110 protein-coding genes, 3 tRNA genes, 1 other RNA gene, 5 pseudogenes and 1 riboswitch (2 of these 120 running past the window's edge) are annotated in these 112732 nt (G+C 60.8%); of the genes and pseudogenes, 61 read left to right on the forward strand and 58 right to left on the reverse strand.

All coding sequences use genetic code 11. The features are described 5' to 3' along the window. The 5 genes and pseudogenes from AC1RT6_RS11005 to AC1RT6_RS11025 form a co-directional block, all read left to right on the forward strand. Positions 1-161 carry the end of a hypothetical protein gene (locus AC1RT6_RS11005; protein ID WP_087881183.1) on the forward strand. 172 nt of this gene lie to the left of the window's left edge, so 161 of the gene's 333 nt are visible here — the last part of the coding sequence; its start codon lies off the left edge, out of view; the stop codon is at positions 159-161. Between the two features lie 52 nt (positions 162-213). Then, positions 214-288 (forward strand) — tRNA-Glu (locus tag AC1RT6_RS11010). Between the two features lie 14 nt (positions 289-302). After that, positions 303-580: pseudogene (locus AC1RT6_RS11015) on the forward strand (potassium-transporting ATPase subunit KdpA); the annotation flags it as partial. 509 nt (positions 581-1089) lie between these two features. Then, positions 1090-1491: a transporter gene (locus AC1RT6_RS11020; protein ID WP_338013170.1), complete on the forward strand. Its 402-nt coding sequence runs from the start codon at positions 1090-1092 to the stop codon at positions 1489-1491. A gap of 405 nt (positions 1492-1896) precedes the next feature. Beyond that, positions 1897-2838, forward strand: coding sequence for an OmpA family protein (locus AC1RT6_RS11025; RefSeq protein ID WP_079447483.1), 942 nt, complete (start codon positions 1897-1899; stop codon positions 2836-2838). A 94-nt stretch (positions 2839-2932) separates the two neighbouring features. On the opposite strand, the gene AC1RT6_RS11030 is transcribed toward AC1RT6_RS11025, so the two are convergent. Continuing rightward, entirely contained in the window at positions 2933-3751 is an 819-nt protein-coding gene (locus AC1RT6_RS11030; protein ID WP_079447484.1) for a lytic murein transglycosylase, read from the reverse strand. Between the two features lie 271 nt (positions 3752-4022). After that, complete coding sequence (locus AC1RT6_RS11035; RefSeq protein WP_079447485.1) at positions 4023-4244, reverse strand: hypothetical protein; 222 nt, start codon at positions 4242-4244, stop codon at positions 4023-4025. Positions 4245-4492: 248 nt separating this feature from the next. Between AC1RT6_RS11035 and AC1RT6_RS11040 the strand changes: the two genes are divergently transcribed. The 3 genes from AC1RT6_RS11040 to AC1RT6_RS11050 all read left to right on the forward strand — a co-directional run bounded on the left by AC1RT6_RS11040 (position 4493) and on the right by AC1RT6_RS11050 (position 7811). Next, positions 4493-6001: an AIPR family protein gene (locus tag AC1RT6_RS11040; protein WP_472790489.1), complete on the forward strand. Its 1509-nt coding sequence runs from the start codon at positions 4493-4495 to the stop codon at positions 5999-6001. Between the two features lie 539 nt (positions 6002-6540). Further along, on the forward strand, positions 6541-7062 hold the full coding sequence (locus AC1RT6_RS11045) for a hypothetical protein (RefSeq protein WP_472790491.1): 522 nt from the start codon (positions 6541-6543) through the stop codon (positions 7060-7062). Positions 7063-7220: 158 nt separating this feature from the next. Continuing rightward, complete coding sequence (locus AC1RT6_RS11050; RefSeq protein ID WP_472790493.1) at positions 7221-7811, forward strand: hypothetical protein; 591 nt, start codon at positions 7221-7223, stop codon at positions 7809-7811. Positions 7812-7864: 53 nt separating this feature from the next. Here AC1RT6_RS11050 and rpoD read toward each other — a convergent pair whose 3' ends face one another. Both rpoD and dnaG read right to left on the reverse strand, forming a co-directional pair. Then, positions 7865-10021 carry an RNA polymerase sigma factor RpoD gene (gene rpoD, locus AC1RT6_RS11055; RefSeq protein WP_079447488.1) on the reverse strand — a complete coding sequence of 719 codons (2157 nt, stop codon included), beginning with the start codon at positions 10019-10021 and terminating at the stop codon, positions 7865-7867. A gap of 670 nt (positions 10022-10691) precedes the next feature. After that, positions 10692-12596 carry a DNA primase gene (gene dnaG / locus AC1RT6_RS11060; protein WP_079447489.1) on the reverse strand — a complete coding sequence of 635 codons (1905 nt, stop codon included), beginning with the start codon at positions 12594-12596 and terminating at the stop codon, positions 10692-10694. Between the two features lie 144 nt (positions 12597-12740). On the opposite strand from dnaG, the gene AC1RT6_RS11065 reads away from it, so the two are divergent. Further along, positions 12741-13289 (forward strand): chlorite dismutase family protein, encoded by a 549-nt coding sequence (locus AC1RT6_RS11065; RefSeq protein ID WP_079447490.1) that lies wholly within the window; start codon positions 12741-12743, stop codon positions 13287-13289. A 220-nt stretch (positions 13290-13509) separates the two neighbouring features. Here the strand turns inward: AC1RT6_RS11065 and AC1RT6_RS11070 are convergent, their stop codons facing one another. Together AC1RT6_RS11070 and AC1RT6_RS11075 are read right to left on the reverse strand one after the other, a co-directional pair. Continuing rightward, on the reverse strand, positions 13510-13674 hold the full coding sequence (locus tag AC1RT6_RS11070) for a DUF3309 family protein (protein ID WP_009798696.1): 165 nt from the start codon (positions 13672-13674) through the stop codon (positions 13510-13512). A 318-nt stretch (positions 13675-13992) separates the two neighbouring features. Continuing rightward, positions 13993-14445, reverse strand: a complete 453-nt coding sequence (locus AC1RT6_RS11075) for a GatB/YqeY domain-containing protein (protein ID WP_079447491.1) — start codon at positions 14443-14445, stop codon at positions 13993-13995. A 183-nt stretch (positions 14446-14628) separates the two neighbouring features. On the opposite strand from AC1RT6_RS11075, the gene carA reads away from it, so the two are divergent. Then, on the forward strand, positions 14629-15819 hold the full coding sequence (gene carA, locus AC1RT6_RS11080; RefSeq protein ID WP_079447492.1) for a glutamine-hydrolyzing carbamoyl-phosphate synthase small subunit: 1191 nt from the start codon (positions 14629-14631) through the stop codon (positions 15817-15819). 44 nt (positions 15820-15863) lie between these two features. Here carA and AC1RT6_RS11085 read toward each other — a convergent pair whose 3' ends face one another. Further along, a complete protein-coding gene (locus tag AC1RT6_RS11085; RefSeq protein ID WP_079447493.1) occupies positions 15864-16400 on the reverse strand; it encodes a Dps family protein in 537 nt (178 codons plus the stop codon). Positions 16401-16624: 224 nt separating this feature from the next. On the opposite strand from AC1RT6_RS11085, the gene AC1RT6_RS11090 reads away from it, so the two are divergent. Further along, positions 16625-16699: transfer RNA gene (locus AC1RT6_RS11090), tRNA-OTHER, on the forward strand. 293 nt (positions 16700-16992) lie between these two features. Here AC1RT6_RS11090 and AC1RT6_RS11095 read toward each other — a convergent pair. Next, positions 16993-17062, reverse strand: a tRNA-OTHER gene (locus AC1RT6_RS11095). Positions 17063-17215: 153 nt separating this feature from the next. Further along, the gene (locus AC1RT6_RS11100) at positions 17216-17647 is read right to left on the reverse strand and encodes a DUF302 domain-containing protein (RefSeq protein WP_079447494.1); all 432 of its coding nucleotides are present in this window, start codon (positions 17645-17647) and stop codon (positions 17216-17218) included. Positions 17648-17931: 284 nt separating this feature from the next. Here AC1RT6_RS11100 and carB point away from each other — a divergent pair, with 284 nt between their 5' ends. The 3 genes from carB (at position 17932) to AC1RT6_RS11115 (ending at position 23135) form a co-directional block, all read left to right on the forward strand. Beyond that, complete coding sequence (carB, locus tag AC1RT6_RS11105; RefSeq protein WP_493029493.1) at positions 17932-21396, forward strand: carbamoyl-phosphate synthase large subunit; 3465 nt, start codon at positions 17932-17934, stop codon at positions 21394-21396. Between the two features lie 348 nt (positions 21397-21744). Beyond that, positions 21745-22221 carry a transcription elongation factor GreA gene (gene greA / locus AC1RT6_RS11110; RefSeq protein ID WP_079447496.1) on the forward strand — a complete coding sequence of 159 codons (477 nt, stop codon included), beginning with the start codon at positions 21745-21747 and terminating at the stop codon, positions 22219-22221. 515 nt (positions 22222-22736) lie between these two features. After that, positions 22737-23135 carry a DoxX family protein gene (locus AC1RT6_RS11115; protein WP_079447497.1) on the forward strand — a complete coding sequence of 133 codons (399 nt, stop codon included), beginning with the start codon at positions 22737-22739 and terminating at the stop codon, positions 23133-23135. Between the two features lie 31 nt (positions 23136-23166). Here the strand turns inward: AC1RT6_RS11115 and AC1RT6_RS11120 are convergent, their stop codons facing one another. Then, a complete protein-coding gene (locus AC1RT6_RS11120; RefSeq protein WP_173816000.1) occupies positions 23167-23646 on the reverse strand; it encodes an Lrp/AsnC family transcriptional regulator in 480 nt (159 codons plus the stop codon). A gap of 263 nt (positions 23647-23909) precedes the next feature. Between AC1RT6_RS11120 and trxB the strand changes: the two genes are divergently transcribed. Beyond that, complete coding sequence (gene trxB / locus AC1RT6_RS11125) at positions 23910-24875, forward strand: thioredoxin-disulfide reductase (protein ID WP_079447499.1); 966 nt, start codon at positions 23910-23912, stop codon at positions 24873-24875. Between the two features lie 17 nt (positions 24876-24892). After that, on the forward strand, positions 24893-25786 hold the full coding sequence (locus tag AC1RT6_RS11130; RefSeq protein WP_079447500.1) for a LysR family transcriptional regulator: 894 nt from the start codon (positions 24893-24895) through the stop codon (positions 25784-25786). A 160-nt stretch (positions 25787-25946) separates the two neighbouring features. On the opposite strand, the gene AC1RT6_RS11135 is transcribed toward AC1RT6_RS11130, so the two are convergent. The 3 genes and pseudogenes from AC1RT6_RS11135 to AC1RT6_RS11145 all read right to left on the reverse strand — a co-directional run bounded on the left by AC1RT6_RS11135 (position 25947) and on the right by AC1RT6_RS11145 (position 27389). Beyond that, on the reverse strand, positions 25947-26627 hold the full coding sequence (locus tag AC1RT6_RS11135) for an AAA family ATPase (protein WP_079447676.1): 681 nt from the start codon (positions 26625-26627) through the stop codon (positions 25947-25949). Between the two features lie 191 nt (positions 26628-26818). Next, a pseudogene (locus tag AC1RT6_RS11140) lies at positions 26819-27141 on the reverse strand (hypothetical protein). 95 nt (positions 27142-27236) lie between these two features. Next, the gene (locus AC1RT6_RS11145; protein WP_173816001.1) at positions 27237-27389 is read right to left on the reverse strand and encodes a hypothetical protein; all 153 of its coding nucleotides are present in this window, start codon (positions 27387-27389) and stop codon (positions 27237-27239) included. A 128-nt stretch (positions 27390-27517) separates the two neighbouring features. Between AC1RT6_RS11145 and rnpB the strand changes: the two genes are divergently transcribed. Then, positions 27518-27969: RNase P RNA component class A (gene rnpB / locus AC1RT6_RS11150), an RNA gene on the forward strand. A gap of 184 nt (positions 27970-28153) precedes the next feature. On the opposite strand, the gene AC1RT6_RS11155 is transcribed toward rnpB, so the two are convergent. Next, entirely contained in the window at positions 28154-29362 is a 1209-nt protein-coding gene (locus AC1RT6_RS11155; protein WP_079447502.1) for an extensin-like domain-containing protein, read from the reverse strand. Between the two features lie 23 nt (positions 29363-29385). Next, a complete protein-coding gene (locus tag AC1RT6_RS11160) occupies positions 29386-29616 on the reverse strand; it encodes a hypothetical protein (RefSeq protein ID WP_139372915.1) in 231 nt (76 codons plus the stop codon). 39 nt (positions 29617-29655) lie between these two features. Between AC1RT6_RS11160 and AC1RT6_RS11165 the strand changes: the two genes are divergently transcribed. Next, complete coding sequence (locus AC1RT6_RS11165; RefSeq protein WP_079447503.1) at positions 29656-31212, forward strand: DUF4403 family protein; 1557 nt, start codon at positions 29656-29658, stop codon at positions 31210-31212. 128 nt (positions 31213-31340) lie between these two features. Here AC1RT6_RS11165 and AC1RT6_RS11170 read toward each other — a convergent pair whose 3' ends face one another. After that, entirely contained in the window at positions 31341-31850 is a 510-nt protein-coding gene (locus AC1RT6_RS11170) for a PRC-barrel domain-containing protein (protein ID WP_079447504.1), read from the reverse strand. A gap of 404 nt (positions 31851-32254) precedes the next feature. Next, positions 32255-32386, reverse strand: a complete 132-nt coding sequence (locus AC1RT6_RS11175; RefSeq protein ID WP_274533966.1) for a hypothetical protein — start codon at positions 32384-32386, stop codon at positions 32255-32257. 260 nt (positions 32387-32646) lie between these two features. Here AC1RT6_RS11175 and AC1RT6_RS11180 point away from each other — a divergent pair, with 260 nt between their 5' ends. From AC1RT6_RS11180 to AC1RT6_RS11215, 8 genes are all read left to right on the forward strand, one after another. After that, a complete protein-coding gene (locus AC1RT6_RS11180; RefSeq protein ID WP_173816014.1) occupies positions 32647-33078 on the forward strand; it encodes a transglycosylase SLT domain-containing protein in 432 nt (143 codons plus the stop codon). Between the two features lie 214 nt (positions 33079-33292). Next, positions 33293-33428: riboswitch (TPP riboswitch) on the forward strand. Beyond that, positions 33417-34433, forward strand: a complete 1017-nt coding sequence (locus AC1RT6_RS11185; RefSeq protein WP_079447506.1) for an FAD-dependent oxidoreductase — start codon at positions 33417-33419, stop codon at positions 34431-34433. Its footprint overlaps the riboswitch before it by 12 nt. Continuing rightward, positions 34424-34621 carry a sulfur carrier protein ThiS gene (thiS, locus tag AC1RT6_RS11190; protein WP_079447507.1) on the forward strand — a complete coding sequence of 66 codons (198 nt, stop codon included), beginning with the start codon at positions 34424-34426 and terminating at the stop codon, positions 34619-34621. Before AC1RT6_RS11185 ends, thiS begins: the two co-directional genes overlap by 10 nt. 160 nt (positions 34622-34781) lie before the next feature. Further along, positions 34782-35570: a thiazole synthase gene (locus AC1RT6_RS11195; RefSeq protein ID WP_079447508.1), complete on the forward strand. Its 789-nt coding sequence runs from the start codon at positions 34782-34784 to the stop codon at positions 35568-35570. Then, positions 35557-36201, forward strand: coding sequence for a thiamine phosphate synthase (locus AC1RT6_RS11200; RefSeq protein WP_472790503.1), 645 nt, complete (start codon positions 35557-35559; stop codon positions 36199-36201). The genes AC1RT6_RS11195 and AC1RT6_RS11200 overlap by 14 nt, the downstream gene beginning before the upstream one ends. A gap of 70 nt (positions 36202-36271) precedes the next feature. Further along, positions 36272-38167, forward strand: a complete 1896-nt coding sequence (thiC, locus tag AC1RT6_RS11205; RefSeq protein WP_079447510.1) for a phosphomethylpyrimidine synthase ThiC — start codon at positions 36272-36274, stop codon at positions 38165-38167. A gap of 16 nt (positions 38168-38183) precedes the next feature. Beyond that, positions 38184-38705, forward strand: a complete 522-nt coding sequence (locus AC1RT6_RS11210; RefSeq protein ID WP_079447511.1) for a mismatch-specific DNA-glycosylase — start codon at positions 38184-38186, stop codon at positions 38703-38705. A 59-nt stretch (positions 38706-38764) separates the two neighbouring features. Continuing rightward, positions 38765-39712, forward strand: coding sequence for a YiiG family protein (locus AC1RT6_RS11215; RefSeq protein ID WP_079447678.1), 948 nt, complete (start codon positions 38765-38767; stop codon positions 39710-39712). A 26-nt stretch (positions 39713-39738) separates the two neighbouring features. Here AC1RT6_RS11215 and AC1RT6_RS11220 read toward each other — a convergent pair whose 3' ends face one another. After that, the gene (locus AC1RT6_RS11220) at positions 39739-40173 is read right to left on the reverse strand and encodes a hypothetical protein (protein ID WP_079447512.1); all 435 of its coding nucleotides are present in this window, start codon (positions 40171-40173) and stop codon (positions 39739-39741) included. Positions 40174-40572: 399 nt separating this feature from the next. On the opposite strand from AC1RT6_RS11220, the gene AC1RT6_RS11225 reads away from it, so the two are divergent. Both AC1RT6_RS11225 and AC1RT6_RS11230 read left to right on the forward strand, forming a co-directional pair. After that, on the forward strand, positions 40573-40827 hold the full coding sequence (locus tag AC1RT6_RS11225; RefSeq protein WP_079447513.1) for a helix-turn-helix domain-containing protein: 255 nt from the start codon (positions 40573-40575) through the stop codon (positions 40825-40827). 160 nt (positions 40828-40987) lie between these two features. Further along, a complete protein-coding gene (locus AC1RT6_RS11230; protein WP_079447514.1) occupies positions 40988-43081 on the forward strand; it encodes a S9 family peptidase in 2094 nt (697 codons plus the stop codon). 167 nt (positions 43082-43248) lie between these two features. Here the strand turns inward: AC1RT6_RS11230 and bfr are convergent, their stop codons facing one another. Next, a complete protein-coding gene (gene bfr, locus AC1RT6_RS11235) occupies positions 43249-43731 on the reverse strand; it encodes a bacterioferritin (RefSeq protein ID WP_079447515.1) in 483 nt (160 codons plus the stop codon). 146 nt (positions 43732-43877) lie between these two features. Beyond that, positions 43878-44135: a (2Fe-2S)-binding protein gene (locus tag AC1RT6_RS11240; RefSeq protein ID WP_079447516.1), complete on the reverse strand. Its 258-nt coding sequence runs from the start codon at positions 44133-44135 to the stop codon at positions 43878-43880. 288 nt (positions 44136-44423) lie between these two features. Here AC1RT6_RS11240 and AC1RT6_RS11245 point away from each other — a divergent pair, with 288 nt between their 5' ends. Continuing rightward, a complete protein-coding gene (locus AC1RT6_RS11245) occupies positions 44424-44738 on the forward strand; it encodes a hypothetical protein (RefSeq protein ID WP_079447517.1) in 315 nt (104 codons plus the stop codon). Positions 44739-44938: 200 nt separating this feature from the next. Continuing rightward, positions 44939-45241, forward strand: a complete 303-nt coding sequence (locus tag AC1RT6_RS11250) for a hypothetical protein (RefSeq protein WP_079447518.1) — start codon at positions 44939-44941, stop codon at positions 45239-45241. Positions 45242-45313: 72 nt separating this feature from the next. On the opposite strand, the gene AC1RT6_RS11255 is transcribed toward AC1RT6_RS11250, so the two are convergent. From AC1RT6_RS11255 to ettA, 5 genes are all read right to left on the reverse strand, one after another. Continuing rightward, positions 45314-46573, reverse strand: coding sequence for a lytic murein transglycosylase (locus tag AC1RT6_RS11255; protein WP_079447519.1), 1260 nt, complete (start codon positions 46571-46573; stop codon positions 45314-45316). A 1-nt stretch (position 46574) separates the two neighbouring features. After that, the gene (locus AC1RT6_RS11260) at positions 46575-47162 is read right to left on the reverse strand and encodes a TIGR00645 family protein (RefSeq protein ID WP_079447520.1); all 588 of its coding nucleotides are present in this window, start codon (positions 47160-47162) and stop codon (positions 46575-46577) included. A gap of 118 nt (positions 47163-47280) precedes the next feature. Beyond that, positions 47281-48051: a trans-aconitate 2-methyltransferase gene (gene tam, locus AC1RT6_RS11265; RefSeq protein WP_079447521.1), complete on the reverse strand. Its 771-nt coding sequence runs from the start codon at positions 48049-48051 to the stop codon at positions 47281-47283. A gap of 43 nt (positions 48052-48094) precedes the next feature. Next, positions 48095-50164, reverse strand: a complete 2070-nt coding sequence (locus AC1RT6_RS11270; RefSeq protein WP_493029494.1) for an AI-2E family transporter — start codon at positions 50162-50164, stop codon at positions 48095-48097. A gap of 410 nt (positions 50165-50574) precedes the next feature. Next, positions 50575-52227, reverse strand: coding sequence for an energy-dependent translational throttle protein EttA (gene ettA / locus AC1RT6_RS11275; protein ID WP_079447523.1), 1653 nt, complete (start codon positions 52225-52227; stop codon positions 50575-50577). A gap of 405 nt (positions 52228-52632) precedes the next feature. On the opposite strand from ettA, the gene AC1RT6_RS11280 reads away from it, so the two are divergent. Together AC1RT6_RS11280 and AC1RT6_RS11285 are read left to right on the forward strand one after the other, a co-directional pair. After that, a complete protein-coding gene (locus AC1RT6_RS11280; protein ID WP_079447524.1) occupies positions 52633-52833 on the forward strand; it encodes a hypothetical protein in 201 nt (66 codons plus the stop codon). Further along, positions 52826-53107, forward strand: a complete 282-nt coding sequence (locus AC1RT6_RS11285; protein WP_139372916.1) for a hypothetical protein — start codon at positions 52826-52828, stop codon at positions 53105-53107. The genes AC1RT6_RS11280 and AC1RT6_RS11285 overlap by 8 nt, the downstream gene beginning before the upstream one ends. Before the next feature lie 190 nt (positions 53108-53297). On the opposite strand, the gene AC1RT6_RS11290 is transcribed toward AC1RT6_RS11285, so the two are convergent. Continuing rightward, a complete protein-coding gene (locus tag AC1RT6_RS11290) occupies positions 53298-54428 on the reverse strand; it encodes a L,D-transpeptidase (RefSeq protein WP_079447526.1) in 1131 nt (376 codons plus the stop codon). Positions 54429-54754: 326 nt separating this feature from the next. Between AC1RT6_RS11290 and AC1RT6_RS11295 the strand changes: the two genes are divergently transcribed. Next, positions 54755-55513: a hypothetical protein gene (locus AC1RT6_RS11295; RefSeq protein WP_079447527.1), complete on the forward strand. Its 759-nt coding sequence runs from the start codon at positions 54755-54757 to the stop codon at positions 55511-55513. Positions 55514-55519: 6 nt separating this feature from the next. On the opposite strand, the gene sseA is transcribed toward AC1RT6_RS11295, so the two are convergent. From sseA to AC1RT6_RS11310, 3 genes are all read right to left on the reverse strand, one after another. Further along, entirely contained in the window at positions 55520-56386 is an 867-nt protein-coding gene (gene sseA / locus AC1RT6_RS11300; RefSeq protein ID WP_244553515.1) for a 3-mercaptopyruvate sulfurtransferase, read from the reverse strand. 44 nt (positions 56387-56430) lie between these two features. Continuing rightward, the gene (locus AC1RT6_RS11305) at positions 56431-57024 is read right to left on the reverse strand and encodes a GNAT family N-acetyltransferase (RefSeq protein WP_079447528.1); all 594 of its coding nucleotides are present in this window, start codon (positions 57022-57024) and stop codon (positions 56431-56433) included. A gap of 137 nt (positions 57025-57161) precedes the next feature. Next, on the reverse strand, positions 57162-57518 hold the full coding sequence (locus AC1RT6_RS11310; RefSeq protein ID WP_079447529.1) for a hypothetical protein: 357 nt from the start codon (positions 57516-57518) through the stop codon (positions 57162-57164). 289 nt (positions 57519-57807) lie between these two features. Between AC1RT6_RS11310 and AC1RT6_RS11315 the strand changes: the two genes are divergently transcribed. From AC1RT6_RS11315 to AC1RT6_RS11355, 9 genes are all read left to right on the forward strand, one after another. Next, positions 57808-58620 (forward strand): PAS-domain containing protein, encoded by an 813-nt coding sequence (locus tag AC1RT6_RS11315; protein WP_079447530.1) that lies wholly within the window; start codon positions 57808-57810, stop codon positions 58618-58620. A gap of 188 nt (positions 58621-58808) precedes the next feature. Then, positions 58809-59009 carry a hypothetical protein gene (locus AC1RT6_RS11320; RefSeq protein WP_079447531.1) on the forward strand — a complete coding sequence of 67 codons (201 nt, stop codon included), beginning with the start codon at positions 58809-58811 and terminating at the stop codon, positions 59007-59009. Between the two features lie 66 nt (positions 59010-59075). Beyond that, complete coding sequence (uvrB, locus tag AC1RT6_RS11325) at positions 59076-62138, forward strand: excinuclease ABC subunit UvrB (RefSeq protein ID WP_079447532.1); 3063 nt, start codon at positions 59076-59078, stop codon at positions 62136-62138. Between the two features lie 185 nt (positions 62139-62323). Beyond that, the gene (locus tag AC1RT6_RS11330; RefSeq protein ID WP_079447681.1) at positions 62324-62845 is read left to right on the forward strand and encodes a hypothetical protein; all 522 of its coding nucleotides are present in this window, start codon (positions 62324-62326) and stop codon (positions 62843-62845) included. Further along, on the forward strand, positions 62838-64070 hold the full coding sequence (locus AC1RT6_RS11335; RefSeq protein ID WP_079447680.1) for an HlyD family secretion protein: 1233 nt from the start codon (positions 62838-62840) through the stop codon (positions 64068-64070). The genes AC1RT6_RS11330 and AC1RT6_RS11335 overlap by 8 nt, the downstream gene beginning before the upstream one ends. A gap of 223 nt (positions 64071-64293) precedes the next feature. After that, positions 64294-64629, forward strand: a complete 336-nt coding sequence (locus tag AC1RT6_RS11340; protein WP_079447533.1) for a hypothetical protein — start codon at positions 64294-64296, stop codon at positions 64627-64629. Between the two features lie 22 nt (positions 64630-64651). Then, positions 64652-65131, forward strand: a complete 480-nt coding sequence (locus tag AC1RT6_RS11345; RefSeq protein ID WP_158081541.1) for a hypothetical protein — start codon at positions 64652-64654, stop codon at positions 65129-65131. Between the two features lie 92 nt (positions 65132-65223). Then, entirely contained in the window at positions 65224-66114 is an 891-nt protein-coding gene (locus AC1RT6_RS11350; RefSeq protein WP_244553516.1) for a hypothetical protein, read from the forward strand. Between the two features lie 152 nt (positions 66115-66266). Next, positions 66267-66701: a hypothetical protein gene (locus tag AC1RT6_RS11355; RefSeq protein WP_079447682.1), complete on the forward strand. Its 435-nt coding sequence runs from the start codon at positions 66267-66269 to the stop codon at positions 66699-66701. 86 nt (positions 66702-66787) lie between these two features. Here AC1RT6_RS11355 and AC1RT6_RS11360 read toward each other — a convergent pair whose 3' ends face one another. The 4 genes from AC1RT6_RS11360 to lgt form a co-directional block, all read right to left on the reverse strand. After that, on the reverse strand, positions 66788-67741 hold the full coding sequence (locus tag AC1RT6_RS11360; RefSeq protein ID WP_079447683.1) for a ribose-phosphate pyrophosphokinase: 954 nt from the start codon (positions 67739-67741) through the stop codon (positions 66788-66790). Between the two features lie 318 nt (positions 67742-68059). Then, complete coding sequence (gene pgeF / locus AC1RT6_RS11365) at positions 68060-68830, reverse strand: peptidoglycan editing factor PgeF (protein WP_079447536.1); 771 nt, start codon at positions 68828-68830, stop codon at positions 68060-68062. Further along, a complete protein-coding gene (locus tag AC1RT6_RS11370; protein ID WP_244553517.1) occupies positions 68827-69954 on the reverse strand; it encodes a class I SAM-dependent methyltransferase in 1128 nt (375 codons plus the stop codon). The genes pgeF and AC1RT6_RS11370 overlap by 4 nt, the downstream gene beginning before the upstream one ends. Further along, complete coding sequence (gene lgt, locus AC1RT6_RS11375) at positions 69947-70813, reverse strand: prolipoprotein diacylglyceryl transferase (protein ID WP_079447684.1); 867 nt, start codon at positions 70811-70813, stop codon at positions 69947-69949. The genes AC1RT6_RS11370 and lgt overlap by 8 nt, the downstream gene beginning before the upstream one ends. A 194-nt stretch (positions 70814-71007) precedes the next feature. On the opposite strand from lgt, the gene AC1RT6_RS11380 reads away from it, so the two are divergent. Further along, complete coding sequence (locus AC1RT6_RS11380) at positions 71008-71265, forward strand: accessory factor UbiK family protein (RefSeq protein ID WP_079447538.1); 258 nt, start codon at positions 71008-71010, stop codon at positions 71263-71265. Between the two features lie 19 nt (positions 71266-71284). Here the strand turns inward: AC1RT6_RS11380 and AC1RT6_RS11385 are convergent, their stop codons facing one another. From AC1RT6_RS11385 to AC1RT6_RS11395, 3 genes are all read right to left on the reverse strand, one after another. Continuing rightward, positions 71285-71437, reverse strand: a complete 153-nt coding sequence (locus AC1RT6_RS11385) for a hypothetical protein (RefSeq protein ID WP_173816003.1) — start codon at positions 71435-71437, stop codon at positions 71285-71287. A 120-nt stretch (positions 71438-71557) separates the two neighbouring features. Further along, the gene (locus AC1RT6_RS11390; protein ID WP_079447539.1) at positions 71558-72040 is read right to left on the reverse strand and encodes a MaoC family dehydratase; all 483 of its coding nucleotides are present in this window, start codon (positions 72038-72040) and stop codon (positions 71558-71560) included. 4 nt (positions 72041-72044) lie between these two features. After that, positions 72045-72506 carry a MaoC family dehydratase gene (locus AC1RT6_RS11395; RefSeq protein ID WP_079447540.1) on the reverse strand — a complete coding sequence of 154 codons (462 nt, stop codon included), beginning with the start codon at positions 72504-72506 and terminating at the stop codon, positions 72045-72047. Between the two features lie 156 nt (positions 72507-72662). Here AC1RT6_RS11395 and AC1RT6_RS11400 point away from each other — a divergent pair, with 156 nt between their 5' ends. Beyond that, entirely contained in the window at positions 72663-72959 is a 297-nt protein-coding gene (locus AC1RT6_RS11400) for a DUF4282 domain-containing protein (protein ID WP_079447541.1), read from the forward strand. A 159-nt stretch (positions 72960-73118) separates the two neighbouring features. Here the strand turns inward: AC1RT6_RS11400 and ychF are convergent, their stop codons facing one another. The 3 genes from ychF to AC1RT6_RS11415 all read right to left on the reverse strand — a co-directional run bounded on the left by ychF (position 73119) and on the right by AC1RT6_RS11415 (position 75813). Beyond that, complete coding sequence (gene ychF, locus AC1RT6_RS11405) at positions 73119-74216, reverse strand: redox-regulated ATPase YchF (RefSeq protein WP_079447542.1); 1098 nt, start codon at positions 74214-74216, stop codon at positions 73119-73121. A 134-nt stretch (positions 74217-74350) separates the two neighbouring features. Then, positions 74351-74965, reverse strand: coding sequence for an aminoacyl-tRNA hydrolase (gene pth / locus AC1RT6_RS11410; protein WP_079447543.1), 615 nt, complete (start codon positions 74963-74965; stop codon positions 74351-74353). Positions 74966-75081: 116 nt separating this feature from the next. After that, positions 75082-75813: a 50S ribosomal protein L25/general stress protein Ctc gene (locus AC1RT6_RS11415; protein WP_079447685.1), complete on the reverse strand. Its 732-nt coding sequence runs from the start codon at positions 75811-75813 to the stop codon at positions 75082-75084. Between the two features lie 755 nt (positions 75814-76568). Here AC1RT6_RS11415 and AC1RT6_RS11420 point away from each other — a divergent pair. The 3 genes and pseudogenes from AC1RT6_RS11420 (at position 76569) to amaB (ending at position 79747) form a co-directional block, all read left to right on the forward strand. Then, a complete protein-coding gene (locus AC1RT6_RS11420; RefSeq protein WP_079447686.1) occupies positions 76569-77069 on the forward strand; it encodes a type III secretion system chaperone family protein in 501 nt (166 codons plus the stop codon). A 171-nt stretch (positions 77070-77240) separates the two neighbouring features. Continuing rightward, positions 77241-78077, forward strand: a complete 837-nt coding sequence (proC, locus tag AC1RT6_RS11425) for a pyrroline-5-carboxylate reductase (protein ID WP_079447544.1) — start codon at positions 77241-77243, stop codon at positions 78075-78077. Between the two features lie 159 nt (positions 78078-78236). Continuing rightward, positions 78237-79747 (forward strand): annotated as a pseudogene (gene amaB, locus AC1RT6_RS11430) (L-piperidine-6-carboxylate dehydrogenase). Between the two features lie 81 nt (positions 79748-79828). Here amaB and rocD read toward each other — a convergent pair. The 4 genes from rocD to AC1RT6_RS11450 all read right to left on the reverse strand — a co-directional run bounded on the left by rocD (position 79829) and on the right by AC1RT6_RS11450 (position 83830). Next, entirely contained in the window at positions 79829-81046 is a 1218-nt protein-coding gene (gene rocD, locus AC1RT6_RS11435; protein ID WP_079447687.1) for an ornithine--oxo-acid transaminase, read from the reverse strand. 149 nt (positions 81047-81195) lie between these two features. Beyond that, a complete protein-coding gene (locus AC1RT6_RS11440; RefSeq protein ID WP_079447688.1) occupies positions 81196-82530 on the reverse strand; it encodes an ATP-binding protein in 1335 nt (444 codons plus the stop codon). A 62-nt stretch (positions 82531-82592) separates the two neighbouring features. After that, positions 82593-83321 carry a response regulator gene (locus AC1RT6_RS11445; protein ID WP_079447546.1) on the reverse strand — a complete coding sequence of 243 codons (729 nt, stop codon included), beginning with the start codon at positions 83319-83321 and terminating at the stop codon, positions 82593-82595. Further along, entirely contained in the window at positions 83318-83830 is a 513-nt protein-coding gene (locus AC1RT6_RS11450; protein ID WP_079447689.1) for a MarR family winged helix-turn-helix transcriptional regulator, read from the reverse strand. The genes AC1RT6_RS11445 and AC1RT6_RS11450 overlap by 4 nt, the downstream gene beginning before the upstream one ends. 289 nt (positions 83831-84119) lie before the next feature. Between AC1RT6_RS11450 and AC1RT6_RS11455 the strand changes: the two genes are divergently transcribed. After that, positions 84120-85232, forward strand: coding sequence for a branched-chain amino acid aminotransferase (locus AC1RT6_RS11455; RefSeq protein WP_079447547.1), 1113 nt, complete (start codon positions 84120-84122; stop codon positions 85230-85232). A 20-nt stretch (positions 85233-85252) separates the two neighbouring features. On the opposite strand, the gene AC1RT6_RS11460 is transcribed toward AC1RT6_RS11455, so the two are convergent. The 6 genes from AC1RT6_RS11460 to uvrC all read right to left on the reverse strand — a co-directional run bounded on the left by AC1RT6_RS11460 (position 85253) and on the right by uvrC (position 91447). Beyond that, a complete protein-coding gene (locus tag AC1RT6_RS11460) occupies positions 85253-86683 on the reverse strand; it encodes an MATE family efflux transporter (RefSeq protein ID WP_079447548.1) in 1431 nt (476 codons plus the stop codon). Positions 86684-86850: 167 nt separating this feature from the next. Next, a complete protein-coding gene (prmB, locus tag AC1RT6_RS11465; protein ID WP_079447549.1) occupies positions 86851-87891 on the reverse strand; it encodes a 50S ribosomal protein L3 N(5)-glutamine methyltransferase in 1041 nt (346 codons plus the stop codon). Beyond that, positions 87891-88370, reverse strand: a complete 480-nt coding sequence (locus AC1RT6_RS11470) for a molybdenum cofactor biosynthesis protein MoaE (RefSeq protein WP_079447550.1) — start codon at positions 88368-88370, stop codon at positions 87891-87893. The genes prmB and AC1RT6_RS11470 overlap by 1 nt, the downstream gene beginning before the upstream one ends. Positions 88371-88392: 22 nt before the next feature. Next, on the reverse strand, positions 88393-88644 hold the full coding sequence (gene moaD, locus AC1RT6_RS11475) for a molybdopterin converting factor subunit 1 (protein WP_079447551.1): 252 nt from the start codon (positions 88642-88644) through the stop codon (positions 88393-88395). Then, entirely contained in the window at positions 88641-89258 is a 618-nt protein-coding gene (gene pgsA / locus AC1RT6_RS11480; RefSeq protein ID WP_079447552.1) for a CDP-diacylglycerol--glycerol-3-phosphate 3-phosphatidyltransferase, read from the reverse strand. Before pgsA ends, moaD begins: the two co-directional genes overlap by 4 nt. Before the next feature lie 134 nt (positions 89259-89392). Then, the gene (gene uvrC / locus AC1RT6_RS11485) at positions 89393-91447 is read right to left on the reverse strand and encodes an excinuclease ABC subunit UvrC (protein ID WP_472790522.1); all 2055 of its coding nucleotides are present in this window, start codon (positions 91445-91447) and stop codon (positions 89393-89395) included. Between the two features lie 277 nt (positions 91448-91724). Between uvrC and AC1RT6_RS11490 the strand changes: the two genes are divergently transcribed. Then, complete coding sequence (locus tag AC1RT6_RS11490; RefSeq protein ID WP_079447554.1) at positions 91725-92345, forward strand: outer membrane protein; 621 nt, start codon at positions 91725-91727, stop codon at positions 92343-92345. A gap of 147 nt (positions 92346-92492) precedes the next feature. Here the strand turns inward: AC1RT6_RS11490 and AC1RT6_RS11495 are convergent, their stop codons facing one another. The 3 genes from AC1RT6_RS11495 to AC1RT6_RS11505 all read right to left on the reverse strand — a co-directional run bounded on the left by AC1RT6_RS11495 (position 92493) and on the right by AC1RT6_RS11505 (position 94789). Beyond that, positions 92493-93347, reverse strand: a complete 855-nt coding sequence (locus tag AC1RT6_RS11495; RefSeq protein WP_079447555.1) for a 23S rRNA (adenine(2030)-N(6))-methyltransferase RlmJ — start codon at positions 93345-93347, stop codon at positions 92493-92495. 93 nt (positions 93348-93440) lie between these two features. Then, positions 93441-94133, reverse strand: a complete 693-nt coding sequence (locus tag AC1RT6_RS11500; protein ID WP_079447556.1) for a ribonuclease T2 family protein — start codon at positions 94131-94133, stop codon at positions 93441-93443. A gap of 200 nt (positions 94134-94333) precedes the next feature. Continuing rightward, positions 94334-94789 (reverse strand): hypothetical protein, encoded by a 456-nt coding sequence (locus AC1RT6_RS11505; protein ID WP_079447557.1) that lies wholly within the window; start codon positions 94787-94789, stop codon positions 94334-94336. Between the two features lie 166 nt (positions 94790-94955). Between AC1RT6_RS11505 and AC1RT6_RS11510 the strand changes: the two genes are divergently transcribed. Together AC1RT6_RS11510 and AC1RT6_RS11515 are read left to right on the forward strand one after the other, a co-directional pair. Further along, the gene (locus AC1RT6_RS11510; protein WP_079447690.1) at positions 94956-95246 is read left to right on the forward strand and encodes a hypothetical protein; all 291 of its coding nucleotides are present in this window, start codon (positions 94956-94958) and stop codon (positions 95244-95246) included. A gap of 165 nt (positions 95247-95411) precedes the next feature. Then, positions 95412-95942, forward strand: coding sequence for a DUF3617 domain-containing protein (locus AC1RT6_RS11515; protein WP_079447691.1), 531 nt, complete (start codon positions 95412-95414; stop codon positions 95940-95942). 124 nt (positions 95943-96066) lie between these two features. On the opposite strand, the gene hisS is transcribed toward AC1RT6_RS11515, so the two are convergent. From hisS to AC1RT6_RS11540, 5 genes and pseudogenes are all read right to left on the reverse strand, one after another. Further along, a complete protein-coding gene (hisS, locus tag AC1RT6_RS11520) occupies positions 96067-97653 on the reverse strand; it encodes a histidine--tRNA ligase (protein WP_079447558.1) in 1587 nt (528 codons plus the stop codon). A 113-nt stretch (positions 97654-97766) separates the two neighbouring features. Beyond that, positions 97767-99047 carry a hypothetical protein gene (locus AC1RT6_RS11525; RefSeq protein WP_493029495.1) on the reverse strand — a complete coding sequence of 427 codons (1281 nt, stop codon included), beginning with the start codon at positions 99045-99047 and terminating at the stop codon, positions 97767-97769. A gap of 15 nt (positions 99048-99062) precedes the next feature. Next, a pseudogene (locus AC1RT6_RS11530) lies at positions 99063-99197 on the reverse strand (hypothetical protein); the annotation flags it as partial. 112 nt (positions 99198-99309) lie between these two features. After that, a pseudogene (locus tag AC1RT6_RS11535) lies at positions 99310-99429 on the reverse strand (hypothetical protein); the annotation flags it as partial. 11 nt (positions 99430-99440) lie between these two features. After that, positions 99441-99878 carry a TadE/TadG family type IV pilus assembly protein gene (locus tag AC1RT6_RS11540; RefSeq protein ID WP_493029496.1) on the reverse strand — a complete coding sequence of 146 codons (438 nt, stop codon included), beginning with the start codon at positions 99876-99878 and terminating at the stop codon, positions 99441-99443. 392 nt (positions 99879-100270) lie between these two features. Between AC1RT6_RS11540 and aptA the strand changes: the two genes are divergently transcribed. From aptA to AC1RT6_RS11555, 3 genes are all read left to right on the forward strand, one after another. Further along, a complete protein-coding gene (aptA, locus tag AC1RT6_RS11545) occupies positions 100271-101608 on the forward strand; it encodes an omega-aminotransferase AptA (protein WP_079447561.1) in 1338 nt (445 codons plus the stop codon). 121 nt (positions 101609-101729) lie between these two features. Further along, positions 101730-103172, forward strand: a complete 1443-nt coding sequence (locus AC1RT6_RS11550; RefSeq protein WP_472790530.1) for an EAL domain-containing protein — start codon at positions 101730-101732, stop codon at positions 103170-103172. Positions 103173-103186: 14 nt separating this feature from the next. Further along, positions 103187-104041 carry a TIGR01459 family HAD-type hydrolase gene (locus AC1RT6_RS11555; protein WP_079447563.1) on the forward strand — a complete coding sequence of 285 codons (855 nt, stop codon included), beginning with the start codon at positions 103187-103189 and terminating at the stop codon, positions 104039-104041. 69 nt (positions 104042-104110) lie between these two features. On the opposite strand, the gene AC1RT6_RS11560 is transcribed toward AC1RT6_RS11555, so the two are convergent. Next, a complete protein-coding gene (locus tag AC1RT6_RS11560) occupies positions 104111-104506 on the reverse strand; it encodes a response regulator (protein WP_079447564.1) in 396 nt (131 codons plus the stop codon). A gap of 253 nt (positions 104507-104759) precedes the next feature. Between AC1RT6_RS11560 and AC1RT6_RS11565 the strand changes: the two genes are divergently transcribed. The 7 genes from AC1RT6_RS11565 to AC1RT6_RS11595 all read left to right on the forward strand — a co-directional run. Next, positions 104760-105743: a bifunctional riboflavin kinase/FAD synthetase gene (locus AC1RT6_RS11565; RefSeq protein ID WP_079447565.1), complete on the forward strand. Its 984-nt coding sequence runs from the start codon at positions 104760-104762 to the stop codon at positions 105741-105743. A 17-nt stretch (positions 105744-105760) separates the two neighbouring features. Further along, positions 105761-106297, forward strand: coding sequence for a sugar O-acetyltransferase (locus AC1RT6_RS11570; protein ID WP_079447566.1), 537 nt, complete (start codon positions 105761-105763; stop codon positions 106295-106297). Between the two features lie 174 nt (positions 106298-106471). Continuing rightward, a complete protein-coding gene (gene ileS, locus AC1RT6_RS11575; protein WP_079447567.1) occupies positions 106472-109483 on the forward strand; it encodes an isoleucine--tRNA ligase in 3012 nt (1003 codons plus the stop codon). Beyond that, positions 109480-109977 (forward strand): signal peptidase II, encoded by a 498-nt coding sequence (lspA, locus tag AC1RT6_RS11580; protein WP_079447568.1) that lies wholly within the window; start codon positions 109480-109482, stop codon positions 109975-109977. The genes ileS and lspA overlap by 4 nt, the downstream gene beginning before the upstream one ends. 77 nt (positions 109978-110054) lie before the next feature. After that, positions 110055-110789, forward strand: coding sequence for a hypothetical protein (locus tag AC1RT6_RS11585; RefSeq protein WP_079447692.1), 735 nt, complete (start codon positions 110055-110057; stop codon positions 110787-110789). Between the two features lie 461 nt (positions 110790-111250). Continuing rightward, positions 111251-112645, forward strand: a complete 1395-nt coding sequence (locus tag AC1RT6_RS11590; RefSeq protein ID WP_079447569.1) for a M16 family metallopeptidase — start codon at positions 111251-111253, stop codon at positions 112643-112645. A 29-nt stretch (positions 112646-112674) separates the two neighbouring features. After that, positions 112675-112732 carry the start of a M16 family metallopeptidase gene (locus AC1RT6_RS11595; RefSeq protein WP_493029502.1) on the forward strand. It continues 1304 nt past the right edge of the window, so 58 of the gene's 1362 nt are visible here — the first part of the coding sequence; it begins with the start codon at positions 112675-112677; the stop codon falls past the right edge of the window.

Raw genomic sequence — 112732 nt, forward strand, 5'->3', positions numbered from 1 at the left:
TCACCGCCACCCTGCCGAAGGACGCAAAGATCATCGCAACTGCGGTTACAGGTGACCGACTCGTGGTGACCCTCGATCTCGGCGGTTCCGTCCAGATACGGACGTTCGATCCGCGTACGCTGCGGTCGACCGGAACACTGAGTTTCGCACGCGAGCCCTGATATCCTGAGGTACCTTGCAGCGTATCGATTTCGGGGTTATTGCCTCCAATACGCTCCCTTCGTCTAGCGGTTAGGACGCGGCCCTCTCAAGGCTGAAACAGGGGTTCAATTCCCCTAGGGAGCGCCAATGAAATCAGTATCTTGATGAAGCTCGGCGAGATCCTGCCCGGTAGCATCGGCTCGGGCCTCGCTACCATGGTCCTCATGGCGTTGCTCGCGTGTTCGTCGCCGGTCTGATGGTTGGCCGCACATCCGAGTATCGCGGCAAGAAGATCGAAGCGCGGGAGATCAAACTGGCGCTGCTCGCGCTCCTTGTCTTTCCGGCATCGTTGTTTGGCTTCGCGGCTATGGCGGCGGTATTGCCGCCCGCGCTTGAGGGGCTTCTCAACAAGGGGCTGCACGGACTGTCTGATATCCTCCCTTCCCGTTTACGGCCTCGGCGGCCCCGTCGCGCCCTTCGTCGGCATCAAGCTGATCGACATGGCCATCGCCGCCCTCGGTCTTGCCTGAGAGGAAGGTATGCGATGAGCACGCTCGTGCTATCGGCTGCGCTCTTCGCGGCTCCTGCCATGGCACAGGATGTTGTGCCCACCGGGTCCACGCCTGATGCGCCGATCTGCACCGACCGGCCCACCAAGTCCAACTTCACCTGCACCGTGCCAAAGGGGATGGTGCAAATCGAGGCTGACACCTTCAACTGGCTGAGAACCACCGCTGCCGGTATTCGCGCCGACCAGCTGCTGTTCACCAACCCGACGTTCAAATACGGCCTGTCAGACAGCAGCGACATCCAGCTGAACGGGGGTGCCCTTCACCCAAGTGCGGACGCGTGATGCCGGCGGCAATGTCGCCTCCGTCTCGGGTTTGGGCGACATGACCGTTCGCTTCAAGCAGCGCCTGCCCCCTCGAGAGCGCCTTCCAGCTTGCCATCCTGCCGTTCATGAAACTACCCACCGCGCGCACCGGCATCGGCAACGGCAAGGTCGAAGGCGGTGTTGCCGCCCCGATCAACTATAGCGTACCGGACGGCTGGACCGTCACGCTAGGTCCACAGCTCGATGTGCTGGCCGATTTCGACGGCCGGGGCCGGCACCTTGGCGTGACAGGACTGGTGAACATCGCCAAGCAGTTCGGGCAATTCACTCTGTACAATGAGATCTGGACCAACCAGAATTTCGATCCTACCGGCACGGTACGGCAATATAGCTACGATATTGCCCTGGCCTGGCTGCCGCACCCGACGCTGCAGATCGATGTCGGGCTTAACATCGGTCTCAATCGCAACACGCCCGACGTTGTCAGCTACATCGGAATCTCCACCCGCTTCTAAGGAGATTGCCAAGCAACCTTGTGGATAACGGGATGACGGCACCTTGGTGACGCGACGACAGACTCATCCGAATCTGCTCGGATCGATGTCCGAGGCTGTTGTGCGGTTGTCCCCTTGAACACGCCTCGAAGTCGCGTTCAACCATTTAACCCTTAGAGGACATTATGGCCAAGAAAGCGAAGAAAGCGGCGAAGAAAACCGCAAAGAAAACCGCAAAGAAAAAGAAGAAGTAGTCTCAGAGGCTCGGGCGGACTTTGCTCGCCCGAGCCTTCGATGACGGCGCATGACCCGCTACGATTGCGGACGAACATGTTTTCTCCAGTCGGAACGGCGAGGATCGAAGCGAATCCCTCGCCTTCCACTTCGTATGACGTTTTCATGTGACGCTATCAAAAGGTTTGATTCATGCCGCGCCTGGCCCTCGCTGTTGCCGCTGCCATCGTCATTCACTTGATGCCGAGCCTGACCGCACCGGCCGCAGCCGCGGCGGGCGATGTTGCCAAATCGCACGATTATCCCGGTATCGGCCGCTTCAAAGGCAGCATCATCACCGGCTATGACGTGAAGGATTTCGACGCCGCAACCCTGCAGGCCGCTCCGTTCAAGGACGGCAAGGCCACCGACCCGCGCAGAGTGGAAGGCCGCATCTCCCGTATCGCTTACCGCACGGGGCCTGGTCCCTCGATTCTTGAAGTATCCCGCAATTTCGAGAGCCAACTGGCGAATGCCGGGTTCGAGACGCTGCTCGCTTGCGATGTCGAGGCCTGCGGTGGAATTCCATTCAGCGAGACAATCGGCGCGCTGCCGATACCGCAAATGTGGGTCGACGGCTTCGACTACCGCTACTATGCCGGCAGGAAGGTCGAGAATGGGCGCGAGACCTATGTCAGCGTGCTGGTCAGCAAGAACAACGACGACATCTTCGCGCAGCTCACCGTCGCCGAACGCGACGCGATGCAGAACAAGATGGTCGATGCGGCTGCGATGGCCAAGGGGCTCGGCGAGAGCGGGCACATCGCGCTCTACGGCATTTACTTCGACACCGACAAGGCCACACTCAAGCCGGAGAGCCGGCCGACCCTCGACCAGATCGCGAAGCTGCTGAGCGGTCAGCCCGGGCTCAACGTCTATATCGTCGGCCATACCGACAGCCAGGGCACACCGGCCCACAACCTCGACCTGTCGCGCCGCCGCGCCGAGGCCGTCGCCGAGGACCTCGTGCGCAATTACAAGATCGCCAAGCCCCGGCTCAACACCGCCGGCGTCGGCTTCCTCGCCCCGGTCGGCTCCAACGGCACCGACAGCGGCCGCGCGCTAAACCGCCGGGTCGAACTGGTGCAGCCATAGAGCCAGTCCGGCTTTGATGAAATCAAAGCCGGACTTTGTTTGACGCGTTTTCTTGACGCGAACCGGTGTCCACTTCGCTCGAAAAAAGCTGTCCTTACTGCCCGGCCAGCTTGTCGGCGAAAAGGCCGATGGTCTTGCGATAAACCTCGGAGCGATTCCATTCGCGCATCGCCTCGAAATTGGCTGAGCCCTCGTGATAGTCGCCACCGGCCTTCCAGCCGTTGACCCTCAACAGGTTCGCCGTCGAAGCCAGCACGTCCGGCACCGAATGCCGGAGATCGACATGGCCGTTGCCGTCGAAATCGACGCCGTACTTGATATAGGACGAAGGCAGAAACTGGGTCTGCCCGATCTCGCCCGCATAGGCGCCGACCATATCGCCGAGACGCAGGTCGCCGCGCTGCAGGATCTTGAGAGCCGCCAGCAGCTCGTGCTGAAACAGTTCGGTGCGCCGGCAATCATGCGCCATGGTCGCGAGCACCCGGAACACCGGCAGCTTGCCCATGTCGCCACGGCCGAAATCGGTTTCCAGTCCCCAGATCGCGACGACGATCTCCGGCGGCACGCCGAATTGCTTCTCGATCCGCGACAGCAGCGAGCCATTACGCGCCAGCATCGCCTTGCCGCCCTTGATGCGGCCGCCGGTGACGCGGGTCGCGGCATATTGCTCAAAACTCTTGCGGAAGGTGCCGCGCTGGCGGCGATCGAAATTCAGGACCGCCTGATCCTGCTGCACGCCGCCAAGCGCCTGCGAGATCACGTTCTGCGAGATACCATCCGCCGCGGCTTCCCGCGACATCGACGCCACGAACGTATTGAAGTCGCCGCCGCATTGCGCGGCGGAAACGGCGGTCGATGCGAGGGGGGCGGCGAGAAAGGCGGCGGCGAAGGCGATGGCGAAACGGGTTTTCATTGCAATCCCTTTTGCTGAATCGTCGCGCGTTATAGCATGACTATGGCAACGCGATGATTAACGACCGCGCGCGCGGCGCTTGCGCCGTTCGCGCAAAAATTCGCGCCGGCCTTCGGGCGTGCAAAAATACCCCTATTGTTTAGCGGCGCGGGGACGCCGTCGTGGTGATTCCGTTCTGCGCTCTCGTGAGAGGGCGCGCGGAACGCCGGGTGCTCGATGCACCCATGGCCCCGTGTGCAAAAGTAAAAGCACACGAGTATCATCGCCACGGTCACACCGGAATCATCCGGCGTTCCGCGCGCGATGGTGTTAACGGCTTGCTGCGCGAAAACCCCTGACCGCCGGCCCTGAGGTGACGATCACTCCAGGGGTCTTGCACCTCGCCGCCGCTCCCGTTGAGGGAGACGGCCGCAAGGCTGCCCCATGGCGCAAGGCGATGCGCCGGGATATCGCGCGCTGGGCCGTTCGCGCACGACGTGGCCGTCAGCCTCATCTCACTCGCGAGGTTACCCCCGCGCGATCCGAGACATCGAACGCCGCGCGCGCCCACCGCATCCCGCCCCGCAGACCGTGACGATCGCGAGCCGCCCCTCTCAGTGGGACGGGACGAATAGGAATATATACCTAACTCTTTCGGGCGGCAAGCCTTGATGACACTAAGTTGTGGATAGAATCTTGCTCACCTAATACGAGAATGCGACGATACCTACGGCTGATCGAAGTCCAGGAAAATAGGTAGCTATGAATCCAGTTATCCAAGCTCAGGTGAGAGAATTTGCGATTGCTCACTCCTTAACCCACCGAACTGAGCCAAATCAGTTTGAGGTCTATTCGATCTTCGCAATTCTGAATGGCCTGCAAGGCGAATCGATTGATCCCAACGAAGTTCATCTAGATGGAGAAGAGTTTGGACTCGATGGCATAGCGATCTTGATTCAGGGCGAGCTAGTTAGAGATAGCCACGAGGCATCAGAAAAGCTTGCAGCTATAAATAATCCTTCGATCGAGTTCATCTTCTTCCAATCGAAGACGAGCACGACCTACGACTATGGGAATATATCCAAATTCTATGATGCTATCTCTGAGTTCTTCGATGGAGGACTTGGGAATGAGAGCGATGCGCTTTCTAATCTAACCGGGGCCATGAAGGAGGTCTATTCGAAAGGAGTAGGGAGAAAAAATCCAAAGCTATCTTGCTACTACATAACAACTGGAAACTACGATGAGCCTTCAAGGATCGAAAAGCTTCGAGCAAACTTCCGAGTCGAACTAGAACAGAAGAATATCTTCCACACGAAGGCAATGGCCATCCAATTCGTCGGCGCCAAGCAGCTTCAGCAAGCATATCGTGCCGCTACCAGCTCAATCGAAGTCGAAATCGAATTTCCACGTAACGTCGTTATGCCAACAAACGAGCATGTCGAAGATGCATACTTGGGGTTTGTAGACGCCAAGAATCTCCTGAAACTTTATACAATTAACAACGTCGAAGATGATGCGCTTGCAATCAATCGAACTGTCTTCTTCGATAACATCAGGGACTACGATGCAACCTCCAAAATTAACCTTCGAATAAAGGAAATAGTTCGGAAAGACGGAGGCAAGGAGTTCGTTTTTCGAAACAACGGCATCACCGTTGTTTCGAAAAATATTGATCGGACCGGCGACAAATTTCGCCTTGAGGATTTCCAGATAGTCAGCGGCTGTCAGACCTGCAATGTAATCTTTGATTTGGTCTACGGCGACAATAATCAAAAAGGTGGAGCAGCCAATCCAACGCTTGCCGAATCCATACAAGTACCATTCCGACTTATCGGATCTAAGGACGATCAGTTCGTCTCTTCAATTATTGTTGGAACGAACAGTCAAAATTCAGTTCGCGAAGAACAATTCTGGGCGCTACGTCCATTTATGAAAAACCTCGAAGAATATTGCAGAAGTCTCGACGGCGATCAAAAGATATTCATCGAAAGACGTGACAATCAATACAGATCATCTCCAAAAATCGAACGCACTCGTATCATGCAACCTTCCGTTCTAATGAAGGCCGTTGCAGCATGTTTACTATTCCAACCTCAACGCGCCGCTCGGGACTACCGTGGTATTGTTTCAGAGTACGAAAATCGATGTTTTTGGACGATCATGACGTGCGCATCTACCACGCCGTCGCCTACCTCAACTATCGACTCGAATTTCTTTGGAGAAATCGCATCGAAAGCACATCTAAAACTTTCAGATACTATATCTTAGCCGCGATCGGTCTTCGACTAACAAAGGGAAAAGACGCGTTTGCGATAAAAAAGAAAGAACGAAAGTCGGTAGAGGAAGCACTCATTGATCTTTCAAAGGATGAGGCCGCTTTAAAGAAGGAAGTTTCAAACATCGTCAAAATCATTGAAGATCAACTAAAGAAACAAGGCATTTCCTCCCAAGAAAAAATTCGCGATACGATCCGATCTGAAAGCTTCTATTCAACCTTCAAAGACCAAATCATTAAAGAGCAAATCATTGCATAATGGTATTACGCCATTGAGAATGACGACTGGGCCAATCCGTTGATGACGCGACAGCAAATCGCGCTTACAATCTGCCCCTGCTCCAACCCTCCCCCGCAAGCGGGAGAGTGAGCGCGCTTCGAAAAGTTGAGATCCACCTCTCAAAGCGCCTCTTTCAATATCCGCTAATCTCCCCGCATGACCACATCCGCCCCCACCTCTGCCTCGACAGCTTATGACCTCTACTACCTGCAGAACGGCAAGCGTTTCTTCTGGCGCAATCCGAACCATGGCGTGACGCTGATCGACGATCGGCGCGACTCCGCGATTGTCTGGCAACCCGAAAAGGGCGAAGCGGGACGGCAGCTCTGGACCGACATCGTCTCGGTGAACATGACGTCCATGACCAGCGGCAAAGACATCGTCAACAATTGCCGCATCAATTTCCGCGATGGCCGCTTTCTCGTCGTCACCGACGGCGGCCCCTCCGGCGAGGTCGATCACGACCGCACGCCGGTCTATCGCGATTTCGTGCGCGCCTTACATCTGCGACTGGCGCAAGCGCCCGCGGGCACCATCGCCTTCAATGCCGGCGCATCCGCAGGACGCCACCGGCTCATGGTGGCGACGGGCGTCTTCGCCGCGCTGTTCTTCGTCGGCACGCCGCTGGTGCTGGTGTTCATCGTGCGGGATTGGCGCGTGTTGCTCACGCTCGCAGCCGGCGCTGCCTTCATCTGGCCGTTCTGGAAAGTGATCGAGGCCAATCGCCCGCGCAGCTACGACCCGCGCCAGCCGCCGGGCGAATTGATGGACTAATAGCGTTTTCGAGCGACGTGGAATCCTGTTCGCTCGAAAACGCTATTGAAGCAGGCCCTGGGTTTCGATTCAGGAACCCGACGCCGCTGCGTGAAAACCAGCCTCGACGTCGCGCGAGAATCCGCTATGCTCCGCACATGATCGAGCCTGCACCTGTCATGGCCTCGATGGCCTATGACCTATATTACCTGGTGAACGGCGAACGCTTGTTCTGGCGCAGCGCGGGCCATGGCGTGTCGCTGATCGACGCGGGGTACAACTCCGCCATCGCCTGGCGCAATCAGACCGGCGAGGCAGGCCGTCAGCTCTGGACTAATATCGTCTCCGTCAATATGCCAGACACCGACAGCAAGGATGCCGTCGACAAATGCCGCATCGATTTTCGCGGCGGCCGGTTTCTCGTCGTCACCGACGCGGGCATTAACGGCAAGGCTGACCGCGTCCGCGCGCCGGTCTATCGCGATTTCATCCGCACGCTGCACGAGCGCCTTGCAGACGCGCCGGAAGGCGACATCCGTTTCACCGTCGGCGTCTCGCAGACGTATCGCAACGCGATGCTGGCGCTCGGCGTCATCGCGCTGCTGCTGTTCGTGGTGACGCCCGCGGTGCTGGTGGTGGACTTTCACGAATGGCGCGCGATCGGTCCGCTGACGGCCGGCGCCACGTTCATCTGGCCGTTCTGGAAGAAGATCGGCACCAACCGGCCGCATGCCTACGACCCGCACCATCCACCGGGCGAGCCGGACTAAAGCGTCGCGCGAGCGCAACGCTTCGTGTTGCACGCGCCCGGGACAAGCGAAAGTTAGTTGTCGAGGAAGCTCCGCAGCTTGCGCGAGCGCGACGGGTGCTTGAGTTTGCGCAGCGCCTTCGCCTCGATCTGGCGGATGCGTTCGCGCGTCACCGAGAACTGCTGGCCCACTTCTTCCAGCGTGTGGTCGGTGTTCATGCCGATGCCGAAGCGCATGCGCAGCACTCGCTCTTCGCGCGGGGTCAACGACGCCAGAACGCGCGTCGTGGTTTCGCGAAGATTGCTCTGGATCGCAGCATCAATGGGGAGCACCGCGTTCTTGTCCTCGATGAAATCGCCGAGGTGTGAGTCTTCTTCATCACCGACCGGTGTTTCCAGTGACAGCGGCTCTTTCGCGATCTTGAGAACTTTCCGCACCTTCTCCAGCGGCATGCCTAGCTTTTCGGCAAGCTCCTCCGGTGTCGGCTCGCGGCCGATCTCGTTCAGCATCTGGCGCGAGGTCCGCACGATCTTGTTGATGGTCTCGATCATGTGCACGGGAATGCGGATGGTGCGGGCCTGGTCCGCGATCGAGCGCGTGATCGCCTGCCGAATCCACCAGGTCGCGTAGGTCGAGAACTTATAACCGCGGCGATACTCGAATTTGTCGACCGCCTTCATCAGGCCGATATTGCCTTCCTGAATGAGATCAAGGAACTGCAGGCCGCGGTTGGTGTATTTCTTGGCGATGGAGATGACGAGGCGCAGGTTCGCCTCCACCATTTCCTTCTTGGCCTGGCGCGCCTCGCGTTCGCCCTTCTGCACGCCCTGCACGATCTTGCGAAACTCGCCGATCTCAAGCCCGGTCAGCGCCGCGAGTTGCTGGATTTCGCCGCGCAATTCCTTGATGCGGTCCTTTTCGTGATGAACGAAATTTTTCCAACCTTTCGCGGAGAGTTTCGATACGCGGTTGAGCCAGCGGGGATCGAGCTCGGAACCCTGGTAGTTCCTTAGGAAATCCTCGCGCGCCACGCCATGGCTGTCTCCCAGCCGCAACAGGCGACCTTCGAACGAGACCAGTCTTTTGTTGATGTCGTAAAGCTGCTCGACCAGAGAATCGATACGCGCCTGGTTCAGGCGCAGCGACTTCACCTCGACGATGATCTCATCCTTCAGCTTCTTGTAGCGGCGCTCCTGGTTCGGCGAGAGCGACTCGTTCTGAAGCTGGTTGGAGATGTCGGCTTCCTGCAGACGGCGCAGTTTCTTGTAGTTGTCGGCGATCTTGTCGAATGTTTCGACCACCTTCGGCTTCAACTCGGCTTCAATGGCTGCAAGCGACATCTGGTTGTCGAAGTCGTCCTCCTCCATATCGCCTTCCGCCGCGGCCGCACCCGGATCCTTCTCGTCCAGGTCAGAGCCCCCGGCCGGCGCAGCGCGGGCGGCACGGAATGGGGTCGGTGACGGCGGTGCCGATGGGGGGGCGGTCACCGTGGATCCAACGCCCTCCTCGCCCGAGGCGGCATCGGAGGCGTCAGCCGACAACGGCTGGCCGTCGGGACCGGTCGGCGGCCCGAGCAATGCCGGGTTCATGCCGCTCTTGGCCTCGGGGCCGGCATAGGTCGCCTCGAGGTCAATGATGTCGCGCAGGAAAATCTTTCCTTCGTTGAGTTCGTCACGCCAGATGATGATGGCCTGAAAGGTCAGCGGACTTTCGCACAGCCCTGCGATCATCGCCTCGCGGCCGGCCTCGATGCGCTTGGCGATGGCGATCTCGCCCTCGCGTGACAAGAGCTCGACGGTGCCCATCTCCCGCAGATACATCCGCACGGGATCGTCGGTACGTTCGCCGGGCTCCGACTTCTTGACCTCGGTGACGGCCTTCTGAGTGACTTCGACCAACTCGTTGTCGGTCTCCTCGTCAGCCTCTTCCTTGTTTTCCTCCTCGCTGTCGGCATCCTCGGATTCCGACACGTTGATACCCATGTCGGAAAGCATCGACATGATATCCTCGATCTGCTCCGGCGAGGTGGTGTCGGACGGCAGCACCTCATTGAGCTGGTCGAAGGTGACGAAGCCGCGTTTTTTCGCCTGCTTGATCATCTTCTTGACGGCGGCGTCACTGAGGTCGAGCAACGGCGACGGCGCGTCCGCGACATCCTTTTCGGGAGCGTCGGCGGCCTTGTCGTCCTTTTCCTTTTCCCTGACCTGCAGCGTCTTTGCCTTGCTCGCCATTCACAGCTCCTGAAACGCACTCATGCGGAAACGCGCCCGCTTCCCCGTGACATCCGCGCCGCGCCCGGCGCTCTTGATCTGCGCCGCTCACGACGCACAAAGGGCGGCGCAACCTCTCGCCACCCCGTCAACCCTCTCTCGAATGATCGTACCCGCGTTGGACTACGTGTCGGATGACTTAGCCTGCCAGCCCTTGACTTTTAATTAACCCTGTTTGCCGCCAAACCTCGGATTTGGCGAGTCTTTATCATGGTTCCGAGTGCCATCGTCCCAACATCATTTGTTTCAGACGATCCAAGCCCGGCGACGGATCCCATCCGCGCACAGGCGCATTCCCCTCCCGCAGGTTCAGCGGCGTTCCAGCGCCATAGGGTCTTTCACCGCTTCACGTAAATCGGTGAAGAGACCCTAACTTTTTGATTTTACGCGTTTTTTCACGCGAACCGAATTCCACTTCGCTCGAAAACGCTATAAGAGTATTCCCTAAGTAAGAAGCGCTGCTGATGATACAAGCCGATCCGCTTGGTATCTGCGACCAAAATGGGCGGAGGTGACCGCGTTTTGTTCCCGACGGGCCGCAAACCCGCAGCAACCTGCTGTATTCCCTCATTATCTCTGTCCTTTTCGGCGTCTCTTTTCGTGCAGGATTCGCCGATTGGCGCCGGACAGCTCACGCGGCGAGATGCATCGTTCCGCCCTGGGGCGCCCAAATGCGGATGATGTCTTCCGCCCACTCCGACAACGCCACTCCCTCGGCGCTAATGCTTTCCTGTTCGGCGTGACCTTCCCGAACCAGATTTAGCAGGCGCGCGACGGCAGATTCGTCTCCTTCTCCGGCATCGAGCCTGGCCCGCTGGATGTCGTCCTCCAGCTCATGCCAATGCAGGATTTTAATGAAGTGATCCAGGCACCCAGACACAAAATCGAGCGGCGGATCGCGACTTAAAATTGGAAAGCGCTCAACCAGCCGATGTCCGCGCGGTTTTCCGTTGCCCGCTTCGCCATGCACAGCTTGCAGCGTGTCATAAAAAACGGGTTTAAGTTTCGTCCAAATATCCGCGACAGATAGCTTTGCGTCGGTAACCAGCAGCTGAAAGAGACTCGTCAAAAAACCATCGAACTCCTCGGGAAAGTGCAAGCGCAGGACGGAATCTTGCTTGTCCTCGAGCAAATCAGGATACTGGACGAGCATCCCGAGAACGACCTTTTGCAGTCCCGACCGCTGCCCCTCGCCACGAAACTTGAGTTCGCTCCGAACGAATTTGGAGCTTGCTTCCTTGTGATTGCGGGTCGGCCCCCGATTGACTTGCCAGAACAGGTTGGCGAGCTGTGTCCGTGACGTTCTGAAAAACGCCGTGTTGACGGCCGGGTCCTGGATCGTCCGGACCAGCGTATAGAGCTTCTGTTCCAGCGCAGCCTGTTTGTCGGGCGTTCGAACGTCCTGACCGTCCGTCTCGCGCTGCCAGAGCACGTCCCACAGCGGCAAGGAGCCTGATAAAACGCTTCTGAATGCCTCGACGCCCTTTTCCCGGATCAGGTCGTCGGGATCTTTTTGTTCGTCCATGAACACGAAGCGGAAGGTCTTGCCGACGCGAAGCAATGGCAGGATGCGGTCAACGGAGCGATAAGCGGCCGCGACACCCGCGCGATCGGAATCGAAGCACACGACAGGCTCGGGAGACAGTCTCCACAGCGTAGCGATCTGCTCTTCCGTGAACGCGGTCCCCATGGTGGCGACCACGGCCTTGATCCCCGCCTGATAGACCGCGATGGCATCCATGTATCCTTCGACGGCAACGACCGAATTGGCCTCGTGCGCCGGCTGGCGCGCGCGATGAAAGTTAAAAACGATCGAGCCCTTGTGAAAGATCGAGGTTTCCGGCGAGTTCAGATATTTGGGCTGTACGTCCTTCTTGAGAGCGCGGCCGCCGAATCCCACGACGCGACCCCGCTGGTCGTGAATCGGAATGATGATCCGGTCACGAAAACGATCGTAAGGAACGGGGATATCATCTCCGGCAACCAACAAGCCGGCTTCGATCATGTCCGCGACCGGGACGCCTTGCGATCCCAGATATTCCTTCAATGCGAAGCGATCGGCGGTCGCGTAACCGATCCGGAATTCGACGGTGCTTGAGGAGATGATGGCGCGATCCGACAGGTAGCCGCGCGCCTGCGCGCCGATACGCGACGCGAGATTTTGCTCAAAAAACTTGGTCGCAAGCTCCATCACCTCGAACAGGGATTTCTGCCGCTGCTCCCGCTGCTCGTCTTCCCGTGAATTGCGCGGCAGCGGAAGCCCCGCCATCGACGCCAGCCGCTCGACCGCTTCGGGAAAAGAAACGCCTTCGGTCTCCATCACGAAGTCGAAGATGTTGCCGTGCTTGCCGGTGGAGAAGTCGTGGTAGAACTGCTTCTGGTCGTTCACCGTGAACGACGGCGTCTTTTCCTGCTGGAACGGCGACAGCCCCTTGAATTCGCGGCCCGCTCGCTTCAGTTTTACGCGCCGGCCCACGACTTCCGAAACCGGAAGGCGCGCCTTGACCTCATCAATAAAGCTGGGCGGGAAACGCATGCGCCGTCTCACTCAATCTCGGCGGCGGGTATAACTGCCTGCCGCCGCCCAGGCGAATCAGCTAGGCCCTTTTTAATATTGTACTACATATGTTCTCATACATATCCCCTGCTTCCCCACCTGTCCACAGACACCGGAAGTGAAATGACGTTCACAGTCTTCACCGCCGGCAACACCGGCGCCTGGAATATCCTGTCAATTGCTCCCGTCACCGGCGAAAGCCTCGGACCAGCGTCTCATCTGGAGATCGCGCCGAGCGCCTCGCTGGGCGGCGCCTCCCCGGCGCCGTGGCAGTTCCGCGGCTTCACCAGCCACGTGCGCTACGTCGAGCGCGCCGAGAAAACTGCGCTGACCTCGGTACAGGCTGGACTGGGACGTGCCGAGGCAACCCGAGCGGCGCTCATTCCCATCAGAAAGTCGGCCGCGTGGTGGGATCTGACCCAGGAAGAACGGCGGAAAATCTTCGAGGATAAGTCGCACCATATCGCCGCCAGCCTCAAATACCTGCCCGCCATCGCGCGACAGCTCTATCACTGTCGCGATTTGGGCGAGCCATTCGATTTCCTGACCTGGTTCGAATACGCCCCTGAACATGCAACGATGTTCGAAGACCTCGTCGGCGTCCTGCGCGCGACCGACGAATGGACCTATGTGGAGCGCGAGGTGGATATTCGATTGACGCGCGCAATATGACAGCACTTGAGGCGCGGACAATGGGCCAGGCGCTTGACGGGCTGCTCCGCGATGTCGAAATGGCGCTGATAACAGCGCTATCGTCCTAAGCGTAGATTTCTTGGGCTCATCCTCTTCGATTCGATGCTGTCACCAGCGTCCGCGACGAAGCGACCCGATTTTCGGCGCACCGGACGGATTGCTTCGTTCGCATGACGGATTCAGCCTGTTGACGCATTAACTAGATGCGTCCCATCAGAATCAGAATCAGCAGGATGACGATTACCAGGCCGAGGCCACCGCCGCCGTAATAGCCGGTGCCGTAAAATGGACCGCCGCCAATTCCGCTGAAGCCACCTAGCAGCGCAATAATAAGAATGATCAGAATGATTGTGCCAATGCTCATGTCGTCCCTCGCTCAGGCTCAGTTATGCATAAGAAACGCGATGAGGATGATCAGCGGGATCGGAATCCCGATTAGCCAGAGAAGAAGTCCGCGTCCGATTCCCATGTTCGCCTCCGTTTTAGTGAGGCGACAACGCGGCGAGCGGAAGGTCGTTCCCGAACAGGAACCGAACTAATATTGCCGCTGACATGGAACCAATTCAGCAAGGGCGCCTCGAAGCGTCGAGGCCAGCGATCGCTCGTGAAGCGAAAGATCGGTTGGGAGTGAAAGATCGGCTTGAGCTGTCCGGTCGAGAAGATAATGAATGCGATCTCGCTGTTACGTCAATGCGGCCTTCACGACGCCGCTGGCCTTGCCGAAATCCATCTGACCGGCGTATTTGGCTTTCAGTGTGCCAATCACCTTGCCCATGTCCTTGATGCCGCTCGCGCCGGTCTCCGCAATCACCGCGGCGACAGCTGCTTTTACATCGTCGTCGGACATCTGCTTCGGCAGGTAGGCCGAGATGACAGCGATCTCGGCGCGCTCCTGCGCAGCCAGTTCCTCGCGGTTGCCCTTTTCGTAGAGTTCGACCGACTCCTGGCGCTGCTTGATCATCTTTTGCAGGACGCCAAGCAAATCGCCATCCGCCAGCGGCGGCTTGCCCTGCCCGCGCGCCTCGATATCGGCGTTCTTGATGGTGGAGTTGACCATGCGCAGCGTGGAGAGCTTGCGCTCGTCCTTGGCCTTCATCGCCTCCTTGACGGCATTGTTGATGTCATCGCGCAGCATCGAAGTCTCCCCTAGTGGTCCAATTCTAACATTTGCATCCCGTTGCGGCCGGGTTCTCGCAAATGTTCAGAATCAAAGGACCACTAGCAGCTATTAGGATCCCAGTGGAGTTCTGAATTTGGCATTCGCTTGCCCGGAACCGGAGTTTGACGCGGTGCAGTAGCCGGGCTATGTCATGCGCTCATGACCCCATCGGAAAATGCTTCAGCTTGGCCGGACCTTGAGCCGACCGCGCTTCTCGTGCTGGCCGACGGGACCGTGCTCAAAGGCTTCGGCCTCGGCGCGGAAGGCCAGGCGGTCGGAGAAGTCTGCTTCAACACCGCGATGACCGGTTACGAGGAAATTCTCACCGACCCCTCCTACGCCGGGCAACTCATCACCTTCACTTTTCCGCATATCGGCAACGTCGGCACCAACGACGAGGACATCGAAACCGTGAACATGGCGGCGACGCCCGGCGCGCGCGGCGTCATCCTGCGCAGCGCCATCACCTCGCCGTCGAACTACCGCGCCGCCAAACACCTCGACGCCTGGCTGAGGGCGCGCGGCATCATCGGTATCTCGGGCATCGACACCCGCGCGCTGACCGCTTTGATCCGCATCCGCGGCATGCCCAACGCGGTGGTCGCCCATACGAAGAACGGACGGTTCGATCTGCATGGATTGAAAAAGGAGGCGCGCGAGTGGCCCGGCCTCGAGGGCATGGACCTCGTGCCGATGGTGACATCGAGCCAGCGCTACACCTGGGACGAAATGCCGTGGGAGTGGAGTAAGGGCTTCAGCCGGCAGGATAGCCCAGAATTCAACGTTGTCGCCGTCGACTACGGCATCAAGAGAAACATCCTGCGCCTGCTCGCCGGTGAAGGCTGCAAGGTTACGGTGGTGCCGGCAACCACCTCGGCGGAAGACATCCTGGCGATGAAGCCAGACGGAGTCTTCCTGTCGAACGGCCCCGGCGACCCGGCCGCGACCGGCAAGTACGCCGTACCAATGATTCGAAAAGTGATCGAGTCGGGCACGCCGACCTTCGGTATCTGCCTCGGTCACCAGATGCTCGGCCTTGCGGTGGGCGCGAAAACCAAGAAGATGCATCAGGGTCATCACGGCGCCAACCACCCGGTCAGGGAGGAGACAACCGGCAGGGTGGAGATCACTTCCATGAACCACGGTTTCACCGTCGACGAGGCGACGCTGCCCAAAGGCGCGAAGCAGACTCACGTCTCGCTTTTCGACGGCTCCAACTGCGGCATCGAACTCGAAGGTAAGCCGGTGTTCTCGGTCCAGTATCACCCGGAAGCTTCGCCGGGACCGCGGGACTCGCACTATTTATTCAAGCGCTTTGCCAGTCTGATGCGCGAGAACAAGTCGGCGTAGATTTACGCCGACTTTGCGTAGCCCAGCAGCGAATACCTGCTCGATCAGGCTTCGTTGCTGCCCTCCTGACGGCTCGCCTCGAACAGGAACCAGGTCCTTCGTTCGGCCGCGTCAATGAAATTTTCGAGCAGGCTTGCGGTCGCAACGTCCTCATACTTGTCGCAAATATCATGGGCCTTGCGCATGGCCGCGGCGACCTTCTTGTTGTCGTTCATCAGCTCGCGCAACATCTCCCGCGGCGGGACATAGCTCTCGTCGTTATCTTCGAGCGTCTGCAGTTTGGCGACTTGCCCGATCGAGCGCAGCGTGGTGCCGCCGATCTTGCGAACCCGCTCCGCTATTTCGTCGGTCGTGCCGAATATCTGCTCCGACTGCTCGTCGAGCAGCAGATGGTAGTCACGAAAATGCCGGCCGCTGACATGCCAATGGAAATTCTTGGTCTTGAGATAGAGCGCAAAGGTATCGGCGAGGATAGTATTCATGGCGGCCGATATCTTACTGACGCCTTCCTGTGAGAGATCGGTCGGCGTGTCGAGTACGGGGTTTACTTTCCGCAAAGCGGAACTTTTGGCTTGGGACACGATGCACCCTCCTAATTGTAATTGGAAAATTCGGCGCGAGGCCGGACAGTCGCTGCAGACCGTCAGACACTATTCAGCGACAAGTGCGCTAACTCGCGAGCCGGCAGAGTGTTCCGGAGGCTGGCCGCAGCCCGGTTGGAGCGGATAGACAGATGCTATGTCGGCATTAACGTTAAGTAGCGGTAAGACTCGCCACCCGACGATTGTTGCGGAATATTGTGGTCGGCCCGGTGGCGGAAGTTCGACGCGGGAGCTGTGCAAAGCTTTTTATCCTGGTTCAAGTCCAGGCTGGGCCTCCAAACTTCTTTACGTGCATAAGCCTCCGACGTGCTGCTGCGGCGCAGCTTCCGGACGTGCATACCCATCCTCACCAAGAAAGAGTTCGCGAGCGCGAGCTTGCCGGTTTTCTAAACCGCTATGCGAGCGACGATGATGCCAGTGACGGTGAAGTGCCCGTGAAAACGCGGCGGAGCAATAACCCCGAACCGTTATAGAATCGTCTGTTGGGAAAAACTGTCCGCTCCCGCGCTAAGCGAGATCGAAAGGCAATTCGCGCGTCATAACACGCGAGGACGAACCCTGATGGTGACGGAGCGGATTCGATGAATCGAACATCGGTCTGCGACCTGGAAGCCGCTGCTTTGCCACTAAGCTAAATCCGCGCAACTACGAACATAGCATATCGCCGACACTCTTGCGCCGGAAGCTAGAATTAACGTTACATTGCAAACCGCTCGACCCGCAGGCGGCAAAAGTTCGACGCCGGAGCGACGCTTTTTATTCTGGTTCAGTCCAGCGGGACCTCATTCTTGAGACTACCCGATTGCGGCATCGGTTGCCGCGGCCAGTTTGCTCTCAAGCCCCTTCGCGGCCGCATAGAGCTTGTCGCTATTCGCATCGAAACCGTGGCGGGCGAAAACAGCCGAAATGTAAGTCGCGTCGTTATAGCTGACGTAGACCTTGCCGGCCTGGTCCTGCCAGACCAGCATTTTTAGCGGTAAATCGATGGCCAACATGGGATGCTGAAGAAACAGCGGCGTTCCGCCTTGTGGGCTGCCCACCACCAGAACCGTCGCCGGAGGCATCTCAAGACCGACAGTCTTGGCCGCGGCGGCGTGATCGAGGCGCGTAAAGACCTTCAGACCGTTCTCCTTCACCGCCGTTTCGAGATGATCCAGCGTGATCTCGAAATGGTGCGCGCTTTGCTTTGTCACCAGATCGGTCGCAGCTTGTGCAAAACCTGCCATAAAAAGACTCCGAAAATTCGACTATGCGTCGCTCGCATGGGGCGTAACATCGCGGATATTCGTCGGCGGCGGCTGAGTTTTCGTACCCTGCCCGACCTGGGCATAGGCGCAAAAGGATTTTTGCGCCTCCAAACCGGGAATTGCCGGTTGATGAAGCCCTTATAATCCTTCCCCACCCGGGAAATCTGGTCTAAAAACAGCCCGCGCGCGAAGATCGCGCTCTTGCTTAAGGGACGCGCGGCTCGCGCGCCCTTTTTTTGTGCCCGATTTCATCCTGGGACTTGATGCCTAAACGCACCGACATCTCGACCATTCTCATCATCGGTGCCGGTCCGATCGTCATCGGACAGGCCTGTGAATTCGACTATTCCGGCACCCAGGCGGTGAAGGCGCTGAAGGAGGAGGGTTACCGGGTCGTCCTGGTCAACTCCAACCCGGCGACGATCATGACCGATCCCGAACTGGCGGACGCGACCTACATCGAACCGATCACTCCCGAAATCGTCGGTAAGATCATCGAAAAGGAACGCCACGTCATTCCCGGCGGCTTCGCGCTGCTGCCGACCATGGGGGGGCAGACCGCGCTGAACTGCGCATTGTCGCTGCGAAGGCAGGGCACGCTGGATGATTTCGACGTTGAGATGATTGGCGCGACAGCGGATGCCATCGACAAGGCTGAGGACCGGCAACTGTTCCGCGAGGCCATGACCAAGATTGGTCTGGAGACGCCGAAATCCCGCCTCGCCAATGCCTCGGCGCTGAAAAAGCAATACCGCGACGAATATCTGGCCAGAAAGGAAACCCTCTCCGGCGATGCACTGGCGGAGCATGAGCGGCAATGGACGCTCGGCGAGAACGAGCGACGCAAGCGCTATCAACAACAGGCGATGGCGGAAGCACTGATGGCGCTGTCCGAGATCGGCCTGCCGGCGATCGTCCGCCCCTCCTTCACCATGGGGGGCAAGGGCGGCGGCATTGCCTACACGCGCGACGAATTCCTCGACATCATCGAACGCGGCCTTGATGCCTCGCCGACCAACGAAGTGCTGATCGAAGAAAGCGTACTCGGCTGGAAAGAGTACGAGATGGAGGTCGTTCGCGACAAGAAAGACAATTGCATCATCATCTGCTCGATCGAGAACCTCGATCCGATGGGCGTTCACACCGGCGACTCCATCACGGTGGCGCCAGCACTGACGCTGACCGACAAGGAATACCAGATCATGCGCGACGCCTCGCTGGCGGTGTTGCGAGAGATCGGCGTCGAAACCGGCGGCTCCAACGTGCAGTTCGGCGTCGATCCTGCCGACGGACGCATGGTCGTCATCGAGATGAATCCGCGGGTGTCGCGCTCCTCGGCGCTGGCATCGAAAGCGACCGGCTTCCCCATCGCCAAGGTCGCGGCGAAACTCGCGATCGGCTACACGCTCGACGAAATCGCCAACGACATCACCGGCGGCGCGACACCGGCATCATTCGAGCCCAGCATCGACTACGTCGTCACCAAAATTCCGCGCTTCGCGTTCGAGAAATTTCCGGGCGCTTCAACCACGTTGACGACCTCGATGAAATCGGTCGGCGAAGTGATGGCGATCGGCCGCACCTTTCAGGAAAGCCTTCAGAAGGCGCTGCGTGGCCTGGAGACTGGCCTTACCGGCCTCGACGAAATCGATATCGAGGGCATGGGCAGGGGCGACGACAAGAACGCGATCCGCGCGGCGCTCGGCACGCCGACTCCTGATCGCCTGTTGCAAGTCGCACAAGCGATGCGGCTCGGCTGGACTGACGAGGAAATCTTCAATTCCTGCAAGATCGACTCCTGGTTCCTCGCTGAGTTGCGAGGCATCGTCGAGATAGAGAACAGGGTCCGCGCCCACGGCCTGCCGGGCAACGCCTTCGGGATGCGCACGGTCAAGGCGATGGGTTTCTCGGATGCGAGACTCGCGGTGCTCTCAGGCAGAACGGAAGCGGAGGTCAAAGCGCTCAGGCGCACCCTCGGCGTGCGTCCCGTCTACAAACGCATCGACACCTGCGCCGCGGAATTCGCCTCACCGACCGCTTACATGTACTCGACCTATGAGTCGCCGTTCGCAGGCGCGGTCGCCGACGAAAGCGCACCGTCGGACAAGACCAAGGTCGTTATCCTCGGCGGCGGTCCCAACCGCATCGGCCAGGGAATCGAGTTCGACTATTGTTGCTGCCATGCCTGCTTCGCGCTGTCGGATGCTGGCTATGAGACCATCATGGTCAACTGCAACCCGGAAACGGTCTCAACCGACTACGATACCGCTGACCGGCTTTACTTCGAGCCGCTGACGGCCGAGGACGTGCTGGAGATCATCGACACCGAACGGCAGAACGGAACGCTGCATGGCGTGATCGTGCAGTTCGGCGGCCAGACGCCGCTGAAACTTGCACGCGCGCTGGAGGCGGCCGATGTGCCGATCCTCGGCACCTCGCCCGAAGCCATTGATCTTGCCGAGGACCGCGACCGATTCAAGCGGATCCTCGACCGGCTGAAACTGAAGCAACCAAAGAACGGCATCGCCTATTCGGTGGAGCAGGCGCGGCTGGTGGCCACCGATCTCGGCCTGCCGCTGGTGGTGCGCCCGTCCTATGTGTTGGGCGGCCGTGCCATGCAGATCATCCGCGAGGAAAGTCAGCTCGGCGACTATCTGCTCGGAACCCTGCCCGAACTCGTGCCGGTCGACGTCAAGGCCCGTTATCCGAACGACAAGACCGGCCAGATCAACACTGTGCTCGGCACCAACCCGCTGCTGTTCGATCGTTATCTCTCCGATGCCACGGAAATCGATGTCGATTGTCTCGGCGACGGCAAGGACACTTATGTCGTCGGTATCATGGAGCATATTGAGGAGGCCGGCATCCATTCCGGCGACTCGGCCTGCTCGTTGCCTCCGCGTTCGCTTGATGCAGCCACGATCGCCGAGCTGGAGCGGCAGACCCGCGAACTCGCGCTCGGTCTCGATGTCATCGGTCTGATGAACGTGCAATACGCCATCAAGGACGGCGAGATCTACGTACTGGAAGTGAACCCCCGCGCCTCACGCACGGTGCCGTTCGTCGCCAAGGTAGTCGGCCTTCCGGTCGCCAAGATTGCGGCGCGGATCATGGCCGGCGAGAAACTCGCCGACTTCAAACTCGGGGCACAAAAGCTCGGCCATGTCGGCGTCAAGGAATCGGTCTTCCCCTTTGCGCGCTTCCCCGGCGTCGACACCGTGCTCGGTCCGGAAATGAAATCGACCGGCGAGGTGATGGGCATCGACCGCTCGTTCGAGATCGCCTTCGCCAAGAGCCAGCTCGGTAGCGGCACGCATCTGCCGCGCAAGGGCACGGTGTTCGTCTCAGTCCGCGAGAGCGACAAAATGCGTATCCTCGCGGCCGTGAAGCTGTTGGCATCTCTCGGCTTCAGGGTGATGGCCACGTCGGGAACGCAACGCTACCTGACCGATAGCGGCGTTCCGGCTGAAAAGATTAACAAGGTTCTGGAGGGACGGCCGCATATCGTGGACGCCATCACCAACGGCGAGGTACAATTGGTGTTCAACACCACTGACGGGCCGCAGGCACTGGCTGACAGCCGCTCGTTGCGGCGCGCCGCCCTCTTGCATAAAGTGCCATATTACACCACTCTTTCGGGAGCCGTGGCTGCCGCGCAGGGTATCCGCGCCTATCTGGGCGGAGATCTTGAGGTTCGCACCTTGCAGAGCTATTTTCCCAAGACTTAGGCCTCAATCGGACTTGATCGGCCCGATAATCGGTCTGCAAGAGCCCTAAAGGAGTGGAACCTGCAGGCTGCGGGAAGGTTTTTGTCGCGGCAGCAGCCAGTCGGCTACTGTCGCGGTCAAGACGGTGCTCCATTGCTTCGACGGGTCCAAAGCGAGCTTCTGAACCCAATTGCATTGGAATCATAGAGTTTCGAATTCCCTTAAGAGTTTGCACTAAAGGGGCCGCAAAGACATGCGAGCGTCGGAGCCGAAACAATAGGCGAATGCGGACTTTACGGCCGGAGGCCCGGACGGAAGCCGCTTCGCACAACGCGGCAATGCCGCCGATGAAGCGAAGGACGAAGTGAGATGATCGATAAGGTTCCGATGACCCGAGGGGGACATGCCGCCCTCGAAGTCGAACTGAAAAAGCGCCAGTCGGTGGACCGGCCGCGGATCATCGAGCAGATCGCCGAGGCGCGGGCGCATGGCGACCTATCGGAGAATGCGGAGTATCACGCCGCAAAAGAAGAGCAATCGCACAACGAGGGCCGTATCGCCGAGCTCGAAGACAAGCTGGCACGCGCCGACATCATCGACGTCAGCAAGCTGTCCGGCGATACCATCAAGTTCGGCGCCACCGTGACGCTGATCGACGAGGACACCGACAAGAAGGCGGTGTGGCAGATCGTCGGCGAAGCCGAAGCTGACGCCAAGCAAGGCCGCATTTCAATCACCTCGCCGCTCGCGCGCGCCCTGATCGGCAAGAAGAAGGGCTCTTCCGTTGAAGTCGTCGCGCCCGGCGGCGCCAAGGCCTACGAGATCGCAAAGGTCGAGTGGCGATAGTCGAAACGATCTTAATGCTGCCCGTATGTCGCGAATAATCCTCGCAGAGTATCGTTTCCTTGATTTACTTTCGCAGAGCAGGACGCGGTATGCGGCTTTTCCGTTTACGTCTCGCAGCCGCGATGGCCTTGGCGATCCTCGCCGGAGCCGCTCTCGCCGCCGATATGGATATCCCGCGACCTCCGCCGACGACGGATATCCCGGTGCAGAAAGGGCCACCGAATTGCAGTCGATGGACCGACGACTGCGTGAATTGCGCACGCGGCTCCGATGGCTCGCCGCCACTTTGCTCGAATGCCGGTTTTTCCTGCCAACCCAAACCCGTGCGGTGCCTGCGGCCTTGACGTTTCCCTGTCCGGTCGCGGCCAGGACGCCAAGACCAAAGTTACGGAAATCAACTTGTTCCAGTTCTGGAACCGGTCGGGGGTCCGGGGTGTTAGAATTCTGCGTCGGCCTGTGACGACAGGGTGACGAGCGGGTATGTTCGGACGTCGTAACCGGGAAAAACCTGACACATGGACCAGATGTTCGCCAAATGGCAGCCGACTGTTCTCAGTTTGCTTCGCTTCATGAGCGGGCTCCTGCTCATGCAGCACGGCACCGCCAAGCTGCTCGGCTTCCCGTCCCTGCCGATGTTCGCCGATCTGCAAATCGCGTCGATGGTGGGGGCTGCCGGGGTCATCGAACTGGTCGGCGGCGGGCTTCTGGTCGTCGGGTTGTTCACGCGGGCCGCGGCCTTCATCACGTCGGGCATGACGGCGGTCGCCTACTTCATGGTGCATGCGCCGCAGAACTTCATGCCGATCGTCAATCATGGCGAACTGGCCGCGCTCTACTGTTTTGTTTTCTTCTACCTGGTGTTCGCTGGCGGCGGTCCCATCAGCCTCGATAAGATGCTTTTCAACAAGAGTTGAAACCAATCAGGCTTTGGCTCACCTTGCGGCCTTAGCCCGGCACCTTCAGCTCCAACGGCACTGCCGGGGAGTATTTGGAATTGTGAAGCACCAGCGAGGTCCGCACGTTGCGCACATGCGGCGCAGCGGTGAGATGCGCGACGAAATCCTGAAATGTGGCCATGTCAGGCGCAACGCATTTCAAGATGAAGTCGACCTCGCCTGACAGCATCCAGCATTCGCGCACGAGCGGCTCGCGACGTACGAACTCCTCAAACGCGCGAAGGTCGGCGTCCGCCTGACTCGACAGATGCACCGACGCAAACACCGTAACCTCGAAACCGAGCCGCTGGGGATCGAGCAGTCCGCGATATCCCTGAATATAACCATCTTCCTCCAGCGTCCGAACCCGGCGCAAGCACGGCGGCGGCGAAATGCCGACCCGTTTCGCCAGTTCGACGTTGGTGATCCGGCCGTCGGCCTGAATTTCGTTCAAAATCTTAAGATCGATCTGGTCCAGACTTTTCGACACACGCATCCAATCCCGAAAGCCGGGGCAAAGGTCGAATCCCGGCAGGTCTTACTTAACGCAAATGGGGACGCTTGCGTAATTTTATTGCGCCAGGTTCACTTTGGTGCTTAGAGGAATTGTTGCAGTGACGGGTTGCATTTTTCGCATAGCTAGCCAGATATCGGAGGCGTCGATCCCGACGCTTCTCACGCCTCTACGAGCCTTCGCGGGCCATTTTGTGCCTTGCGCGCAAGCCATTGTCTTACGATAGGGATTCCAATTCCATGTCCGCCCCCACCCAAGCCAAGGTCGTCATCATCGGCTCCGGGCCGGCGGGCTACACGGCGGCGATCTATGCGGCGCGCGCCATGCTGGAGCCGGTGCTAATCCAGGGCATCCAGCCGGGTGGCCAGCTCACCATTACGACCGACGTTGAAAATTACCCCGGCTTCGCCGACGTGATCCAGGGGCCATGGCTGATGGAGCAGATGGAGAAGCAGGCGACGCATGTCGGTACCCGGATCGTAACCGATACGGTGAATTCCCTCGATGTGTCACAGCGGCCGTTCCGGCTAACCTGCGACAGCGGCGAGGTCTATCTCGCCGAAACCGTAATCCTCGCAACAGGCGCGCAGGCGCGCTGGCTCGGGCTGTCATCCGAGGACAAGTTCAAGGGATTCGGTGTATCCGCATGCGCTACCTGCGATGGCTTTTTCTATCGTGGTAAAAACGTGATCGTAGTCGGCGGCGGCAACACAGCGGTCGAGGAAGCGCTCTTCCTTACCAATTTCGCCTCGCAGGTCACCCTTGTGCATCGCCGCGATCACTTCCGCGCTGAACGCATCCTGCAGGATCGCGCATTCAAGCATCCGAAGATCAAGGTCGTCTGGGACAGCGCCATCGACGAAATCTGTGGCAGCGAGGATCCTCCCAAGGTTACCCATGTGCGGCTCAGGGACGTCAAGACCGGCGCACTCACCGAAGTCGCAGCCGATGGCGTGTTCATCGCGATCGGCCACGCACCTGCGACCGAACTGGTTACGGGCAAGGTCAAGCTGAAGCCGTCGGGCTACGTCGAAGTTGCGCCGAATTCGACAGCAACGTCTGTGCCGGGCCTGTTCGCCGCCGGCGACGTCGCGGACGAGGTTTATCGCCAAGCCGTGACGGCCGCAGGCCTGGGCTGCATGGCCGCGCTGGAAGCCGAACGGTTTCTCGCTGCGCACGCGGGCGACCGCGCTGCGGCAGAATAACCGCGCAGTGTGCCGACATGGATTGGGACAAGCTAAAAGTGTTTCACGCCGCGGCAGAGGCTGGGAGCTTCACACACGCCGGTGAGCAGCTCGGGCTGTCACAATCTGCCGTATCGCGACAGGTCGGCGCGCTGGAGCAGGAACTCTCGGTCCCGCTGTTTCATCGTCACGCGCGGGGGCTGATCCTGACCGAACAGGGTGATCTGCTGTTCCGCACCGCGCATGATGTCTTCATGCAATTACAGGCGGCGCGCGCCCAGCTCGCCGACAGCCGGGAAAGACCAAGCGGCGACCTCAAGGTGACGACCACGCCGGGAGTCGGCATCAACTGGTTGATACCGCGCCTAGGCGAATTCACCTCGCTGTATCCGGAGATCAGGATCTCACTGCTTTTGACGGACGAAGAGCTCGATCTGTCGATGCGGGAAGCCGATATCGCGATCCGCACATACAAGCCGACCCAGCCCGACCTGATTCAGCGCAAGCTGTTTGCAATATGTTTCCATGCCTATTGTTCGACCGAATACGTCAAGCGTTTCGGCACCCCGCGAACGCTTGAGGAACTCAGTGGGCACCGTATCATCCTGCTCAACGAGACGCAGGCATCGCCCCATCTCCAGAACCGCAATTGGCTGATCGATGCCGCTCGCAACGGCTCAGGACCGCACGAACCCTACTTCACCGTCAACAGCATACTGGGCCTGTTCAGCGCCTGTCAGCAAGGTCTCGGCATAGCGGCGCTGCCGGATTATCTCGTCGGAGGGAACAACCTGCTGGTTCAGTTGTTTCGCGAATCCGATTCGATTCAGCTAGATACTTATTTCGTGTATCCGGAAGAGCTGAAATCCGTGGCGCGGGTTCAGGCTTTCCGAGATTTCGTCGTCAGCAAGGCGCAACGCTGGCCGTCGTGATCGGATCAAACTCTGTTTGATTTGATCTGACGCGTTTTCTTCACGCGAACCGTATCCATCCTCGGGTCAAGGCCGAGGACATGCTTCGCTCGAAACGCTCTGGCGCAAAAAGACAAAACGCGCGAAACCCGCGCGCTTTGTCACCAGCATCGAGCGACGGTCAGGCGGCCTGCTTATGCATGGCTCCGCCCGAGGACACAGACCCTCGGATCGCCTTGACGGACCTTTCAATCGCTGCCCACAACCGTCCAATCTCCGAGGCAGCGCGGCCCTGGGAATCGTATTCGCGTGCCCCTTCGCCGTGTGCAAGCGCCAGCAGCAGATCGGCGCGATTTGTAATCTGGCCACTCCAAACCGGAGCGCGGAATTTTGCCAGAGCCTCGCGCGCAATGGTAACGATCGGACTTTCGGAGCCATCGCGCATTGCCGGCGCACCATTGATGACAACCGCGTAAGGCTTCCGTGCAGACCGGCAGCTCTGGATGGTGCCCTGAACGGCGTTGACGTCGAACACGCCGGGTCGCGCGGGAATCACAACCATGGTTGCATTCCGGATGGCGTCATCGACGACGGCCGTCAGATTCGGAGGCGTGTCGATAAAGACCCACTCGAAGCCGTCACGCTTCGCGGCGTTGATGATTTCGGTGACGGAGCGATTGGCTGTCCGGATCGGAGGCTCGTTGGTGCCGCGCAACTTGTGCCAAAGCGTCAGTGATCCCTGCGGATCGGCATCGACCAGCAGGCAGGGCCTCGAAGCCTTATGAACTTGTGCGGCAAGATGAGCGGCCAGGGTGCTTTTGCCTGAGCCGCCTTTACGCGATGCGAAAACAATAACGTTCATACCTTGGTCTCCCGATTGACTCAGGAGAATAAAATGAATCAGCATACTGATTCGTTAAAGACAATTTTTACCGTCTTTTGCCGCCATGGGCCTGTTTTTCATGCTTTTTGGGGCATTTGAGCCGCGTCGCTGTCCGATATCGAGACGGTCTTGGCCCCAGAGAGCCCGAAATGGAATAGTCGTGCGAAGCCTTACGACATGCGTTTCGCGGCTTTTCGCTCCAACCATTTGCGCTCGATCCACCCCAGCATCCGGGCCATCGGTCCCTGCAAGAACGGCAGATCTTGCGCGATCAAAATAAGACCGAGAGGCAACATCCACAGCCCGAGAACCGGTAGAAAACTGAAAATGCCGCCGATGATCAACGCCATCGCAAACGGAACGCGGACCAGCCGCGAGGAGGGCTTACGCACCCAACCCATAAATTTCGCAAATCGTAGCGGCATTTTACCTTCCAACCAGGCAAATGCCGATCCAGTTCCGCGCGGTGATCACTGCTCACGTCTCGCTCCATGACAAAAAGATGTTGATTTGTCACGGCGCCACAAGGGGGCGGGATGTCGCGCAGACGTCTCGCAAAAAAATGCCCCCAGATCGGCTTCATCAAACTCAGAATCCGAACGTCCAAACGACGCTTACCACCGTCAGCGTCAGGAAAGCGCTGAGCGTCCAGCCGATGGCGTAGTTTTTCTCCTCCGGCACGATCCCGCGCATGTCCTCGACCCCTCCGTGGGTAGGACGCCAAAGGTGCAAATCGGTCATTACAACCTCCCATGCAGACATTGCCGCAATACTCCAATGGCGGGAGGGCAATACAAGTTCCCTTGCAAGTATCCGAATTATTACGGCTCGACTTGACGGCGCGGTGCACAGCGGTCATGCGTACCGCGTCAGTCAGCTGGACGGCCGCTCCCGCTCGGGCCGAAAGGCTTGCGGGGGAGGAAAGTCCGGGCTCCATCGACATACGGTGCCGGATAACATCCGGCGGGGGTGACCCTAGGGACAGTGCCACAGAGAACGAACCGCCGCTTCCACCCTCTCCTTTCGCTTGCCGAAAGAGGGAGGGGTGAGAGCGGTAAGGGTGAAAAGGTGCGGTAAGAGCGCACCGCGTTTCCGGCAACGGAGACGGCATGGCAAACCCCACCGGGAGCAAAACCGAATAGGGACGGCGTCGCGAGAGGTTCGCCTTGGGCGATAACATCGCAGGGCTATGTCGGGCTCGCTGTCCGGGTAGGTTGCATGAGGCAACGTGCAAACGTTGTCCCAGAGGAATGGCCGTCACGTATCGTATGCGTAAGTGTGCGGTGCCCTACAGAACCCGGCTTACAGGCTGGCTGATATCCGCAAAGCGTTTTGAATCGAAGTGAACTTGCGGTTCACTTGAGGAAAGCGTGTTTCACTGTGAATGAGGGGTTCGGCGCGCCGGACCCCTCGCCAACGAAACTCCGCGGCAGGAGGAAGACGATCATGACTGACTCCGCCGAAAATCAAACAGCAGCGAATAAGACAGCCAGCGCTCGACGCCACTATTCGTCATAATCCGCCTCGCTGGCGTAACTGTGCGAATGGTTCTTGCGACCGCCAAATGATCCCGTGACAGCCGGCTCGCGGCTGGCATACGAACCGCGCGCAGCGGCGCGTGCGGCAATGTCCTCGCCCGATACCGCAGCAGGGTTGCAGACCATTCGGCGACTTGCGCGGCGCATCAGATCGACATGGATATGATTGTAGTGATGGACGTTGGAGCCGGGCGCCAGCACAGTGGCGAAGCGCTGACAGGCCGACGCTTCCACATCGCGGAGGAAACCCTGCTCTTCCGGCAGACCCTTCCAGCCGTGCTGCACTGAAACGTATCGTCCATCCGCCAGCGTGAAACCAGCGATATCCAACGCATTCCCGAAGGCGTGCTCGGAAATATGCGCGCGCGGATTACCGTTCATGCCACGGCAGGAATAAGCCGAGATCTGCTTGATTTCGACCACGCGCGCGCCGAACCAACGCATCGACGCCGGCTGTACCGCATCCGCTAACCAGCGATCGAGCGCCGAGACGATCGGGCATGCAAGCGTCGCGGAAGGCTTCACCACGACGGGACCGACCGCGCTGGTGACGGTCCCGCGCGCAGGTCCGAGACGCAGCGAGTTCTGTGACGAATCCAGCGCAGGCGCTGCCGGATACGCGGAGGACCGTGTGCCGCTATAGGACTGAGGCTGCGGCCGCGGATACGACTGTCCGTAATGGTCGTTCGGCGATGCGTGATTATCCTGCGGTCCGTCCGGCGGCAACTCGATCCGACCCTCGGCAGGATAGACACCGGGCGCGGTCAGCGAGACCGGCCCGTTCGATCCGTCGCCGGAGGCGGGCTGAGGAGTTGGTGTTTCAGGGTAGGATGGCGGCGGGGGCGTCCGGTAGGCGGGCTGCGCGATCGGCCAGCGCGGCTGGCGGCCGATTGACGCGGGGGGCCTGAGATCCTCGTCGGCAAAGCCGTACGCCGGGTTTTCACCGAGCGCCGAGACCTTCAGGGGAAATTCCGCGCCGCAAATGCCGGGGCCATTGATCGGACGGATGCGAACGAGATCGGCACTCTCCCTGACTTCGCCGGATTTCAGACATGCAGCTTCAGCCTCGGCCCGCCACGGTTCGCGCTCCGCAGTCTGAAAAAAACCGCGCCCGCAACCGGCCAACGATACGAGGACGAGGGAGCCGACAAAATACAAGGCAACTCTGCGCGTCATCCGCGCACGTTCAACGAATTTATTTAAAGCTTCTTCAATGTGTTGTTTTCAGTCATTTTTAACCACGCCGTTGCGGTGCGCCATAGAAGATGGGTGGCGAGACTGGAACCGATTGCAGGACGCTGCGTTACGACGAACAAATGGCGTGAGGTCGCATGACTTTCGCGGGCCACATGAGCATCCTGATCGCCTACATCGCACTCGCCTTCGTGGGCGCAATCGTGCTGGGCGTTTTTTAGCCAAATTTCCCGCATCTGGTCCCCGCATCGGTAGGTGATTAAGTCGGGGAGCCAATGCGGCCTGGGTTTAACCTCAAGACCATCCTGCTCGGCATCGTGATCCTTGCGGTCTCGTTTCTTTCCGGTCTCAAGGCCGTGGATTGGTTGTCGCCGCGCGACATCGACAAGCCTGCCCTAGCGACATTGCCATCGCTCCCCCCCGTCAACCGCAATTCGAGCATCGTCGCGCCGATCAAGATACCCCTCACGCTCATTCGCGACGCCGCCGAGCGCGCGGCTCCGCATAACTTCGCTGGCAAGGCCGACAATCCGGCGGCGCAGATTCTCCAGAACGCGGACATCGGTTGGACCGCATCCCGCGGCGCGATCAGCGCCACGGGCGTCAACGGCGTGCTGTCGCTGTCGACGCCGTTGACCGGCGCCGTCAAGGTTACTGGATCGCTATCCGCCAACGCCCAGGATGCGGTCGGTAACGCGCTCGCGGGCGTACTCGGCGGCGACATCGCCAAACGGATCGGCCGCGTGAACATCAAGAATCTGAATGCCAATGCCGAGATCAAGGGCAATGTCGTGATGACGGCACGGCCGGCGCTGGCCGAAAACTGGCGTATCGATCCCGGCATAACCGCGCAGGTCAATCTTGGAGACACCAACCTCTCGGTCGCGGGCGCGCGCCTCAATGTGCCGTCACAGGTCAAGCCCGTCATCGACAGGGCAGTCAACGAACAGATCGCAAACCTGCAGCAGCGCATCCGCAACGATCCCGCTCTGGAACGCAACGCGCGACGGCAGTGGACGCAGATGTGCCGCTCGATTCCATTACAGGGTGCAGCCGGGTTTCAGGATCTTTACCTCGAGCTGAAGCCGGTGCGCGCCATCGCGGCTCAACCGCGCATTGACACCAGCAACGTCACGTTGACACTTGGTGTCGAAGCCGAGACGCGGATCACGACCGCGGCGACCAAACCCGACTGTCCGTTTCCCCAGACGCTCGCCATCGTTCCGGCCACGACGGGAAAACTGAATATCGGCGTTCCGATCGACATGTCCTTCACCGACATTACCAAGATCATTGAGGTACAACTCGTCGGCAAGACATTCCCCGAAGATGGAAGCGGCGCGGCTGAGGTCACTGTCAAACAGGTCAGCGTCGCGGCCGCGGGCGACCACCTTCTGATCTCGCTTCTCGTTCATGCGAAAGAAAAGAAGAGCTGGTTCGGTTTCAACGGCGAGGCCACAATCCACATCAGCGGTAGACCCGCTCTCGACCAGGCCGAGCAGATCGTACGCCTGACAGACATCCAACTTGCCGTCGAATCCGAAGCCGCGTTCGGCCTGCTCGGCACCGCCGCGCAAACGGCATTGCCCTATCTGCAACACGCCTTGGCCGAGAAGACAGTGCTTGACCTCAAACCGTTCGCATCGAATGCGCGAGAGAAGATCGCCGCGATGATCGCGGATCTTCAGAGAAGTGAGAACGGCGCCAAGGTCACGGCAGAGATCAGCAGTCTGAAGCTTGCGGGCATCGCCTTCGATTCAAAGACGCTGCGCGTAATCGCCGAAGCGGCAGGCACCGTGAACGTCGAGCTCAAGACATTGCCGGCGCTGTGAGGGTCAAAGTTCCCGATGCTGCCCGGCATCGTCGCGTCCCTCCTCCTCCGTCCAAACGAAGCTATGCACGAATAAACACGCCCGGTAAAAACCGGGCGCGTTGGTCGTTCTGCCGTCTATCTGGCGGCTCAGGTCGAGTATTTGAATTCAGGCATCGCCTCCAGCTGTTGCTTGGTCGCGCTGAAGACTGCGTGATCCGGATACCATGAACTCTTGTCCGCCTTCGTTGTATTGACCGTGGCCGGCCCGGATGTCGCAGATCCCGTGGTGGTCCCCGTACCTGCGCCGCTTCCCGAGGCCGATGCCTGCGCAGGTGTGTCGACAAACTTCAGCTTTTCGAACGGTACCGCAACCAGACGCTCGCCAACGCCTAGGAAGCCGCCTACCCCGATCACCGCAGCTTTAATCGCTCCATTCTTGTCCAACAGAAGATCGCTGATCGAGCCGAGCTTGTCGTTGGTATCGTTATAAACGTTAAGACCGACCAACTTCGACGAGCGCCAGGTGCCATGATAGCCTGACACTGATGTGGTAGCGGCCGGAGCATTCATCGTCATGGTGTTCGGCGTCTGAGCAACCGCCGCCGTTGCCAACAGCGCGGAGCCAATCAACGCGACCGTCATATGTTTTGAGATCATCAGTGTGTTCTCCTTCAGTTTAAATAGAGTAGCGAGAACCCATGACGCCAAGAGTGGTTCCACGGAACACCTTCGATAAATCCCGTTCCAATCGGACAAAACAACACAAAGATGTGCGTAGATTTCGAACGACGCACGCAAGCTACGCCGACACGCAGCAGCGCGACCAATGACCGAGAGCGATGTGCCATCGCAAACAGCGACACCGTCGTTTCTCAAGATTTGCGTTTCTCAAGATTTACAGTGCAGCCGGTCGAAACGACGTCGCTAAGCAGCGTGTGCACGCAGCTCGTCGTTCGCCTCGCGAAAGAACGCGACGGTTTCGAACTGATAGCCACAGTGAACGCATTGCCAGAGATACGCTGTTCGGCGCGGTCCGTTTTCAAACCATACTGGCGCGGCAATCAGACGACCGCACTGCGCACAAGGATTTTGGTGGGGTAAATCATCAGATATGGCAGCGACCATGACGCTTCTCCCATCTGCTCTTTTTTGTCTGCGAATTGTAGCGAGCGCAACTCACCGAGAGTTCGCATTGCTCGATCCTGACTCCCTCTCGCGACAAATTTGCGACATTCCGCAAGCGCCCCTCGTGTAGCTAGACGCCGCAACACGACGCCACACGATCTCAAAGAGTTCCTTGGCATTACGCCCTCGGCAGGCTGAATTCATGAGCTTCCTATTTCGTCCATTTTGCCATAGGAAAGGCAAGATTGAGGCGGTAAAAAAGGCGGATCGTGAAGGGGTGCCCGTGACAAATTTACGCAAATTCGGTCCGCTTCTTGTTTTTGTCACGATGGCATGGCCGCAGCCATCGACCGCGCAACACGTGGACTACGCACAGATGGTGGCGGCACATGCGCAAGCCAACGGCGTTCCTGTCGAGCTGGTTCACCGCGTCATCATGCGTGAAAGTCGCTACAATCCACGCGTGGTTCATCGCGGAAACTATGGCATGATGCAGATCAAGCTCGAAACCGCTCGCGGCCTCGGCTACACCGGCACCGCTGAAGGCCTGCTCGATCCTGAAACCAACCTCACCTATGCAGTCAAATATCTCGCGGGCGCATACCAGGCAGCTCACGGCAACCATGACCGCGCGGTGGCTTATTACGCCGGCGGTTACTACTACGCGGCGAAGCGGCAACGGCTTCAGCGCGCCACGCACGAGACCCTGAGCGCTGACGCGCGAATTCCCGGTGCGCCGCTGTCGATCGTGCCGCACTGAACTGCCGGCGATACGGGGTCGAGTAGCGTCGCGTCGATGCGGTAGCTGTCGAGCGGCGGTAGACGTGCGATTGTTCCGTTGCGGAGCGCCGCGAACCGCGCCGAGCGCTGCGACCGCAAAAACGTCCCGCAAAGCACCAAGCATGGAACCGCGTCTATTATCGACGATTGCGTCTGCCGCGCGTTGACACCCCTGCCTTTCGGTCTAGATTAAGGGTTGTTCCGAGGGGTGCTCCGTCAGGGAGCTGAGATACCGCAAGCTCGTAATCCGAAGACGGATTGCAGGGACCGCGGTGACCCTTTGAACCTGATCCGGGTCATGCCGGCGAAGGGACAGGGATGCTTCAGAAGACGCGGGAGAAACGGGGGGCGCCCCCGATCGCGGTGATCGGTGCAGGTATTGCCGGCGCATGGCAGGCGTTGCTGTTCGCGAAGGCTGGACACGCGGTCATGCTCCACGAACGCGGCGACGACGCGATGGCGCATGCCACCAGCCACTGGGCCGGCGGCATGCTCGCGCCATGGTGCGAATCCGAGGTGTCCGAACCTCTCGTCTCGCGTCTCGGCCTTCGCTCGCTCGCGCTATGGCACGAACATGCTCCCGATACGTCTTTCAACGGCTCTCTTGTGGTGGCGCATCCGCGCGACCGCTCCGATTTCGAGCGTTTCGCGCGGATGACATCAGGACACCGACACCTTCAGCGCGACGACGTGAGCAAGCTCGAACCATCGCTTGATGGACGATTTCGTGAAGCATTGTTCTTTCCGGACGAAGCCCATGTCGAGCCGCGCCGCGTACTGCCTGAACTGCACGCGCGCATCCGCGCGGCTGGCGGCCAGATCGAATTTGGCAGCGCGCCAAAGCCAGCCGACATTGAGGGTCTGGCGATCGATTGCCGCGGCCTCGCCGCGCGCGACACGTTTCCAGACCTGCGGGGCGTCAAGGGCGAGGAGATTATCGTCGAAACTGACGAGATCATGCTGTCGCGCCCGGTGCGACTCCTGCATCCGCGATGGCCGCTCTACATCATTCCACGTGAACACCACCGCTTCATGATCGGCGCCACCTCGATCGAATGCGAGGACGACGGCGTCAGCGTGCGTTCCGCGCTGGAACTGCTGAGCGCCGCTTACGCGGTACATCCGGCGTTCGGCGAGGCGCGGATCGTGGAGATCGGCGCAGGCCTGCGGCCCGCCTTTCCCGACAACCTGCCGCGCATCGCGATCGACAAGAATCGGATCGCGGTCAACGGGCTTTACCGTCACGGCTTCCTGCTGGCTCCGGCGCTCGCGGAACTGACGCTCGGCTATGTCGCGCGCGGGGAGATCGACAACGAGGTGATGCAATGCAAGTGATCGTCAACGGCGAACGGCGCGAGATCGCAGCGCAGACCGTGGACGCCCTGCTGAGCGAGCTCGACTATGAAGGCACGCACGTCGCAATCGCTCTGAATTTTGACGTGCTGCCGAAAAGCCGATGGGCGGATACGACGCTAAAGAGCGGCGATGAGATCGAGATCATCACGCCGCGGCAAGGAGGGTGAGGGTAATGACCGATAGTCATCCTCTCCCGTCATTGCGAGCGAAGCGAAGCAATCCAGTTCTACCGCGCAGCAAGCATAGACCGGAGTGCTTCGTCACTAACGCTCCTCGCAATGACGGAACGAATGTGTCCGTCGTGAAGACGAGAATTGGGACTTCGCCATGAGCACAGTCAAATTCTACAATCGCGAGTTCTCCTCCCGGCTGCTGATCGGAACGGCGCTGTATCCATCGCCCAGGATCATGCAAGGCGCCATTCGCGCCGCGGGCAGCCAGATCGTCACTGTGTCACTGCGGCGGGAGACAGCAGGCGGCAAAACCGGCGACGCCTTCTGGTCGCTGATCCGCGAACTCGATGTCACGGTGCTGCCGAACACCGCCGGGTGCAAAAGCGTGCGCGAAGCCGTCACGACGGCGAAACTTGCTCGCGAACTATTCGACACGTCCTGGATCAAGCTTGAAGTCATCGCCGACGACGACACGCTGCAGCCTGATGTGGTTGGACTCGTCGAAGCCGCCGCCGTCCTCATCAAGGACGGCTTTGACGTGTTTCCCTATTGCACCGAAGATCTCGGCGTCGCGATGCGGCTTGTTGAGGCGGGCTGCAAAGTGGTGATGCCATGGGCTGCGCCGATCGGCAGCGCGAAAGGTATCATCAACACCAACGCCTTGAAGCTTTTGCGCGAACGCTTGCCCGATATCACGCTCGTCGTCGATGCCGGACTCGGCGCGCCTTCGCACGCGGCGCAAGCCCTCGAACTGGGCTACGACGCCGTGCTCCTCAACACAGCCGTCGCCAAGGCCGCCGATCCAGTTGTCATGGCTGGCGCTTTCAAGCTCGCGGTGGAAGCCGGCCGCAGCGCTCATGAGGCGGGCCTGATGGAGGCCCGCGACTTCGCCTCGCCATCCACCCCCGTTGTAGGGACACCGTTCTGGCATGCCGTATCCTGATCGCCACGCGTATCCTGATCGCCACGCGTATCCTGATCGCTTTTATCCTGTCGTCGACACGCTGGACTGGCTGCGCCGCCTGATTGGACTCGGCGTCGGCACGGTGCAGTTGCGCGCAAAAGACCTCAACGATGGCGAAGCACTGCAGCTCGTCAGCGATGCGCTGGAGATCGTTAAGGGCACGCCGGTGCGGCTGGTTGTCAACGACTACTGGCGCGCCGCCATCGTCGCCGGTGCAAAGCACCTTCATCTCGGCCAGGAGGATCTGGCGACGGCCGACGTCCACGAGATTCGCAAAGCCGGGCTGACGCTCGGCCTTTCCACCCATGACGACGCCGAACTCGAAGCCGCGCTCGCCGCCGAACCGGACTATATCGCGCTTGGTCCGATCTTTCCGACCACGCTGAAGGCGATGCGCTTTGCGCCGCAAGGAATTCCGAAAATCACCGAATGGAAGAAGCGCGTCGACAATATCCCGCTGGTCGCGATCGGCGGCATCAAGCTGGAGCAAGCGTCAGAGATTTATGCCGCCGGCGCGGACTCGATCGCCGTGGTCAGCGACATCACGCAGAACCCCGACCCCGATGCGCGGGTAAAAGCCTGGCTCGAACAGATGATTGAAACCGCATGAGGCGCCATCTTCTGCCTTCTCGTCTATTCGCATTGACCCACAACGACTGGTCTCGAACCGGAGAAACGCCATGAACATCCGCCCCAATCCGGACACCACTCGCCCCGCCGTCACCACCGGTGCCCTGCCCTCGTCCCGCAAGATTTTCTCCGCGCCCGATGCCGCGCCGGACCTGCGGGTGCCGCTGCGCGAGATCATTCTCTCTGAGGGCGCAAGCGAGCCGAACCTGCCGGTCTACGACACCTCCGGACCTTACACCGACCCGAACGTCGTCATCGACGTTAACGCCGGCCTGCCGCGCACGCGTCTCGCCTGGGTGAAAGAACGCGGCGGCGTCGAGGAATATGACGGCCGCGTCATCAAGCCCGAAGACAACGGCAATGTCGGAGCAAAGCACGCCGCAGCCGCGTTCACAGCACACCACAAGCCGCTACGGGGTGTTGGCGATGCGCCGATCACCCAGTTCGAATTCGCTCGCGCTGGTATCATCACCAAGGAGATGATTTACGTCGCCGAGCGCGAGAACCTCGGGCGCAAACAACAACTCGAACGCGCCGAAGCCGCGCTGGCCGACGGCGAGTCCTTCGGCGCCTCCGTCCCCGCGTTTATTACGCCGGAATTCGTGCGCGAGGAGATCGCGCGCGGCCGCGCCATCATTCCGTCGAACATCAACCATGCCGAACTCGAGCCGATGATCATCGGCCGCAACTTTCTGGTGAAGATCAACGCCAACATCGGAAACTCGGCCGTGACCTCCTCGGTTGAAGAGGAAGTAGACAAGATGGTGTGGGCGATCCGCTGGGGCGCCGACACGGTGATGGATCTTTCGACGGGCCGAAACATCCACACCACGCGCGAATGGATATTGCGCAACTCGCCCGTCCCCATCGGAACGGTGCCGATCTATCAGGCGCTGGAGAAGTGCGACGGCGATCCGGTCAAGCTGACATGGGAGCTTTATCGCGACACGCTGGTGGAGCAGTGCGAACAGGGCGTGGATTATTTCACCATCCACGCCGGCGTGCGCCTGCCCTACATCCACCTCACCGCCGACCGCGTCACCGGCATCGTCTCTCGCGGCGGCTCGATCATGGCGAAGTGGTGCCTCGGACATCACAAGGAGAGTTTCCTCTATACGCATTTCGAGGAAATCTGCGACCTCATGCGCAAGTATGATGTTTCCTTCTCATTGGGCGACGGTCTGCGCCCCGGCTCGATCGCCGACGCCAACGACCGCGCGCAGTTCGCCGAACTGGAAACGCTCGGCGAACTCACGCAAATCGCTTGGAAGAAAGGCTGCCAGGTGATGATCGAAGGCCCCGGCCACGTGCCGATGCACAAGATCAAAATCAACATGGACAAGCAGCTGAAAGAGTGCGGCGAAGCGCCGTTCTATACGTTGGGACCGCTGACCACCGACATCGCGCCGGGCTACGACCACATCACCTCGGGCATCGGCGCCGCGATGATCGGCTGGTTCGGCTGCGCGATGCTCTGCTACGTGACTCCGAAGGAGCACTTGGGGCTACCGAACCGCGACGACGTGAAGGTCGGCGTGATTACGTACAAAATCGCGGCGCACGCCGCCGACCTCGCCAAGGGCCACCCGGCCGCGCAACTGCGCGATGACGCATTGAGCCGCGCGCGTTTCGACTTCCGCTGGCAGGACCAGTTCAACCTCGGTCTCGATCCCGAGACGGCGGTGGCCTTCCACGACGAGACGCTACCGAAGGACGCGCACAAGGTGGCGCACTTCTGCTCGATGTGCGGCCCGAAATTCTGCTCGATGAAAATCACGCAGGACGTACGCGACTACGCGGCAACGCTCGGAGATAACGAGAAGGCGGCGCTCTATCCGGAGACTGCACAAGCGGGCATGGACGAGATGAGCGCGAAGTTCAAGGAGATGGGGTCAAGCGTGTATCTCGACGCGGAGAAGGTGAAGGAGAGTAATCGGGTGTTGTGAGAGGCAAATTAAAACTATGTCTTTACTTCCCGACCAACTAGCGAATGATCTTCGAGTTGTCTTCGTGGGAACCGCAGCGAGTCGCCGGTCAGCGACCGTCGGCGCCTACTATGCTCACCCTGGAAATCGTTTCTGGGGCGCTTTGCACGAAGCGGGCATTACTTCCCGCCGGTATAATCCCGAAGAATTTCCGAAGTTACTAGAACTCGGAATTGGGTTTACGGATATATGCAAAAACGCTGCGGGGATGGATCATCAAATCGCAAAAGAGAGATTTGATGTTTCATCGTTTCGAGCCAAGATCGAGAAATACCAACCGAAGACCATTGCGTTTACAAGTAAACGTGCTGCGAGTTTATTCTTCGAGCAGCCAACCAAAAACATCCCACTAGGGCGTCAATCACCTTCAGTGAACGATCCAGATATTTTCGTTTTATCTTCAACATCCGGACTTGCATCGAGCCATTGGAATCTTCAGCCTTGGCAGGAGCTAGCTGTCTGGATCGAAGGCGTTCCTGGCGCTCGAAACACCGCGTGAACCTCCTCGCGATTCATGCGACAAATGCGGGGATTGTCAGCATCGCGAGGAAGAGAATCATGACGCCGTTTCGGGCGATTGCCCTGTTGTCCGCCGCAGTCTTCGGCATGTCCCTCGCGTCCGCCGCCGCACAAGACAAAACGTCTCCCTCTTCGTCCCCCTCGCCGCTCGTCGAAAAGCTCAACGCCTATGTCGGCTGCATCAACCGCCTCTCGGAGCGGTCGTATGAGTCGCGCAACCGTTACTTCTCATGGGCGAAGAAGACCGGGCCGACCGGCAAGGAACGTATCATCTACGGCACCTACACCATCTACGACACGACCGACTGCAAGAAGAACGTCGAGAAGGCTAACGCGGCGGAGCCGCACGATGCCGAACTCGAATCTGCTGCTTCCGCTTACGCCGAAGCCGTCGGCAAGCTCGAGCCGCTGCTGAAGGAGGCCGACGAGTATTACGAGCAGGAGAACTACAAGGACGACAAGATGGCCAAGGGCAAGGAGATGCATCCGCGCCTTGTCGCGGCGTGGGACGCATTCGCGAGCGCCGACAAAAAGCTGCGCGCCGGTGTCGAAGCCATCAAAGACAAGCAGGCGGCGGAACAGCTCGCCGCGATCGAAGCGAAGGAAGGCCGCAAAACGCACTATTACGTCGAGGCGCTGAGGATTCAGGCCAAGCGCCTGTTACGCGCGGAAAACACCGACAAGCCCGACATCGCGGCGATCACGCAGGCGCTGACCGAGTATGAGACCACGGTGAAGGCGGCCGAAGAGGCATCGGGCAAGGACGGCGATGCGAAACTCGGCTCGTTCTTCGTCAGCAGCGCCAAATCATATCTGACCTCGGCGAAGCAACTGATGCGCCGCATCCGTGACAAGGTACCCTACAGTCAGGGCGACCGCATGATGCTCGGCGGCGGTGGCGGCTGGATGGTCGAGGGCTCGCCGCCGCGGCTGCTCCGCGACTACAACCAGTTGATCGAGGGTTATAACCGCGGCGCTCATATCTAGCGCGGGCTCGCTGCGCGAGGGGACCACTACTTCATAGAGATCGCAAGGCCGGAGAGATCGGCGTTGGCCATCAGGCCGACCTGACGGCCGGAAAGCTCCAGCACCGCGCCCTTCTGGTTGCTCAACACGATGGCGCGGGCGCCGCCGCCGATCGCCAGCCCCGCGCCGGCCGCGCCGTAAACGCCGGCGACATCGGACGGCCGGCTGATGCGGCTGACCTGGCCGCGCAGCACGGTCTTCGATCCGCCGAACACTAGGCCATAATCCAATCCGCCGACCGAAAGCGGATATCGCCGTCCGTGGAAGGTGAGCGTACCGCCGCCGGCGGAGGCGCCGATGATCCAGCCGCCCTTGTAGATGGTCAGCGTCACCGTGCCGCTGTCAGCGCTGGCAGAAGAGGACAGGCCGAAGCACACGGCCAGCGCGAGCAAGGCGGCGCGAAACAGCGACGATGACGACATGCGGAACTCTCCTGAGCGCGAGAAGGGCGGAAGGCGATTCGGGACTGTCGCAAGCGTAAGAGGCAGTCGAGGCGGGTGCAATCCTGCACGTCGCTCGCAGCAGGAACTGATCCGTTCGCGGGCCAACCGAGCGAATCGGCTCCGTCCCTGGCGGGGGCACGTCGCAATCGGCAATTGCGACGGCAGGAAACACACTTCGCGTTAGCATCGCTTTAGACTTAACATTCAACTGTTACGCGCATTTTGGCGCAGGATCGGTAGTTTTCCCGTTGTTTTATGAGGAATTCCGACGAATGCAGGATTGTTAATGTTCTGGTAACCATATCATAACAGCCTTGTCGCCGGGATGGGGGTCTCAATCCGCCGGCTGGACGCCAGCCGCACTTCGGGGAGGCACCGATGAACCAGGAATTCCAGATCAAAGACCAGTGTTCGGTACAGGATCAGGCTGCGCTCACGCCGGACGCAGTGGTTCCGCTGCTGGTCGGCTCCACGGTCGACGAAATCGAACGGGAGCTCGTGCTACAAACGCTGGCACGTTGCGACGGCAACCGCACCCGCGCAGCAAGAGTACTGGGCGTATCGGTACGTACGCTGCGCAACAAGATTCGGCAGTACACGACCATGGGACTCGACGTGCCCGATCACGGCTAACCTTGGCGGAATGATAGACGCGTCCGGTTACGAACTCCGCATCAAATCGGACTTTCGAGACACACCGGCTTGCCGTTGCGCGCGCGCCCTCCTATGAACGAAACATCACGTTCAGTTCTCGCGCACGCTCAACCTGCGCTTCGACCAGGCGCCTTTTTTCATGACATCGACACCGACACCGCCGAAAGCCGACCGCTGCTCACATAACTATACGCATCACGGCATCACCCTGACGGATGATTACGCCTGGCTGAAAGATACGAACTGGCAGCAGGTGCTTCGCGAGCCATCACTGCTTGCGCCGGAAATCCGCGCCCACCTTGAGGCTGAGAATGCCTATTCGAACGCCGTGCTGGCGCAGACCGAGCCGTTGCAAAAGCAGCTCGTCGCCGAAATGCGCGGCCGCATCAAAGAGGACGATTCCACTGTCCCCTCCCCCGACGGGCCATTTGCCTATTTCACAAAATACCGGGAGGGCGGCCAGCACCGGATGATCGGCCGGCAGCCGCGCCACGGCGGCGACGCCCGTTTTCTTATCGATGGCGATGCGCTTGCAGAAAACAAAAAATTTTTTCAGCTTGGCGAAGCCCGTCATTCTCCGGATCATCACCTGGAAGCGTGGAGCGCCGACGATCGCGGCTCGGAATATTTTACGATCCGTATCCGCGACTGGGACAGCGGCGCCGATCTTGCCGATGTCATCGAGGAAACCGACGGCGGCGTGGTATGGAGCGCGGACTCACGCGCGTTCTATTACGTCAAGCTCGACGACAACCATCGTCCGATGCAGGTCTACCGCCACCGGCTCGGGACACCGCAATCCGATGACGTGCTGATTTACGAAGAACAGGATATCGGCTGGTTCACGCATATTCATGAGAGCGCGAGCGGCCGCTTCTGCGTGATTGCCGGCGGCGATCATGAAACGTCCGAACAGCGGTTGATCGATCTCGCCGCGCCCGAGGCCGCACTGCGCGTGATCGCAGTGCGCGAGGTCGGCGTGCAGTATTCCGTCGCCGATCGCAACGACGAACTGTTCATCCTCACAAACGCCGATGGCGCGATTGACTTCAAGATCATGACCGCGCCGCTCTCAGAGCCGGACCGCGCGAACTGGCGCGACCTGATCCCGTATCGGCCCGGCACCTATGTGATCGACTTTGAGCTTTATTCCGGTCACATGGTCCGGCTCGAGCGCGCCAACGCGTTGCCGTCGATCGTCGTCCGCGATCTCGCGACCGGAAATGAGCACGCAATCGCCTTCGACGAGGCTGCCTATTCGCTCGATACCCATGGCGGCTACGAGTTCGACACCACAACCTTGCGCTTCAGCTATTCGTCGATGACGACGCCTTCCGAGGTGTTCGATTACGACATGGCGAGCCGCTCGCGAACCTTACGCAAGCGCCAGGAGATTCCGTCAGGGCACGATCCAGCGGACTATGTCACCACCCGCATCATGGCCAAGGCGAACGATGGCGCCGAAGTGCCGGTCTCGATCCTGCATCGCAAGGATTTCGCGCAGGATGGCCGCGCGCCGCTACTGCTCTACGGCTACGGCTCCTATGGTCACGCCATGCCCGCTTCGTTCTCGGCCAACCGGCTGTCGCTGGTTGACCGCGGTTTCGTCTATGCCATCGCGCACATCCGCGGCGGCGCGGACAAGGGCTGGGGCTGGTATCTCGACGGCAAGCGCGAGAAGAAAACCAACAGCTTCGACGATTTCGCCGCCTGTGCTCGCGCGGTGATCGCGGCGAACTATACGTCAGCCAAAAACATCGTCGGCCACGGCGGCAGCGCCGGGGGCATGCTGATGGGCGCGGTCGCCAACCGCGCAGGCGAGTTGTTCGCCGGCCTCGTCGCGGAAGTGCCGTTCGTCGACGTGCTCAACACCATGCTCGACGACACGCTGCCGCTGACCCCGCCGGAATGGCCGGAATGGGGCAACCCCATCGTGAGCGAGAAAGATTTCCGCACGATCCTGTCCTATTCGCCTTACGAGAACGTCGCGGCGAAGGACTATCCGGCGATTCTCGCTATGGGCGGGCTGACCGATCCGCGCGTCACCTATTGGGAGCCGGCGAAATGGATCGCAAGGTTACGCGCCACCATGACCTCAGGCGGGCCTGTTCTGTTGCGAACTAACATGGGCGCGGGACATGGCGGCGCATCCGGCCGCTTTAACCGGCTCGACGAGATCGCCCTCGCCTACGCCTTCGCTCTGTGGGCGGTGAAGCACGATCCGGCTGGCTAGCTAACGAGAGCTATTGTCTAGGAACCTCTTCGCGTGAGGAACGCCTCGATCAGAATTAAAGGTCCGCTTCAAGATCCCTCAAGCGGAAAAGCTCTTGCGCATCCATAGAAACGCAAAAAGCCGGCGCGCAACGACGCCGACTTTTGCGATGGAGAACCGAATGAGGATCAGTCGTGATCCATTTCGCCGATGTGCTTCTGCGAATAGAGCTCGACGCCGATCTTCTTGATGAGATCGATCTGGGTTTCGAGGAAGTCGATATGGCTTTCCTCGTCCTTCATCAGCTTCTCGAAGATGTCGCGGGTGACGTAGTCCTTCACCGCGTGGCAATGCGTCGCCGCCTCTTCGTAGAGAGCACGGGCCGAATACTCCGCCTTGAGATCGCAATCCATCACCTCGCCGACGTTCTGGCCGATGTGCAGGGGATCAAGCACCTGCATGTTCGGGAAGCCGTCGAGGAAGATGATGCGGTCGATCAACTTGTCGGCATGCTCCATTTCCTCGATGGACTCCGCGCGCCATTTTTTCGCGAGATCCTTGATGCCCCAGTTATCCAGCAGCCGGTAATGCAACCAATACTGGTTGACCGCCGTTAGTTCGTGGCGGAGCGCTTTGTTCAGGTAGTCGATAACCTTCGGGTCGCCCTTCATGAAGCAGCTCCTGTTGTCTGTGCCTTAAGGCCGGCGGCCGACTATCGCCGGCTTTCACCTAATTTAGAATAATTCTAAATGAGATTCGGCCGCGCGACAACCCCCAAAAATGCTGGGCTGCTATCCAAATGCCGCTATCCAGAAGGTCAAAGAGTGATTTCGGTGTGAGTTTGTTTGGCTTCTGCTTCCATCGCAGAGTGGGGACACCCGTCGCAACATCGCCGGGCGCAGGCGCCGAGCGCTTCCTTGATGATGGTCCTGATCGTCCGGGCACACCGTCCGCATTCCGCGCTGCATCCGAGACATCCGTAAACCTGCTTCGGCGAGCGCCGCAGGTCGTCTGTTCCCGTCACGGCTGAGCGGACGTCTTGATCGGTTAGTACGTTACAAGAACACACAATCATGAAACGGTACCCGATTGCCACATGCGAACGGGCCGATATTGTTGGACCGCCTCGCGAAACGCAAAGGGAAAACCCGCTATTTCAAACTATTCCAAGTTGCCCGAAAAGCCGCCGCGGGCGGCAGCTCCGGAATTACCATAACATATTGATATTCATCATTTAATCGTCACACTTGGGTCCGTATCGTGGCGGGATTCAGTTACTTCGTTCATTGATCGTTCAAACCGGCTGTGGGAATCTTCGTTCGACAGACGCACTGCGGTATCGATTGATGAGAAAGGTGAAGCCATGAAAAGAACATTGGTGGCATTGGCGACGATTGCCATGGTCGCAGCGGTGGCCGCACCTCAAGCAGCCAAGGCCGGCGGCGGCGGCATCGCGGCAGGGGTCGCCGGCGGACTGATCGGCGGCGCGATCGTGGGCGGAGCACTGGCCGGTCCGGGATATTATGGCCCCGGTTATTATGGCGGCCCGGGATACTATGGACCCGGCTACGGCTATTACGGTCCGGGATATGTCGCAACCCCCGGCTGCTATTGGCAAAGGCAGCGTTTTTGGGATGGCTACGGTTGGCGGCTCCGGAATGTTCGGGTGTGCGGCTGATCCCATCTGATGAACGGCTCCGGTTCATATTGTTGGTGTTTTTCCGGAATGCCGCGCGCGATAACCTGAAAAAGCCGCTTTTTCCAGCGACCGACCTGCGAAGGTTGACCGGGTGAAACAGCCGGCTTGAACCACGGCATTGCGAGTAACCTTGAACCCTGCGCCGACCGCGGCGCGACCCCTCAGGAGAGATTCGAAAGATGAAGAAAACAGTTTTTGCCATTCTCGCGGCTGTCACGGTTGCGGCCGGTTCAGTAGCGACGGCTCCGCAGGCAGAGGCTCGCGATGGGGGAGCGGTGGCAGCCGGCGTTCTCGGCGGTCTGGCGGCCGGTGCCATTATCGGCGGCGCAATCGCGAACAGCCCCCCGGCCTACGCCGCACCGGCTCCAGTCTACGCCGCGCCTCCACCGGCCTATGTGGACGGGCCGCCGTGCCAAATGGTGCGGGAGAGGTTCTGGGACGGATATGGCTGGCGTTTCCGTCGCGTCCAGGTGTGCGACTGATCCGATTGTTCGGATAATCCGATCTGAGAAACCCGGCGGTGCGGCCGGGTTTCCGTTGGTGACGCGATGATTTCAGCGCGCCGCATTCATCGCGCGCAGCACCCCGTCACTGGGCCAGCAGTCCACCTTGAGGCCAGCGGACTTCTGATAGGCGCCGAGCGCCGCTCGCGTCAGCATCCCGGCCTTGCCGTCGATCTTGTCCTTGTACAAACCGAGCCGCGTCAAATGGCGCTGCATCGCCTCGACGTCGCGGCTGCGTAGTTGCGTCGAGGCCGACCACGGTGTCGCAAAAGGCAACGGACTGGTCATGCGGTCGGCGAGATGGCCGACGAACAGGACATAGAGATCGGAGAAATTGTATTCCTTGATGACGAAGTAGTTCGCCGTGGTCAGGAACGACGGGCCATGACTGCCCTCGGGTTGCAGCAACGACGCCGACTGTTCCCGCTCAACTGCGGTCAGCTTTTGTCCGCGCACTGGTAAGAACCCCTCGCGCAGCCATTTATCGATCGGCTTCCTCACCTCGGGCACGCCTTCCGTGCAATCGGCGTTCTCCGGTGCACGTACCTCGTAGGCCCAGCGCAGTCCCGGCTGCCAGCCCTTGTTGACAAGTTGCTGCGCGGCCGAGGCCAGCGCATCGGGCACCGAGGACCAGATGTCGATGCGGCCGTCGCCATCAAAATCGACGCCATGCTTAGCAAGTTCGGACGGCAGGAACTGAGTCAGCCCGGTGGCCCCGCCCCACGACGCGCGGAAATTCTTGCGCGAGACAGCACCGCGCTGCAGCAACAGCAGTCCTTCGATGAATTCGTTACGATACTGATCCTTGCGGCGGCCGACATAAGCCTGGGTCGCCAGCACGCGCATCGCATCGTAAGGCAGTGTGTAGCGACCGTAATCGGTTTCCCGGCCCCAGATCGCAAGGATGATGGTGGCGGGTACGCCGAAACGCTTTTCGATCGCGTCCAACGTCGATTCGTTTTTCCGCATCAGCCGCCGCCCTTCAGCCGCCAGCCCCGCGATGCTGCTCTCCTTGAGATAATCCGCCGGCACCTGAACGAATTCCGCCTGCGACGGCGCACCGGTCGCGGGCCGACCGGGCAGGATGAGGTCAGGCAGCTTATAGTCAGGCTCGAGTCCGGCTGTGACGGAATCGAACGTCGCGCGCGAAACGCCTGCCTGCTGCGCCTCCGGCCAGACCGCGGCGAGGAAACGCGTGAAGCCGTCGTCCGCCGCGTGCACCGGCGACACGACAGATCCAAGAGTGAGCGCCAACAGGATCAAGATCCCGAGCGACGACCATCGCGAAATGCCTGCGGCGGTCACCGCCATGCTAATGCCTCGCCTCGCCGTTCGATACATTCCCCTCATTCGCGATACGATCCGCAAGCGCAATGCCGATTGCCGAAAAAATGAACACGACGTGGATGATAGTCTGCCACATCACGCCGGTTTGGGTATAGTTCACGGCGCGCTCGGTTCCAAGGTTTCCGGCCTCGATGAAGGTCCGCAAGAGATGGATCGACGAGATGCCGATGATCGCCATCGCGAGCTTGATCTTGAGAACGCTCGCGTTGACATGGCCGAGCCACTCCGGCTCGTCGGGATGGCCTTCGAGATTGAGCCGCGACACGAAGGTCTCGTAGCCGCCGACGATGACCATCACCAGAAGATTCGAGATCATCACCACGTCGATGAGGCCAAGCACCACCAGCATGATCTGCTGTTCGGAAAAGTCGAACGAGTGCCCGATGAGATGCCACAGTTCTTTCAGAAACAGGACGACATAAACCCCTTGGGCAATGATCAGGCCAATATAAAGCGGAAGCTGAAGCCAGCGCGAGGAAAAGATCAACATCGGCAGCGGGCGAAGGGCAGTGAAAGCAGCCTTCGGGGCCGGAGATTCAGGCATCGGGGACATTATGGGTCTCGTTGTGACGGGAGAGCGTTTTATTCGATTCCCTGTGACGGAATCGAGACGTCCGGCCGCGACAAAATGCAACGCGAGCACTCCGGCCTGACTTGCTCAAAACCACGACTTATCTGATCGCGACCACGAAAATGCGCGGGAATCGCAGCAGCACCTTGCCGTCCGCCTGCAGCGGATAAGCGGCAGCGATCCGCGCGGAATATTCACGCAGGAACTCCTTCCTTTCCATCGGCTCCAGCGGACCGAGGAACGGCCGTAATCCCGTACCCTTGACCCATTCGACGATTGCCGTGGTGTCTTCAAGGATATGATTATAAATCGTGTGCCAGATCTCGATGCGTTCGCACAACGGCTGCAATGCGTCGTAATAAGCTCCAGGCCGCGCCAGCAGGTCTTTCGCCCGCGCGGCGTCCGCAAGTCTTTCTCGCCAAGGTCCCGAATGAGCCACCTCGCGCATCATCACATGACTTGGCTCATCGAGATTGTCGGGCATTTGCAGAGCTAACACGGCGCCTGCCGGAAGTACGCTCAACAGTCGCTGCAACTGAGACAGATGATCCGGCACCCACTGGAAGATCGCATTGGCAAACAGTAGGTCGGTGTTCGCCGGCGGGACCCAATGCGCGACGTTGGCTTCTATAAATGTGTGGCCTGGCAGCCGGTTGCGCGCCTGCCGCAGCATGTCGGCGGATGTATCGATCCCGATGATCTCGGTCTGCGGCCAGCGCTCGACCAGCAATTCGGTAGAATTACCGGGACCGCAGCCGATATCGACGGCCTTACGCGGCGCGTTAAGGGGAACCTGAGCTAACAGATCGCGGGATGGCCGCGTTCGCTCATCCTCGAATTTCAGATATTGCTGGGCGCTCCAATCGTCCATCGCGTCTACAGGTCCTCCTTTCGACATCAACCAAGATCGGCGATCAACGCCGATCACGGAGGGAAGATGTGCGTAGCGGAGAGTCCCGGCGATCGGCACTCCCCTCGGTCTGCTTTGACGGGATCTGTGGTCCAGACTCCAGCGAGCATGCAGCATCCTTGTGTATAATATCGTGTGCGGCCGTTTGGTCGACCAGCGACAGACAATAAGCGGCGGCTTCCCCCAGATTGTCTGCGACCGCGTCGGCCTTGAGGTGGTCTTTCGTCATTCCGCTGTTGGTGCATCCCCAGCAACAAACGAGGATGCGCACCCGCGGCATCTTGCGGCGAAGCTTGCGCAGCAGATGACGCGTTTGCGCCGTGCCGCCGTCATCGAGCGTCGAGATGCACACGAGCATCACGCCCGAGGCGTCAAGCTGGAAGATCCCGCTCGGCGACGTCTCCTCTTTCCTGGCGGCTCGCGCCCCAAGACCGTGTTTCGACAAGATCTCAGCCAGAAACATCGCAGCCGCTTCGTCGAGATCGCTGCGCTGCGCGACGCAGAGCACCGGATGTTCGGCCTGCCATTCGGCCGGCAGTCCTTCGCGGATGATGAACGGCAGCTCCGGCATCGGTGTACCCGCCGCCACGTCCGCTGCATCAGTGGGGGCTCCGTTCTTCGGTTGACGGCCCTCCATCACGTCATCGAATTCCGAAGCCAGTCCGTCGATGACCTCGGCGACGCTATCCCTGATTGCGGCAAGGCGGTCTGGCGACAAGCGGTCGCGTTTAAGATCAGCCTGCGCCAGCATCAGGCCATTCAACGCGACGTTTTCATAATATTCGGCGAGCGAGCGCTCCTTCAAGAACTTCTCGGCCATCTCAACGGCCTCCGGCGGATCGTTGGCCAGCATGCGCTGATAGAATAGCTCCTGCGGCGACAGGGCCGGACGATCCCCCAGCAGAATGTCCAGAAACCTGAGTTGCTCGACATGGCGGCCAAGCACGACGAGGCAGATCGTCAGAGGGGTCGCGAGAACAAGTCCGATCGGTCCCCACAGCGCGGTCCAGAACGTCGCCGCGACCACGACGGCCACCGGCGACAATCCGCTGCTGTGTCCCACGAGCAAAGGCTCGACAGCCTGTCCGACCAGAAGCTCCGTCAGGAGAATGAGCGACCCGCTCCACAGCAACATCGACCAACCGGGATCGACCGCGATAGCCAGGGTCAGGGGAAAAAACGCCGCGATGAAAGGCCCGACATAGGGCACGAACCGCATGATCGCGGCCAGAATTCCCCAGAGGATGGCGCTGGGAACGCCGATCAACAGCAGTCCGGCGGCCACGATCACGCCGAATCCGGCGTTAAGCAGGACCTGCGTCAGGAAAAGACGGCTGAGGCGGCTGGCCGCGTCGTCGATCGCCGCGGTCGCGGACTGCAGATCATTCGATCCTGCGAGCTTGATGAAGCGGTTGCGTAGATCCTCTCGCTGGAACAGGATGAAGATCACGAATACGATTACGATGCCCACGGTTGCCAGCGGATGCAGCAACGGGCTGATGAGCGCCGATATATTCTCAAGGGCGGACTGCGGGGGCGAACGCACCTCGACCGGTATAGGCTCAACGTGATCGACCGCTTTGGACGACAGCGAACCCGCCGCTGACGGCACCGGCTGTGGTCCGCTGATTTCCTTGCCCAGACTCTGAAGAAGGTCCGCCGCGCGATCCAGCGGCCCTGTGGCCGTCAGCGCCCGCAGCGATTTGATCTTTTGCTGCATGGTTTGCTGGTACCGCGGCAGGCTCTCTGCGAGGCCTCTAACCTCTCTCACGATCAGGCCGCCGAGGGCGAAGATTGCGATAAAAGCAAGCAGCACCACCACGGGCACGCTGGCAGGGCGCGGGAAATGCCATCGCTCGAGAATGTCCACCAGCGGGGCGAGCACGAAGCTCAAGAGAACGGCCAGCACGATCGGAACGAAAATCTCGCGCCCCACATAGAGGCCGCAGATGACGAGCGCCGCGACGATGACCGCTGTGAGCGCCCGATCACCGAAGCCTCCCCTCGCCACCAGCGGCGCTACCCTCGCGTCCAGATCCAGACTCACCGCCGATGACCCCGATATTCCTGCCATCAATGATCGGCGGGCCGATTTGGTTCCATATTGACGCCTGGGGGATCGGTCCGATAGATCGTCCGTCCCTACCACTTACGCCGCTGGCGCATCGGGGCTATTTTGACGCCCTCCTCTAAAAACCCGGAGAGTCGGCGGTGTCTGGGGTTGAGGCTGCAGGTGGAAAGCAGACGGTCACACAGCTTCGCCTTCGGTCATGCCAGAAGCTCGTCGTCGTGGCGTAGCCGCCATATTGAACAGCGTGCTATTCAGAAGGCATCGACGAAATTGCTTTGGACACTTGGACAGCCAATATCGACGCGCAGAAATTCTTCAGCTCGCAAGGCTATGTCCCGTTCAACGTCATCCATCGCAAGAAGCTTGTCGGAGTGAGCTAAGGAGTCCAGGCCGCCAATGCGTTACCACTCTTCTCACCGCGTCAGCTTCTTATATTTCACGCGGTGCGGGATGATGCTGTCCTGACCGAGCCGCCGCATCTTGTCCTTCTCGTAGTCCTGGAAGTTGCCCTCGAACCATTCGACATGGCTGTCGCCTTCGAAGGCAAGGATATGCGTGGCGATGCGATCGAGAAACCAGCGGTCGTGGCTGATGATGACGGCGCAGCCAGCGAAATCCTCGAGCGCCTCTTCCAGCGCGCGCAGCGTATCGACGTCGAGATCGTTGGTCGGCTCGTCGAGTAGCAGCACGTTGGCGCCGGACTTCAGCATCTTGGCCAGATGCACGCGGTTACGCTCGCCGCCCGACAAACTGCCTACCTTCTTCTGCTGATCCGCGCCCTTGAAATTGAATGACGAGCAGTAGCCGCGCGAGTTCACCTCGCGCTTGCCGAGCAGGATCTGTTCGTTCCCTCCGGATATCTCCTCCCAGACGTTCTTCTTCGCGTCGAGGCTATCGCGCGACTGGTCGACGTAACCAAGATGCACGCTCTCGCCGATGGTGATGGTACCCTTGTCCGGCGTCTCCTGCTTGGTGATCATCCGGAACAGCGTGGTTTTGCCGGCGCCGTTGGCGCCGATCACGCCGACAATGCCTCCGGGCGGCAGCTTGAAGGTCAGATCGTCGATCAGTTCGCGGTCGCCAAACCCTTTGCTCAGGCCCTCGAAATCGACCACGTTCTGGCCGAGACGCTCGGCGACGGGAATGGTGATCTGCGCCGTCTGGCTCTGCTTCTCGCTGGCCTGCTTGAGCAGATCCTCGTAGCGCTGGTAGCGCGCCTTGGATTTCGCCTGCCGCGCCTTGGGCGAGGCGGCGATCCATTCCTGCTCGCGCGCCAGCGTCTTCTGATGCGCGGCGTCTTCGCGGCCTTCCTGTTCGAGGCGCTTCTGCTTCTGCTTCAGCCACGCCGAATAGTTACCCTCGTAGGGAATACCCTTGCCGCGATCGAGTTCGAGGATCCATCCCGTCACGTTGTCGAGGAAGTAGCGGTCGTGGGTGACGATCAGGATCGCGCCCGGATAATTGCGCAAATGACTTTCGAGCCACGACACCGACTCAGCATCGAGATGGTTGGTCGGTTCGTCCAGCAGCAAGAGGTCCGGCTGGTCAAGCAGCAGCTTGCATAGCGCGACGCGGCGGCGCTCGCCGCCGGAGAGTTTCGTCACGTCGGCATCATCGGGAGGGCAGCGCAGTGCGTCCATCGCCTGATCGACCTTGCTGTCGAGATCCCACAACCCCGCAGCCTCGATCTCATCCTGCAGCCTGGTCATCTCGTCGGCGGTTTCGTCGGAGTAGTTCATCGCCAGTTCGTTGTAGCGATCGAGGATCGCCTTCTGCTTGGCGACGCCCTCCATGACGTTTTCGCGCACGGTCTTGGCTGGATCGAGCTGCGGCTCCTGCTCAAGATAACCGACGCGGGCACCTTCCGCGACCCAGGCCTCGCCCGTGTAGTCCTTGTCGAGCCCCGCCATGATCTTCAGCAGCGTCGATTTACCCGAGCCGTTGACGCCGAGCACGCCGATCTTGGCGTCCGGATAGAACGACAGGTGGATGTTATCCAGCACCTTCCGGTTCGGCGGATAAGTTTTGGACAAGCCCTGCATGAAGTAGATGAACTGGCGCGCCATCGTGATCCCTGAAAGCGTGATTCCTAAAGGTGATTCCTGAAAGCGTCGCGGCGGTGTTCAGACGTTCTCTCCCGCCTTGCGGCGAAATCGTCAGGAACCTCTGAACCAGGCCACGCGCCGACCGAAGGTTGTACGCCTCTTTTGAATCCACGTCGCTGATAGGCCGCAGGGGCCGAACTTCGGGATTCAGGAGGCGCCGTTTTCTGGAAAGTTTACTGCCGCTGATGTAGCCGCGCGGTGGCGAAAGGGCAACCTTGCCTTAACCACGCAGAAAGGTTGACGGAAGGAATACTCCGTTTCGTCTCATTCGAACCGCCTTTTAATTAAATCCGTGAAGGATAGCGAGACCAGCGCCATCGTCGGCCTCCCAACAGGAAGCTTGCGACCCAACAAGGCAGTAACACCATGGCGACCAGCGTATCGGCGTCAGCGTCCAACCGGACCGAAAGACAGGATCATCCGCGCGGAGGACTTCACGGCATTCGCGCGTTATGGCGCGAATTCACCGCGATCGCGTTCAGCTCCTACCGGCCCGAACTGCATTACATGCGCGGACCCGGACCCGCGTGGCGTGCCAAGCACGGCGAGCGAGCGCCCAATGACTAGGCCGCGCATCCGCAGTTGGCATCACGCAACATCGCATATGACCGCGTCGATCGCCGAAGCGAAGACGAGGGAACGTTCGATCGCCGATCCCCGACCGAATACCTTCTCGCAGAAAGCCCTGCACCTCAATCATCCGCTCCGCAGGCGCGATCGCCACTTGAGGACGCCTCATCCCGGCTGCGAGATCACGCCGAACTACGGGCATTATTACATCGAGATGGTCGGGAATATCGCCGCGTGGCTCAAGGGCGCACGGGTACGCGCGCTGCGGTGAGTTAAGGTGAGTTAAAAGTGTTTCGAGCGAAGCATGTCCTCGGACTTGACCCGAGGATGGAATGGGTTCGCATGAAGAAAACACGTCAGATCAAAATCATAGAGTCACGCTTCTGACTCTGTCAGAAGCGGAAGGCTCTAAGAGAGCCGCGCAGCAAAACCGTTACGCAGGCGCGGCTTAAGCGCTGCGCCTATCGGATCGTAACCGGCGCCGGCAGCGGCGGCACCGAGGTTGGCTGGGTTCCGGGCAAGCTCGCTGTCTGCGGCGGCTGCGGAGTCGGCGCCGCGCTCGATCCCGGAGCCGGCTGGGTGGAAGCCGTCGTATCGGTGTGCGGTGGACCGCCGGGCAGCACGACAACCCGCGTACCGACCTTCACACGATCAAACAGATCCGACACATCCTCGTTGAGCATCCCGATGCAACCTGAAGAGACGAACTTGCCGATCGTCGAAGGCTGATTGGTGCCATGGATGCGAAATACTGTCGAACCGAGATACATGGCGCGCGCGCCCAACGGATTGCCCGGACCGCCTGCCATGAAGCGCGGCAGATAAGGCTGACGTTCGATCATTTCGGTCGGCGGATGCCAGTCCGGCCACTCAGCCTTGCGGCTGATCTTCTGCACGCCGGCCCAGGTGAAGCCGTCGCGGCCAACGCGCACGCCATAGCGGATCGCGCGATTATTACCGAGTATGTAGTACAGATGCGTATTTGACGTATCGACCACGATGGTGCCCGCCGGCTCTTTGGTGGCGAACGTGACTTCCTTGCGGCGCAGTCTCGGCGCCAGCTGTTTCTCACCGCCCTGATCAGCCTCCGGCTGCTCGTCCGGCGGCAGCGCCGACATTGGGGCCGGCCTACCGTCCGCACCCACCGGAGCCGGCGGCGTGAGGCCGTCAGTCGCTCCGCCGGTCGAAGCGACCGTTTCCGGCATACGCGTCGGAGCTTGATACTGTGGGGGGCCGGGCTGCCCGTAACGAGGATCCTCGGGCGACATCACCGGGCCTGGCGGAAGGTCGCGAGTCGAATAGACCGGCGTGGAACTGGAGCGACCGTAACGCGGATCATCCGGCGACATCACGGGGCCAGGCGGTGTCAACGCTGCGGAATTGTCGCGCTGCGCCGATTGGTCGTCAACCGGATCGAAACTGGGAACCGCATCGGCTCCTCTTTGACGGTCATCTTCGTCCGGATAAGCGGAGGGCGGCGTGGAATAGATCGGGCTCGGCGGGGGCGGGTATCCCTGCGCCGAGGCTAACGAGGTTCCCGCTGCGCCAGCTACGATCGCCGCAAAAACCGTCAGAATGCGTTTGATCATCATCGCCCTTGTATAAATCCAACAAGACACCGGATCGTTAACGGCCACATCGCGCAGGATAGCGGCGCATTCAAGACGATTCAGACAAAAGCCTCCCCGATTCGGTCATAATTCCAGATCGTGGCGAACCGTGTCCTCCAGGCCTCACTATTTCCTGCAAACTTTCGACGGGCGATTGTTGCGGTGGATTTTTGGAGCGCACGACCGCGTCCCTTGCGGTATTCTCGATAGGCCCTGATTCGTACAACCTGTCGATCAGGCGTGTGTTCAATTGCGTTCTGATGGCCCGATCACCGTCGTAGACGCGCGGGGAAGGCGCAACCACACCCATGCTACCCGGCTTTCGTTCCCTATTCGTTGCGGTCACGCTGGCGATCTCAATGCTGATCTTCGGCTTGGGGGCCGCAGCTTTGCTGCGAGCAACCCACGAAGAGTTCGCAAGTCTGCCTCTCAAGCCGATGCCCGAAGTCACGTTTGGATCAAAAGAAGCCGAACAGCCTACGTTGGCCGTGCTGCAGGTCGATACACCCGCCGCCAAACCTGCAACACCGGAATCAAACCAGGCCGACGCACAGCACACGGTGACGCCTTTATCGGATGCGCAGCCGGAATCCGGGGCCGATACGCCTCCTGCCACGGACGCACCTTCTGCTCCGGCCGATACTGACAAGCCGGCAGCTTCTCCATCACGATCGGAGCCCGTCCCCGCGATAGCGGACACGACACCTCCCGCCAATACCGCTGCGCCAGAACTATCGGAGCCAGCGCGAGGCAGCGAGACGGCAGACGAGGCAGACGAGGCCGTCAAACCCGCGGTCGCGAAAAGCGACGCATCCTCAACTGACGGAAAAACATCCGGTGTCACGGAAACGATGACATCGCCGTTCGGAGAGCATTCCAAGCCACCCCTGCCGGCAAGCCGTCCTGTACAGAAAACGCAGGTCGCCGATCCGGCGACGCCCACCACCAAACGATCGTCCACGAAACCACGGCGTGCTGCTAAGAAACATCACCATCGCAGTGCGATCCGGCAGTCAGATCGTTCATCGCAACCCATGCTTTTGGGGTCGCCGCTCGAATTGGAGTGAGCCTGTTCAGGCAGGTCCGGTAGCGATCGGCGGACCCTCACTCAATCCCCACTCCGACCATGACCCGTCGTAGAGCGCCGAGCCCCGCACCCCGAGTCGGTAGAGCGCAAGCGTCAGCACCGCGGCCGAAACCCCCGAGCCGCAGGTGGTGACGACGGGCTTTGCCAAATCCACCCCGACGCGAGTAAACGCGGCACGAATATCGTCCAGCGGCTTCATAGCGCCGGTCCCAGGATCGAACAGCTCGTTGTACGGCAGGTTGCGGCTGCCGGGAATGTGACCTGAACGCAGCCCGGCTCTCGGCTCCGCTACGGCGCCGGTGAAGCGACCAGCCGCGCGCGCATCGACAAGCTGCTCGCGACCCGACGACAGGTTGCTCATGAGCTGAGCTTGACCGCGCACATAAAGCGGATCGAAGGTCGCGTTGAAATGGCCCGGCTTCGGCGAAACTTTACCGGATTCGACCGGGCGGTTTTCCGCGCGCCATTTTTTCAGGCCGCCGTCAAGTACCCGGACATCGGCGTGACCGAACGACAGGAACATCCACCACACCCGCGGCGCGGCAACCCAGCCTCCAAAGTCATAAACAACGACTGTATCTTTCGAGGAAACCCCCAGCGCGCCGACATCACGCGCGAACTGCGCAGCATCCGGATACATATGCGGAAGTGGCGACGCACGATCCGATACGGCATCGACATCGAAGAACACCGCGCCGGGAATGTGCGTGGCGTGAAAATCATCGACAGCCAGCGGTAGCACGCCGGGCATCTTGAACGAGGCATCGATGACCTTGACGTCACCAAGATGCGCGGCCAGCCATTCGGTGGAGACAAGAGGATCGTCGAGAATGGAGATCATTGTAATGCTCATTATATTCCCGCGCCGCAGTCGCTCACTCGGCGGGACGGCCGGGACTATCGACGCTTTTCATTGAGTTCGTAGGTGAGATGCGCCTTCACCTTCGGCCACTCTCCGGGAAGGATGCTGTAGACGACGGTGTCCCGCACCGTCACGTTTGGCGACATCTGACGATCGCGCAGGGTACCCTCCTGTTTGGCGCCGAGCCGCTCGATGCCACGTCGGCTGACATGATTGAAAACGTGAGTACGGAATTCCACGGCGATGCAGTTCAGCTTTTCGAACGCGTGAGTGAGCAGCAGCAGCTTGCACTGGGTATTGACTGCGGTGCGCTGGACGCGCTTCGCATACCAGGTCGAGCCGATCTCGACGCGACAGCTCGCAGAGTCGACGTTCATGTAGGTCGTCATACCGGCGATTCGTCCCTCGGCATCCCGCACCGTAAAGGGCAGCATGGTTCCGGCTGCTTGCAGCGAGAGCCGCCGCTCGATCTCGGCCCCCATTTTCTCCGGCGCCGGAACGAAAGTGTACCAGATCTTCCAGATCTCGCCGTCTTTGACCGCGTCAACAAGGGCTTCGCGGTGATCTTGCGACAACGGCTCGAGCCGCGCATGAGGTCCTTCGAGCGTGACCGGCTGCAGCCAGGGCATGATGTACTCCGTTCCTTTACAGCCATTTGTGCGATCGAGACAAAATTTGCAAAAGCAATTTGCCTGACTTCACATCTTGACAACGGGTACCAGGACAGATGTCAGCGGCTGGAATGACGTCGGAGATAACGCCTGAACTACTTCCCTTCCTCCTTCGCCGGATGTTTTCCGTCCTCCTTCGTCGGGGACTGCGGCTGTTTCTTGCTCGCCGCCTGAAGTTCAGCCACCGCCTTCCGCAGTTCCGCAACTGTGCTCTCAAGCACCTGCATCTGTCGGTTGGCCGCATCGATTTTCTGCCTGCTATCGATGACATATCTGCTGAGGGTGGTTTGCAGAAAATTGATGTTGCTCTGCAAGCAACTCGTCCGCCTCTCCATCGTCTTTTCGACGGTGCAGATCTCAATACCGGGAACGTCCTGCGCCATGGAAGCGCAGAGGCCCAGCATATAAAGGGGCCCGATCATCAACATCAACGGAAGGCGTCGGTCGCTCATCGAAACTCTCATCCCACACAATGATTCCCTGAAGGCAGCTTTGCAGAACGCCGATCAAGGGGCGAGGATTATCACGCGACCTCAGACTGTGGCGGGCAAACCCACACGGCCCGAACAGCTACGGTTGCGCACCCGGCAGTTCCTTGGATTAGATCTCGGGCAGCGCAATTCATTTCAAATCGCGCGCCGCCGCGTTAGGCGCCATTAACGCTGGCGACGAAAACCGTGCGATTGTGCAACCAGTTGTTCGCGAACCGGATTTAGTCTCATTCGGTATCATGGAACGGTGATGCATATCGACTGGCGAATAGTGTTGGGTCCGGCTTTCGCGATTTTAATCGCAGGCGCGTCCATCTATGCCGATCGCAACGTTGCCGCCTTTGCGGACCTGTCAGCGCTATATATTTGTGTCGTCGCCCTCGCCGGATCGCTTGGTGGCACAGTTTCCGGTCTGATCAGCGCCGGAATAGCCGTTTTAGCCTCCGCAGGAATTCTTAGCGACTACAATGCCACGGTCGCTGACGGTTCCATCGTTTTACGTCTTGGATTGCTGACCCTGACCGCCGGCGGCACCGCCTTGATCACCGGATTGTTGCGGTTGCGGATGATGAATGCGCTCAGACGGGAGCGCGAGCGGCACGCGACAGCGGCACGGCTGTCCACCGCCCTCAACCAGACCGACATCGGGATCGTCATGCTCGACGCAGACACCCGTGCCGAATTCATCAACCGAGCGTTCCGGAATTACTTCTCGCTGCCTGACGAGAAGGCCGACAGCAAGCCGCCGTTTATCGCGCTGATGTATCATGGCCGCGATACCGGCGCGTACGAACTGCCGCAAGACGAGCTTAGCCATTTCATCGCCGAGCGCGTTGGGATGGTACGCGCGGGCGATCCGACCCCGATAAATATCAAACTCAGAAACGGCGAGGTGCTGCGCTTCATTTGCACGGCGCTTCCGGACGGCGGCCGAATGCTGAGTTATGCGCCGGTGACCGATCTCATTCGTCGCACCGACAATCCGGCGGATGCCGACTACTACCTCTCACTGCGCGGAAGAGACCGACGTCTCCCGATCCATCGCCTTCGCGCGGCGGAATAATCTCGCTTCTGAAAGGATTTCATCCGTATCGATCCGGAACTATGGTTGCGCATCGATCAACCCGGCCTAGAGTCTTTCACCGCTTAACGGAAGCGGTGAAAGACTCTAGTTTTTTTGATTGACGCGTTTTCTTCACGCGAACCGGATTCCACTTCGCTCGAAAACGCTATGAGAGCACACCCGCCGCCATGACACGCCAGACCCGACAGCAAGCCATTCGCCGCCTCGCCTGTTCCGGGTGCGGAACGAAATTCACTTGCGATCTATCTGGCAACTGCTGGTGCGCCGAGGAGGCCGGGCGAAAGCCAATGCCGACCGAAGGCGGCGATTGCCTGTGCCGCGATTGCCTGCGAAAGGCCGTGTCGAGGTCATCATCGCCGAAGGCGTGATCACGGTATGTGCATCCGTGTGATTGCGCTCTTTCTTGCGGGCTGGATTCGCCCCATATTGCCGGCATGGCGAAGCCTCCCAATCCTCCTAAACAACCCGGTAAACCGCCGAGCGCTCAGAAGTCTAAAGCCCCGAAGTCGAAGGCACATCGTCCCGAGGTGCAGCCGATCGGACCTGCGCTCGCCGAATTGCTCAATCCGGCGATTAACCGCGGCGATGCCGGCCTCGGGTCCGGCACCGGATTGCAACCGCCACCGGACAATTCGTGGGACCGCCGCTCCGGCGGCGAGGCTGCGGCGCATCGCGCGCGAGCCTCCACGCGCGGCAAGGACGATGCGACGGCAAAACGGGATGCGTCTCGCTCCCCTCCCGTTAGCGGAGCGAGTGACAGGGACAGGGAAGTCTCTCCCCTCAAGGACGAGGTAAAGCAAAAGGGCTTCGACGAAGCGCCGCAAGCGGAATTCGCGACGCCGAACTACGGCACCTCCGCCACCATCCCGACGCTCGACCCGGAACTGGCGCGGCAGTTGGGCTTCCCAACCGCCGAGGATGACGATGAAGCGTTGGCGCGGCCACCGCGCAACAAGATGGAAGGCCTTGGCGTCAAGGCGACCGCTGAAGCGCTCGAGAATCTGATCCGCGATGGCCGCCCCGAATTTCGCGGCGACGACGGCGGGATGAAAGTATGGACACCGCACCGGCCGCCGCGACCGGAGAAGAGCGAAGGCGGCGTGCGGTTCGAGATCAAGTCGGAGTATCAGCCCAAAGGCGACCAGCCACAGGCAATCCGCGAACTGGTGGAAGGCATCCAGCGCAACGACCGCACCCAGGTGCTGCTCGGCGTCACCGGCTCCGGAAAGACCTACACCATGGCCAAGGTGATCGAAGCCACGCAGCGCCCAGCCCTGATCCTCGCGCCAAACAAGACGCTGGCAGCGCAGCTCTACGGTGAGTTCAAGAATTTCTTCCCCGACAACGCGGTGGAATACTTCGTCAGTTATTACGACTACTATCAGCCTGAAGCCTACGTACCGCGCACCGACACCTATATCGAGAAGGATTCCTCGATCAACGAGCAGATCGACCGCATGCGCCACGCGGCAACGCGCGCGCTGCTGGAGCGCGACGACGTCATCATCGTCGCCTCTGTGTCGTGTATCTATGGTATCGGCTCGGTCGAGACGTACACCGCAATGACCTTCGCCCTGAAGCGCGGCGAGCGCATCGACCAGCGTCAGCTCATCGCCGATCTCGTGGCGCTGCAATACAAGCGCACATCGGCCGACTTCACCCGCGGCACTTTCCGCGTGCGCGGCGACGTCATCGATATCTTCCCGGCGCACTACGAAGACCGCGCCTGGCGCGTGAACCTGTTCGGCGACGAGGTGGAGAGCATCGAGGAGTTCGATCCCCTCACCGGCCACAAGCAGGATGAACTGGATTTCATCAAGGTCTATTCCAATTCGCATTATGTGACGCCGCGTCCGACGCTGGTGCAGGCGATCAAGTCGATCAAATCGGAACTCAAGATGCGGCTCGACGAACTGCACGCGCAGGGTCGCCTGCTGGAAGCGCAGCGGCTGGAGCAACGCACCACCTTCGACCTCGAAATGATGGAGGCGACCGGAAGCTGCGCCGGCATCGAGAACTATTCACGCTATCTCACCGGCCGCCGCCCGGGCGAGCCGCCGCCGACCTTGTTCGAATACGTCCCCGACAACGCGCTGGTGTTTGCCGACGAGAGCCACGTCAGCGTGCCGCAGATCGGCGGCATGTTTCGCGGCGACTTCCGCCGCAAGGCCACGCTCGCCGAATACGGCTTCCGCCTGCCCTCCTGCATGGACAACCGGCCGCTGCGTTTCGAGGAATGGGACATGATGCGCCCGCAATCGGTCGCGGTATCCGCCACGCCAGGCGCATGGGAGCTGAACGAGAGCGGCGGCGTGTTCGTCGAGCAGGTGATCCGTCCGACCGGGCTGATTGATCCGCCGGTCGACATCCGCCCCGCGCGGACGCAGGTGGACGATCTCGTAGGCGAGGTGCGCGCAACGGCTGCGAATGGCTATCGCTCACTCATCACGGTGCTAACCAAACGCATGGCGGAGGACCTCACCGAATATCTGCACGAGCAGGGCATCCGCGTGCGCTACATGCACTCGGATATCGACACCATCGAGCGTATCGAGATCATCCGCGATCTCAGGCTTGGCGCTTTCGACGCGCTGGTCGGCATCAACCTGCTGCGCGAGGGCCTCGACATTCCCGAATGCGCGCTGGTTGCCATCCTCGACGCGGACAAGGAAGGTTTTTTGCGCAGCGAGACCTCGCTGATCCAGACCATCGGCCGCGCGGCCCGCAACGTCGACGGCCGGGTGATCCTCTATGCCGATCAGGTCACCGGATCGATGCAACGCGCCATCGCCGAGACCGACCGCCGCCGCGAAAAGCAGGTGGAATACAACACCGCCAACGGCATCACGCCGGAAAGCGTCAAGAAGTCCATCGGCGATATTCTCAACAGCGTTTATGAGCGCGATCATGTGCTGGTGGAGATCGGCGATGGCGGCAAGGGGAATTCCTGGTCGGATGACGCGATCGCGATCGGCCACAATTTCGAGGCCGTTCTCTCCGATCTGGAAACGCGGATGCGCGAGGCCGCCGCCGACCTGAACTTCGAGGAAGCCGCAAGGCTGCGCGATGAGGTCAAGCGGCTGCGCGCCACCGAGCTGGCCGTGGTCGATGATCCCACCATCAAGCAGCGCGGGGTCGCGGCAAAGGCGGGCGCCTATGCCGGCGCGAAGAAATACGGCGATGCGGCGAATCTGCCAGCGCGTTTGGATAAAGCAGCGCAAGGCAGGCCGACCGGAAAGTTTGGCAAGCGCAGCTCCTCAACCTCAAAAATCCATAAACCCTCGCTCGACGAAATGGGTATCGCCACCTGGCACGAGGTCAAGCCGACCGGCACGCGTCCAAAGCCGCGCAAACCGACGCTCGACGAAATGGGTCCGGGGACCGAAAGCAGGATTTTCCAACCGACCAATTCGCGCGAATCCGGACCTGAATTCGGTCCACGGCCGCGCTCATCCGGCGGCGCGCCGGGCCACAGGGGTGGATGGAAGAAGAAGTGAACAGGCGTCGCCGGTCAAACAATCAGGAAAGGCTCACCGTGCGCTCGACATGACGGATGCCGACGCTTCGAAATGCCGCCGTAGTTGATCGTACTTGCCAAATTCCAAGCCTGTGCAATGATGCCAACCTTCGGCAAATGCCGGCTATACTTTTTCAGTTAGTTGTTTCCGGAATGGAGGACCGCTTGAGCGAGTTGCTTCATCCAAACGCCCCCCACGATCTTCCCTCGTTCATTACAGCGCCCGGTGACACGGATGTCTTGATGGTGGCTGTCGGCGTCATCCTGCTTGGAGCCGTTCTGGCGGTCGGCAATATCTATCTACGGCTGCATACCCTGCCGGAGCGGATGGCGCACAGATCGCAGAAGCTGCAGTTCGAGATTGTCGCCGTTCTCGGCTTACTGGCGCTGTTTACCCATATGCATGTGTTCTGGGTGGCGGGACTGTTGCTGGCGATGATCGACCTGCCGGATTTCAGCACCCCGCTGCGCAGCATCGCAGGCTCCGTGGCGACAATTGCCGGCATCCAGCCAGGCACGGCGGCGCCCCGATCGCCGCACGATATCGCGACCGCCGGCGCACCGGACTTGGCGAAGCCGGACTTGGCGAAACCGAACTTGGCGAAACCGGATTTGGCAAAGGCGTCCGACAAAAAAGAACCCGGCGAGGATGACGCCGGCGCTAGCGGGTTGCCGGGTCATGCTTGAACTGCTGCTCTGTTCGCTGCTGACGATCGTCCCCGATTATCTTTACCGGCGCTACGCGCAGGGAAAGCGGCTTGGCCGCGAAATCACGCTCTACTCCGTCTGGTTCGAGCTGAGGTGGGGCATTACCGCCTGTTTGATGCTCACGGTCGCCCTGATCACGGTGATCTTCTATTTCCATCCCTCGACGACGACAGCGACCCTGTACTTCAGGACCGTCCCGATCATCCCCGAGACAATCGGGCGGGTGGCCGAGGTTCATGTCGATTTCAGCGCGCCCGTGAAAAAGAACGACGTGATCTTCAAGCTCGACAGCTCGAAGCAGGAAGCAGCGCTGGAAACCGCTCGGCGCAAGATCGCTGAGGTGGATGCCGCGTTAGGCGCTGCACAGGTCGATATCATCAAGGCGGATGCCCAGATCCAAGAAGCCAAAAGCGCATACCAGCAGGCGTCCGACGAGCTTAACGTGAAGCGCGAACTGCAAAGGCGCAATCCGGGGATCGTCCCCCAGCGCGACATCGAGAAACTCGGGGTCCTGCTCGCGGGACGGCAGGGCACCGTGGATGCGGCAAATGCGGCGAAAGAATCCGCGATGACCCGCATGACATCGCTTCTTCCCGCGGAGAAGGCTAGCGCCGAGGCGGCGCTGGCACAGGCGCAGGTCGATCTCGACAAGACCTACATTCGCGCCGGCGTTGACGGACGCGTCGAGCAATTTTTGTTACGGCCTGGCGATATCGTCAACCCGATGATGCGATCGGCGGGAATCCTGATCCCGGAGGGCGCCGGCAAACGGTCGCTGGCGGCGGGGTTCGGCCAGATCGAAGCGCAGGTGATGAGGGTCGGAATGGTGGCGGAGGCTACGTGCATTTCGAAGCCGTGGGCCATTATTCCGATGGTCGTCACGAGCGTACAGGACTACATCGCGGCCGGTCAGTTCCGTGGCGGCGAGCAGCTCGTCGAGGCGGGGCAGACTCTGCGTCCGGGCTCGATTCTTGTCCTCCTCGAGCCGCTCTACAAAGGCGGCCTGGAGGGCATCACACCGGGAAGCAGTTGCATCGTCAACGCCTACACCAGCAACCACGACCAGATCGCGTCAAAAGATACCGGTGCCTTCAAGCGCTTCGCGCTCCACGCCGTAGACGCCGTGGGGATCGTGCATGCCATGCTGTTGCGCATCCAAGCCCTTGTGCTTCCCGTCAAGACGCTGGTCATGAGTGGGCATTGAGACTTGTGTTTCGATCTCAAGAGCAACATCGTGTCAAAACGATCCCGCGATTGCGACACTTCTCGCCGCTTGCTGGCTTCTGATTCAACCGTCGTTGAATCAGAATCCAGCATTATCTTTTTTGATTGATCATGATCTTTATCCGAAAAACGGTTTTCACTTTTTGGGATCATGCTCTAAGCATGAAGCGATTTTCTCTTCACATTGTGCGGGGGCACCATCCATGGCGGATGCCGATCTTGACGTCATCATCCGGCAGCTTGCGAAGCAGCAACACAAAAGCCTGACGGCGGCTGTGAAGACTCGGCGCGACCGCTATCTCGCTCTTGCAGCGAAAGCGAAGGATGTTGCAGGCAAGCAGCGCTTGCGGCAAATGGCGAAACACACGTTCGAGGAAGGCACCGCCGCCGCAAGGCGGTTGCGGATGTCCGCCGACAACGCAGCCGACAGCTACGCACGCGCGATGCGGCGGGCGGCGAACACGTTCGCGGCGGAACAGGCCGCCGCGCCGAAGAAAAAATCCGGAAAGACAGCGAAACCGAAAACGGTGAAGGCCTGACGCTTATAGCGTTTCGAGCGACGTGGATACCGGTTCGCCGGAAGAAACGCGTCAATCAAAAAGGGTGGATCACGATGATTTTGAATCGACGCGATCCGGAATCGAACGTGATCATTCCAATATTTTAACGCGAGATGCGGCTGGAAACCGCTACACCTTTTTCTCATCCCGCTCTAGATTTTCGTGCGCCATCAGCTTTGCCGCCGCGTCCCTCGCCTGCTCGGCATCCGCTATCAGCAGGAATTCGTTGCGCGCCAGTGTCACGCCGCTCGCCGTCGTCACCGCGCGTTTGGGACAAATTCCGAAGCAGCCGGTCATCACCACACGCGGGCGCTTCTCGCCGCTCGCCCGACTCAAAGCCTTCAGTTCCGATTTCAGCGCGCGTTTAACCGCGTGGCCGTTCGCGGCGCGCTTGAGACATTTTCTGCAGATCAGTATCGGTGAAGGCCGACGCGGCCGCGCGGTCGCGGGCGAGATTGAATTTACCATGATGAGCATATAGGCATCGCGCCGATGCGCGCATGCCCGCGCGCCATAATTTCGAACACACGCGGCCGCAATGTGCGGCTTCGGATTGGCGGACTGGCAGAACCCATGGCTTCGAGGATCATACGACGTACGGGTTTACTGCTTCTGGCGGTTGCTGCCGGCTGGACAACCGGAACCTTATCGGCACAATCGGGAGATGCTGACACTCCCGGCAACCCGGCGGAGCACATCGCGCCCGATGGCGACCTACCAACGGATTCCAAAATCGACTGGAGCCAACTCGAGGCCGACGGCTTTACCCTCTCAAAGGAAATGCCGCCGCAGGTTCGCCATTCACAGTCATCGTCGCAACCCGCATCCGACCCCGAACTTGCCTGGACCTCCCGCGATAATGCGGACGGCTCCGCCGCCCTTACCGCAAGACGTTCGGTTTCACCGCTCTGGGACACACGGATCGGGACCGATCTGACCGTCATACGTCAGCCGTCGCCGCTGACGGCGTCGGAACCCGCAGCGAACAAACTTGCAACCGACGCCCGCTCATCGCAGTCCTCGGGTCAGGCATGGGCAGCCGCCACCGCGCCCGGCCTGGGGCGGATCTGGGACAAGACCGCGCTTGAAGCACGGATTGACCCCGCCCGGGCTCAAACCATGCTCGATACCTCGCTCAGCAAATCGCTGCCTCTCAGCGACGGCCGTTACGCGGTTACCCTTCAGAACGGCTACAACGTCACTCAACACGACGCGCTGTCGATCCCGGGCATCAAGGGAACGCGACAGTATAAAACCGACCACTCGGCCAGGCTGAGCCTGACCGACACCGGCACCAGCCTGATCGCGGGACAGTCGCTTTCAACAAACGATAATAAATGGCTTCGCAGGATCGGTGCCGAACAGAAGCTGTTCGACGACATCAGCGTCGCCGGCTCGGTCAGCGAAACGCCGCAAGGTCCCCCGAACGCGAGCCTGACCGCAGCGTTCAAGCGTAAGTGGTGAGCCCGCCAGCGCGGCTGATTTCGGAGATTGAACGCTGCTCGCCGCAGATCGGCCCCGATGTTGTCAAAATCGGCAGCCCTGATACCGTAGCTAGAAACTCGTCGTGCGGGGGGACAACCGCGCTCGCTCAACGCGAAACAGGGAACAAGCCGATGAATGCCACTCCATCCGAAAAAGAAGAACCAAGCGTGCCCGAAGCCGATACGAACCTCGCCGCCGTCTCGGAGGTAGAGGCGGGTATTCGCGATTTCGTGCGCAACGACATCGCCTATCTGCGCCGTCCCGCTGCCAGTCCCGCCGCGGGTGCTCCGAACCCCGACGCGAAGCTGGAGCCGAACACGGAAGCAACGGTGAACAACGTCAACTCGCTGATCCAGCGTGTCGCCGGAACTTCGCTCGCCGAGATCGAGAACCTCGTCACCGAACTTGAAACCCTCCGCGATCTGCTTCATGCGGAAGGACAACGGGTCCAGCGCGAGATCTCGGGCTATGCTCAGCTGAGTCAGGCCGCGATGAAGTCGACCCGGATCATCGCGGACAACGTCGCGCAATGGAAACGCACAGCTGAGAACCTGCGCAACGAGTGAGCATATTGCTCTTGCAGCGAGGATATTAAAGTTTGATCCAGATCGAGCCTGGATCAGACTTTAGTGTCCTCACTTCAATCTGCCGTTCAGTCGAACAGGCTCGATACTGATTGTTCGGCAGCAGTGCGGTTGATCGCCTCGCCGATCAATCCGGCGATCGACAGCAGGCGGATGTTGCCGGTCTTGCTCACGGCGTCAGTCGGCTGGATCGAGTCGGTAATGACCAGCTCTTTCAGTTTTGAGCCGGCGATGCGCGCGGCGGCGGCGCCGGACAGCACCCCGTGAGTGATGTAGGCATAGACGTCCCGGGCGCCGTTGGCGAGAAGCGCGTCGGCGGCATTGACCAGGGTGCCGCCGGAATCGACGATGTCGTCAATCAGAATGCACGTATAGCCCGCGACATCGCCGATCACGTTCATGACTTCGGATTCGCCCGCGCGCTCGCGACGCTTGTCGATAATCGCCAGCGGAGCACTGATGCGCTTGGCAAGACCGCGCGCGCGCACCACGCCGCCAACGTCGGGCGATACCACCATCAGCTTGCCGAGTTCGAACCGCTCCTTGATATCGCGAACCATCACCGGGGACGCGTAGAGATTGTCGGTCGGAATATCGAAAAAGCCTTGAATTTGCCCCGCGTGCAGATCCAGCGTCAGCACGCGATCCGTCCCGGCGCGCGTGATCAGGTTGGCCACCAGCTTGGCCGAAATCGGTGAGCGCGAACCGACCTTTCGATCCTGCCGCGCATAGCCGAAATAAGGAATCACCGCGGTGATCCGGCGCGCAGAGGCACGGCGCAGAGCGTCCGTGATGATTAAAAGCTCCATCAGGTGGTCATTGGTCGGATACGAAGTCGACTGAATTACGTAGACGTCCGAGCCGCGCACATTCTCCAGGACTTCGACGAAGATCTCGTTGTCGGCGAAGCGACGGACGCTGGCTTTCGTGAGTTCAAGCCCAAGCCATCTGCCGATTTCCCGCGCCAGCACCAGATTGGAGTTGCCGGCGACCAGCTTGACGGCGCCGTTCTTGGCGGACATCGACGCGTCTCCCCGCGATGTGGTGGATACAACGTTCAACATCCCGTCTCCCGAGAGCCTCTCCGATCCCGCGGAGGCGGTGTATCAAGGAGTGGCCAAGTCTGGCAATACGCCGCCTTGCGGAATCCGGGGTAGATCCCGCCGAATCGGACGTCAATGACCGCTTAATGCGGCGAAGCCGACCACGCTCGCCGACATCGGCCGTCTGCGAAAAAGGGCCGCCCTGCGGTTGCCGGGTGGTAGCACGCGCCCGTTCTGCCCTGAGCGGAGCTTCGCCACACGGCATGAGCGATCATCGACCGTCGGCATCCGGCGCCGTTAATCAACGTCCAGCACGATCGCGTGGACGTGGCGGCCGAAATCCGGTTCCTCGCGATGCACCGAGCGGCGATAGCTGAAGAAGCGTTCGTTTGAATAAGTATCGATGCCGGTATCGTCGATCGTCAGCACGCCAGCGCGTTCAAGCCGCATCCGGATGAAGCCGCCGAGATCGAACATGGCATGGCCGTCGCGCTCCGACCGAACGAAGAACCGCTCATTGTCCTGATCGGCCTCCATGAATCGCGCGACGAATTCGGCTCCAACCTCGTAGCTTTGCTGGCGGATCAGCGGACCAATGGCAACGGCCATGTCGCGGCGCCGGCCGCCAAGCGCTTCCATCGCTTCGATGGTCTTTTCCAGCACGCCCGTCAGCGCGCCCTTCCAGCCGGCATGTGCCGCGCCGATCACGCGGGCCTGCGGATCGGCGAACAGGATCGGGCCGCAGTCAGCCGCGGTCACGCCGATCGCAAGCCCGGGGGTTCGCGTGACGATGGCGTCCGCACGCGGCCGGGATGACACGTCCCAAGCCCTGTCGGCGACTACGGCATCGGACGAGTGGAACTGGTAGAGCGAGAGAAAATTCCCTGGCGCAACGCCCATCATCTCGGCCATGCGGCGCCGGTTCTCGGTGACATGCGCCGGGTCATCCTGCGAACCGATGCCAGCATTCAAACTCGCGTAGATGCTCTGCGAGACTCCGCCTTCACGGGTGAAAAAGGCGTGCCGCAGCCCGGAAACCGTCGAAAGCAAGGTGGATGCCAGCGTCACGGCGCCCTCATCCCACCGCGACGCTCCCGATCGCTCAGTCCCACCAATTCGGTGAGACCAGGATCGGAGACGCCGATCACCTTGAACATCGACCCCATGCCGCCACGCCCCCCCTCGGTTAGACGCTTCAGCGCCGTCGCGATGCTGTCGGATATTTCAGGAGTTGCTTTCTCCATCAGGTTGACGGCGCGGGACTCGATGCCGAGCCGTCGCAAAAATTCTCCCTGCGTCACCGGCCCGTGCACGCGGGCACCGACATCCTCGGCTGCGCGGGCAAGCGCTTCGAAATCCACATGGGCTGTCACGTCCACCTGACCGGGATATTTCAGCGGATCGGCGAAGCTGTGCCTTGCGATGGCCTGAAAGGTATCGCCCGCGTCGCTGCGCACATGGCCGTAATCGATGATCAGCGCAGCGCCGCCGTGATCGCGAACGCGGGTTGCGATGGACATGATCTCGGCATCCGGGCGCCACTCGAAAATGGCCCCGACCGGCGCCGCGCGCACCAGCGGCGGCAGCAGCATGTCGAAGCGCGGCGTTGGCGCAGCGTTGGCGCCGAACACGAGTTGACCGCTGCTGTCGATATCGACAACCCGCTCGTGCCAGCCGTCGTCGCGTTTGACCATCTGATGGATCGGAAGCACGTCAAAGTATTCGTTGGCGAGGATGATCGCCGGTCCCTCCGGCACCTCGTCCAAGCTCGCGTGCCAATGGATGTTCGGCGTGCTGGACAGCGCCGCCTTCTGCTTTTCCCTCAGCTCCGGATTGATCTCGATCAGATGGACGCTGAGCGCCTGATACATGGGTGGCAGCACCCGCAACGCGCGTAGCGCATCCGCCATCATGGTGCCGCGGCCGGGACCGAACTCAATCAGCCGCAGCGTGGCCGGAGAGCCGATCGACCGCCACACCGAGGCGCCCCACAACCCTAGCAGTTCGCCGAACATCTGGCTGACTTCGGGCGACGTGATGAAATCACCCTCGCGCCCCAATGGGTCGCGCGCGATATAGTAACCGTGTTGGGGATGGGTCAGGCAAAGCTGCATGTAGCGCCAGACCGGCAGCGGACCGGACGTCTTGATCAGCTTCTTGATGTCGGCCAGCAGCGGAGAAGGTTCAGCCACGATCGACCTTGCCCGGATTCGGAATCGCTCGTGCGTCTGACGCCCGCGAACCGCGGGACCAGGCGGCATAGACAATAGCGAGTCCAGCGATAACCATCGGTATCGACAATAGCATTCCCATGGTCAATCCACCCCACAGAAATCCGAGCTGTGGATCCGGCTCGCGAAAGAATTCTGCGACAATCCGCGCCAGCGCGTACAGCGTGATGAAGCTGCCAAGAATCAGCCCCGGCCGCTTGAGCGCGCCGAAGCGGATCATCAGCGCGAGGATCGTGAACAGTACCAGCCCCTCGAGCGTGGCCTCGTAAAGCTGGCTCGGATGCCGCGGCAGCGGGCCGCCGTTAGGAAACACCATGGCCCAGGGCAGGCTCGGGTCGGCCGGACGTCCCCACAATTCGCTGTTGATGAAGTTGGCGATACGGCCAAGAAAAAGGCCGATCGGCCCGACCGCGGTGGCGACGTCCCCAAGCGACAGGATCGGCAGGCCGTGCCGGCGGCAGAACAGGATGACCGCCGCGACGCAGCCCATGAAGCCGCCGTGAAACGACATGCCGCCGTTCCAGAGCTGAAAGATCTGGGCGGGATGGTGGATGAAGAAATCCAGATTGTAGAATAGCACATAGCCGACGCGGCCGCCGACGATGATGCCGATCGTCACCCACAGGATAAAATCGTCGAGCTGCACCACCGAGATCGGCGCCGGTCCCCCCCAGAGCTTCTCGCTCCTGAGCAACGCCCGCGCATAAAGCCAGCCGAGCATGATACCGCCGATATAGGCCAGCGCATACCAGCGGATCGCGATCGGACCGAGCGAAATGGCAACGGGATCGAAGACAGGATAGGTGATGAGGAGAAACATCGGATTCGTTCTATCCAAGGCGGAATGCCCGCGCTTGCCGTGAGCATCCACCTCTCGAACGGCCACGTAACGATTGCAAGGGAAATCCGGCCCCAACAAGGCTTGCGACGGTTCGAGCGGGCTTGAACTGCCGTGTCGGGATCGCCATTCTCTCTCGGTGATATGGCGATCTTGCCGCTAACCGGAGATAGTAGATGACCCAGACCAGCAACCGGTTTTTCGACGAGATTGGACGACTTATGAACGATACCGCCGGGGTGGCTCAGGGGCTCAAGCGTGAGGTCGACGCGGTAGTCCGCCATCAGGCAGAGAAGATCCTGCGCGATCTCGATTTGGTCAAGCGCGAGGAGTTCGAGGCTGTGAAGGAGATGGCGCGGCTTGCGCGCGAGGACAATGAGACGCTGAAGGAACGGATCGCCGCGCTTGAAGCCAGGCTTGGCTCGGCCGGCTGAACGGATGTTTCAGCAGGGGTCAGCGAGCGGGGATGTGCGCGACTGCAACACTGTCCAGCGAATATACGCCATCTGAGTAGCGCTTCACCACGGTCCACGTTGCCAGCGTTACGGCCAGCGTCACGCTCGCGAACAGCAAGCCGACGATCTTCAATCCAGCGCGATCTGCCATGGCGTCCCCCTGCCCCTTACCCTGACGCGTTTCGACAAGACTGTCTGAGGGTTCACAATTCCTTAAAAGAGGCTCGTTTTCGAATAAAATTCCTCCAAACTAGGTCAATCGTGCACCCCCTCAATCCTGCGGAAGCCGGCGCGGGACGAAAACTGAGCCCAAAAAGGAAAAGACCAGTTCGCCGCGCTGGTTCGTGCCGGTGTTACGTATTTGCATAACGCCCCATTCCGGACGAGAGTGGGTGGCTCTCAGCGATTCGACTTCGCTGGCATAACTGACAGTATCCCCCGCCAGGACCGGTTTCAGCCAGCGCAGGTCGCGAAATCCGGGCGACGGCCCCCACATCCCCGGCTTTTCGCCGCGCGCGGCGGCTTCCGCCGCCTCACGCTGACTGTCCGCGACCATCAGCTTCATCCAAACCGAAACGACATGCCAGCCGGAGGCTGCCAGACCGCCGAATAGTGATTTGCGGCCTTCATCCTCGTCGAGGTGAAACGGCTGCGGGTCGAATTGTGACGCGAATGTCTTGATGAGATCGCCGGTGAAGATAAACGAACCGAGATCACGACGCTGCCCGACCCCCATGTCTTCGAAATAACCCAAGAGCTCAGCTCCGCGCCGTCTGCTCCGCGCGGCGCCGGATCATGATCGGAGACACCGCCTCGAGCAATACCTGGCCAGAAGCATTGCGCATGCGTATCGCGAAGGTCACGATTCCCATCTCCGGACGGCTGCGCGACGCCCGCGCCGCAGTCACATCGACGTCCAGCATCAGATCGTCGCCCGGCCGCAGCGGCGACAGCCAGCGGACTTCATCAACGCCGGGAGAGCCGAGCGAAGCGGTCCGTCGGATATAGCCGTCAAACATCATGCGCATCATAAGCGAACACAAATGCCAGCCCGAACCCGATAGCCCGCGCAGCATGGTATGCTTCGCCGCCGCCTCATCGAGATGCATGGGCTGCGGATCGAACTCGGATGCGAATGCGATGATGTCGTCACGACTGACATGCCGCGGCCCGAAAGTGCCGAAATGGCCGAGGGGGAAATCTTCAAATGTCAGGGTCATGGCGAGAGCTGTTGAAGGATGCCCGATTGTGGCCGCTATTTGCAGCAATCTCAACCCGTACGCCAGCATGCCGCGGCGCGAGCTTGCCGGGAGCGGCCCTTGGGGTAAGTGCCGCCCGGCTCATGACGGCCGCGCGACGCGCGAGGGGAACGGCAAATGTTTGAAATCCGGGATCTGTTTCAGTGGGATCGCTTCATCACGCCCACCATCATCAAGGTATTTTATTGGCTGGTCATTGTCCTGATCGTGCTGTCGGGATTATCCGGCATCTTCGCGGGCCTGACCTCGATGGCCGTCAGTCCCTTTAGTGGTTTCATCACGATCCTTCTGAATGTCGCCGGCGTCCTCGTTGGCATCGTGTTTTCGCGGATCGCGGCCGAGTCGATCCTGATCGTCTTTCGTATCAACGAACATCTCGGTGCTATTCGCGATCAGGGCACGACCCGGTCGTAGCATGATCCGATCCAAGGATCGGTTTTCTTTCGGGATTCATGCTGAGCATGATCCCGACTCGAATGGCCGCGCCAGCGCAACGTGAAAACCGGTCCGGATGAGAGCATGCTCAGCCGGAAGAACTAAGCAAAGCTTGATTCAACGCAGTTGAATCGGACTCTAGGTATTGAACCGGAAATGCATGACGTCGCCGTCAGCGACGACGTATTCTTTTCCTTCCAGCCGTAGCTTGCCGGCGTCGCGCGCGCCTGCTTCGCCATTGAGCGCCATATAGTCGGCGCAAGCGATGGTTTCGGCGCGGATGAAGCCCTTTTCAAAGTCGGTGTGAATGACGCCCGCCGCACCTGGGGCCTTGGTGCCCTTGGTGACGGTCCAGGCGCGCGCTTCCTTCGGGCCTACCGTGAAATAGGTGATGAGATGCAGCAGGTCGTAGCCCGCGCGGATCAGGCGGTCGAGACCCGCCTCTTCCAGCCCCAGCGTTTCAAGGAAATCGGCGCGCTCCTCACGCGACAGCGTCGCGATCTCAGACTCAATCTTCGCGGAAATCACGACCGCGACCGCGCCTTCCTTCGCCGCATGTTCGAACACGGCTTGCGAGAAGGCGTTGCCGCTCGCCGCCGAGCCTTCCTCGACGTTGCAAACGTAGAGCACCGGCTTTGAGGTCAGCAATCCCAGCATGCGGAAATTGCGTTCTTCCTCAGGCTTGCGCTCCATGCCGCGCGTCGGCTTGCCGTCGCGCAGGAGCTTGAGCGCGCGCTCGACCAGATCGAGCTGCTCCTTGGCTTCCTTGTCGTTGCCCTTGGCCTTTTTCGAAAGATTGTCGACGCGCTTCTCGAGGCTTTCGAGATCGGCCAGCATCAGTTCGGTCTCGATGGTCTCGATGTCCGCGAGCGGCGCGATTTTGCCCTCGACATGGGTAATGTCGGAATCCTCAAAACAGCGCACGACATGCGCGACCGCATCGACCTCCCGGATGTTGGCGAGAAACTGGTTGCCGAGCCCTTCACCTTTGGATGCGCCGCGCACCAGACCGGCGATGTCCACAAACGTTAGTTGCGTCGGAATGATCTGCGCCGATTTGGCAATCGCCGCGAGCCCGTCGAGGCGCGAATCCGGCACCGCCACGGCGCCGACATTAGGCTCGATGGTGCAGAATGGATAGTTCGCCGCCTGCGCCGCCGCCGTTTCCGTCAACGCGTTGAACAGGGTCGACTTGCCGACATTGGGCAACCCGACGATACCGCATTTGAAACCCATGATTCATTCCGATATTTGGCGCGGATTGCGCAACCGACCCGGATCGCCATAAGCGGGGCTTAACCCGCCTATCCATTTTATTCGAGGAACCAATCGCCGGACCGCTGGCGATGAAGACGATTTGACCTGGCCGTTTACTTGGCGCCGTTGTTGTCCTCTTTATCCTTCTCGGCAAATCCCTTCGCCTGCATCGCGAGATGCACCTTGTTCTGGAATGCCGAATCCCTGGCGGCGACGAGCAGTGCTGCGTTTTCCGCAACGACGTCCACCAGCGCCTCGACCCAGGGACGTTCGCTTTTGGGGAAGTCGTTCAGCACGTGCGCATGCACTAGTTCCTTGATGCCCGGGTGACCGACGCCCAGTCGAACGCGGCGATAGTCGTTGCCAACATGCGCCGAGATCGATCGCAGGCCGTTGTGTCCGGCAATGCCACCGCCGACCTTGACACGAACCTTGGCCGGTGGGAGTTCGATTTCGTCGTGAAACACCACGACATCACCCTGCGTCAGCTTGAAGAACTGCGCGGCGTCCTGAACCGCGTTGCCGGAGTTGTTCATGTAGGTCGTCGGCTTGAGCAGGATGACCCGCTCCCGGTCGAGCGTGCCTTCGGAAGCTTCACCCTGAAAGCGGCGGCGCCACGGTGCGAAACCGTGACGCCGCGCAATCTCGTCCACGACCATGAACCCGATGTTGTGTCGATTCCCCTGATACTTCGTGCCGGGATTTCCCAGTCCGACGAACAGGCGCATGACGCGGATCCCCTAGAGCATTTTCCGGCTAAGTGGAATCCGGTTAGCCGTAAGACATTCGCGTTGCGAAACCTCGGCAGGCGGCGTCGCGAATGTCAAATCGCTCCACCGGCCGCTTACTTCTTTTTGTCGCCGCCACCTGCGGGCGCCTTCGCTCCGCCACCTGCGGGCGCCTTCGCGCCACCGGCGGCCGCGCCTGCAGCAGCAGCAGCGGGAGCCGCACCGGCGGCGGGAGCCGCGGTGCCGGCCGCAGCGGCGGCGGCTGCCTTGAGTTCTTCCGCGTAGCCTGACGGCGGCACGATGGTCACCAACGTGACGTCCTCGCGTGCTAGCGGTTTCACGCCGGGCGGCAACTCAACGTCTGACAAATGGAGCGAATGGTTGATTTCCAGTGCGCCGACGTCGGCCTCGATGAACTGCGGGATGTTTTCAGCCGCGCACTCGACATCGATCGCGTGGGTCACGAGATTGACGGTGCCGCCGCGCTTCACGCCGGGCGCGACATCTGCCTTCAGCAGGCGAAGCGGAACGCTGACGCGGATGGTGGCGCCTTCGCCGAGCCGCATGAAGTCCACATGGATCGGCAGATCCTTGACCGGATCAAGGTGGAAGTCGCGCGGAATCACGCGGTGCTTCTTGCCGTCCAGGTTGATGTCAAAGATCGTCGTCAGGAAACGGCCCGCCAGAATGCGCTGACGCAGTTCTGGTTCTTCGACCGAGATCGGCTGCGGGGGCTGCTTGTTTCCATAGATCACGCCCGGCACTCGGCCGGCGCGACGCTCAGCCCGGGCGGCCCCCTTGCCGCTCTTCGGACGCGCGTTCGCCTTCAATTCCCTGACGGTCGCCATCGATTTATCCTTGCTTTTCAAAAAGTTAAAGGCCGCAATCGCGGCCCGTTGCACGTCACCGGCAAGCCTCCAGGGGTGCGGGGGCCATGAGACGTGGCGGCGTTCTAACCGCAAACGCCCGAAATAACAAGAAATTGGGCTGAATTTTTCGAACTCTCCGGCTGTCGCGTAAGTCGCTTTTAGCCGTTGGACAGGCTGATCTTTCCGCGTCGGGGAGATTGAGAAAAGGCAGACCCAGGGTCGCCCCAAGAAGGCGCTTCGGTCGTACCCATGCATCGTAACGAGAGATTGCTGGGACAAGGATCAACATCCGAAAATTTTCGAAGATGAAGCGATTGATCGCTCCTTTGAGAACAAGCGGCGTAGCCGTGCGACACACCAACCTCGTTATCGCCGAGGGTGTAGACATCATCCGGCGTCGGAATCTTTCGTCGATCATCGGATGATGCCGGACTCGCGGCAGGCGAGTCGCACCCGCAAGACTCGCGCAACGCGAGTCCCGAGTCCGTTTTGTTCACGGCGTAAACCGTCTCTGCTTTCGATCAGTTGTGGACGACGCGCGCTTTGCCTGTGGACGGACTCCAGGCGGCGTTGCGCCGATTCCGCAAATCACATCACTTGATCCGCGCAGGACATCATCCTCATTCGATCAACGCGTGTGATGGATCGTCTGAAAGATTGATATCCGCCGCGTGCCAGCACCGGCCGTTCTATGAGTGCGTATCAACACAAGCAAAAGCAAGGATCGGGACGGCATGTCGCTGCTCGAAGGCGCTATCGATTCCAAGAACAATCCGCTGGCGGTGGTCGAGGACATTGCCGCCACCAACGATTGGGCGTTCGAGCGTTCCGGCGAAGACGAAATCACAATCGTCTCGAAAGGCAACTGGACCGATTATCACCTCACCTTCACCTGGATGGGTGAGATCGATGCGTTGCATCTCGCCTGCGCCTTCGACATGAAGATTCCGGTCGCCCGGCGCAGCGAGGCCCAGCGCGTGATCGCCGCGATCAACGAGCAATTGTGGGTCGGTCATTTCGATATCTGGACCCAGACCGGAACGATCATGTACCGCCATGCGCTTGTCCTTCCCGAGGGGCTGATTGCGTCGAACGCGCAGTGCGAGACCATGATGGCGGGCGCGATCCACGCCTGTGAGCGCTACTACCCGGCGCTGCAGTTCGTGGTCTGGGCCGGAAAGTCGGCGGCCGAGGCGATGACCGCCGCAATGTTCGACACCGAGGGCGAGGCGTAATCTCGCGCAATTGCTTTTTGCGTCATGGCCGGCTTGACCTGGCTGCCCATCCTCTTGCAATTCGTTCAATGAATGACGGATCGTGGGGTTGTCCGTGCGAAGGTATGCTTCGTCCTCAACCCGCGATGACGGGTCTTTTCGCGAACGCTCTTTGACCATCAGGAACCCGCCATGACGATAACGCCGGACATGCAAACTCTCGCGGATATTTCAGGCACTGTCGTTCTCGCCGGCGCCGGGAAGATGGGCAGCGCATTGCTGACGGGATGGCTCGCGCGCGGATTGGATCCGAAGCGCGTCATTGTGATCGAGCCATATCCTTCCGCCGATACCCGCTCGTTCGCCGCCGGCGACATTCGGCTGAATCCCGCAGCCGAGGAAATCGGTGACGTCGCGGCGCTCGTGATCGCGGTCAAGCCGCAGACCTTCGGCGACGCCGCTCCGACGCTGCGGCCGCTGGTGGGATCTCCGACCCTTGTGGTGTCGATCATGGCGGGCACGACGATTGCCATGCTCGACACGGCCTGCGGCGGCAACATCGTCCGCGCGATGCCCAATACGCCTGCCGCGATTGGCCGCGGCATGACCGTGGCGGTCGCCGCGAAAGGTGTGAACGAGACACAGCGCACCGTGGCCGACGCGCTGCTGCGCGCGACCGGAGCGGTGGAATGGGTCGATGACGAAGCGCTGATGGACGCCGTCACGGCTGTGTCGGGATCGGGACCGGCCTACGTCTTCCTGCTCGCCGAGGAGCTCGCGCGCGCCGGCGTCAGCGCAGGTCTGCCTGCCGATCTCGCTGCAAAGCTGGCCCGCGAGACTGTCGCCGGGTCAGGCGAGTTGCTGCATCGATCCGATCTCGACGCCGCGACGCTGCGTCAGAACGTCACTTCGCCCGGCGGCACCACGGCCGCAGCGCTCAACGTATTGATGAGCGAGCACGGTCTGAAAGAACTGATGACGCGCGCGGTGGCCGCCGCGACAAAGCGATCGCAGGAACTGGCGAAGTAGTTTTTTGCTGCAGGACTGAAGCGTCCCTGACGATCCGAGGATTTCCGCGAGCGCTTGACGCATCGTCGCAACATGCTGCGGGAACGCTCATCCGGCTTGAAGAACTGTCATGACTTGCCGCAACATGGGCCACCCGGACCCGTTTGGGAGAAAGCTCTTATGCTTGCCGACGAGGTTGCATCCCTGCTCGATCATCTCGGGGTTTCACCCGATCGTCGGCACGGCACGCGCGCCGTACGCTCGCCTCTGACCGGCGAGACCATCGCGCACCTCGAGGATGCAAGTTCGCAAGGTGTGGCCGAAACCGTCGCGCACGCTGAAGCGGCGTTCCGGCAATGGCGGTCGGTCCCTCCACCGCGGCGTGGCGAACTGGTTCGCCTGCTCGGCCTTGAATTGCGCGACGCCAAGGATGTTCTGGGCCGCCTGGTCACCATTGAAGCCGGCAAGATCGTCTCGGAAGGCCGTGGCGAGGTGCAGGAGATGATCGACATCTGCGACTTCGCGGTCGGCCTGTCGCGCCAGCTTTACGGGCTCACGATCGCCAGCGAACGGCCAATCACCGCATGATGGAGCAATGGCACCCGCTCGGCCCGACCGGCGTCATCACCTCGTTCAATTTTCCCGTCGCGGTATGGTCGTGGAATGCGGCGCTGGCGCTGGTCTGCGGCAATCCGGTGATCTGGAAGCCGTCGGAAAAAACCCCACTCACGGCGCTGGCGGTGCAGGCGCTGTTCGAACGCGCCGCCGTCAAGGCGGGCAACATCCCCGACGGCCTATGCACCGTGCTGATCGGCGGGCGCGATGTCGGCGAGGCCCTGGTCAACGATCCACGGGTGCCGCTGATTTCCGCGACCGGATCGACAGCGATGGGCCGCGAGGTTGGAACGCAACTTGCGCGGCGGTTCGCGCGCGGCATTCTCGAACTCGGCGGCAACAATGCCTCGATCGTCTGCCCGTCGGCGAACCTCGATCTGGCGCTCCGGGCCATCGCCTTCGCCGCCATCGGCACCGCCGGCCAGCGTTGCACCACGCTGCGGCGGTTGTTCGTTCATGACAGCGTCCACGACGAATTCGTAGCGAAGCTGACACGCGTCTATGCCTCGGTCCGGATCGGCGACCCGCTCGCAAGCGACGAGGTGCTGGTCGGTCCGCTGATCGACGAAGCCGCATTCGAGACCATGCAATGCGCGCTTGCGGAGGCACGGGCGCACGGCGCGCGAATCCACGGCGGTGAGCGTGTCGAGGAGAAACGGTTTCCCAACGCGTATTATGTCCGGCCGGCATTGGTGGAGATGCCGGCGCAGACCGGCCCGGTGCTGCGGGAGACCTTCGCACCGATTTTGTATGTCATGAAATATACCGACCTCAACGCGGCGATAGAGCAGCACAATGCGGTCGCTCACGGACTGTCGTCCTCGATCTTCTCGACCGACATGCGCGAGGTGGAGAAGTTTCTCTCAGTGGCGGGCTCCGATTGCGGCATCGTCAATGCGAACATCGGCCCCTCCGGCGCCGAGATCGGTGGTGCGTTCGGCGGAGAAAAGGAAACGGGCGGCGGCCGCGAAGCCGGCTCCGACGCCTGGAAAGCCTACATGCGTCGCGCCACCAGCACGGTGAATTACGGCGACGATCTTCCGCTCGCCCAAGGCGTCCGCTTCGACATCGATTGAGGCGGAGAGCATTTTCCGGCTAAGTGGAATCAGGTTAGCCAAAATCGAGAGCCCGCTTCTGATCCCATCAGAAAGCGGACTCTAGGGATCAGCTTCCGCGCGAGCGAATTCGTCCAGCACTTCGGCGACCCGGTCCGCCACCCAATCGATCTGGGATTCTTCGATAATCAGCGGGGGCGCAAAACGAATGGTGTTGCGGTGAGTGTCCTTGGTCAGCACGCCCGCCTGCAACAGCCGCGTTGCGACCGCGGCGGCGTTGGCCAAATCGCGATCCAACTCGACGCCCGCGAACAACCCCCGCCCTCGCACCTCGCGAATGATGGGATTTTCGATCGCGCGAAGTCGTGCGAGCAAATGCGTGCCAAGGCGCGCGGACCGCTCGACCAGTCTCTCGTCCATCAACGTATCAAGTGCGGCCAATCCGACCGCGGCCGCAATCGGATTACCGCCGAAGGTGCTGCCATGGTCGCCGGGCGTGAACACCTGCATCACCTCGCGCCGCGCCAGGAACAGCGACACCGGCAGAAGTCCGCCGCCCAACGCCTTGCCCAGTGTTATCGCGTCCGGCGTCACGCCGTCGTGCTGGCAAGCTAGCAGCTGCCCGGTGCGACCAAGGCCGGACTGGATCTCGTCGCAGATCAACAGGACATTGTGCTCCCGGCAGATGCGCGCGACCTCGGCAAGGTAGCCCGGCGGCGGCACGTTGATGCCGCCTTCGCCCTGGATCGGCTCGACCAGGAAGGCCGCGGTGTTCGGCGTGATCGCGGCTCGAAGCGCCGCCACGTCGCCGAACGGCACCGACCTGAAACCGGGCGGAAATGGACCGAAGCCGTCGCGATATTGCGCCACAGACGAGAAGCCGACGATAGCGATGGTGCGGCCGTGAAAATTACCGTCACAGACGATGATCTCAGCGCGGTCGGCCGGCACCCCCTTGACCGTGTAGGCCCATTTGCGCGCGGCCTTCAGCGCCGTTTCCACCGCCTCGGCGCCGCTGTTCATCGGCAGCGCCAAGTCCATCCCGGTCAAACTGCAAGCGCGGGCGAGAAAGGCTCCGAGACGATCGTTGAAATAAGCGCGCGAAATCGTGTCCAGTTGTCGCGCCTGGTCAGTGAGCGCCTGTATCAATCGGGGATGAGAATGTCCGAAGCTTGCCGCCGAATAGGCGCCCATCATATCGATGTAGCGTCGCCCGTTTTCGTCCCACAGGTAGACGCCCTTGCCACGCACGATGGTGACCGGCATCGGCGCATAGTTGGAGGCACCATAGCGCATTTCCAGCTTAACCGAGCCGTCCATGTCACCCGCTCCCTCAATTCGAGTGTGCTCGAGGCCGTAGAGCATCATGCGCTCCTCCTGGCCAGACCGCAACGAGCCCGTATTCAATGTGGGACCTCAGAACCGGGAAAGCTAGGCATGATCCGAGCGCAGAAAGAACACGCTTGCACCTACACCGGCACCCGCACGGTCGCGCGCAGACCGCCCATCGGACTGTCACCGAGTGTAATGTCGCCGCCATGGGAGCGCGCGATGTCTCGCGCAATAGCAAGGCCGAGACCGGAGCCGCCCTCGTCCTGATTGCGCGCGCTGTCGAGTCGCAGGAACGGCTTGAAGACCTCCTCGCGCATGTCCCGCGGGATGCCCGGGCCATCATCATCGACCATGACGGTGAGCCATCGGTGATCGCGATGGCCGTTGATGGCGATGGAGTCGGCGTATCGTGCCGCGTTTGACACCAGATTGCCAAGGCAGCGCTTGAACGCTGCCGGCTTGACGGTGGCGACGGGAAGTCCGTTAAATATCGCCGTTGCTGCGTGACCGTTGCGCTCGGCATCGCTTCGTAACTCCTCGAGAGCGGAAGCCATGTCGGTCGGCTGCGCATGCTCGCCGCTGTCACCGCGCGCGAAAGCGAGATAAGCCTCAAGCATCCCGTGCATCTCGTCGACATCCTTCCGCATGCCATCGACTTCCGGACTGTCGCCGATCAGCGCCAGCTCCAGCTTGAAGCGGGTCAGAATCGTGCGCAGGTCATGCGACACGCCGGCCAGCATCGCGGTGCGCTGCTCGATACTGCGCTCGATACGCATCTTCATTTCGATGAACGCATGCGCCGCGCGGCGGACCTCGCGCGCCCCGCGCGGACGGAAGTTCGGCGCGTCGCGGCCCTTGCCAAAACTCTCGGCGGCGTCCGCCAGCCGCAGGATCGGCTTGATCTGGTTGCGAAGAAACAGCACAGCGACGAACAGCAGGATCGACGACGTGCCCAGCATCCAGAAGATGAAGATTTCCGAGTTTGACGCGTAGGCGGCGCTGCGCTGCGCAAACACCCGCATCACAGTGTCGTCGAGCTGAATTCTGATCTCCACCAGATTGGACCGTCCGACCGTATCGATCCAGAACGGCTTGCCGATCTGCCTGCTGATCTGCACCGACAGCGACTGGTCGAGCAGGGTGAAGAACGGTTTCGGCCCGGGCGGGGGCATATCGCCCGGAGGCAGGAAATCGACGACCAATCCGAGCCGCTGCTGTGCGATGCGCCGGATCGCCGTACGGTCCTTGTCCTGCGGGTAATCCTTGTACACATCGATCAGCGCGGCGACGTCCTGCACTACTGCCGCCGACAGACGTCGCGTCACCGTATTCCAGTGGCGCTCCATGAACACGAAGGCCACGACCGATTGCAGCACCACCATAGGAACAATCATGATCAGCAGCGCACGGGCATAAAGGCCCTCGGGCATCCACTTCTTGAACGCGTGCCCAATCCGGCTATTGACGACCATGACCCGTCGCAACGCCGTGCGGGCTAGCGTGAGACCGGCATCGAGGGTGGTCGTGATCGACGTCAAGGGGCTGCGACCAGGCGATAGCCTACCCCGCGTACCGCCTGGAGGAATAGCGGATTGGCGGGATCACGCTCGATCTTCCTCCGCAACCGGTTGATCTGGACATCGACGGCGCGCTCGTTCACGGTGCCGCCGCCGTTGAGTTCGCCGCGGCGAACCGTCTCGCCCGGGGTGGCCGCGAGCATACGCAGCATCTCGCGCTCGCGATCAGTGAGATGAATGACGTCGTCGCCCTGACGCAGCTCACCGCGCTCCAGATGATAGACATAGGGTCCGAACGCAATCGATTCGCTTCGCATCATCGGCAGCGGCATCGTACGCTTGAGGATATTCCCGATCCGCAGCACCAGTTCGCGCGGCTCGAACGGCTTGGCGAGATAGTCGTCAGCGCCGATCTGCAAACCCTCGATGCGGTTCTCGGCCTCGTGCAGGGCCGTCAGCATGATGATCGGCACCGGAGACGAGGCACGGATGGAACGGGCGAGATCAAAGCCGGTTTCGCCGGGCATCATGATGTCCAGGATCAACAGGTCGAAATGCAGACCGAGCAATTTCGAGCGGGCGGCCTTGGCGCTCATGGCCGTGGTGACACGGTAACCCTCCCCCGCCAGAAAGCGCGACAACAGATCCCGGATGCGCCGGTCATCGTCGACCAGCAGCAGATGCGGGGCGTCGTCGGCCAGCTTCACCTGCGCTCGCGCGGTCCCTGCCGTTTGCGTTACTGTCATGCCTTCACCATCTTGCCGTCCGCTCGCAGGATCGCCTCCAGCACCTTGTCAGGATCATCATGGTCGACCATCCCGAGCAAAAATTTGCGCACCACCTCGGCACCGGATGCGTCGAGGCCCCGCAGCGCGCGTTTGATGCGATCGGTCTGAAGACCCGCGAGCTGCGCTACCAGCGCCTCGCCTTTCGGGGTGGCGAAAAGAAGGCGCTGCCGGCGGTCGGCGTCGCCAGCCTTCTGCACGATATAGCCCTCGTCGAGGAGTTGCTTGAGCACTCGCCCCAGCGATTGCTTCGTGATCCGCAGAACATCGAGCAAATCGGCGACGGTAAGCCCGGGGTAACGATGGACGAAATGCATGACTCGATGATGCGCGCGGCCGAAGCCGAATTCCTCAAGCACATGATCAGGATCGTCAACGAAATCGCGATAGGCAAAGAACAGCAGTTCGATGATGTCCCAACGCGTCTCCGCGGATCGCCTGCCGGGCGTCTCAGGGCCGGAAGTGACCATGGCGGTCGGGGCCGAGAGTTTTATGTCAGCCATATTGACATATCTCGTTTCAATGTTACAAGTTGGCTGTCTGATGCGAAATATAATAACGTTTCGTCCGGGGCCGACTGTTTATCGACCCCCGACACGAGCGTGCGAAACCACGCAGCCCGGAATTCTGATCGGTGCGATTGCCGGGCGGCATTTCGGTTAACATACTGGACTTCGCGCCTTCCGCCAAAGCGGAAACCGCCTTCGCATGGCAGGCAGGGGCACGCAGACACGGTGCTGCAAAGCCGGGAGAATGTTCATGGGAGTTTCGCTTGATACGATCGATGGCGGGACGTCGTTGAGATTCGATATCCAACCGACGGCCAATCCGACGCAGGCGACCGTGCGCGCCGAAAAACTTGCGAACCCTGGTTTTGGCCGGGTGTTTACCGATCACATGGCCGTTGTGAACTTCAATCAGGCGAAAGGCTGGCACGGGGCGAGGGTCGCGTCGCGCGCCAACTTCCCGCTCGATCCTGCGACCGCCGTTCTGCACTACGCGCAGGAGATTTTCGAAGGCCTCAAGGCCTACAAGCGTGACGACGGTGGCGTCAACCTGTTCCGTCCCGACGCCAATGCGAGACGCTTCCGCAATTCGGCCGAGCGCATGGCGATGGCGCCACTACCCGAGACCGTTTTCATCGAGGCCATCGAGCAACTCGTGCGCATCGACCAGGACTGGATTCCTGGCGGTGAAGGCAGCCTATACCTGCGGCCCTTCATGATCGCGAACGAGGTCTTCCTCGGCGTGAAGCCATCGGCGGACTACATCTTCGCCGTCATCGCCTCTTCGGTCGGCTCCTATTTCAAGGGCGGCCCCGCACCAGTCTCGATCTGGGTATCGGAAAACTACACGCGCGCGGCAGTCGGCGGCACCGGCGCCGTCAAATGCGGCGGTAACTATGCCGCCAGCCTGCGCGCGCAGGCCGAAGCCATCGATCGCGGCTGCGATCAGGTGGTTTTTCTGGATGCGGTCGAGCGACGCTATGTCGAAGAACTCGGTGGCATGAACGTTTTCTTCGTTTTCGACGACGGTTCGCTCTCGACGCCGCCGCTCGGCACCATCCTGCCGGGCATCACCCGCGATTCGATCATCACACTCGCAAGGGAATCCGGCACGAGCGTGCGCGAGGAGCCCTATACAATCGATCAGTGGCGCACGGATGCCGCCAGCGGCAGGCTCCGGGAAGCGTTCGCCTGCGGCACCGCCGCCGTCATCTCGCCGATCGGCAAGGTGTGCTCGGCGCACGGCGATTTCACCATCAATGGGGGCGCCGCCGGGTCCGTCGCGATGGGCTTTCGCAAGAAGCTAGTCGACATCCAGTATGGCCGCGCGACCGACCCGCACAACTGGACCCGCAAGGTGCTGTGACCGGCGCGCATTCACGCGATTTATTTCGCGGCCAAGACCTCGCGAAACTGCCTGCCGTTTAGGGGCACCAGACCGATCCGCTCACGTCTGACCCAGCGCGAAATCATCAGGATGGCCACGGCCGCGAGGCCCGACGCCAGGCCGATCCAGATACCGGTGCCCTGAAATCCGAGTTTGAAGGCAAACAGCAAACTCAACGACATGCCGAAGCCCCAATAGCCCAGGCCGGCATAAATCATCGGCACGCGGGTATCCTGCAAACCACGCAGCATACCGGCGCCGACCACCTGCGCGCCATCGGCAATCTGAAATACCGCTGCACAGGTGAGAAACGACACCGCAAGTCCGATCACCTCGGCGTTTGCCGCATCGTTGACGTCGATAAATGCGCCGATCAGCCATCGTGGCGCGGTAATCATCAACACACTGGTGCTCACCATGAATGCAATCGCCAGGGCAAACGACGTCCATCCTGCGCGGGTAATCCCGTCGAAGTCTCGCGCGCCGTACGCGCGACCGACACGTACCGTCGCCGCCTGCGCCAGTCCCATTGGCACCATGAAGGAAACCGACGCGATCTGAATTGCAATGGCATGAGCCGCGATCGAGGCTGTTCCGAACTGTCCCATCAGGAATACCGCGGCATTGAACACGGTGATCTCGAAGCCGAGCGCCGCGCCAATCGGCAGACCGACGCGCCACAGCGTGACGAGACGCGGCCAATCGGCGTGCCACCAGTTCCCGAAAAGATGATAGCGACGGAACTTGTGGCCAAAGCTCACCACCACTACCAGCCCGGCGAACAGGAAGGTGTTCGACAACGTCGTTGCGATGCCGGAGCCGCGCAGTCCAAGTGCCGGCAGACCAAGATGACCGAACACAAGCGCCCAGTTTGCGACGATGTTGAACAGGATCGCGACCGCCGTCACCATCATCGCCGATAACGGCCGTTCCAGCGCGGCGAAGAACGAGCGTAACGCGATGAAGCCGAGCGTCGGCAGCATGCCCCATTGCAAGGCGCGCACGAACAGCTGAGCATCTGCTGCAAGCTGCGGTTCCTGATCAAACCGAAGGAGGATCGCCTCGGTATGCCAAAGCAGCAGCCAGCTCGGCACCGCAATCAGAACCGACGCCCATATCCCCTGCCGAAACGTCCGCCGCACGTCGCGCACCATATGCAGCTTGCGGCCAAACGCCTCGGCCATCATCGGCGAGGTCGCGGTGACGACGCCAATGCCGAAAATCAGGATCGCGAAGTACAGATTGACGCCAAGGGTTCCGGCGGCCAGCGCGGAAGCACCAACGCGGCCCAGCACGATCACATCTGTCGTGGTCAGCGCGATTTGCGCGAGGTTGGTGAGGACCAGAGGCCAACCGAGCGTCAGGGTGGCCCGGAATTCTCCGAGCCAAACATCGCGCCAGAGTGCGCTATGGCGAGCGTCAAAAAGCATGGCGACTTCGTCATCAACACGGCAATCGGGGCAGAAAGACAGTATCGGGACGACGGGCACCTTTCACCGTGTCGCCGGAGGCGTCGTATCTCGTTCATTGACCAGCGTTTATAGCGCTTTCAAACGATCAGGCACCGGTTCGCAAGAACAAACGCAACGCCACACGCTCATGCCGCGCCGGCCGAATGTGCAGACCTATCCGCAAGCCGCGCGACCTCGATCCAGAACACCTCGCCCTCAGATTCCTCGGTATCGAGCCAGAGCAAATCCGCGCGCGGATAAGCCTTTTCGATCGCCGGCTTGCAGCGACCGACCTCGCACAACAGTCCACCGCCGGGCGCGAGATGAGTATTGGCGCCGTCGATGATCTGTCGCACCAGATCGATGCCATCGGCACCGCCGTCGAACGCCATCCGCGGCTCCGCAAGACACTCGTGCGGCAGGCCCGCCATGCCCTTCGCATCGACATAAGGCGGGTTCGAGATAATGAGATCGTATCGCTTGCCACTGACTGCTGTGAACAGATCGCCCTGCGCAACATGGATGCGATCGGTAAGGCCGTGCTCGCGTACATTGCGCGCTGCGACCGCGAGCGCGTCCGCCGACAGGTCAGTCGCATCGACCGTCGCATTCGGAAATGCGCGCGCGGCCAAAATCGCAAGGCATCCCGAGCCGGTACATAGATCGAGCACACGGGTTACGGTTGCAGGATGACGCAAACGCAGCACATCGTCGTCGCCGAAATGCGAATCCAAAATTTCCCCGATGAACGAACGCGGCACGATCACGCGCTCGTCGACATAGAACGGCAAGCCGCGCATATACATCCTGTTGACGAGATAGGCGGCGGGCTTGCGGGTTGCGATGCGCTGCTCAATCCAGCCAAGAATGCGCCGGCCCGCCGCCTTCGGTACGCGCCGCGCCGCCTGCGGTTCGACCTCGTCCGGATGCAGGTGCATGGCCTCGCCGACCAGGAAGGCCGCCTCTGCGACCGGATCGGTGGTGCCGTGCGCGAAAATGACATGCGCGCGCTCAAGCCTTGCGGCTGCATGATGAACATAGTCGAAAATCGTCTCGAGTTCCGGAGTCGAGGTTCTGGCAACGGCAGAGTTTGCAGCCTTTGCTGTGGCTCGCTCCGGCGGGCGTTTTCGGTTTGAGCTGGCGGCCGCGACTTTCGATCGTCCGCCGCGTGCGGCGGTCCTCGCCATCAGGATTTGGCCCAGCGCGCCGCAGCAGTGTCGTCGCGGTCGTGAGCGTCCACCCAGCTTGACCCGGCGGCGCCCTCCTCGCGTTTCCAGAACGGCGCCTGCGTCTTGAGATAGTCCATCAGGAATTCGGCGCCCTGAAATGCCGCCTCGCGATGCGACGACGCAGTGACCACGAGAACGATGTTCTCACCAGGGACGATCCGGCCGTAGCGATGAATGATGGTGATGCCTGTGAGCGGCCAGCGCGAGAGCGCTTCCTCGGCATGACGCGCGATCTCAGCCTCCGCCATACCGGGATAATGTTCCAGCATCAGCGCGGCGATCGCATCGCCACCCTCGCCGCCAGCCTGGTCGCTTCTGCAAATGCCAGAGAAACTCACGACGGCGCCGATGTCGGTGCGGCCGCGCGACAGCGCCGCGACTTCGCGCGCGACATCGAAGTCGGCTTCCTGCAGGCGTATGGTGACGGGAACGGTCATCGACGGAGCCGGAGTTGACAGATCAGCCGCCGGTCATCGGCGGAAAGAAGGCAATTTCGCGCGCGCCCGCGATCGTCGTGTCCTGGTTGACATGCATCCGGTCGATCGCGGCGCGGATCACCTTCGGCTTCTCGAATGCGTGGGCATATTCATCGCCCCGCTGCGACAACCATGCGATCAGATCGGCAACCGTCGCGACGGCCGGCGGGGGATCGAGCGCCTCCTCGGCCTTGCCGACCCGCTCGCGCACCCAGGCGAAATAAAGCACCTTCATTTCTCATCCTCCGCCATGAGGTGGTGAATACCGGCGTGGAAATAGTCCCAGCCTGTATAGATGGTGAGGATCGCCGAGACCCACAACAACAGAAGTCCGACCTGGGTCACGAATGGGAATACCAGATCGCCGGCCTCCCCCGCGAGCAAAAACCCGATCGCGACGAGTTGCGCGGTGGTCTTCCACTTCGCAAGCTTGGTCACCGGCACGCTGACGCGCAACGCCGCCAGATATTCGCGAAGCCCAGATACGAGAATCTCGCGGCACAGGATCACGATTGCCGCCCACAGCGTCCAGCCATGGATGATGCCGTCCGCCGCCAACATCAGCAGGCAGGATGCAACCAGAAGCTTGTCGGCGATCGGATCGAGCATCTTGCCGAGGGCGGAGTGCTGATCCCAGATTCGTGCATAGTAGCCGTCGAAAAAGTCCGTCACAGCGGCCGCAATGAACACTCCGAGCGCCACCCAGCGCAGCTGTAACGGCCCGTCCATGATCGATTGCGCATAGACGCAACCCACCACCACCGGGATCGCGGCGATGCGAGCATAGGTGAGGATATTCGGTAGCGACAGCATGTGCTTCGCGGTCGCCTGGCTGGTTACGGTGCTCATTTCATCTTACCAATACTGTCGCAGGGCGAACGTCAACCGGCCGCGCCGCGCAATTTTGCCGACCTCGCGGCTGCCGTAGTCTTAATTCATTGATCTTAGTACGAAAAAGAAGACCGGATATCATAACAAATCCCCTACGCCGGCCGAGCGTGGAAAAAATCGAAGATCCTGCGGGCACTTTCGGCGCTTATGCCCGGAACCTTGCCGAGGTCTACCAGCGACGCCCGCTCAATCTCCTTTAACGTCCCGAAGTGATGCAGCAGCGCGCGCTTACGCGCGGGGCCAATACCGGGAACTTCCTGCAATCCGGCTTCTCTGATGTCCTTTCTACGCAGCTTGCGATGCGATCCGATGACAAACCGATGCGCCTCATCACGCAATCGTTGGATAAAATACAAAATCGGATCCCGCGGTTCGAGCTTGATGGCTGGACGATCCGGCAGGAACAGGGTTTCGCGGCCGGCATCACGGTCCGGTCCCTTGGCGACCGCCACCAACGAGACCCGGCTCAGACCCAGCGCCTCGAATATCCCGCGGGCGGCATTGAGCTGGCCGAGGCCGCCGTCGATGATCACGAGATCGGGCCATTGCGGAACGGCGTCCTGTTCCGATTCAGCTTTCTGCGTCAGCAATCTCTTGAACCGGCGCTCCAACACCTCACGCATCATCGCGTAGTCGTCACCGGGGGTCAGGTTATCAGACTTGATGTTGAACTTGCGGTACTGATTCTTGAGAAAGCCATCGGAACCGGCGACGATCATCGCCCCCACCGCATTGGTGCCCTGGATGTGACTGTTGTCGTAGACTTCGACGCGCTGCGGCGCCTGCGGCAGGCCGAGCACCGTCGCCAACCCCTGCAGCAGCCGCGACTGCGTCGCGGTATCCGCCAGTTTGCGGCCCAGCGCTTCGCGGGCGTTGGTCAACGCGTGCGCGACCAGCTCCTTCTTTTCGCCCCGCTGCGGCATTAAAACCTTGACCCCGTAACCAGCCTTGATCGACAGCGCATGGGCGAGCAATTCGCCTTCCTCGATCGGGCGCGATAACAGGATCAACCTGGGCGGAGGCTTGTCGTCGTAGAACTGGGCGAGGAATGATCCAAGCACCTCCTCCGGCGTGAAAGATTTTTCCGCGCGCGGAAAATAGGCCCGGTTGCCCCAGTTCTGTCCGGTGCGGAAGAAGAATACCTCGACGCAGAAATAGCCGCCCTCCTGATGAATGGCGAAAACGTCCGCTTCTTCCACCGTGCGCGGGTTGATGCCTTGTTGCGACTGGATCGCCGACAGCGCGGCCAGTCGGTCGCGATAGAGCGCAGCGCGCTCGAAGGCGAGATCGTCGGAGGCTTTTTCCATTTCCCGCGCCAGCTCCTCCTTCACGGCGCGGCTGCGACCGGACAGGAAATCGGTCGCCTCGCGAACCAATGCCGTATAGCCGGGAAAATCGATCTCGCCGGTGCAGGGACCGGCGCAACGCCTGATCTGATACAGCAGGCAAGGCCGCGTTCGGCTTTCGAAAAAGGAGTCGGTGCAGGAGCGCACCAGGAACGCTCGCTGCAACGCCGTAATGGTGCGGCCGACTGCACCGGCGGACGCGAAAGGCCCAAAATAGCGCCCCGGCCGCGACTGGGCGCCGCGATGTTTGAGGATCTGCGGCGCCCAGTGGTCGCCAGTAATCAGAATATAGGGGAACGACTTGTCGTCGCGAAGTTGCACGTTGAAGCGTGGTCGCAACTGCTTGATCAAATTCGCTTCGAGCAGCAACGCCTCGGTCTCGGTCTCGGTCGATACGATCTCGACGGTGGCCGTCGCCGCAACCATGCGCGCGATGCGCATCACCTGGCCTGTCGGCCGCGCATAAGACGACAAACGCTTGCGCACGTTCTTGGCTTTGCCGACATACAGCACGTCGCTTGCGGCATTCATCATGCGGTAGACGCCGGGCGAGGTGGGCGCATGGCGAACCGCGTGTTCGATCGCCGCACGTCCGATCGCGAGCGGAGCCTCCGCGATCGTATCGGACGTATCGTCCGGAAGATCAGGCAGCCGCGGCTCGTCGTCCTCGTCGGTCTCAATGGTTGCGGGATCGACGTCCTGTTCCGTCGGCACCCCGCCGCGCCGCCGCATGTCCGCTCCGGAACCAGGCGGCTGTCTTGGCCCGATCGGCTTCGCAGGATCGGAGGAATCGGTCGTCATGTCCCTCAGTTAAGCGATGAAGCCGGCCGATGCCAGCGATCCACTCCCAGGCAGGGCGAGGCTTTGGCTCTGCGCAAAGCGTCACGCGACCGGTTCCCGGCGCGGCCATGCCGATAACACTTTTTTAAGGACAAGAGACGGCGGGGGCACCGTCTTAAGGACCGTTTAACTTAAAACTTTCGATAAATCCTACGTATCGAATTTAGCATTTCGTAGCCATACGGACCTGGCTCGCGCGATGTCACGGTGGGAACGGTAAAAGGGTTGGAGTGCCGAGATGACCAAGACAATGATCGCAGCATTGGCTGCAGTGGCATCCACAGCGCTGATCGGCACCGCGCAGGCCGCCGATTTCTCTTACCGGGCGCCCTACACCGTCAACCAGCCGCTCAATGCCTTTAGCTGGGCGGGGCCCTATCTGGGCGGCAACCTGGGATATGCCTGGGGCAGCGTCCAGAACAGCCTTACCAGGCCGGACGGCGTGTTTGGCGGCGTGCAGGCCGGCTACAACTGGCAGAGCGGTGCGCTGGTGTTCGGCCTCGAAGGTGACATCCAGGCCAACGCCGCCAACGATACTTTCGCGGCCTGGAAATTCTCAAATCCCTGGTTCGGCACTGTACGCGGCCGTGTCGGCTACGCGTTCAACAACGTCCTGGTTTACGGCACCGGCGGTCTTGCCTTCGGTAAACTGCGCGCCGAAACCTTTGCTCTGTCGGAATCCCACACCAACGCGGGCTGGACGGTCGGAGTAGGCGCTGAAGTCGGCATCTACCAGAACTGGACCGCAAAGGTCGAGTATCTGTATGTCGATCTGTCGAGCAGCAATTTCACGATTACAGGCGCGCCGCACAGCTACCAATCCGGAATGGTCCGCGCCGGGGTAAACTATCACTTCTAGAGATCTTTTTGATTTGACGCGTTTTCTTCGAGCGAACCGGATCCCACTTCGCTCGAAACGCTATAACGAGAACAATAATCATCACACCAACCTCCGGCCGCTTGCGGCCGGATTTTTTTGACGGCAATCCGCCCAGGCAAGGCCGGCTCAATCGGTGATCGCCTCAAGCTTGAAGCGGGCGGCGCCGCCCTGGCCCAGCGGTTTCTCCAGTTCGGGAAGGATGGACTTGAGTTCGGCTCTCAACGTCCATGGTGGATTGACGATCAGAAGCCCGGCCGAAGTGAGTGGCCCGTCCGCGGTCTGCGGCGCCACGCTGAATTCCAGTCGTAGGCATTTGTCGGCGTCGCCTCCCGCGACGGCACCGACCCTGCGGGCCAGATCGTCCGTCGCCCGGCGCCGCTTGGCCGGATACCACAACAGGTAGCAGCCGGTCGGCCATTTGGCGAAGGCTTCGGCGAATCCGCCGGCGAGGCGTTCGAACTCGTCCTTGCGCTCGAACGGCGGGTCGATCAGCACCAGCCCGCGCCGCTCCTTCGGAGGCACGAAAGCGGCAAGCCCCATCCAACCGTCAAGATCGACCACGTTGGCCTGGGTGTCGCGGCGCAGCGCACCGATCAGGTGCTTGCGTGCAACGGGCTCGATTTCGCAGGCGACCATCCGGTCCTGCGGCCGCAGCAAAGCACGCGCGATCAAGGGTGACCCCGGATAACATTTCAGGTCACGCTGGGGATTGAAGGCCCTGACGATATCGAGATAGGGCGCAACCAACTGAGCAACGGGGTCGGAAAAACGTGCCTGCATCAGCCGCGCAATGCCGGTCAGCCATTCTCCGCCGCGATCTGCCTCCTCACCGGTCAGATCGTAGACGCCCGCGCCCGCGTGAGTGTCGATGACACGGAATGCCGCCGGCTTCTCGTGCAGATAGGTTAGGACGCGGACCAGCACGATATGCTTGATGACGTCGGCGAAGTTGCCGGCGTGGAAGGCGTGGCGGTAATTCATGGTGCTGAAGTTCTTTTGGTATTTCTCGGAGCAACGCCATCAAGTCCGGCCAGACGTCTTACCGCTCCAATACGCGCAGAAGGAGACGAAATACTACCCGCCGCGCACCGGAGGCATCACCACCTGGTCCCGGACGCAGGCGCGCCGGTCGATTTCCTCACACGCGCGGAATTGCAAGTCCTTGTTCATGCAGATTCGCACCTCGCTAAGCCTGGTCCGGTCGCAGATCACCGCAATTGCGGATTGGCTGAGGCCCGGATTATTCTTGATGAAGGCGCTCTCGATAGCATCAGGCGTCATACTCTTCGGTGCGGCAAGATCGAGAAATTCCGCCGGAATCTTCACAGCGGCGCGTGATTTGCGGACAGTCTCGAAGTAAGCCTCTGCGCTGAGCCCTGAGCAGGTGCCGTGCTTATCCCACTGGCTGTAGATCAGACCCGGCGCCGGCATCAAATCCAGCATCGAGGTCATGATGCGGCGATCAAGCCGCGGAGCAGGACGCTGACAATAATCGGGAAAGCCGTGCTCGTATTGCGGCCAAAGGCCGTGCACCACAAAAGAGAACGGTCGCTCGCCGCACTGGCCCTGCTGCGACCGGCTGGTACTGCCGCGTTCCGCCGCGGCAGCGCAGAACGACGGAGACCATGACAGCGAAAGCACATAGAAATCGAATGCGCCGGGCGCATTCTGTCGTTGGTCTTTTGCCGCCGCATCGGCCGTCCACCCCGCAAGCAGGATCAGCCACGACAGAACAGACGCGGCCGCCGCGCGAGACACCCATTTCATGACGCCAACTCCTCAGCCCAGCCGGAATCCGGTCCTCGCGCGATATCCGACGAGAACCAGCCCACCATAGCATAACGACCCGAGGCCGGGACATCTCTGAAGCTTTACAAGGATAGTGTATAAGGGGTTTCCGCCCGCCCTCGTGATGAGAACACGGGTCAAGCCTTTCCCTTCCGGGATCAGAACCGAGCCTATCTTAATTATGGTTGGGCGGTAAGGCAGCCCGGATTATAGGCCCAGTTGCGATCGAGGCCGACCACGCACCACTCGACGCCCTGCCCCATGCTGGCAATCCCGCCGTCCTCTATGATGGAATAATGCACGGTGCGGACTTTGCCGTCGCTGACCATCGCTTCGGCGGTGCAGTAGCGGCGGGGAATATTGTTGGACTCCCGGGGCCGGAACGCCTTTTCATGGACGTTGCCATAGGCGGTGATGCGCAGCGGGGAGTTCCAGAATTTCCTTTCCTTCTCCCAAAATTGCGTCGTGATGGTCGGCAACCCGGCCTCACAGCCCGGCAACCGACCCTCATAGGACGGCCCGAACACAGGAAAATTGAATGCGTGCGCAACCGGCATCGTAGCGAACAGCCCCAATGCTGCGCCGAGCATCGTGCCGACAGCGGGTTTCTTCAAGGATGTGATAAGGTTGCGCATGGAGTTCCGCCGATGAATCTGAGCCTTGCGACGGTGCCGCGAAGCACGCGCAAGGTCAAGTGCGGCAAGGCAACACCCGCGGCCTAACTCCATGATGACCGGCTCGCCGTTCTTTTCACAGCCCGCTCGGCGTTCTAAGGTTCGAGTCGCAACAATGGAGATGAGGATGAGATTGTTCGGAGCGGCTTTGCTGGCGGCGATGACCAGCACGCTGGTTTGCGGATCAGCATGGGCCGACTGGGTGCCTCCGCTCAAGGGCAACGACACCGGCGGTATTATCTCCTATTCGCTGGTGCATCAGGCAGATTTTCGCGTGATTGCGGTCGATCACTGTGCGCGCTACGGCAAAGTGGCGAAGTTCCTCGGCGTCCAGGCTTATCCCGGCGGCTATATCTCGTTCGCTTGCCGCTGGGTGCCCTATGGTCCGGATCAGCCTCCGCTGCGGACACGCTACTGAGCCTGCACCCTCGTGGAGTGAATTCGAGTTCGCTGCCAATTTTTTTACAGCAAACGCGGCAAGCAAAACTCCCATCAGAAACTTTTTAGTGTGGCTGTCCCCGGCTATTCAAAGGGGATACGAATGGCAGGTCCGCGCCACGACATTCCACCGACGGAGCTTGCGATGCGACGGTCTCTTCGGCTCTCGATTTCACTCCTGCCGCTACTTCTTCTCTCCGCCGCGCCTGCGCTGGCGGAGGTGCAACTGCCGCTGCGCAAGGCCGGGCTTTGGGACATCAAGCTGGACCACGAGGGCGGCAGAATGCCGGCAGTTGTGGTTCAGCAATGCACCAGCGAGGCCGTGGACCGTGAGTTCATGTCGGATTTTGCCCCCTCCGCCAAGCAGAACTGCTCCAAGACCGAGATCCAGAAAGCCGCAACCGGCTACGTCATGGATTCGGTCTGCACCATGGCCGGCACGACCGTGACATCGCACGCCGAAACCTCAGGCGATTTCAACTCCGCCTACACGGTGAACGTCACATCGCATAGCCAAGGCGGCAAGCTCGGAAGCCAAGACAACAAGGTCACCATAGCGGCGAAATGGGCCGGCCCTTGTAAGGAGGGCCAGAAACCCGGCGATGTCGTGATGCCCGGCGGCTTCAAGATGAACGTGCGCGACTTTGAAAAATACAAGTCGATGGTGCCGCATTAGAGCTTTGTCCGCTTCTGACAAAATCAGAAGCGCAGCTCTATGATTTTGATCGAACGCGCTGTCTTCACGCGAACGGTATCCACTTCGCTCGAAAACGCTCAAGCCTGCGCAGGCAAGACGATGGCTAATCCCACCTCACGCCGTGACGCGTGAGCAGTTTCCGTACTTCGACAACAAGATCGGTCTCGCTGACTTCAATCTGCGCCTCCGCCTGCTTCTTCAGATACTCAGTGCGGTCCTCGATCGAGGTCAGCCCCGCGCCCGCGATCAGATCCTTGATCTGCACCTTGCCGTTCGCTTTCTCATCGGTGCCCTGGATGATGGCGCACGGTGCGTTGCGCTTGTCGGCATATTTCATCTGCTGGCCGAGCGAATGCTTCGGATTGCCGAGATAAAGCTCCGCGCGAATGCAAGGCCCATCCGGCCTTGAAGGATCAATAGGAGAGTTGCGCAGCTCCGCGACCATTTTCTGGTAGCCCGCGATGTCGCCGCCGAACACGGTGACGACCACGGGGCCTGCTTGCGGCTTCGTGTCGAGCTTTCCGAGCATGGTCAGCGCCGCCTGCAACCGCGACACCCCGATGGAGAAACCTGTGGCGGGAACGGGCTCGCCGCGAAAGCGCGAGACTAATCCGTCATAACGCCCGCCGCCGCCAACCGAGCCGAAGCGCACCGGGCGACCCTTCTCGTCCTTGGTTTCGAGCAGAAGTTCAACTTCGTAGACAGGGCCGGTGTAATATTCGAGGCCGCGCACGACGGAGGGGTCGATGCGGATGCGATCCTCCCCGTAACCGCTTGAAATGACGAGTTCGGCGATATCGCCCAACTCTGAAAGAGCGGCATTCATTGTAGCAGCGCCCTTCATAGCGCGGAACTTCTTAGGAAGTTCGCCATCCATGTGCCTATGCCATGTATCGTCGGGGAGTCGATTCACGGTAATTTTGAACTTCAAGCACTGACGAATTGCTTCGATCTGATCTTCGTCGAGATTAGCACCCTTAGTGAAATCTCCGCTGTCATCCTTACGTCCCGAACCCAATAGTTTTTCGATTTCACTCCATTCAAACTTGTCAGCCTTATCGATCGCGCGCAGCACCGTCAGCCTTCGTCCCGCATTCTCATCGCCGCCGAGTCCAATGCTTTCCAGCACGCCATCGAGCACCTTGCGGTTGTTGACCTTCACCACGTATTGCCCGCGCGGGATGCCGAGCGCTTCCATCGTATCGGCGGCCATCATGCACATCTCGGCGTCGGCGGCACAGGCCGACGGACCGGACAAAGCCCCACCCACCGTATCGGCGTCGAACTGCATGAACTGCCGAAAGCGTCCCGGTCCCGGCTTCTCGTTGCGGTAGACATAGCCGGCGCGATAACTGCGATAGGGCAGCGCGAGGTTCTGGAAATTTTCCGCCACGTAACGAGCCAGCGGCGCGGTGAGATCGTAGCGCAAGCTGATCCACTGCTCGTCGTCGTCCTGGAACGAGAACACGCCCTCATTGGGTCGGTCCTGATCGGGCAAGAATTTGCCGAGCGCGTCGGTATATTCAAAAGCGGGCGTTTCGACCGGCTCGAAGCCGTAGCGCTCGTAGACCGCGCGGATTGTGTCGGTCATCGCGCGCGTGGCTGATATGGCCGCGGGACCGCGATCCTCCAGCCCGCGCGGCAGGCGGGCGCGAAGTTTCTGCGGTTTTTTCGGTTTCTTGTCGGACATGGCGCTCGCTGCTGTGTTTGTAGATTTCCGTCGTCTACAAAATCAGCGTCGGGTTACCAGCCGACGGGCAAGCGGGCAAGGCGAACTCGTTATCCCTCTCCCCTTGCGGGAGATCAATTCACTAGCACCGCGCCGTCGCAGCGGATGCTGGAGACCCAGACATCCGCCTGCCCGATGCCGACGCCGAGCGTCGCCAACACCTGCGCCAGCACCTGATCGATTGACGCCGTGGCGCCGCTGATGATGCCCGTCACGGTCGGCCCGAGACCGGGGACGGGCAGGCCCAGCGGCCCCACATTGATCTTGAGCGAGAGATCGCCGAGCAGGCTCGCGGTCAATGACGAGGTGAAATCGGTCGTGGTCACGGTCTTCTTCGTTTGCGCGGCAATGTCCACGTAGCTGAAGGACACCGGCGTCGGCGCGGTGTTGCCCATGCCGGCATGAGCGCGGCCTGTCACGGTGACTGCGCCGAGATTGACCAGAGTCGCCGCGCCCGGGTCCGGTTTGCTGGTGAAGTTGGTCATCTCGGCCGCCGACACGTTGCCGATCCAGGCGTCGACGATGCCGGGCGTGACGCCGAGCGTGACGCTGGAGGTGCTGATATCGGGACGGCCGCAGCTCACGGCGTTCAGCGTGGCCGTACCAGAGGCGACCTCGATATAGACCGGGAGATTGACGGCCGCGACCGGGCCGCTGCCAAGCAACTTGATCGATACCAGCACGCGGGTCTGCGCGGTGTGCACGCTCGCGCCTTCAGTCCCGACCGTCATCCAGCTTGTCCCTTGCGGGTGCTCGCCGATCGTCGCCATCACGGAGACGCTGGCGATGCCGGGTAGTCCGAGATTGACGGAGGCCGCGATCTGGTTGCTGCCATTGGCGATCGCACCGGTCGCCGAAAGCAGATCGAACGCCGAGACGCTGACGCCTGTTTTCGGTTTTGAGCCGACCGTCATCGCCGCATAAGGGCCGACGTCGATCAGCTTCCCCGGCACGATGGTGGTGGTTAGCCCGGCAAGCGCCAGCGAGACCTTCGACAGCGCCGTGGTCGCGGCATTCATGCCGTTCGCCGCCTGCTGCGCACTCAGCATCGCCGCCACGATGTCGCTGACCTTCACGTCGCCGGACAGCACGGAGTCGTAGGTGACGCCGGTCAGGTCGAGCCGCGTCGCCAGCGCATTGATGAAATCAAAGGCGTCGATGTGAGCGTCGATCAGCGACTGATAGTCCATCGCCGAAAGCGATAATGTCGTTCCCAACATCTGACCGAGAATCGCATTAAGCAGGCCGCCATTGAGCGAGACCAGCCGCGAGCCGATCGCGAACGAGGCAAGCGCGGTGCTCGCGGCCGTTGCCCTGCTGGTGATATCGAAGTGGCTGCTGCCGCCGGTGAACATGCGCGCGAAATAAAGCGGCGTCTCGGCACGCAGCGTGACCCGCGCCGCGTTGGGCGCGCCGGTCGCGGGGGTGACAAAGCGCGCCTGCGGCCAGCGCTGCGTTCGCGGTGAACGTGCCGAGTTCGATGGAAAGCAGCGCGTTCGCCGGATAGCCGTTGGCCATCACGGTGGCGGCGGCCGCGCTCGTGGCTTTGCCAAGGTTGCCGGCGGCGACAATGGCCGCAAGGTCGGCGGCGCTCTGCGCCTTACGGCGGTCGGCATAGATCGACCCGACATCCACGCCGAGCGCGGCGCAACCGAGCACCAGCACCATGCACCCGGCTCCCATGATCGCGAAATTGCCGCGCGTATCCGAAATGAAGCGCCGAAGCAGGTTCCGCATCGTGCGTCTCCTCAAAAGCCGCCGAACGGAATCGCCGCTGAGCGGATGATGGTCGAAGGCGGCGCCGGCACGAACGGCAACGTGTAAATGATGTTGTCGGAGGCGTCGTAGTTGACTGTGACGACGAAGACGTCGCTGCCGGAGGTTGCCGCGCTGACGGTGAGATGTCCGGGCTGCAACAGAGGATACGACCCGGCATTCGTCGTGACGTAGTTTTCGGCAAGGCTGATGCGCTCTGTCTCGCTCAAGCCCGCGACCGACGAACGCGCCGCTTCCGCGGCAAGTTGCTGCACGCCATGCACCATGGTGAGGTAGGCACCGAACACGACGATGCCGAACACCAGCACCAGGAACAGCGGCAGAAGCATCGCGAATTCGACCGCGGACGCGGCGCGGATGCAGCGGGCAAAGCGCGGAAGGCACAGGGCGTGGCGTGGCGAGTCTGTCATGCGACTTATTGAGCCACACAACTATTAAGTGTGTGTGAATATTATATCAATCAATAGTAGTATATTTCGACCGCAAAACGAGCGCGCGTCCGGCCACCGGACGACGCCGCAGATGTCCCGGCATTTTCAGCACGCGATCGATCACGCAAACTGCGTTTCGCAGGTGCGCAAAAAGTTCTAGGGTGGTTCAAGCTCAGACGTTCGGTTCATTTTCGCTGTAGGCAAGCAAATTTCTGAACCTGAACACGCTGGAATGGTTGAGTTGACTCCAGTCCTTTCGAATCCTGAGTTGGCACCGAAGGCGCCGCATAGTGAAGTGCCCACCAACGCTGATGTTGCGCGGCGGAGGTCCGACATCATCCGCAACGCGCTGAAAAAAATGAGGGATCCCCATGTTAGACAAGAGCCTTGCCCTCAACGTGCCGAACGATCTTGCTGCGTTCTGGATGCCCTTCACCGCTAACCGCGCCTTCAAAAAAGCGCCGCGGCTGCTCGCCGGCGCCAAAGACATGCACTACATCACCACCGACGGCCGCAAAATCCTCGACGGTGCCGCCGGCATGTGGTGCTGCAACGCCGGTCACGGCCGTGCCGAGATCGCGGCGGCTATCGCCAGGCAGGCCGAGGCGCTGGATTTCGCGCCGCCGTTCCAGTTCGGCATTCCGCAGGCCTTTGAACTGGCAAGCCGCATCGCCGAGCTCGCGCCGGAGGGGCTCGATCACGTATTCTTCTGCAATTCCGGATCGGAGGCCGCGGACACCGCGTTGAAGCTCGCGCTGGCCTATCACCAGCTCAACGGTCAGGGGAACCGCATCCGCCTGATTGGCCGCGAGCGGGCCTATCATGGCGTCGGCTTCGGCGGCACTTCGGTCGGCGGCATCGTCAGTAACCGCAAAATGTTCGGCGCGCTGCTCACCGGTGTCGACCATCTGCAATCCACCTACAACCGCGACAAGCAGGCGTTCAGCAAAGGCGAACCGCAATGGGGCGCGGAACTTGCCGATGAGCTGGAGCGCCTCGTCAATCTGCACGGCGCCCAAACCATCGCCGCCGTGATCGTGGAGCCGATGGCCGGGTCGACGGGCGTGCTGCCCGCGCCGAAAGGCTACCTCAAGCGGCTGCGCGAGATCACGCAGAAGCACGGCATCCTCCTTATCTTCGACGAAGTCATCACCGGCTTCGGACGCCTCGGTTACGCCTTCGCCGCCGAGCGTTATGGCGTGCTCCCCGACATGATCACCTTTGCAAAGGGAGTGACGAACGGCGCGGCCCCGATGGGCGGCGTGCTGGTGCGCGACACCATCCACGACGCCTTCATGACCGGCCCGGCGAATGCCGTGGAGCTGTTCCACGGCTATACTTATTCGGCGCACCCGCTGGCCTGCGCCGCAGGGCTTGCCACGCTCGATATTTACCGCGACGAAAAGCTGTTCGAGCGTGCTCGCGGCCTGGAACCGAAGTTCGCGGACGCGATGATGAGTCTGCGCGACGAACCTAACGTGGTGGACATCCGCACCGTCGGCATCACGGCGGGCATCGAGCTCGCCCCCAACGAAAACGGGCCGGGCGACCGCGGCTTTGCGGCCCTGAGATCCGCCTTCCACGATTACGATCTGATGATGCGCGTCGCAGGCGACACGCTGGCACTTACCCCGCCGTTGATCGTCAGCGACGATCAGGTGGGCGAGATCGTCGAAAAGACCGCCAAGGTGATTCGCGCCGTCGCCTGAACCATCGGCCCGATTTTCGGCGGACAACTTCAGAAAGACCCATCCGCCGAATCAGCAATAATGGTAGTGCGGGGGACTGGAAGCGCCGCAGATCGCTCCACGCCGGAAGCATTTACGCCAGATGATTCGTATTTCCACGATTTTCATTGCTCTCTGCATGGTGCTGGTCTCCACCTCGGTGGGTATCGTGCTCTACACGATTACGGGCCTGCGCGCGTCGGAGTCAGCCATCGTAGCGCTGACCGTCCTGGCATTCCTCATCCTCTACAATGCAGTGTCCATGCGGTTACGCGACGGCAACAACGCCGAAGGCCAGATCGCGGACCTGTCGCAGGGCGTCGCTGACCTTGCCCGCCAGATCTCCGATTTCGGGCGCCGCCTCGCGGCAGCCGAAAGCAAGATTGCCTCGGCGAATTCCGGTGGTTCGGACCGAGTTCAATCCGGCCTTCAATCCGCGCTTGGTGAAATCAACGAGCTCGGCGGACTGGTCAAGCAGCTCGCCGCCACGGTCGCCGCCCATGACGACATGCTGACCGACTTGCCATCAGCCGCTTCCGCGCCCGCATTCGAACCGGTGGCACCGGAGAGACCCGTCCACCGTGAGCCCCTCGCGAGGGCGATTGCACCGGCATTGCCTCGGACGGCCATCAATTCGGCACGGACTGACACCGACCTACAGATCCTGGCCATCCAAAACGCCATCGAGACCGGCAGCATCGATACCTTCCTGCAACCGATCGTTACGCTTCCGCAGCGCAAGATACGCTACTACGAAGCGATGACGCGGCTGCGCAATGCCCGTGGCGCATACCTCGCAGCCGGCGAGTTCATTCCAGCCGCCGAAGCTGTGGGCTTGATGGGGCAACTGGACAACACGATCTTGCTCCGCTGCATGCAAGTTCTGCAGCGGCTTCAATCGCGCAACAAGGAGGCCGGCCTGTTCTGCAACGTCGCCTTGGCGACGCTCGGAAACCCCACCACATTCGCGCAGTACCTCGACATTCTCGAAGCCAATCGTGCGTTGGCCTCCTCGCTGATTCTCGAATTCAAGCACGATACGCTGCGCGCTCTGGACATCACCGGAAGCAAACGCCTGGCCGCGATGACGCAGCTCGGCTACAGGTTCTCGGTCGACCATGTAGCGAACCTGCGAATTGAACCGCGCGAACTGGCCGACCGCGGCGTCCGCTTCATCAAGGTGCCCGCCTCGCTCTTGCTGGACCAGAAACAAACCTCGACCTCCGATATCCATCCGGCCGACATATCCGATCTGCTGGGACGCTTCGGCATCGACCTGATCGCAGAGCGGATCGAAGAAGAAGCGGCGGTCGTCGATTTGCTCGACTACAATGTTCGCTTTGGCCAGGGTTTCCTATTCGCCGCGCCGCGGCCGCTACGCCAGGATGCGGCGGAGGACACAGCTGACAAGGCAAAGTCGCGCGCCAACAGCGCAGCCAGACCGGGTGAAGTGGGAGCCGTGAAAACTGACGCGATCAAGCCCGAACGTTCGTCTCGCGTGACCGGCAACGCTGCCCTGGCACGTCGCGCTGGCGGCGCTGCCTGAAAGCATCCGACTGAATGACCGCCCTTCGTTTTATCGATCATCTGCGCGAGCCCGCCGCCGAAAGGGATGTCGTGCTCTGCGACGTCTGGGGCGTCGTCCACAACGGTGTCATGTCGTTTTCCGAGGCCTGCTCCGCGCTGAAAACCTTCCGCAGCCGGGGCGGCACCGTCATTTTTATCACCAATGCGCCGCGCCCGGCCGACGCAGTGCAGCGGCAGTTGCGCAAGTTCGGGGTTCCGGACGATGCTTACGATGGCATTGCTTCCTCCGGCGACCTGACGCGCAACTTCGTCGCAGAGCATCCGGCCAAGGCGATTTTCTGGCTGGGGCCTGAGCGCGACAGCGCGATCCACCAAGGCCTCGATCCGGTATTCGCGCCGATCGAGCACGCCGATTACATCGTCTGTACCGGCCCCTTCGACGACGAGACCGAAACCGCGGAGGACTATCGTGCCCTTATGATGCAGGCGCGCGAGCGCAAGCTGCCGCTGATTTGCGCCAATCCCGATATTGTCGTTCAAAGTGGCGACCGGTTGCTTTATTGCGCCGGCGCCATCGCAGAACTTTATCGCGAACTCGGTGGCGAGGTGGTCTTCTACGGCAAACCGCACCGGCCGATCTACGAGCGCGCCATGGCCTTGGCGCGAGAGCAGCGCGGCAAAGACACGCCGTTAAACCGGGTGCTGGCCATTGGCGATTCCGTACGCACCGACCTCATGGGCGCGCACGCCTTCGGCATCGACCTGCTGTTTCTGACGCGCGGCATCCATTCCGAGCAATTCGCCGGCATCGACCAGCTCGATCCGGCCTCGGTCAAGGAACTGTTCGGCCATCCGCCTCTGGCGCTGATGCGCGAGCTGAGATGGTAAACGAACAGGACGCGGCGAAGCCGCTGCGTCGCACGTATTCTGATCGCAAACCTGGGCTCGCCGGAAACGCTACGCCGGGACGTTGTCGGGAAATACCGCTTCGATCTTGTTCTTCAGCGTCGCGGCGTTGAACGGTTTGACGATGTAGTTGTTCACACCGGCCTTTTTGGCGGCGATGACGTTCTCGGTCTTGGACTCGGCCGTGATCATGATAAACGGCGTCATCGCAAGATTGGCATCGGCACGGACTTCCTTGAGCAGGTCGTAGCCGGTCATCGGCTCCATGTTCCAGTCGGAGATCACGAGACCGTACTTCTTGGTGCGCATCTTGTTCAGCGCCGCCGAACCATCGCTGGCGTCGTCGATATTCTCAAAACCAAGCTGCTTGAGCAGATTCCGGATGATGCGGATCATGGTGTTGTAATCATCCACCACCAGAACAGACATCGACAAATCAACCGCCATCTCGAGCCCCCTGCGTCAGATTTTCTATGTGCGCCGAAATCGCCAAAAGCCCGCTGAAGTGGGCCATCCTCGAAGCAAACACCGGTATTTTCCGCCGGTCACTCGCCTCGCGGGTAGTTTTGCATGATACCACCAGCCCTTAAACAGCGCGTTAACCGGCCGTCGAAAGGTGCCGCCGGACGCCAAGCCGACTTGACTTCGATCCGGCCGCAACGTCACGGTCCGCCACTGAAACCCTTCAATGAACGCGATAATGGCCTCGGGATTCACGATTATCCGCGATATCGCTCCCGCTGCCGCTATTCCTAAAGGAGGAGTGGTGGCAATAGGAAATTTCGATGGTGTACACCTCGGCCACCGCGCGGTCATCGCGGCCGCGTTCGAAATGGCCCGCTCCCGCGGAAAGCCTGCCTTCGCGGTGACCTTCGAGCCGCACCCGCGGAAGTTCTTCAGTCCGAATGCCTCGCAGTTTCGCCTGACCGACGAAACCAACAAGCTGCGGCTTTTGGCGGGCACAGGTCTCGACGGCGCCGTGGTCATGACCTTCGACGCCGCGCGGGCCGGCACGACAGCGCAAGATTTCATTCACCAAGATCTGATCGAACGCCTCGGAGTCAGCGGCATCGCCGTCGGATACGATTTCCGTTTCGGCAAGGGCCGGGTGGGATCGCCGAGCCTGCTTGTCAGCGAAGCCCCGCGCCTCGGGATCGAGGTGGACGTGCAGCCTCCTATCGACATCGACGAACGCGCGGTCTCGTCCAGCGCCGTCCGCATGGCGCTTGCGGAAGGCCGGATCGCGGACGCCACCACGATGCTCGGTGGGCCATGGTTCGTGACCGGCGAGGTGATCCACGGCGAGAAGCGAGGCCGCAGCCTCGGCTATCCCACCGCCAACATCCGCCTCGATCAGGATTGCGGCCTCAAGCATGGTATCTACGCCGTGCGCATCGGCCGCGGCAAGGGAAAGGATCACCACCGCTTGGACGGCGTCGCGAGCTTCGGCCGCCGGCCGACATTCGACAATGGCGCGCCACTGCTCGAGGTATTCGTGTTCGACTTCCAGGGCGACCTCTACGGGACCATGCTGGACGTCGCCTTCATCGGCTTCATCCGCGACGAACTGAAGTTTGATGGTGTCGAGGCGCTGGTTCATCAAATGGACGATGACGCCGCCCGTGCCAAAACCCAGCTCGCCGCCGCGCCTGATGTATTTCCGAAGCTGGGAGAGATCGGCTGAAGACCGAAAAGCAGAAGATGCTCGCGGGCGAACTGTATCGCCCCGGCGACCCGCAGATACAGGCCGAGCAAGGTGCGAACAGCGTATGGCTCGCGCGCTACAACGCGGCGATGGGGCTTCCGGAAGCCCAACGCTACGAACTGCTCACGCAGCACCTGGGCCGCGTCGGCGCAGGCGTCGTGATCCGGCCTCCGTTCTCCTGCGATTTCGGCTATAATATCTTTCTGGGCGACGGCGTATTTCTCAATTTCAACTGCGTTATCCTCGACGTGGTCCATGTTACGGTCGGTGACCGCACCCAGATCGGTCCAGCGACCCAGATCTATGCCGCCGACCATCCCCGTGACGCTCAGACAAGGCACGAAGGGCTCGAGTTCGGCAGGCCTGTTCGAATTGGCTCCGATGTCTGGATCGGCGGAGGCGCGATCATCCTTCCCGGCGTCGCTATCGGCGACGGGGCGGTGATAGGCGCGGGCAGCGTGGTGACGCGGGATGTCGCAGCAGGCGTCACGGTGGCGGGAAATCCTGCGCGTCGCCTCCGGAGCGGAAGTTGAATCACGACCCAGCGCTTTGCCATTCCCTCGGCTGACTGCTATGGACAGTCCCATGTTTGCGCGGCGCACCATTATAAGCATTAGCAGCCCGGCTTTCGCCTGAGCTTCGCTCGGCGCAAGACCGGGACCACCCCACTTTCCGCGCCATTCAGCCAAAGCCAGAAGCCTAGCCATATGTCCGACAAGTCGCAGAAATCCGCCGCGAAAGCCGACGCCCCCGATTACGCCAAAACCCTCTTTTTGCCGCAGACGGAATTTCCGATGCGCGCGGGGTTGCCGCAGCGCGAACCGGAAATCCTGAAGCGCTGGAAAGACATCGATCTTTACGGACAGCTCCGCAAGACCGCGAAGGACCGCGCGAAATTCGTGCTGCACGATGGCCCGCCCTATGCCAATGGCAACATCCATATCGGCCACGCGCTCAATAAGATCCTGAAGGACGTGGTGACCCGAAGCCAGCAGATGCTGGGGTATGATTCCAACTACGTGCCGGGATGGGACTGCCACGGCCTGCCGATCGAATGGAAGATCGAGGAGGAGAACTACCGCTCCAAGGGCAAGACGAAGCCGAACTTCAAGGACCCCGCAGCGATGGTGGCGTTTCGCAAGGAATGCCGTGCCTATGCGGAGAACTGGCTGAATGTGCAGCGCGAACAGTTCAAGCGTCTCGGCATTATCGGCGACTGGGATCATCCCTACGCCACCATGACCTATCCGGCCGAGGCGCAGATCGCGCGCGAACTGATGAAGTTCGCCGCTAATGGCACACTCTATCGCGGCTCCAAGCCGGTGATGTGGAGCGTGGTGGAGAAAACGGCGCTGGCGGAAGCCGAGGTCGAGTATGAGGACCACACCAGCGATACGGTGTGGGTGAAGTTTCCGGTGACCTCGCCGGCGCACGGCGCGCTGGCGCAGGCGAGCGTGGTGATCTGGACCACGACGCCGTGGACGCTACCGGGCAACCGCGCCATCAGCTTCTCGAACAAGATCGCCTATGGTCTTTACAAGGTCACCGATGCACCTGCCGACAACTGGGCGAAGGCCGGTGATCTTCTAATCCTCGCGGATAAACTTGCCGAGGACGTGTTCAAACAGGCGCGCGTTACCGCCTTCGAGAAGATTCGCGACATTCCCGCCGACACGTTAGATGCGGTGGAGTGCGCGCATCCGCTGAAAAGCTTTTCCGGCGGCTACGAATTCATCGTGCCGCTGCTGGAAGGCGATCACGTCACCGACGACACCGGCACCGGCTTCGTCCACACCGCGCCTAGCCACGGTCGTGAGGATTTCGACATCTGGACTCACAACGCGCGCGAGCTTGAGGCGCGCGGAATCATTTCGACAATTCCTTATACCGTCGACGAGAACGGCGCGCTGACCGCGCAGGCCCCGGGCTTCGAAGGTAAACGCGTCATCGACGACAAGGGCAACAAGGGCGACGCCAACGAAGCGGTCATCAAGGCGCTGGTCGAACGCGGCATGCTGCTCGCCCGTGGCCGTTTGAAACATCAATATCCGCATTCGTGGCGCTCGAAGAAGCCGGTGATCTTCCGCAACACGCCGCAGTGGTTCATCGCAATGGATCGGGACATCGCTGATGACGGCAAGGCGAAGCCCGGCGACACGTTGCGCGCCCGCGCATTGCAAGCAATCAGCGTCACCCAATGGGTACCGCCAGCCGGGCAGAACCGCATCACCGGCATGATCGCCAACCGCCCAGATTGGGTGATCTCGCGCCAGCGCGCCTGGGGCGTGCCGATCGCGGTGTTCGTGCGCGAGACGGGCGATGGCTCCGCCGAAATCCTGATCGACGACGCCGTCAACCAGCGCATCACCGACGCCTTCGAAACGGAAGGCGCGGATGCCTGGTACGCCGATGGCGCGCGAGAGCGTTTTCTGGGATCGCGCTCCAACGAGGACTGGCGCAAGGTCGACGACATTCTCGACGTCTGGTTCGACTCCGGCTCGACGCACGCTTTCGTGCTGGAAGACCCCCTGCACTTCCCCGGCCTCAAAGACATCAAACGCAAGGCCGACGGCGGCCAGGATACCGTGATGTATCTGGAAGGCAGCGACCAGCATCGCGGCTGGTTTCACTCATCGCTCTTGGAAAGCTGCGGCACCCGCGGCCGCGCGCCTTACGATGTGGTGCTAACCCACGGCTTCACGCTCGACGAGAACGGCCGGAAGATGTCGAAGTCTCTCGGCAACACCGTCGATCCTCAGAAAGTCATCAAGGACTCGGGCGCCGACATCCTGCGGCTGTGGGTCTGCGCAACGGATTATGCCGACGATCAGCGCATCGGTCCGGAAATTCTCAAGAACACCATTGAGACCTATCGCAAGCTGCGTAACACCATTCGCTGGATGCTCGGCACGCTGCATCATTTCAATCGCGGCGAGGCCGTTGCGATCTCCGACATGCCCGAACTCGAGCGCTTGATGCTGCACCAACTTGCAGAACAGAGCGCGGTGGTGCGCAAGGCCTATGCGGAATTCGACTACAAGACGGTGGTCGCAAGTCTCGCGGCTTTCATGAACACCGAACTGTCGGCGTTCTATTTCGATATCCGAAAGGATACGCTTTACTGCGAACCGCCGTCGTCGACGGCGCGCAAGGCCGCGCTGACCGTGATCGACAAACTTTGCGATTCAATCCTGAAATGGCTGGCCCCGGTGCTCTCGTTCACGACCGAAGAGGCGTGGCGGCTCTATCGGCCGGATGCAGAACCGTCGGTGCATCTGACGCTGTTCCCGGAGAGCTTCGACAACTTTCGCGACGACGCCCTGGCTGTGAAATGGGAGACCATCCGCGCGGTGCGCAGCGTCGTCACCGGCGCGCTGGAGCTTGAGCGTGCCGCCAAGCGGATCGGCTCCTCGCTCGAAGCCTCGCCGATTGTCTATGTCGCCGACCGCGCGATGCTTGGCGTGTTGTTCGACGTCGATCTTGCAGAGGTCTGCATCACTTCAAATTTTGAAGTGCGCGAGGGTAACGCCCCGGCCGACGCGTTCCGTTTGCCGAGCGTCCCTGGCGTGGCCGTGGTGATCGAGAAAGCTGCCGGGGCCAAGTGCGCCCGATCGTGGAAGATCCTGCCGACCGTCGGCAGCGACAGGGAGTATCCCGACGTATCGCCACGCGACGCGCAGGCGCTGCGGGAATGGAAGGCGCTGGGAGTAACTGTGTGACGCCGGCAGTTCGCTCCGGCATCATTGCGGCCATCGCGGCGCTGATTGCGGATCAGGCGTCCAAGCTCTGGCTTCTGTTTGCGTTTGATATCGGCCGCCGTGGCGCCGTCAGCGTCACGCCGTTCTTCGACCTCGTGCTGGCCTGGAACACCGGCATCAGCTATGGCTGGTTCCAAACTGAAAGTCCGACGGCTGCCGCTATTCTGCTCGCGATCAAGGCTGTCGCAGTAGTCCTGCTGGCGGTCTGGATGGCGCGGTCGCATACCCGCACGGCGACAATTGGCCTCGGCCTTATTATCGGCGGAGCTATCGGCAACGCCATCGACCGGTTCGCCTATGGCGCGGTGGTGGATTTCGCCCTGTTTCACGTCCAGATCGCAGGTAAAACCTATAACTGGTACGTATTCAACCTTGCTGATGTGGCGATCGTTGTCGGGGTGATAGCCCTGTTGTATGATTCTTTCCTCGGGACTTCCGCCGCAAAAGCGCCCTGATCACGGACGATAGGGCTTACTCGGGGTGATAGCGGCTTTTGCTGCGATCCGCTGAAAAGCTGAACAGGATGAACGTGATGCGCAACACCGAACGAAACGGTTGGGACGTGCTCGGGGCCACGGCAACACTGCTGCGCGGCGTTCGTCTGGCCGCGGTCGCCACGGGCGTTGCCGTCGTGCTGTCGGCGGGCATGGCCCGTGCCCAGGACGATGAAAACGCCAGCTTCGAAGACAAAATCATCACGAAAATCATGCACGGCCTCGGCGCCACCAATATGGAAAACTCAAGCATCGAGTATCGTGAGCGGTCGCCGCTGGTGATTCCACCCAGCACCGAATTGCCGCAGCCCGGCTCGGGCGTGGCTGAAGCCAGGGACCCGAACTGGCCCAAGGACCCCGACGTTGAGCGTCGCAAGGAGGCGGCCGCCGCCAAGAAAGACCGCAAGCCATCGCCTTGGCAAGGCGGACAATCGGAAGGCGGACATTCGATTCTGCCGAGCAAGCTCGCGACGAATGGTTCGGCGGTCACCGCCACACAACAGGCTGAGACGCGTCACTTGGGCACGGCGGATAATGTGAATCCATCACTCAGCCCCACGCAACTTGGCTTCGCGAGCAAGTTCAGCAATCTATTCGGCGGCAACAAAACGGAGACTGCCCCGTTCACGGGCGAGCCTGATCGTGAAAAACTGACGCAACCGCCGGCGGGCTATCAGACTCCATCGCCGAACTTCGCTTACGGCACCGGACCCAAGGAAGCTCTCGGCAACACCTATATCGACGTCAACAGCGGCAAAGAACGGACTTACTAACCGACCGCGGCGGGAAGCGGATCACGCGACCAGACGGCCCACGTCTTCCTGCCGGATCGCAGAACATGATGCAGGCAGTCTTCGGCGTTAGGCAGGAGCGGACGACACTCCACCGGAATAACCACATTCGCTGCCGTAGTCCGATCCCGACATCGTCCGATCCTGACATTGCATTTCGTTTAAGCGAGCCTTGCCTTCTTACGAATGTCAGAATCGAAGGACCGCTAGTAATGCACGTCGCCCGTGGAGTTTGAATCGATATCGCGTCCAAGACGCGCGGCTCGCGGGGCGCGAATGTCAATTTCCCTCCCACCAAAGCGTCCCTTTTGATGGGATCTGAAGCGATATCCCCGTTTTCGATTTGACGTGTTTCCCCATGCCAACCATATGCACTTCGTAAAACGCTCCAGCAAAGGATTGACGATAACGTGATCTCTCAGACAAATCGCCGGAGATGCGCCATGATGGCAGCGCGACGAGCGGCCATCCCCGCTTTCGCGGCACTGGCGGTGTGCCTTGCGGTCCTTCTGGCCGTGCCAGCAGCAATGGCGCAGACCGTCACCTCCCAACCTCCCATCACGTTTACCCTGGCCAACGGGCTCGCGGTCGTCATCATTCCCGATCACCGGACGCCGGTGGTCACTCAGATGATCTGGTACAAGGTCGGGTCGGCGGACGAAACGCCCGGTAAATCCGGACTCGCACATTTCCTCGAGCATCTGATGTTCAAGGGCACCGCCAAATATCCGGCCGGCGAGTTTTCCCAGACCGTGCTGCGCGTTGGCGGCGAGGAGAATGCTTTCACCAACTTCGATTACACCGGCTACTATCAGCGCGTAACCCGCGATCAACTCGCGACCATGATGGCGTTCGAGGCCGACCGCATGACCGGCCTGGTGCTGAAGGATGAAAACGTGCTGCCTGAGCGCGACGTCGTGCTCGAGGAATACAACATGCGCGTCGCTAACAATCCGGACGCGCGGCTCACCGAACAGATCATGGCCGCGCTGTATCTCAACCATCCGTATGGCCGCCCCGTGATCGGCTGGCGTCATGAAATCGAGAAGCTCACCCGCGAGGATGCGCTTGCCTTTTACAAACGATTTTATGCCCCGAACAATGCAACGCTGGTGATCGCGGGCGACGTGGACGCGCAGAAGATTCGTCCTGAAATCGAAAAGACGTTTGGCCATGTGCCGCCGCAGCCCGCTATTCCGAGCGCTCGTATCCGCCCGCAGGAGCCGCTGCCGGTCGCGCCGCGGACGGTCACGCTTGCGGACACTCGCGTCGAGCAGCCGATGCTGCGGCGGTATTACCTCGTGCCCTCCGTGACCACCGCTGCGGCGGGAGAAAGTCCCGCGCTGGATGTGCTTGCGCAATTGATCGGCGACGGTAGCAACGCCTATCTCTACCGCGCGCTCGTTGTCGACAAACAGCTGGCCGTCGCCACCAACGCGACCTACCAGGGCACCGCGCTCGATCCGGGTCAGTTCTCGATCGCGGTGGCGCCGAAACCGGGCACCGGTTTTGCTGAGGTCGAGCAGGCCATCGATGCCGTGATCGCAAATCTCATCAAAAACCCGATCCCCGCGGAGGACCTCGAGCGCGTCAAGACTCAGTTGATCGCGCAGGCCGTCTACGCTCAGGACAGTCAAACGACACTGGCACGCTGGTACGGCACGGGCATAACCATCGGATTGAGCGTCGACGAGATCAGGAACTGGCCGGACCGCATCCGTGCGGTGACCGCCGCGCAGGTTCGGGACGTCGCGCAGAAGTGGCTGGTAAAAACGCGCTCGGTCACCGGTTACCTCATCAAGGACTCGACGCCGGCGCACGAGGAGAAACGATCGTGAGACGCCCCCGGACAAGAGCGGGGCGCAGCCTGCTCGTCACCGTATGTTTCGCATTGATCTGCTTTGCTGCTGGTCCCTCGTTCGCCG

It is taken from the genome of Nitrobacter sp. MLSD-S21 (assembly GCF_058809865.1).

Coding starts and splice junctions, on each gene's coding strand:
- AC1RT6_RS11025 (WP_079447483.1), top strand. CDS start 1,897: ATGCCGCGCCTGGCCCTCGCTGTTGCCGCTGCCATCGTCATTCACTTG.
- AC1RT6_RS11030 (WP_079447484.1), bottom strand. CDS start 3,751: ATGAAAACCCGTTTCGCCATCGCCTTCGCCGCCGCCTTTCTCGCCGCC.
- AC1RT6_RS11035 (WP_079447485.1), bottom strand. CDS start 4,244: ATGAGGCTGACGGCCACGTCGTGCGCGAACGGCCCAGCGCGCGATATC.
- AC1RT6_RS11040 (WP_472790489.1), top strand. CDS start 4,493: ATGAATCCAGTTATCCAAGCTCAGGTGAGAGAATTTGCGATTGCTCAC.
- AC1RT6_RS11050 (WP_472790493.1), top strand. CDS start 7,221: ATGGCCTCGATGGCCTATGACCTATATTACCTGGTGAACGGCGAACGC.
- rpoD (WP_079447488.1), bottom strand. CDS start 10,021: ATGGCGAGCAAGGCAAAGACGCTGCAGGTCAGGGAAAAGGAAAAGGAC.
- dnaG (WP_079447489.1), bottom strand. CDS start 12,596: ATGCGTTTCCCGCCCAGCTTTATTGATGAGGTCAAGGCGCGCCTTCCG.
- AC1RT6_RS11065 (WP_079447490.1), top strand. CDS start 12,741: ATGACGTTCACAGTCTTCACCGCCGGCAACACCGGCGCCTGGAATATC.
- AC1RT6_RS11070 (WP_009798696.1), bottom strand. CDS start 13,674: ATGAGCATTGGCACAATCATTCTGATCATTCTTATTATTGCGCTGCTA.
- AC1RT6_RS11075 (WP_079447491.1), bottom strand. CDS start 14,445: ATGCTGCGCGATGACATCAACAATGCCGTCAAGGAGGCGATGAAGGCC.
- carA (WP_079447492.1), top strand. CDS start 14,629: ATGACCCCATCGGAAAATGCTTCAGCTTGGCCGGACCTTGAGCCGACC.
- AC1RT6_RS11100 (WP_079447494.1), bottom strand. CDS start 17,647: ATGGCAGGTTTTGCACAAGCTGCGACCGATCTGGTGACAAAGCAAAGC.
- carB (WP_493029493.1), top strand. CDS start 17,932: ATGCCTAAACGCACCGACATCTCGACCATTCTCATCATCGGTGCCGGT.
- greA (WP_079447496.1), top strand. CDS start 21,745: ATGATCGATAAGGTTCCGATGACCCGAGGGGGACATGCCGCCCTCGAA.
- AC1RT6_RS11115 (WP_079447497.1), top strand. CDS start 22,737: ATGGACCAGATGTTCGCCAAATGGCAGCCGACTGTTCTCAGTTTGCTT.
- trxB (WP_079447499.1), top strand. CDS start 23,910: ATGTCCGCCCCCACCCAAGCCAAGGTCGTCATCATCGGCTCCGGGCCG.
- AC1RT6_RS11130 (WP_079447500.1), top strand. CDS start 24,893: ATGGATTGGGACAAGCTAAAAGTGTTTCACGCCGCGGCAGAGGCTGGG.
- AC1RT6_RS11135 (WP_079447676.1), bottom strand. CDS start 26,627: ATGAACGTTATTGTTTTCGCATCGCGTAAAGGCGGCTCAGGCAAAAGC.
- AC1RT6_RS11145 (WP_173816001.1), bottom strand. CDS start 27,389: ATGACCGATTTGCACCTTTGGCGTCCTACCCACGGAGGGGTCGAGGAC.
- AC1RT6_RS11155 (WP_079447502.1), bottom strand. CDS start 29,362: ATGACGCGCAGAGTTGCCTTGTATTTTGTCGGCTCCCTCGTCCTCGTA.
- AC1RT6_RS11160 (WP_139372915.1), bottom strand. CDS start 29,616: ATGCGGGAAATTTGGCTAAAAAACGCCCAGCACGATTGCGCCCACGAA.
- AC1RT6_RS11165 (WP_079447503.1), top strand. CDS start 29,656: ATGCGGCCTGGGTTTAACCTCAAGACCATCCTGCTCGGCATCGTGATC.
- AC1RT6_RS11170 (WP_079447504.1), bottom strand. CDS start 31,850: ATGATCTCAAAACATATGACGGTCGCGTTGATTGGCTCCGCGCTGTTG.
- AC1RT6_RS11175 (WP_274533966.1), bottom strand. CDS start 32,386: ATGCGAACTCTCGGTGAGTTGCGCTCGCTACAATTCGCAGACAAAAAA.
- AC1RT6_RS11180 (WP_173816014.1), top strand. CDS start 32,647: ATGGCATGGCCGCAGCCATCGACCGCGCAACACGTGGACTACGCACAG.
- AC1RT6_RS11185 (WP_079447506.1), top strand. CDS start 33,417: ATGCTTCAGAAGACGCGGGAGAAACGGGGGGCGCCCCCGATCGCGGTG.
- thiS (WP_079447507.1), top strand. CDS start 34,424: ATGCAAGTGATCGTCAACGGCGAACGGCGCGAGATCGCAGCGCAGACC.
- AC1RT6_RS11195 (WP_079447508.1), top strand. CDS start 34,782: ATGAGCACAGTCAAATTCTACAATCGCGAGTTCTCCTCCCGGCTGCTG.
- AC1RT6_RS11200 (WP_472790503.1), top strand. CDS start 35,557: ATGCCGTATCCTGATCGCCACGCGTATCCTGATCGCCACGCGTATCCT.
- thiC (WP_079447510.1), top strand. CDS start 36,272: ATGAACATCCGCCCCAATCCGGACACCACTCGCCCCGCCGTCACCACC.
- AC1RT6_RS11210 (WP_079447511.1), top strand. CDS start 38,184: ATGTCTTTACTTCCCGACCAACTAGCGAATGATCTTCGAGTTGTCTTC.
- AC1RT6_RS11215 (WP_079447678.1), top strand. CDS start 38,765: ATGACGCCGTTTCGGGCGATTGCCCTGTTGTCCGCCGCAGTCTTCGGC.
- AC1RT6_RS11220 (WP_079447512.1), bottom strand. CDS start 40,173: ATGTCGTCATCGTCGCTGTTTCGCGCCGCCTTGCTCGCGCTGGCCGTG.
- AC1RT6_RS11225 (WP_079447513.1), top strand. CDS start 40,573: ATGAACCAGGAATTCCAGATCAAAGACCAGTGTTCGGTACAGGATCAG.
- AC1RT6_RS11230 (WP_079447514.1), top strand. CDS start 40,988: ATGACATCGACACCGACACCGCCGAAAGCCGACCGCTGCTCACATAAC.
- bfr (WP_079447515.1), bottom strand. CDS start 43,731: ATGAAGGGCGACCCGAAGGTTATCGACTACCTGAACAAAGCGCTCCGC.
- AC1RT6_RS11240 (WP_079447516.1), bottom strand. CDS start 44,135: ATGATTGTGTGTTCTTGTAACGTACTAACCGATCAAGACGTCCGCTCA.
- AC1RT6_RS11245 (WP_079447517.1), top strand. CDS start 44,424: ATGAAAAGAACATTGGTGGCATTGGCGACGATTGCCATGGTCGCAGCG.
- AC1RT6_RS11250 (WP_079447518.1), top strand. CDS start 44,939: ATGAAGAAAACAGTTTTTGCCATTCTCGCGGCTGTCACGGTTGCGGCC.
- AC1RT6_RS11255 (WP_079447519.1), bottom strand. CDS start 46,573: ATGGCGGTGACCGCCGCAGGCATTTCGCGATGGTCGTCGCTCGGGATC.
- AC1RT6_RS11260 (WP_079447520.1), bottom strand. CDS start 47,162: ATGTCCCCGATGCCTGAATCTCCGGCCCCGAAGGCTGCTTTCACTGCC.
- tam (WP_079447521.1), bottom strand. CDS start 48,051: ATGGACGATTGGAGCGCCCAGCAATATCTGAAATTCGAGGATGAGCGA.
- AC1RT6_RS11270 (WP_493029494.1), bottom strand. CDS start 50,164: ATGGCAGGAATATCGGGGTCATCGGCGGTGAGTCTGGATCTGGACGCG.
- ettA (WP_079447523.1), bottom strand. CDS start 52,227: ATGGCGCGCCAGTTCATCTACTTCATGCAGGGCTTGTCCAAAACTTAT.
- AC1RT6_RS11280 (WP_079447524.1), top strand. CDS start 52,633: ATGGCGACCAGCGTATCGGCGTCAGCGTCCAACCGGACCGAAAGACAG.
- AC1RT6_RS11285 (WP_139372916.1), top strand. CDS start 52,826: ATGACTAGGCCGCGCATCCGCAGTTGGCATCACGCAACATCGCATATG.
- AC1RT6_RS11290 (WP_079447526.1), bottom strand. CDS start 54,428: ATGATGATCAAACGCATTCTGACGGTTTTTGCGGCGATCGTAGCTGGC.
- AC1RT6_RS11295 (WP_079447527.1), top strand. CDS start 54,755: ATGCTACCCGGCTTTCGTTCCCTATTCGTTGCGGTCACGCTGGCGATC.
- sseA (WP_244553515.1), bottom strand. CDS start 56,386: ATGAGCATTACAATGATCTCCATTCTCGACGATCCTCTTGTCTCCACC.
- AC1RT6_RS11305 (WP_079447528.1), bottom strand. CDS start 57,024: ATGCCCTGGCTGCAGCCGGTCACGCTCGAAGGACCTCATGCGCGGCTC.
- AC1RT6_RS11310 (WP_079447529.1), bottom strand. CDS start 57,518: ATGAGCGACCGACGCCTTCCGTTGATGTTGATGATCGGGCCCCTTTAT.
- AC1RT6_RS11315 (WP_079447530.1), top strand. CDS start 57,808: ATGCATATCGACTGGCGAATAGTGTTGGGTCCGGCTTTCGCGATTTTA.
- AC1RT6_RS11320 (WP_079447531.1), top strand. CDS start 58,809: ATGACACGCCAGACCCGACAGCAAGCCATTCGCCGCCTCGCCTGTTCC.
- uvrB (WP_079447532.1), top strand. CDS start 59,076: ATGGCGAAGCCTCCCAATCCTCCTAAACAACCCGGTAAACCGCCGAGC.
- AC1RT6_RS11335 (WP_079447680.1), top strand. CDS start 62,838: ATGCTTGAACTGCTGCTCTGTTCGCTGCTGACGATCGTCCCCGATTAT.
- AC1RT6_RS11340 (WP_079447533.1), top strand. CDS start 64,294: ATGGCGGATGCCGATCTTGACGTCATCATCCGGCAGCTTGCGAAGCAG.
- AC1RT6_RS11350 (WP_244553516.1), top strand. CDS start 65,224: ATGGCTTCGAGGATCATACGACGTACGGGTTTACTGCTTCTGGCGGTT.
- AC1RT6_RS11355 (WP_079447682.1), top strand. CDS start 66,267: ATGAATGCCACTCCATCCGAAAAAGAAGAACCAAGCGTGCCCGAAGCC.
- AC1RT6_RS11360 (WP_079447683.1), bottom strand. CDS start 67,741: ATGTCCGCCAAGAACGGCGCCGTCAAGCTGGTCGCCGGCAACTCCAAT.
- lgt (WP_079447684.1), bottom strand. CDS start 70,813: ATGTTTCTCCTCATCACCTATCCTGTCTTCGATCCCGTTGCCATTTCG.
- AC1RT6_RS11380 (WP_079447538.1), top strand. CDS start 71,008: ATGACCCAGACCAGCAACCGGTTTTTCGACGAGATTGGACGACTTATG.
- AC1RT6_RS11385 (WP_173816003.1), bottom strand. CDS start 71,437: ATGGCAGATCGCGCTGGATTGAAGATCGTCGGCTTGCTGTTCGCGAGC.
- AC1RT6_RS11395 (WP_079447540.1), bottom strand. CDS start 72,506: ATGACCCTGACATTTGAAGATTTCCCCCTCGGCCATTTCGGCACTTTC.
- AC1RT6_RS11400 (WP_079447541.1), top strand. CDS start 72,663: ATGTTTGAAATCCGGGATCTGTTTCAGTGGGATCGCTTCATCACGCCC.
- ychF (WP_079447542.1), bottom strand. CDS start 74,216: ATGGGTTTCAAATGCGGTATCGTCGGGTTGCCCAATGTCGGCAAGTCG.
- pth (WP_079447543.1), bottom strand. CDS start 74,965: ATGCGCCTGTTCGTCGGACTGGGAAATCCCGGCACGAAGTATCAGGGG.
- AC1RT6_RS11415 (WP_079447685.1), bottom strand. CDS start 75,813: ATGGCGACCGTCAGGGAATTGAAGGCGAACGCGCGTCCGAAGAGCGGC.
- AC1RT6_RS11420 (WP_079447686.1), top strand. CDS start 76,569: ATGTCGCTGCTCGAAGGCGCTATCGATTCCAAGAACAATCCGCTGGCG.
- proC (WP_079447544.1), top strand. CDS start 77,241: ATGACGATAACGCCGGACATGCAAACTCTCGCGGATATTTCAGGCACT.
- rocD (WP_079447687.1), bottom strand. CDS start 81,046: ATGGACGGCTCGGTTAAGCTGGAAATGCGCTATGGTGCCTCCAACTAT.
- AC1RT6_RS11440 (WP_079447688.1), bottom strand. CDS start 82,530: ATGGTCGTCAATAGCCGGATTGGGCACGCGTTCAAGAAGTGGATGCCC.
- AC1RT6_RS11445 (WP_079447546.1), bottom strand. CDS start 83,321: ATGACAGTAACGCAAACGGCAGGGACCGCGCGAGCGCAGGTGAAGCTG.
- AC1RT6_RS11450 (WP_079447689.1), bottom strand. CDS start 83,830: ATGGTCACTTCCGGCCCTGAGACGCCCGGCAGGCGATCCGCGGAGACG.
- AC1RT6_RS11455 (WP_079447547.1), top strand. CDS start 84,120: ATGGGAGTTTCGCTTGATACGATCGATGGCGGGACGTCGTTGAGATTC.
- AC1RT6_RS11460 (WP_079447548.1), bottom strand. CDS start 86,683: ATGCTTTTTGACGCTCGCCATAGCGCACTCTGGCGCGATGTTTGGCTC.
- prmB (WP_079447549.1), bottom strand. CDS start 87,891: ATGGCGAGGACCGCCGCACGCGGCGGACGATCGAAAGTCGCGGCCGCC.
- AC1RT6_RS11470 (WP_079447550.1), bottom strand. CDS start 88,370: ATGACCGTTCCCGTCACCATACGCCTGCAGGAAGCCGACTTCGATGTC.
- moaD (WP_079447551.1), bottom strand. CDS start 88,644: ATGAAGGTGCTTTATTTCGCCTGGGTGCGCGAGCGGGTCGGCAAGGCC.
- pgsA (WP_079447552.1), bottom strand. CDS start 89,258: ATGAGCACCGTAACCAGCCAGGCGACCGCGAAGCACATGCTGTCGCTA.
- uvrC (WP_472790522.1), bottom strand. CDS start 91,447: ATGACGACCGATTCCTCCGATCCTGCGAAGCCGATCGGGCCAAGACAG.
- AC1RT6_RS11490 (WP_079447554.1), top strand. CDS start 91,725: ATGACCAAGACAATGATCGCAGCATTGGCTGCAGTGGCATCCACAGCG.
- AC1RT6_RS11495 (WP_079447555.1), bottom strand. CDS start 93,347: ATGAATTACCGCCACGCCTTCCACGCCGGCAACTTCGCCGACGTCATC.
- AC1RT6_RS11500 (WP_079447556.1), bottom strand. CDS start 94,133: ATGAAATGGGTGTCTCGCGCGGCGGCCGCGTCTGTTCTGTCGTGGCTG.
- AC1RT6_RS11505 (WP_079447557.1), bottom strand. CDS start 94,789: ATGCGCAACCTTATCACATCCTTGAAGAAACCCGCTGTCGGCACGATG.
- AC1RT6_RS11510 (WP_079447690.1), top strand. CDS start 94,956: ATGAGATTGTTCGGAGCGGCTTTGCTGGCGGCGATGACCAGCACGCTG.
- AC1RT6_RS11515 (WP_079447691.1), top strand. CDS start 95,412: ATGCGACGGTCTCTTCGGCTCTCGATTTCACTCCTGCCGCTACTTCTT.
- hisS (WP_079447558.1), bottom strand. CDS start 97,653: ATGTCCGACAAGAAACCGAAAAAACCGCAGAAACTTCGCGCCCGCCTG.
- AC1RT6_RS11525 (WP_493029495.1), bottom strand. CDS start 99,047: ATGTTCACCGGCGGCAGCAGCCACTTCGATATCACCAGCAGGGCAACG.
- AC1RT6_RS11540 (WP_493029496.1), bottom strand. CDS start 99,878: ATGACAGACTCGCCACGCCACGCCCTGTGCCTTCCGCGCTTTGCCCGC.
- aptA (WP_079447561.1), top strand. CDS start 100,271: ATGTTAGACAAGAGCCTTGCCCTCAACGTGCCGAACGATCTTGCTGCG.
- AC1RT6_RS11550 (WP_472790530.1), top strand. CDS start 101,730: ATGATTCGTATTTCCACGATTTTCATTGCTCTCTGCATGGTGCTGGTC.
- AC1RT6_RS11555 (WP_079447563.1), top strand. CDS start 103,187: ATGACCGCCCTTCGTTTTATCGATCATCTGCGCGAGCCCGCCGCCGAA.
- AC1RT6_RS11560 (WP_079447564.1), bottom strand. CDS start 104,506: ATGGCGGTTGATTTGTCGATGTCTGTTCTGGTGGTGGATGATTACAAC.
- AC1RT6_RS11565 (WP_079447565.1), top strand. CDS start 104,760: ATGGCCTCGGGATTCACGATTATCCGCGATATCGCTCCCGCTGCCGCT.
- AC1RT6_RS11570 (WP_079447566.1), top strand. CDS start 105,761: ATGCTCGCGGGCGAACTGTATCGCCCCGGCGACCCGCAGATACAGGCC.
- ileS (WP_079447567.1), top strand. CDS start 106,472: ATGTCCGACAAGTCGCAGAAATCCGCCGCGAAAGCCGACGCCCCCGAT.
- AC1RT6_RS11585 (WP_079447692.1), top strand. CDS start 110,055: ATGCGCAACACCGAACGAAACGGTTGGGACGTGCTCGGGGCCACGGCA.
- AC1RT6_RS11590 (WP_079447569.1), top strand. CDS start 111,251: ATGATGGCAGCGCGACGAGCGGCCATCCCCGCTTTCGCGGCACTGGCG.